Genomic DNA, 115,343 nt, shown 5'->3' on the forward strand with positions numbered 1-115,343 from the left:
GATTGAAGTTCTGGAAGACGAAGCCGATGCGCGAACGCTGCCGCAGGCTCTCGCGCTCGGACAGTTCGTGCAGCTTGTCGCCCTTGCGGCGGTAGCCGACCAGTTCACCGGCCACCCGGATGGAACCGGCGTCCACCTTCTCCAGATGGTTGATGGTGCGCAGCAGCGTGGATTTCCCGGAGCCGGACGGGCCGAGGATCACCGTCACCTCGCCGGGCCGCACCGCCAGATCGATGCCCGCCAGCACTTCGGTGCCGCCGAACGACTTGCGCACGCCGCGCAGCCGGATCGCGTACTCGCTCATCGCACGTGCCCCTTCGCGAAGTGCCGTTCGATGTAGTGCTGCACGATGCTCAGGGCGGTGGTGAGCACGATGTACCAGACCGTGGCGACCATGAGCAGCGGGACCACCCGGCCATTGCGGCCGAAGATCACCTGCACCTGGTAGAAGAGTTCGGCGATGGCCATGGTGGAGACGATGGAGGTGCCCTTGAACAGGGAGATCACCTCATTGGCGGCGTTCGGCAGGATGCCGCGCATGGCTTGCGGGGCGATCACCGTGAAGAACTGCCGGCGCCAGGGCAGGCCCAGCGATTTCGCCGCCTCCCACTGCCCCTGATCCACCGAGATGATGCCCGCGCGGATGATCTCCGCCGAATACGCGGCCTGATGCAGCGCGAGGCCGATGACGGCGGCGGTGAAACCGCCTATGACGCCATTGGTTTCGAAGGTCACGAACTCCGTGCCGAACGGAATCCCCAGCGACAGCGTCTTGTACAGGTAGGCCAGATTGAACCAGAACAGCAGCTGCACGATCAGCGGAATCGAGCGGAACGCCCAGATGTAGGTCCACGAAATGGCCTGCAGCACCGGGTTCTTCGACAGCCGGCCGATGGCCAGCCAGATCCCGATGAAGAAGCCCAGCAGGGTCCCCCACACCGTCAGCTCGATGGTCACCTTCAACGCGCTCAGCACCGACGCGGCGGTGATGTACTGCGCGAAGGTGGACCAGTCCCAGCCCGGATTGGTGATCAGGCCGTGCGCGAACTGCGCCACCAGCAGCAGGGCGATCCCGCCGGTCACCCACCGCCACGGATGGCGCTTGCGGGCCACGGTGAGGACGGCGTCGTCGTCCTCGGCCGCTTCCGCACGCTCGGGAGGTGCCGCCAGAATGCTCACCCGAACGACCATACGAAGGTGAGTGGCGGCGGTCACCGATCCGGATCAGCATGAATTCAATAGGGGCGCAAGGGATTTCCCGAATCCTTCCGGAAAACACGGCGAGCTCGCCCGGTCGTGGCGAACCGGGCGAGCTCGTGGGTACCGACGAGAGTACGTCTGGAATTCCAGCACCGCGCGGGGCGCTAGGACAGGGTTCGGCTCACCCCGATCGCATTGCGCGCGAGCAGCAATGCCGGGAGCAGGGCCAGGGCCATGACGCCCACCGCCCAGCCGTAGGTGCCGCGGAAGGCGTCGGCCAGGCCGTCGGCCAGGGCGGCGTGCTGCTGCGGGGTGCCGGCGCGCACCGAGTCCAGGGTCGCACCGGCTTCGCGGACCAGCGCCGTGCTCAGCAGCACCGAGACCGCCGCCGCGCCGATCGAGGCCGACACCTGCTGCACGATATTGATGGCGGTGGTGGCCGCCGGGATATCGGCCGGGGGCAGGCCGCGGGAGGCGGTGGCGACGGTCGGCATGATGGTCGCGCCCACGCCGATGCCCATGAGCACCCCGGCCGCGGCGATCCGCCAGTATTCGGTATCGGCTTGGATCTGCGTGGTCATGGCCAGGAATCCGGTTGCGGCGGTGACGATTCCGGTGAGCACGATGCGGCCCGGCGGAATCCGGTCGGCCAGGCGGCCGGCGATCTGCATGGTCAGGCCGGTGGCGAGCACCTGCGGAATGCCGTACCCGCCCGCCTCGGTGGCCGACGCGCCGCGCACCACCTGCCAGTACAGCGGGCCGAGCAGCATGGAGCCGAAGTACGCGCCGCTGAACAGGGTGAGAGTCAGCACGCCGGAACGGAATTGGCGGTGCGCGAACAGGGCCGGATCGATGAGGGGATGGTCGGAGCGCAGGGCCCGCACCACGAAACCGGCGATCAGGGCGAGGCCCGCGAGGGTGGGCAGCAGGGTGGCCGAGGTGGTGAAGTCGGCGCGCTCGCCGCCGGTGGCCACGCCGTAGATGAGAGCGGCCAGGCCGGGCGAGAGCATCAGCAGGCCAGGAACGTCCAGGGCGCGGCCGGGCTGCGGGGTATCGGTGCGCAGCACCCGGTACGCACCGCACAGGGCGACCGCGGCGATCGGGAGGTTGATGAAGAAGATCCAGCGCCAGGAAGCGTGATCGACCAGCCAGCCGCCCAGCACCGGACCGGCCAGCGGGCCGATCAGGACCGGGATGCCCATGATGGCCATGGTGCGGCCCAGCCGGGCCGGGTCCGAGGCCCGCATCATGATGGCCATACCGACCGGCACGATCATGCCGCCGCCCAGCCCCTGCACCACGCGGAAGGCGATGAGCGACTCCGCGTTCCAAGCCAGCCCCGCCAGCAGGGAACCGGCGGCGAACAGGGCGATGGCGGTCAGGTAAAGGCGTTTCGCGCCGAATCTGCCCATGGCCCAGGCGGTTACCGGAATGACGGTGGCCAGGGCCAGGGTGTAGCCGGTGGCGACCCAGGCGATGGTGGCGAGCGGGGCGTCGAACGCGCCGGTCAGGCGTTCGAGGGCGACATTGATGATGGTGGTGTCGAGCACGGTCATGATCGACGCCAGGATCACCACCGTCGCGGTGGCGGCCAGGGCGGGAGCCGGGGTGGACCCGGTGGCGGCCCGGGCCGGAGCGAGTGTGGCGTTCATGGGGATTGACGTTATGGACGGGCGGGGTGCGGTCGCCTCTGTCGAATTACCTGGTTTGCCGGGTCGGTAGCGGGCGGGGTGCGGGGTCCGGCGGAACCCCGGTCATTCGACAGAGGCGAGGCGGCGCGGGCGGTCCCTAGCTTCGAATCGGACGGCCGCACCGGCGCCGTCGATTCCCAGCGAATTTCCGTGGAGGTACGCCATGTCCGCAGCACCGTTGCAGCTCGCCGTGATCGTCGCCAGCACCCGGGAGGGCCGCTTCGGCCCGACCGTCGCCCAGTGGCTGGCCGGCCGCGCCTCCACCCACGGCGATCTGACCATCGATCTGATCGACCTGGCGGCGCACCCGGTTTCGACCGTGCTCGGCACCACCCCGGATCCGGCCATGGCCGATCTCACCGCGCGGCTGGCGGCCGCCGATGCCTTCGTGGTCGTGACCCCCGAGTACAACCACAGCTACCCGGCCGCGCTGAAGGCCGTCATCGACTGGCATTACGACCAGTGGCAGGCCAAGCCGGTCGGCTTCGTCTCTTACGGCGGACTGTCCGGCGGCACCCGCGCGGTCGAACATCTGCGACCCGTCTTCGCCGAAGTACACGCCACCACCGTCCGGCACACGGTCAGCTTCCACAATTGCTGGGACAAGTTCGACGCCGACGGCGCGGCCCTCGACCCGATGGCCGATGCCGCCGCCAAGACCATGCTCGACCAGTTGAGCTGGTGGGGTCACGCCCTGCGCACCGCCCGCGAAACCACCCCCTACACCCGCTGAACCCGCCCCGACCGGGGCTGTTTCACCCGCCCGCACCCGCAAAAGCGCCGGTCAACCGTCCAGTAAGGTGGATTCACGTGTTCTACGGTCGCACCGCGGAGATCGCCGCCCTCGACGATTTGCTCACCCGCGTGACCACCGGCCGCGCGGGCATCGCCGTACTCCGCGGCGAAGCCGGAATCGGAAAGTCCGCGCTCCTCACCCACACCGCCGAGACCGCGGCGAAGTTCCGGATCGACAGCGCCGCAGCCGAGACCGCCGGGCGCGACCGGCCGACCGGACCCCCACCGAACGTCGACCGCACCGGGTCGGGTGGGGCGGCCGCGGGTTCCTGGGCGCGGCGGGGCCCGGTCAGCGGATTCCGGGTATTGCGGGTGACCGGCACGGAGGCCGAGTCCGCGCTGCCGTACGCGGGACTGCATCTGCTGTTCGGGAAGGCACGGCGCGAGCTCGACGCCCTGCCCGCCGCCCAGGCCGACGCCTTGCGCGCGGCGCTGGATTCCGGTGCGGGCGTGGGCAATCCGTTCCTGGTCAGCGCGGCCACCCTCACCCTGCTCGCCGACCTGGCCGAAGCCCAGCCGCTGCTGTGCCTGATCGACGACGCGCAATGGGTGGACCGCGCCTCCCTCGACGCCCTGCTGTTCGCCGCCCGCCGGCTCGACGCCGAACCCATCGCCCTGATCTTCGCCGTCCGCGACGACCACCTGCCCGAACTCCAGCAGCTCGACGCCCGCGAACTCTTCCTCACCGGCCTCGCCACCCCCGACGCCGAAACCCTCCTCACCACCCACCATCCGGACCTCACCCCCGCCACCGCGCACTGGATCGTCCGCGAATCCCACGGCAACCCCCTCGCCCTCCAGGTACTGCCCACCCTCCAGCGCTCGGGAGACATGTACGAATCCCCTTACCACCACTCCCCCACCCCCACCCGCATCCAGCGCGCTTTCACCGACCAGATCGCCCGCCTAACCCCCGAAGTCCGCGACCTCCTCCTGATCGCCGCCGCCGACAGCAGCGGCGAAGCGGCCGTAATCCGCACCGCCGCATCCCTTCTCACCCACACCCGGGAGGCCACCGACGCCGGACAGGTGGGGGCGGCGGAATTGGCGGCGGAGCGTGCCGGCTTGCTGCGATTGGAGGGGGATCGGATCCTGTTCCGGCATCCGTTGATTCGGGCTGCGGCTTATCAGGGGGCGAGTGCGGCGGAGCGGCGGGCGGCGCATCGGGCGCTGGCGGGGGCGTTCGCTGATAGTTGTGATGACCGGCGCGCTTGGCATTTGGCCGCGGCGGCCACCGGGGCGGACGAGGCAGCTGCGGGCGCGCTGGAGCAGGCCGCGGTGTGCGCGCGAGGGCGTGGCGGGTTGCGGGAGACCTCCGCGGCTTATGAGCGGGCGGCGGTGTTGAGTCCAGCGGCGGCGGATAGCAGCAGGCGGGCAGGGGCGGCGGCGCAGGCGGCCGCCGATGCCGGGGATCTGGATCGCGCTGCGGCACTGGTGGAATCGGCTATCGCGGCGTTGCCGCAGGAGTACGAGCAGGCGCACTCGGATTCCGCGCAGGCGGCTGCCGGGCGGGAATCGGGTGGGGCGGATGCGTCCTCGGTGGCGTTCGCGACCGGATCCGATCCGGCGACGCTCGGGTTGCCGGCCGAGAGCGGGCTGTTCGCGCGATTGGTTTCGCTGCGGGCCACGATCGAACGGGATCAGGATCGGCCGCGGACCGCGTATCGGTCGCTCACCTCGGCGGCGGTGGCCACGGCCGGAACGGAGCCGGAGACGGCGAGCTTGCTGCTGTTTCAAGCCGCCGAATCCGCTTGGGCCGCGGGTGATCTCGATGCGGTCCGGCGGGCGGCGGCATTGACGGAGCAGTTGGAGCTGCCGCGTGGGGAACGGATCGCGGCGCTCGTGGATTTGCTGGACGCGCTGAATCTGGAACCGGGAAGCCAGGATCGCGGCGCGGCGGCGGTGCGTGAACTGCTCGCGGGGCTCAGCCCGAATCGACTGCGGGAGCGCGCGCAGGTCGTGCATTGGCAACTGCTGCTGGGTGATCAGCACGCGGCCCGTGAGCTGGCCGCGGCGCTGGAGGACGACTGCCGCCGGGACGGCGCGCTCGGGGTGCTGGCCCTGACGCTGTGGCTGCGGGCGCGCATCGAGATCCTGCTCGGCAATCTCGCCCAAGCCGAGGCCGCCGCGACGGAGGGGCTGCGACTGGCCGGCGACATCGGACAGCGCAACCTGCACGACAGATATGCCGCCGCACTGGCCCATCTGGCGGCCTTGCGGGGCGAGGAAACTGCCTGCCGTGAACTGACTTCCGCACCGCTGGCGCACGGCATCGCGCCCGCCAGCGTGCATGCCGACGCCGCGCTGGGGCTGCTGGAGCTCGGGCTGGGCCGTCCCGAAGCGGCCTTCGATCGGTATCTGACCATGCTGGCGAGCGCCAACCGCCACGGCGCGACCGCCAGCCTGCCGGACCTCATCGAAGCCGCGCATCGCATCGGCCGCACCGCCGACGCCCGGCCCGCGCTGGACAGTTACACCGCCTGGGCCGAGCGGGCCCGTCATCCGTGGGCGCTGGCCGTCGCCCATCGCTGCCACGCGCTCCTCGCCGACGGCGACTCCCCCGGCTGGTGGCCGTCCGGCACCGGACCGGACACCGCCGGCACACCGGCCGAACAGCATTTCCGGGCCGCTCTCGAACTCCATTACGGAACAGCGGAATACACCTTCGAGCGCGCCCGCACCGAACTCCTCTACGGTGAATGGCTGCGCCGCGAACAGCGCCGTGCCGACGCCCGCCGCCATTTGCGCGCGGCCATGGAATCGTTCGAACGTCTCGATGCCCGCCCGTGGGCCGAGCGCGCCCGCGCGGAACTGCGCGCCACCGGCGAAACCCGCACGGCCGCACCGGCCGCCGACGTGCTCACCACACTGACGCCGCAGGAATTGCAAAGCGTGCAATTGGCGGCGGAGGGCCTGTCCAACAAGGATATTGCCGCGCGCCTGTTCCTGAGTCCCCGCACGGTGGGTTATCACCTGTCGAACGCGTACCCGAAACTCGGCATCAGCTCACGCCGCGAACTCGCCGCCTTCCGCGATCTCACGGCCGCCCACTGACCATTCCGGTCAGGCGGTCGCTTCGCCGATTCGCTGCGGCTCGGGGATTTCCAGCGCGCGAAATCCGCTGCGGTGGAACACCAAAGGCTCGGAATCGGGATGCACGGTCAACCGGTGCACCCGGAGCAGCACCACCGCGTGATCCCCGGCCGGCACCTGCGCGTGCACCGAGGTCTCCAGCCAGGCGGTGGCCCCGGTCAGGAAGGCCGCATTGCCGTTTCCGGTACGCAGCTCGATATCCCGGAACCGGTCGCCGACCCGCGAACTCAGCGAGCGGGCCGCGCCTTCCTGCCCGGAGCCGAGCAGGCTGAGCCCGAGCCGGCTCGCCTGTTCCAGCCGCGGCCAGGTCTCGGAGGTGTACTGGATGCAGATGGAAACCAGCGGCGGATCCAGCGATACCGGGGTGAAGGTGCTCACCACCAGCCCGTGCGGTACGCCGCCGATGCGGGCGCAGACCGCCACCACCCCGCTGGGGAAGTGTCCGAAGGTGCGGCGCAGATCCGCGCCGTCGACCGGTGTGAGTGCGGCGTCGGCGCCGTGAATCGAGGTCAGCTCGCCCATCACCCCAGTTCAGCAGGATGAGATGGGCGGCAACAGGTTTGGGCTCAGCCGGATCGGAAGAAACGCGAGCGCCCCCGCCCGGCAATGCCGGACGGGGGCTGTGTCCCGCCGAAAAGGCTGTGGAGAAACTTACTTCTGCAGGGACGGCTGGTTGATGGTCACGAAGTAGTTGTACGCCGCGGCGATCGCGACCGGGGCGGTGATGAAGATCTGACCGGCCAGGGTGCCCAGGAAGCCGACCGCGGCGGCGCCGGCGACGCAACCCGCGATGGGGCCCGCGCCGAACAGGGTCAGCAGCGCGCCGGTGGCGACGACGCCGAGCACGGCGCCCGCGACACAGCCGATGGCCGCGCCGCCGATGGCGCCGGTCAGGGTGGCGACGGTGGCGCCCATGGAGATGGTGTCCACCATGCGCTTCCAGGCGGCCTGCTCACGGTCGTAGTCCGACTTGAACGGGGCCTGGTTCTCGAACGGCAGGTTGACCGGCTTGTAGACCGCGTGCTGCTCGTCGAGCTGCGGGGTCAGGGTGGCGGCGTGGCCGGCGATCTCGGCGGCGATCGGGAACTCGAAATCGTCGACGCGGAACGAGAGTCCGGTGGCGGCGACGGTGGTGCCGTTGGCGGCCTTGATCTTGAAGGCGCCGTCCTCGACGACCATGTCGCCGTCGGTCCGGATGACCATGACGCCGGTCTCCGGGTTGGTGGTGGCGGCGTAGTTGATGACGCCGTTGTCCTGCGCGGCAGGAGCGGCGCCGGCGGAGCCCGCGGTAACGCCCAGGGCGGCGATCACGAGCGCCGCGGTGGCAGCGAATTTCTTCGAAAGCATTTGTCGGTATTTCCTCATCAGGCGGTCCGCAGGGGGAACGTGGAGATCAAATCGAGGAGATACGAACGAGTGCTTACCCGAAGGTGCCGTGCGGGTTAACACTTCCTCCGGCACCTTCGGGCAGAACTGTGATTTCCGCCCGGAATTACTTGGCGGGCGCGGTGAACGGCTGGTTGATGGTCGTGAAGTACTGCACCGCAGCGGCAATCGCGACCGGCGCGGTCACGAAAATCTGACCCGCGACCGTACCGAGGAAGCCGACGGCCGCCGCACCGGCGATGCAACCGCCGATCGGGCCGAGGCCGAACAGGGTGGCCAGCGCACCGGTCGCGACCGCGCCGAGCGCGGCGCCCGCGATGCAGCCGAGGCCCGCGCCGCCGATGCCACCGACGAGCGTGCCGATGGTGGCGCCCAGGGTGATGGTCTGGGTCAACCGGGTCCAGGCCGCGACCTCACGGTCGTATTCGGTCTTCCACGGCGCCTGGTTCTCGTAAGGCAGCGCGACCGGCTTGTACACGGCGTGCGCCTCGTCGAAGGCCGGGGTCAGGGTGGCGGTGTTGCCGGCGATCTCGGCGGCGATCGGGAACTCGAAGTCGTCCACGCGGAACTTCAGCTCGGTGCCCGCGATGGTCGCGCCATTGGCGGCCTTGATCTTGAAGACGCCGTCCTCGTTGACCAGCGAACCGGCGTCGGTCCGGATGACCACCTGGCCGTTCTCGGACTGGGTGGCGGCGTAGTTGACGACGCCGTTGTCGGCCGCGGCCGGGGCCGCGCCCGCGGTGCCGGCCGCGCCGGTGGTCACCCCGATCGCCGTGACCAACAGTGCCGCGATCCCGGCGAATTTCCTCATCTTCATTTGGTACTGCTTCCCGCTGGTGCTGCTGCAAATCGAACGCGGCAAGCATCAGGCAATCGAAGCGTTTATCGAAGGGTTAGAACCACCTTGATTCGATCGGGTCCGGACGGGCGCTACTTCTGCTTGGCGGCGGCCTTCGCCTGCTTCTTGAATTCCCGCACCTGGGTCAGGGATTCGGCATCGGTGACATCCGCGACCGAACGCCGGGAATCCGGTTCGCCGTACGCGCCCGCCGCTTCCCGCCAGCCCGGCGCCGCTAGTCCGTCCTGTTTACCCAAGAGCGCCAGAAAGATTCGCGCCTTCTGATCGCCGAATCCCGGCAGCGCCTTGAGCCGTTTCAGGACTTCCTTGCCGTCGGGATCACCGTTCGTCCACAGGTTCGCGGTGTTTCCGTCGTAGTTCTCGATAATGAACCGCGCCAGTTCCTGCACCCGGCGGCCCATCGAACGGCCGTAACGGTGGATGGCCGGGGGCGTGGCGGCCAGTTCCTCGAATTCCGCCGGATCGGCATCGGCGATCTTGCGGATATCGAACCCGCCCATCCGATCGGCGATCTTCTGCGGACCCCGGAAGGCGTGTTCCATCGGAAACTGCTGATCCAGTGCCATACCCACCAAAAGGGCGAAATCGTCGGCGGAAAGCAGTTCGTCAGCGGCGGATTCCTGCGCAATACACAGTTTGCGGCTCACCATGGATCGATCATCCCATCCATCCCGCGTTGCGGTGACACGGGTCACGACTAGGGTGGCTGGCATGCCCGACACCATGGCAAATTCTTCAGTACGAACCGCGCCGCAAACCGGCGCCGGGTCCGGACTGCGACCGGACCGTTTCGACCGCGAGGGCCAGGATCAACTGGTCGATGTGCATGATCTGCAAGCCGCGCTACCGGGAATCCGCCGATTGCGAACGTGGGCGCACGAAGCGCTCGCGCTGCGGGCCGGGGAGAGCGCCCTCGATATCGGCTCCGGGACCGGATCCGAGGTGATGGTCTTCGCCGAGGCGGTCGGTCCCACCGGCACCGCGCTCGGCGTGGAACCCGACGAGCACCTGCTGCACGCGGCCGAACGCCGTGCGGCGCAGGCCGGATCGACGGCCAAGTTCGTGTCCGGCGACGCCTACGGGCTGCCGCTGGCCAGTGACAGTTACGACGGCGTGCTGGTGGAGCGGGTGCTGCAGCATCTGACCTCGCCCGCCCGGGCGATCGGCGAGATCAGCCGGGTGCTGAAGCCCGGCGGCCGCGTGGTCGTGATGGACGCCGACTGGGGCACGGCCATCGTGCATCCGGGCAACCGGCACGTGGTGCACGAGGTGGTGGAGACCATGATCTCCCGCACCACCAATCCCTTCGCCGGACGGCAGCTGTCCGGGCTGCTCACCAAGGCCGGCCTGGTCGTGGACGATATCGGCTCGCACGCGCTGATCCAGGACGGCAGCGCGGGCGCGGGCGCGCTGGTCGCCCGCATCGCGGATATGTCGGTGGCGCGCGGATCCATCACCCAGAAGCAGCGCGATCAGCTGCTGGCGGACCTGGAGGCCGGTGCGGCCAGCGGTGACATCCACCTGTCGGTGACCATTTTCGCGGTGCTCGCACACAAGCCGAACTGACCGAACGGAAACGGGGCGCGCACCAGAAGGTGCGCGCCCCGTAGCTTTCGCGACAACTGATTTCGCGCGATCCGGGTAACTCACCGGGGACGACCGAAATCGGTGTCGCACCGACCGCAGGCACGGGTTGCCAGCGTCGACGGCTCCGTGCCGCCCGCTAAATACCCGGGGAGGCGGGGGAGCTCATGAGCTTCTCGCTGGCGGCGAGCAGGACGCAGGTCGCCAGGCCGTCCATCGCCTTTTCCAGTTCCGCCTCGGACGGGAAGCTGGGGGCGATGCGGATGTTCTTGTCCTCCGGGTCTTTTCCGTACGGGTAGGACGAACCCGCGGGGGTCAGTGCGATGCCCGCGTCTTTGGCCAGTGCGACCACCTTCGACGCGGTGCCCTCCAGTACATCCAGGCTGATGAAGTACCCGCCCTTGGGCTCGGTCCAGGACGCCACCTTCGACGCGCCCAGGCGATCCTCCAGAATGCGCAGCACCAGTTGGAATTTCGGCTCCAGGATGGCGCGGTGCTTCTGCATGTGCGCGCGCACGCCCTCGGCGTCGCCGAAGAAACGCACGTGGCGCAGCTGGTTCAGTTTGTCCGGGCCGATGCTCTTCTTGCCGGCGTGCTTCAGGTACCACTCCAGGTTGGCGGTGGAGGAGCCGAAGAAGCTGACGCCCGCGCCCGCGAAGGTGATCTTCGAGGTGGAGGCGAAAACGTAAGCGCGATTGGGGTTTCCGGCCGCGGCGGCCAGGCCCAGCACATCCAGCACCGGATCGGCGGTCTCGGTGAGCGGGTGCACCGCGTAGGCGTTGTCCCAGAACAGCCGGAAATCGGGCGCGGCGGTCGGCATCGAAACCAATTCGCGGGTCACGGCATCGGAGAAGGTGACGCCGGTCGGGTTGGAATAGTTCGGCACCGCCCACAGGCCCTTGATGCTCGGATCGGCGGCCACCAATTCGGCGATGGCGTGCACGTCCGGGCCGTCGCCCAGCATGGGGATGGCGATCATCTCGATGCCCAGCGATTCGGTGATCGCGAAATGCCGGTCGTAACCCGGCGCGGGACACAGGAATTTGAGCACCGGCTCATCGGCCCAGCGCCGCTCGGAGTCGGCATTGCCGTGCAGCATGGAGTACACGATCACGTCGTGCATCAGCTCCAGGCTGGCATTGTTGCCGGCCAGCAGGTTCGACACCGGGATGCCGAGCAGTTCGCCGAAGATGGCGCGCAGTTCCGGGAGCCCGTGCAGGCCGCCGTAATTGCGCACGTCGGTGCCGTTGGCGTCCTTGTAGTCGCCCTCGCCCGGCAGGGTCAGCAGGGCATTGGAGAGGTCGAGTTGTTCCGGCGCGGGTTTTCCGCGCGTGATGTCCAGGGTGAGCTTCTCGGTCTTGAGCTTCGCGTAGTTCGCGGTCTGCGTCTCGTGTTCCGTCACGAGTTCCGCATGGCTCATCAAACCGAGTTGCGTCTGCCGGGGCATCTGCACAGCCTTTCCAAGGGCGGGAATTTTTGTGTGGTCCGCGAGTAGAACGCGAATCCAACCGACCACGTTACTAGGGGGCTCGACCGAATCGGGAGCTATATACGGACATCCCCTGCCCGGAAAATAAAGGGGACCCAGCGCACCCGGCAGAGCCCGTTGACCCTTGCTGCCTTCCGGCCCTGGGGGAGTTCACAGGATGCGCGCCGCGCTGGATCCGTCGGCCAGTGTAGCGGCTCACCGAGACTCCCGCCGCCCCGGGTCGTTACGATCGGTCCGACATGCGGGGCGACCCGCTCAGTACCGGAGGGGAAACCGTACGTGACTAGCTCCAATCCAGGACCGGGCGAGCCGCACGACCCGGCGAAAGCGCAGGAGACGGCGCAGTGGTGGGCCACCCCGCCCGCCGGCACCGATCCCGGCCAGCCGGTGACCGGTGTGGATCCGACCATGCTCAACTACGGCGCGCAGCCGGCCCAGCCCGATCCGACCATGCTCAATTACGGCGGCCAGCCGCCCGCCGACCCGACCATGCTGAACTACGGTGCGGGCGGACCGGGTTACACCCCACCCGCGCAAGCCATTCCGCAGCCCGCCTTCACCGGCGGCCAGTACGCGGCCGGGCAGCCGCTGGGCGGACAGCCGTTCCCGCCCGCGCAGCCGATCCAGCCGCCGCAGCAATTCGCCCAGCCCGCAGGCGGTTACGGCTACGCACCGCCCCGGCCGCCTTCCGGCGGCGGCAGCAAGACCGGGTGGATCGTGGGCGGCGTCATCGGCCTGGTGGTGCTGGTCGGCATCGGCATCGGGGTGATCGCGGTGGCCACCGACGACTCCAGCCCGATCTCGCCGCTGGGCAGCGACAAGAAGAACATGGACGGCAATTACTCCATGGCCAATATCACCAATGCCTGCAGCCTGATCGATGCCTCCGCGGTCACCAAGTGGTCGTCCACCTCCAAGGGCAGCCCGACCCACACCGAGACCAAGCCGACCGATTACAGCGGCGGGTCGATGAACTGCAAGGCGTCGTACACCAGCAAGTCCGGCAGCAGCAAGTACCACGACAATGAGGCCGAAATCACCCTCGATGTCGGCTTCACCAGCGCCTACGGCGGGCCGACCTACGACAGCTGGAAGCAGATGGACACCGGCACCACCGGTTCCGGCCGCGCCTCCGGCGATCTCACCGGTATCGGCTCGCAGGGGTACTGGCACACCGAGACCAGCGATTACTCGTCGTTCACGGTGCAGGAGTACACGGCGGCCGCCACCGACAGCAACGTCTCGGTGAAGATCAAGATCGATCTGGATCGCGGGCCCGGCGAATCCATCAGCAAGGAAGAGATGGCCGCGGTGGCCAAGGAACAACTCCAGAAGGCGCTCACCGCACTCAAGAAGAAATAGCCTCCGACTACCTGATTTGCGTTCCGCAGGGGGTCAGCCGGTATATTGCTCCACGGAGGATTCGCCTAGTGGCCTATGGCGCTCGCCTGGAACGCGGGTTGGGTTAACAGCCCTCAGGGGTTCAAATCCCCTATCCTCCGCTCACGAAGGCCCCGGCCGGACTCAGTCCGGCCGGGGTTTTCGGTATTTCAGGGGTGCTTCGCCAGGTTCGCGACTTCGGTCAGCGCCGCGTCCAGCAGGGCCGCGTAGGCGTCCAGGTCGGGGACGACCGCGGGATCGGCGTGCAGGGACAGGGTGACGGTGTCGCCGAGGCCGTGGATGCCGTGGGTCAGGTGCATGACCGAGCCGATGGCCGGGAAGCCGGCGGTGAAGCGGACCGGGCCGCCGCCGAAGGTCAGATCGGCCGGGCCGCGGTGGACGCTGGAGACGACGGTGTGGGCGGAAACTCGTTCGGGCAGCGCCTCGATCGGGAGGTGGGTCACGTCACGATGCAGGATCGGGGCGGGGAGGGTCTCGGTGACGCGGGATTGTGCTTCCTGCAGGGGGTGTTTCGCGCGGGCGGCGCGCAGGGTGAGATCGGCGGCGATGGCGGCGGCGCGGGCGTGCGGGTCGGGTTCGGTGACGCAGAGGTCCACCGAGAGGTCGTGATAGCTGTTGCGGGGGCCGCCGGGGGTGGCTACCGCCATGGGGACTTGGGCGCGGAGGACTTCGCTCGGTTCGCCGCGCTGGGCGAGGTAGCGCTCGAGGGCCAGGGAGATGGCGGTCAGGGCCGCGACGGTCACAGTGTGGCCGGGGAGGCGGAGGTCGTTCGCTTCTCGCACCAGCATTCGTATGGAGTGACCGGTCGGGATGGTGCCGTCGCCGTTGAGGAGGTTGGGGACCACGGCGGGCGGCGGGGGCGGGATAGCTCCGGACGCGGTCAATTCGGCCAACTCACGCTGCGTACGGGCGGCTTCGAAACCGCGGATTACTGTGCGCGCCATACGAATCGGCAGGTGCGGCAGTTCACGGACCGCTGCACCCCACCCGTCCCACCTGTGCCACCTGTCATTCCGGCGCGATGACGGAGTGGAGGCTTCGGAGAAGAGGGCGCGGGCCAGATCGGCGGCGCGGCGACCGTCGGCCAGGGCGTGGGAGAGCTGGAGGATCGCTATCAACGCCGGCTCGTCCGGAGCGAATCCCGGTGCGCCCGTGATGTTGCGGAAGATGTGCAGCCGCCAAGCCCGTTGCTCGGCGCGGAGTCCGGTGGCCAGCAATCCCTCGACGGCGGCGGTGAGCCCGGCCCACGTCGGTTCCGCCAGTTCATGTTCGGCGAACTGCTCGGCAATGAATTCGCAATGCGCCCAAATGGGATACGCAATATTTGCAGGAGTTTCCAGCACGCGTGTCAGCAAATCCGGAATACCGGTGACCCGGTTTGCAATCGCCGCACGAAGCCGGTCGGTCGGCTGCCCGGCGTCGGCGAAACCGTACAGCAGGAACAAATCGTTCCGGGTGCGGGCGGACAGCCAGTACATGGTGGCGTCGCGGGCCGTCAGGGAATTCACCGGCCGAGCCTAGCGAAAGCCCGTACAACGCAACCGGTCCGGGTGCTACCGTGTGTAGTAGAAGCCTTACCACTCTTCACCGGGGGCGGGTGACCGCTATGGCAACTCGTAATCGCACCGCTGGTCGACTGGCGGCGCAGGCCGATGAGGCGGACCAGCGGTATCAAGCCGCCGCATTCCTCAAAAGATCCATCAATAAAGTCTTTCCGACGCACTGGTCGTTCCTGCTCGGCGAAATCGCGCTCTACAGCTTCATCATCCTGCTGTTGTCCGGCGTGTATCTGACCTTGTTCTTCGACCCGTCCATGACCGAAGTGACCTACAACGGGTCCTATCAGCCGTTGCGCGGCGTCACCATGTCGCGCGCCTACGAGACCGCGCTGCAGATCTCCTTCGACGTCCGCGGCGGACTCTTCGTCCGGCAGGTACATCATTGGGCCGCACTGCTTTTCAGCGCGTCCATGATCGTGCACCTGTGCCGCGTGTTCTTCACCGGCGCGTTCCGCAAACCCCGCGAGGCCAACTGGGTGATCGGCTCGATCCTGCTGATCATCGCCATGTTCGAGGGCTTCTTCGGCTATTCGCTGCCCGACGATCTGCTCTCGGGCACCGGGCTGCGGGCCGCCTTCGCAGGCATCACCATGGGCTCGCCGGTGATCGGCACCTGGCTGCACTGGCTCATGTTCGGCGGCGACTTCCCCGGCACCATCATCGTGCCGCGCCTCTATATCGCGCACGTGCTGCTCTTCCCGGGCATCATGCTGGCGCTCATCGCCGCGCACATCGCGCTGGTCTGGTACCAGAAGCACACCCAGTATCCGGGCCCCGGGCGCACCGAGAAGAACGTCATCGGCACCCGCATCGTGCCGGTGTTCTCGCTGGACCAGGGCGCTTTCTTCGCCTTCACGCTGGGCGTGCTGGCCATCATGGGCGGCCTGCTGCAGATCAATCCGATCTGGAATCTGGGTCCCTACAACCCATCCCAGGTCTCGGCCGGCACCCAGCCCGACTTCTACCTGATGTGGACCGACGGCTTCCTGCGGCTGTTCCCCGCCTGGGAGCTCTATATCTTCGGGCACACCGTGCCGGGCGCGTTCTCGGTGGCGCTGGCCATGCCGCTCATCTTCGTGGCGCTCATCGCCTATCCGTGGATCGAGAAGCGGCTGACCGGGGATCGCGCGCGGCACAATCTGCTGCAGCGGCCGCGAGATGTGCCGGTGCGCACCGCGATCGGCTTCATGTCGCTGGCGTTCTACCTGGTCCTCACCCTGGCCTGCGTCAACGACATCATCGCCTTCACCTTCGACATCTCGCTGAACGCGACCACCTGGGCCTTCCGCATCGCGCTGCTGCTGCTCCCGCCGCTGGCCTATTTCATCGCGTACCGCATCTGCCTGGGCTTGCAGCGCAGTGACCGCGCGGTGCTCGAGCACGGCATCGAGACCGGGGTGATCCGGCGGCTGCCGCACGGGGAGTACATCGAGATCCATCAGCCGCTCGGACCGGTCGACGCGCACGGGCATCCGATTCCCCTGGAATATCAGGGCGCCCGGGTCCCGAAGAAGCTCAACGAGCTGGGTCTGGCCGGGCGGCCGGGCACCGGCAGCTTCTTCCGGGCCGACCCGCCGGCCGAGCGGGAACAGCACCGGGCCACCGAAACCGCCGAGGAGCACAAGCAATTGGCGGTGCTGCGCCGCGCCCAGGAGGGCAACGGGCAGCACTGACAGGCACTTTCACCGCGCAGCGAAAAGCCCCGAGTCCACACCGACTCGGGGCCCAGGTTTCCCGGTTCAGGCGCGCCTGAACTCCCCGTCGGAGACGCCCGACAGGAATGCGTCCCACTCGCCTGGAGTGAACGCCAGGATCGGGCCGTGACCATGGTCCTTCGTATCGCGAACCGCCACGTTGCCGTCTCCGAGGAATGCGACCTCTACGCAGTTGCCATTAGGGCCGCTATGTTTGCTCTTACGCCACACGGCGCCGGTGTAATCCACCTTCACGGTACTAGCTCCTTTTCTGCGTCAAGCTCAGGATCTTGCTGGCATCGATCTTGGTGACACTGGGATCCGAGGAGATCGGCGAATCCCACGTACGCCCCGGGTTGCGCGCAAACGCCCCGTACAACCCGCTCTCTGCACTTCACGATGGGAATGCACCCCCGATGGCCGTTCCCGCGCTAAACACTAGCAGGGTTCTCCAATAGGAGATCGCATTCTTTCGTTTTCAATCAGCAAATAAGCGGCAAGGTTAGCCAGCAAATTATTTGCACAGAAATAGCCGTAGCACGCGCAAAACAATTGTCCGAAGTAGCAATTTTGTTGCCGGGCCGGGATCGGCGGCCGGAGCGGACCGGGCGGGCGACCGCTGACCGTTACGTCCGGGATCATGGAAGCCATGACCGAGCGCGAGCCGGAGGAGACCGGACGGGATCGAGACGAGACCGGGCGTGCCCGGAATGCCCGACCTCGTGACCGTTTTGGGCGACCCCTCCCATTCGGCAGCCCGGGGGTGCCGCGCATTCCGGACGATCTGGAGTTACCGCCCGAAGCGACCCTGGACTACGCCCAGCGCCTGCTCGACGACGGCCTGGCCTTCAATGCCCACGAGGTGCTGGAGGCGGCCTGGAAGAACGGCCCATTCGCCGAGCGGATGCTGTGGCAGGGGCTCGCACAGTTCGCCGTTGGCCTCACCCACATTCAACGGGGGAATCCGAAGGGTGCTCGAACGCTGCTGGAGCGCGCCGCCGGACGGCTGCGGACGTTCGGGCCCGCACCCTACGACATCGACTCCCCCGGGCTGATCGCCTGTGCCGAAACGCTTCTCACCGCACTGGCGGAGCAAAAGCCCATTTCGGAGGCGGAACTGTGCCCACGCCTGCGGGTTCACTGAGTTCGCAGTTCCACTGCCGATTCGCACCGGCTGTGTGCGCCCGCAAGAGTGCGAACGAGTAGCCGCGGTGCGAAGGATGCGAACGAAGGTGCGCCTACGATGGCCAGCGTGACGGGATACGGACGATTCGCGCCGAGCCCATCCGGAGATCTGCATCTCGGCAATCTGCGCACCGCGCTGCTGGCGTGGCTGTTCGCGCGCTCGACCGGCCGCGGCTTCCTGATGCGGATCGAGGATCTGGATCGGGTCAAAGCAGGCGCGGAGGCGCGGCAACTGGAAGACCTGGCGACGCTCGGGCTGGACTGGGATCCGCCGGTGGTGCGGCAGACCGAGCGGCTGCCACTCTATGAAGCGGCCATCGAGCGTTTGACCGCGGCTGGGCGCACCTACGAATGTCTCTGTACCCGCAAGGAAATCCAGCAGGCCGTCACCGCGCCGCACGGACCCATGGGCGCCTACCCCGGCACCTGCCGCGATCTCAGCGCGGCCGAGCAAACCCGGCGGCGCGCCGCGGGCCGCCCGGCCGCATTGCGCCTGCGCGCGGACGTCACCGAATTCGAGATCCACGACGAACTGCTCGGCGACCATCGCGGAGCGGTCGACGATCTGGTGCTGCGGCGCGGCGACGGCACCCCGGCATACAACCTGGCGGTGGTGGTCGACGATGCCGATCAGGGCATCGACCAGGTGGTTCGCGGTGACGATCTACTGCCGTCCACACCCCGGCAGGCGTATCTGGCCACCCTGCTCGACCTGCCCGTTCCGCAGTACGTCCATGTCCCGCTGGTACTCAATACCGCCGGTCAGCGACTCGCCAAACGCGACGGCGCGGTCACCCTGCGCGATCGGCTGGCGCTCGGCGAGACCCCGGCGCAGGTGCTGACCCGGCTCGCCGAATCGCTGGGTTATTCCGGCGCAACCACGATTCCGCAGATACTGGAACAATTCCGGCCGGAAACGCTGCCGCGAGAACCATGGACGCTGGATCCGAACGGCTTGTTGCAACCCAGTGCGTGTCCGTAACGTACGCACTCGACCAGACCCCCGAGACTTTCGACGAGGACGGCGAACACAATGACAAGCGGTGGGTATGACCCCAACCAGTATCCGCAGGGCGGTGGCCAGCCCTACGGTCAGCAGCCTTACGGCCAGCAGTCCGATCCGTACGGTCAGCAGCCGGGCTTCGGTCAGCAGCAGCCTTACGGTCAGCAGCAGCCGTCCGATCCCTACGGTCAGCAGCCGGGGTACGGGCAGCAGCAGCCGGGCTACGGCCAGCAGCCGCAGCAGCCCTACGGGCAGCAGCAGTACGGCCAGCAGTCCGATCCGTACAACCAGCAGCCGGGCTACGGGCAGCAGCAGCCCTACGGTCAGCAGGGCGGCTTCGGTCAGCAGCCCGACCCGTACGGTCAGCAGAACCCGTACCAGCCGTTCCCGGGGCAGCAGGGTTTCAACAGCGGCAACCAGCCGGGCGACGTGTGGATTCGCCTGGTAGCGCGCATCATCGACGGTTTCATCGTCGGCATCCCGACCGCGATCATCGGCTTCGTGCTGCCGAACGGCCTCAGCCTGCTGTGGACCATCATCAGCCCGCTGCTCATGCTCGCCTACTTCGTCGGCCTGGAGGTCACCCAGGGCGCCACCTTCGGTAAGCAGATCTTCAAGCTGAAGGTGCTGGCCCCCGGCGGCGGCGCGCTCGACCCGGTCACCTCGCTCAAGCGCAATGTCTTCATCGCCGCCGGCGTGGTGCCCTACCTGGGCAGCGTCGTCGAGCTCGGCCTGATGATCTGGGCCGGCGTCAGCATCAGCCAGGACCCGAACGGGCAGGGCTGGCACGACAAGTTCGCGGGCGGCACCCAGGTCATCAAGACCGCGTAGTCCGTACGCACCGAAAACCTCGGGCGCGCATCCGATCCGGATGCGCGCCCGATTTCGTGCGACGGCCTACGTCGAACCGCTCATGGCCGCGACGATGATGAAGATCCAGTAGATCGCCGCGAGCGCGACACCGCCCGCACCCACCCAGATACCGGCCAGCGCCATGCCCCGGCCCTGCTGCCCGCTCTGCTTGATCTGGTTCAGCGCCACCACGCCCATGATCAGGCCCGCCAGTGACAGCACCACGAACATGCACATCAGCAGACCGCAGATGGACAGGATCATCGAGGCGATGGCCAGGCCGTTGGTGCCCAGCCCGGCCGGCTGCGGGTACCCGTACGGCTGATAGCCCGGCTGCTGGCCGTACGGCTGCTGCTGCCCGTACCCCGGCGTCTGCGGGTACGGATTCGGGCCCGACTGATAGGCCCCGGCCGCGGGCTGCGGGTACGGGTTCGCCCCCGACTGATACGCGCCGGGCGCCGGCTGCGGATAGGAGGGCGCCGAATGCTGCTGCGGCGGTGGATAACTCGGGTAGGGCGAAGCCGACGGCGTTTCCGGCTGCTTCGAGAGCGGCGCCGATTGCTGCGGAGCCGACCCGGAGGACTGCGCGTCCGGCGAAACTCCCTCCCCGCCGTACTGCTTCCACCACTCGTCGGAATCTCCGGGATTCGTCATCCGCCCAGCCTATTCCACCAGGCAGGTCGACCGGTATCCTGTTCACTTCGTGAGTGATGCATTACTTCCGGCGGACACCGCCGGCACTGGACGCCCCGCTTCCGAACACGCGGCATTCGCGAAGGCAGCGGGGGGTTATTACACACCGGTCGTGGCACTGTTCACGGCAGTTCTGATCATTTCGAACATCTGCGCCACCAAGGGCGTTCAGTTCTTCGCCGACCAGTCGCTGAAGCTGGGGCCGGTCGAGATCCTCCCGATCACCACCGACGGCGCCTGGTTCCTCTTCCCGCTCGCCTACATCATCGGCGACGTGCTCAGCGAGGTGTACGGGTTCAAGTCCGCCCGGCGGGCCATCTACATGGGCTTCGCCATCCTGCTGGTGATGGTGGGGGCGTTCTACATCGCGGTGCATCTGCCCGCCGCGAGTTTCTACGAGAATCAGGAAGCGTTCCGCAGCGTGCTCGGCACCACGCCGCAGCTGGTGGCCGCCGGTCTGGCCGGGTACTTCGTGGGCGAGATGCTGAACTCGGCCGCGCTGGTCGCCATCAAGGAGAAGACCAAGGAGAAGCACCTCTGGGCGCGGTTGATCGGCTCCACCGTGGTCGGCGAGTTCGGCGACACGCTGATCTTCTGCTCCATCGCGGCGACGGCCATCGGCATCGACTCGTGGGGCTCGTTCATCAACTACGTGATCGTGGGCTTCCTGTGGAAGACCCTGGCCGAGGTGATCGTGCTGCCCATCACCTACCGGGTGATCGCGTTCCTCAAGAAGCACGAACCCAGTTATCAGCCGCTGGAGAAGCCGGCGCTGGAGAGCTGAGCGAATCCCGGACGAAAAAAGGGGGCGGGGCAGTTGCCCCGCCCCCTTACTCAATTCACTTGCTGGGCACCTTGATCCGGCCCTGCCAGCCCGCCAGGTACTCGGTCTTGTAATCGTCGAAATACCCGCCGTCGATGCTCTCGCGAATACGATCCACCAGGCGCACGGTGAAGCGCTCGTTGTGAATCGTGCACAGCGTGGACGCCAGCATCTCCTTCGCCTTGAACAGGTGATGGATATACGCGCGGGTGTAATGGGCGCAGGTGTAGCAGTCGCACGTGGAATCGATGGGCGTGAAATCCCGCTTGAAACGCGCGGTATTGATATTGAACCGGCCTTCGTCGGTGTACAGCGCGGCATTTCGCGCCACCCGGGACGGATTCACGCAGTCGAAGGTGTCCGCGCCGTTCTCCACGGCCACGAAAATGTCCTCGGGCTCGCTGATTCCGAGCATGTGCCGCGGCTTGGCCTCCGGCAGTTCGTCACAGCACCAGCCGACGATGGTGCCCAGATTGTGCTTCTCCAGCGCGCCGCCGATGCCGTAACCGTCGAAACCCGTTCCGCCGTCGCCGCGCAACGCCTCCAGATCGCGACATGCCTTGCGGCGCAGGTCTTCGTACTGCGCGCCCTGGATGACGCCGAACAGCGCCTGGTAGGGGCGGTGCGAGCGGGCCGCGGTCAGCCGCTCGTGCTCGTCCAGGCAGCGCTTGGCCCACAATCGGGTGCGTTCCAGCGATTCCTCTTGGTAGCCACGGGTATTCATCAACGTCGTCAGCTCGTCGAAGGCGAACATGATGTCCGCGCCGAGCTGATGCTGGATGCCCATCGACACCTCGGGGGTGAAGCGGTGCTTCGAACCGTCCAGGTGCGAACGGAAGGTGACGCCGTCGTCGTCGACGTGCGCGAGGCGCTCCTTGCCCTTGGCGATCACGTCGTCGTTCTGCACGCCGACGGCCTCCATGGCGAGCACTTTCTTGAAGCCGACGCCCAGCGACATGACCTGGAAGCCGCCGCTGTCGGTGAAGGTGGGGCCGTGCCAGTTCATGAACTCGGCCAGGCCGCCGCCCTCGTCCACGATGTCGGGACCGGGCTGGAGATACAGGTGGTAGGCGTTGGCGAGCAGCGCCTGCGAGCCCAGTTCCTTCATGGTCTCCGGCAGCACCGCTTTGACGGTCGCCTTGGTGCCGACCGGGATGAACGCCGGGGTCGCGATATCTCCGTGCGGGGTGCTGATCACTCCCGTTCGACCGTGGCGGCCTTCCAGCCGGGTACCGACCTTGAACGAGAATGCGGAATCAGACACCCCGCGATGCTACTTACCGAGTGACACCACATCCGGATCAGGGTCGTCCACATTCTCGCCCTCACCATTGGTGATAGCCGCCGAGAACTGCGCCTTGTAGAGGCGGTAGTACGCGCCCCGCGCCTGCAACAGCCGCTCGTGCGTGCCCTGCTCGACGATCTTGCCCTTCTCCATCACGACAATGGTGTCGGCATCGCGAATCGTCGAAAGCCGGTGCGCGATCACGAAACTCGTGCGATCCCGGCGCAGCGCCGCCATGGCCTGCTGCACCAGCAATTCGGTGCGGGTGTCGACCGAGCTGGTCGCCTCGTCCAGGATCAGGATGGACGGCTTGGCCAGGAACGCGCGCGCGATGGTGATGAGCTGCTTCTCGCCCGCGCTGACGCCCGAGCCCTCTTCGTCGATGACGGTCTCGTACCCGTGCGGCAGCGCGTGCACGAACCGGTCCACGTAGGCGGCGCGGGCGGCGGCCAGGATCTCCTCGTCGGAGGCGTTCGGATTGCCGTAGGCGATGTTCTCCCGGATGGTCCCGCCGAACAGCCAGGTGTCCTGCAGCACCATGCCCATGCGCGAGCGCAGGTGATCACGGGTGATGCGGGTGATGTCCACGCCGTCGATGGTGATGGCGCCCGCGTCCACCTCGTAGAACCGCATGAGCAGGTTCACCAGCGTGGTCTTGCCCGCACCCGTCGGCCCGACGATGGCCACCACGTGCCCGGGTTCGGCGACCAGCGACAGGTCCTCGATGACCGGGGTCTCCGGCTCGTAGCGGAAGGACACGCCCTCGAAGGCCACCCGCCCGCGATCCACCGGCCGCGAATCCTCGACCTCGGGATCCGGGATCTGCTCCTCGGCGTCGAGGATCTCGAAGATGCGCTCGGCCGAGGCCACGCCCGACTGCAGCAGGTTGATCATCGAGCCGATCTGGGTGAGCGGCTGGGTGAATCCGCGCGAGTACTGGATGAACGCCTGCACCTCGCCCAGCGACAGATTGCCCGAGGCCACCCGCAGGCCGCCGACCACGGCGATCAGCACGTAGTTCAGGTTCCCGAGGAACATGATGGCGGGCATGATCAGGCCGGAGATGAACTGCGACTTGAACGACGCCTCGTAGAGCTTGGCGTTGGTGTCGTCGAACTTCTCGCCGACCTCGCGCACCCGGCCGAAGGCACTGATCACCTCGTGGCCGGTGAAGGCCTCCTCGACCTGCGAGTTGACCTCGCCGGTCAGCTTCCACTGATCCACGAAGTGCGGTTTGGAGCGCTTGGCGATCAGGGCGGTGGCGACGATCGCCAGCGGCACGGTGAGCAGTGCGATCAGGGCCAGCAACGGCGAGATCCAGAACATCATGATCAGGATGCCGATCACCGACAGCGCCGAGATGATGAGCTGACTCATGGTCTGCGACAACGTCTGTGCCACATTGTCGACGTCATTGGTGACGCGGGAGAGCACGTCGCCGCGCGCCTGCGAGTCGAAGTAGCTCAGCGGCAGGCGGTGGATCTTCTCCTCGATCTCGTTGCGCAGCCGCCGCACCGTCCGGTTGATGACGATATTGAGCAGGTACGCCTCGAGGAAGCCGAACACCGAGGAGCCGATGTAGAGCGCCAGCACGATGGCCAGCACCCGGCCCACGGCCGTGAAGTCCACGCCCACACCGGGAATCACGTCCATGCTGGCGAGCATGTCGGCGAAATTGCCGTCGGCCTGGCGGATCTGCTCGACCGCCTGATCCTTGGTCATGCCCGGCGGCAGCTGCTTGCCGACCACGCCGTCGAAGATCAGGTTGGTGGCCTTGCCCAGGATCTGCGGGCCCAGGGTGTTGAGCACCACGGACGACACGGCCAGCACGAAAACGATTGCCAGATAGAAGCGTTCGGGGGCGAGCCGGCGGAGGACTCGCTTCAGCGACGGTCCGAAGGATTTGGCCTTCGCGTCCGGCGCGCCGGGAGCGGGAGCGCCGGGCCTCATCGAACCTCCTCCGCGCTGAGCTGGGATTCCACGATCTCGCGGTATTCCGGTGTGTCCCTGATCAATTGCTCGTGGGTGCCGATGCCGGCCATCGCCCCGTCCTCCAGCACCACGATCTGATCGGCATCGCGAATAGTCGAGATGCGCTGCGCCACAATGATTACCGCCGCGTTCCGGGTCTCCGGCTTCAGCGCGTCCCGAACCCGGAAGTCGGTGGCCACGTCGAGCGCGGAGAAGCAGTCGTCGAACAGGTAGATGCGCGGCTTGCGCACCAGGGCGCGGGCGATGGCCAGGCGCTGGCGCTGACCGCCGGAAACCGTCGTACCGCCTTGCGCCACCGGGGTTTCCAGGCCCTGCGGCATCTCGCGCACGAAGTCCGCGGCCTGCGCGACCTCCAGGGCGTGCCACAGTTCCTCATCGGTGGCGTCGGGCTTGCCGTACCGCAGATTCGAGGCGATGGTGCCGGAGAACAGGTACGCCTTCTGCGGCACCAGGCCGATCTGATTGCGCAGCAACTCCAGATCGATGTGCCGCACATCGGTGCCGCCCACGTACACCGCGCCGTCGGTGACGTCGATGAGGCGCGGAATCAGATTGACCAGCGTGGTCTTGCCCGCGCCGGTCGCGCCCACGATGGCGGTGGTGGTGCCCGGCCGCACGGCGAAGCGGATGGCGCTGAGCACCGGCTTCTCCGCGCCCGGGAACTTGAACTCGGCGAACTGGAAATCGACGGTGCCCGGATCGCCCTTGAACGGCTGCGGCAGCCGGGGCGGCTCCACCGAGGAGTCGGTGTCCAGCACCGCGCCGATGCGCTCGGCCGAGACCGCGGCGCGCGGGGCCATCATGGCCAGGAAGGAGGCCATCATGACCGCCATCAGGATCTGCATGATGTAGGCCAGCATGGCGGTGAGCGCGCCGATCTGCATGGTGCCCTCGTCGACCGCGTGCCCGCCGAACCAGATGACGCCGACGGCGGTCACGTTCGAGATGAGCATGACCGACGGGAACATCAGCGCCATGTACCGGCCGACGTAGAGCGAGGCCTCGGTGAGATCGGTGTTGGCCCCGCCGAAACGCCAGGCCTCCTGCCGCTCCCGGACGAAGGCGCGCACCACGCGGATGCCCGTGATCTGTTCGCGCAGTACGCGATTCACCGCGTCGATGCGTTCCTGCATGCGCCGGAAGCCCGGCACCATGCGGGTGATGATGAAGGCCATGGTCAGGCCCAGCGCGGGTACCGCGATGAGCAGCAGCCAGGACAGCTCCAGGCTCTCGCGCAGCGCCATGATGATGCCGCCCACGCACATGATGGGGGCCATCACCAGAATGGTCGCGCTCATCAGGGTGAGCAGCTGAACCTGTTGCACGTCATTGGAATTGCGGGTGATCAGCGACGGCGCGCCGAAGGTGCCCACCTCGCGGGCGGAGAAGCCGCCGACCTGGTGCAGCAGCGCGGCGCGCATATCGCGCCCGGCGCCCATGGCGGCCTGCGCGCCCAGGTACACCGACGCGCCCTGCGCCACGATCTGCACGGCGGTCACCGCGAGCATGAGCCCGCCGATGCTCCAGATGGCGCCGATATCGCCCTTGGTGACGCCGTCGTCGATGATGTCGGCGTTCAAGCTCGGCAGGTAGAGCATGGCCATGACCGAGATCAGCTGAAGCACGACCACGCCCACCAGCTGCTTTCGGTAGGGCGCGAGGAAGCTGCGGAGAAGTCTGATCAACATGATGTTCGCAGGCTACCCCTGACCGCTCGGCAGCGCGGCGAGGTTTCCGGCGGCGCCGGATCCAGTGCCCCACGTCACATCGCTGCCAAGGGGGCTATTACTCAAATATCCGGCTGATCGAGATCACGCCACTCGGTGGCCGCTTCGCCCCCGGCCAGCCGCGGGCGGCGGGTCCAGGCGTCCGGATCGTGCAGCAGCTCGTCCAGGAAGGACGGCAGCAGATCGTGCGCGATATCGGCGATGGTCACCCGTTCCAGGACCGAGCGAATGTTCACCCGCAGCCCGATCCACACCCGCTGCAACGGCTCGGCCGCACCGGCGTAGCTGACATCCTCCGGCCGCTGCCCGCGCACCGAGGCCAGCGGGCCCTCCACCGCGCGGATCACATCGGCGATGCTGATGTCCGCGGCGGGCGCGGCGAGCCGGTATCCGCCATCCGGGCCGCGTCGGCTGGTGACCAATCCGCCACGCCGCAGATCCGCGACCACCGCTTCGAGCACCTTCGGCGGGATGTCCTGCGCGATCACGATGGAGTCGGCTTTCACCGAATCCGGTTGCGCCTTGGCGATTTCCACGAGGGTGCGCACCGCGTAATCGACCTTCGCGGTGATGTGCACGGGGAACTCCTGATCTCCTGGACGGCGAAGGCAAACCTTATCGCGCCACCCACGGCCCTTTTCGCCCGGTTATCCCGCCGGATAGAGCACGCCCAGCGCCGAATCCAGCAGCACCTTCTCGATGAACTCGATATCGGTCTCCGGGGCGATCTCCTGGGAGAGCATGGCGGTGCCCAGCACCTGCATGGCCGCGGCCGCGCGCAGCCGGGTCGCGGGGTCGGCGTCGGGTCCGGCGACCCAGTCGCACATGCGGTGATGCAGTTCGATGATGTCCGGATAGCGGTCGCCGAGCGCATTGACGATGGCCACCGTGTCGCGCATGCACAGCACGCCGGTGTCGCGGTACCGCAGCGTGGAGTGCAGGTTCGCGGTCATCACCTCGCGGACCCGCTCGGGGGAATGCTCGAGGCCGTCCAGGCTGTCCACCAGCGCGCGCTGGTCCTGGAAGATCGGTTCGATGATCGCTATGAGCAAGTCGACTTTGGACGCGTAGTGGTAATACAGCGAGGCTTTTGTGATTCCCACCGCATCCGCGACCTCGCGCAAGCTGGTCTGATCGAAGCCTTTTGCGGCGAATAACCGGATGGCGGCGTCACGAATCGCGTCTTTGGTGCTCCGACCTGCGACGATGCTCACGGAACCAACTGGGGCGGCCATTCGTTCATCCTCTCACCACGCTTCCCGCAGCGAGCAACACCACTAAAATCGAGGTTGTTCCTCCGCTTTGCCACTCGGTAGTCTACCTACCGCACGGTAGGCAGAATTTTCGTGGAGGCGGGGGTTCGTACGGTTCCCGCGGTAGAGCTGCCTATGCGCTGCCCGACCTGCACCAGCAAGCCCAAACCAGCGCCAGGAGAACCCCTCGTGTCCGTATACCTCTACCGGTGGGGCAAATTCGCCTTCCGCCGCAAATGGATCGTCTTACCCGTCTGGCTTCTGCTGTTCCTGCTGCTCGGCGGCGTGGGCGCGCAGCTGAAGGAGCCGATGAGCAATGACTTCAGCATGCCCGAACTGCCGTCCGCCCGTGCCAACGAAATCCTCGACAAGCACTTCCCCGGTGCTTCCGAGGCTTTCAAGTTCGAGGCCGTGACCGGCACCTACGTCATCCAGGCCCCGGCCGGCGAGAAGCTCACCGACAAGAAGAACGTCGACGAGATCAACGCGCTGATCGGCAAGCTGGGTCAGCTCGGCATCGTGAATCACGAGAAGCCGCTGATGAATCCGGTGGAGGCGGCCGACAAGATGGGCTGCCTCACCGCGAACCCGGACGTCTCCAAGTGCACCGGCGCACCGCTGAACGTCTTGAACAAGACCGAACCGGGCACCGTGGCGGTGCTCAATGTGCCGTTCAATATCGCCAAGTTCAGCGATGTCACCGCCGACGACCGCAAGGCCGCCTACGACGTGGCGCAGACCGCCCGCGACAACGGCCTGACCGTGGAGATGAGCGGTTCCATCGCGATGGAGCAGCAGCAGCCCGGCGGTAAGTCCGAGATGATCGGCATGGCGGTGGCGCTGGTGGTCATGATGGTCGCCTTCGGCGCGATCGTCGCCTCCTTCGTCCCGATCCTCACCGCGATCATCGGCCTCGGCGCGGCCACCTCGCTGATCTTCGTCGGCACCTCGGTGATCGAGGTCCCGAGCTTCACCACCTTCCTGGCGTCCATGATCGGCATCGCGCTGTCCATCGACTACGCGCTGTTCATCGTGTCCCGCTACAAATCCGAACTGGCCGTGCAGGATTCGCCCGAGGAAGCCGCGGGCGTCGCGCTCGGCACCGCCGGTTCCGCGGTGGTGTTCGCCGGTCTGACCGTCATCATCGCCCTCGGCGGCCTGAGCGTGGTCGGCGTCGAGTTCATGACCTTCATGGGCCTCGGCGGCGCCATCGCGGCCGCGTTCGCGGTGCTCACCGCCATCACCCTGATGCCGGCGCTGATGGGCGCGGTCGGCCGCTTCCTGTTCAAGCCGAAGCTGCCGCTGGTCGCCCAGTACGACCCGTCGGACGACAGCCACGTCACCAACGGCACCCGCTTCGCCCGCGTGATCGCCAAGGCCCCCGCCATCACCCTGCTGCTCAGCGTGATCCTGCTGGGTGCGCTGGCCGCGCCCGCCGCGGGTCTGCAGCTGGGTCTGCCGGGCGATGACAGCCTGCCCAAGACGACCACCATCCGTAAGGCGTACGAGGTCCGCACCGAGGGCTTCGGTGAGGGCAGCAACGGCGTGCTCATGGTCGTGGCCGATCTGGCCGACGTCGCTCCCGAGAAGCGGGAAGCCGCCGCGGACGCGCTGCGCAAGAAGCTCGAGTCCTACTCCGACATGGACTACGTGACCGCGCCCGAGTTCAGCCAGGACAAGGCCGGCGCGATGCTCAATGCCGTGCCGAAGAAGGGCCCGAACAACCAGGAGACCAAGGACCTGGTGAGCGAGGCGCGCAGCGCCGAGAGCTCGCTCGCGTCCGAATACCCGGGCATGGCCTACGGCATCACCGGTACGACGGCCATCTACGCGGACGTCGACCACGTGCTGCTCAGCAAGATCGTTCCGTACCTGGCGCTGGTCGCCGGCGCGGCATTCATCCTGCTGATCCTGGTGTTCCGCTCGATCCTGGTCCCGCTGACGGCCGCGCTCGGCTTCCTGCTCTCGATGGCGGCCACCTTCGGCGCGACGGTGCTGATCTTCCAGGACGGCGCGCTCGGCCTGATCGAGGATCCGCATCCGCTGGTCAGCTTCCTGCCGATCATGTTGATCGGCTTGGTGTTCGGTCTCGCCATGGACTACCAGGTCTTCCTGGTGACCCGGATGCGCGAGGAATTCGTGCACGGCAAGTCCCCCAAGGAAGCCATGATCAGCGGCTACCACCACGGGGCCCGCGTCGTGGTCTCGGCGGCGATCATCATGATCTCGGTGTTCGGCTCCTTCATCCTGGAGACCGACGCCACCGCCAAGTCCTTCGGTTTCGCGCTCGCCGCGGGCGTGCTGTTCGACGCCTTCATCGTGCGCATGGTGCTCATCCCGTCCCTGCTGGTCCTGATGGGCAAGTGGGCGTGGTGGATGCCGAAGTGGCTGGATCGCATCCTGCCCGATATCGACGTCGAGGGCTCGAAGCTGCGTGAGCTGCAGCAGAAGCCGGTGGAGCTGGCCAAGGAGCCGGCCTCCGTGGGCTGACGCACCACCTGAACGACACCGGCCCCAACCGAATCCGGTTGGGGCCGGTGCTTTTCCAAGCAAAGTAGGTCTCGGGGGCTTCGCCCCCGAACCCCCGCGGCGGCGATCCCGCCCGAATCCACCGCTGTCGCGGGCGCGAAAGAAAAAGCCCCGCACCGGTTTCCCGGTGCGGGGCTTTCAGCGGTGGCGGAGGGATTTGAACCCTCGGAGGGGGGTTACCCCTCACACGCTTTCGAGGCGTGCTCCTTAGGCCGCTCGGACACGCCACCGGTGGTGACTTTACCGGACGAGCCCGCGAATTCCGAAATCGGCTGGAGAGCGCGCTAGGGGCGCTGGGATTTGAAGAATTCGTCCAGCAGAGCGGCGCATTCGGCTTCGAGCACGCCGGCCCGGACTTGGGGGCGATGGTTGAGACGTCGATCACGGACCACGTCCCAGAGCGAGCCGACCGCGCCGGTCTTGGGTTCCCACGCGCCGAAGACGAGTTTGCCGATGCGGGAGAGCACCAGCGCGCCCGCGCACATGGTGCAGGGCTCGAGGGTGACGGCGAGGGTCGCGTCTTCCAACCGCCAGCCGTCGCCCATGACCTGCGCGGCCGCGCGCAGGGCCAGGACCTCGGCGTGCGCGGTCGGATCGCCCAGGGCCTCCCGGGCATTGGCCGCGCGCGCCAGCTCGCGGCCGTCCGGGCCGAAGACGACCGCGCCGACGGGGACATCGCGCGGATCGGCGGTGCGGGCCGCTTCGATCGCCGCGCGGATCATGGCCTCGTCGGCGCCGACCGGGGTCACCTGGGCAGTTTGTCCAGCACCGCGGCGAATTCGTTGGCGAAGCCGAGGCGCTGGGCGATCATGCCGAGCTGTTCGTCGGGGTAGAGATCGGTTTCGGCGAGGATGACGGCCAGCACCGGTTCGGGCAGGCCGAGATCGGCCAGGACGCCGAGGTCGCCTTCCTCCCAGGGGTCGACGTCGTCCAGGTCGTCCGGATCGATATCGGGGACTTCGACATTCAGCTGCTCGAGGACTTCGTAGGCGATGTCGTAGTCGATGGCGGCCGTCGCATCCGAGAGCAGGATGCGGCTGCCGGTGGGGGCGGGACGCAGAATGATGAAGAACTCGTCGTCGATGTCGAGCAGACCGAAGACCGCGCCGGAGCTTCGCAAAGCTCGCAACTCATCCTCCGCTTCGGAAAGACTGTGCAGTGCCGCCGAGGTCAGGGGCGTCACTTTCCAGTTGGCTTCCTCGCGGACAACCGCCACTGCGAACCCTTCCACGTCGTCGTAATCTTCCGACGCCGCCCTGTTCGCGCTCGAGCGTTGTGCTGCCATGGCCGCAACGGTAGTCCGCTTCGGGGGAAATGTTGAAGTCGTATGCGAATCTGATCGCATGACGGGCCATCCGAAAGCAGCTGTCTGTGTCCTCGGTACCGGTTTGATCGGTGGATCGGTGCTGCGCGCCGCGGCCGCCGCGGGCTACCGGGCGTGGGGGTTCAATCGATCGGAGGCGGGGGCGAGCGCCGCGCGCGCCGACGGATACGACGTGATCAGCGATGTGGAGGCGGTGCTGCGGCGCGCCGCCGAAAGCGACGCGCTGATCGTCCTCGCGGTCCCGATGCCGGCCCTCGACACCGTGCTCTCGGATGTGAAGAGCTTCGCACCCGGCTGCGCGCTCACCGATGTGGTCAGCGTCAAAGCTCCGGTGCGCACGGCCGTGCACCGGCACGAATTGGGTGCGCGTTTCGTCGGCGGCCATCCGATGGCGGGGACGAACGAATCGGGTTGGGCGGCGACCGATCCCGATCTGTTCAAGCAGGCGGCCTGGGCGGTGAGCGTGGACCCCGATACGCATGCCGAAACCTGGAGCCGGGTGGCGCGGTTGGCGCTGGACTGCGGGGCGGTGGTGGTGCCGGTGGTGTCCGAGGAGCACGACAAGGCGGTGGCGCGCATCTCCCATCTGCCGCACGTGCTGGCCGAAGCCCTCGCCATCCAGGGCAATAACGGCGGCCCGCTGGCCCTCGGCCTGGCGGCCGGATCGTTCCGGGACGGCACCCGGGTGGCGGCCACCGCCCCGGACCTGGTGCGCGCCATCTGCGAGCCGAATGCGGCCGCGCTGCTCGAGGTCCTCGAAGACACGCTGCGCGTGCTGAACGACGCCCGCGACAGCCTGCGCGACCGCGGCGAGATCGCCCAGCTGGTGGAGGCCGGTCACGACGGCCGCGTCGAATACGACGACAACCAGCGCTGGGCCATCACCGATATCCGCCCCGGCGACCAGGATTGGCTGGCGCGCCTCGCCGATGCCGGACGGCGCGGCGGGGTCCTCGAAGCGCTCGGCTAGATCCGCTCGGCCAGGCCGGGGTAGTCGAGCAGGAACCCGTCGTTGTCGACCGTGACGGTGGCCGAGGAGACGGGCGAGAGCACGTGGATGCCGTCGGCCCCGCTGCTGTAGGTGAGGCTGGCTTCCTGCACCAGCAGGTCCGGCAGCCGGACGTAGACGACGGGCACCTGCACGTCCTCGCTGGCGTGCCCGAGCCCGTAGCGGCGGATGGGCAGCGTATTGAAGAACGGGCTGAGCACCACGTCCACGTCCAGCGCGCCGCCGAAGGTGGAGCGCACGTGGGTGTTTCCGGCGTCGATCAGCCAGTAGTTCTCCTCGTCACGCGCGATCGAGGCGTGCCGTTCGCCGGTGGCGAGGGTGCTGCGCAGCGAGAGCCGGCGGGTCACCCCGTTCTCGTCGGTGACCAGGTCGTAGGAGGCGCTGAAGGCGGGATGGTCCTCGCATTCACCGGCGATGATGCGACCGGCGGCGCGAATCCGATTGCCGCTGAGCACCACCCGCACCGACTCCATGCGGGACGCGTTGTGCGCCCGCCAGGTCAGAATCGCCGGCCACTTGGGCGCCGCCGGCTTCGATTCCTCGCTCCCGCTCTCCGTCACGCCTAATACCGTACGTGCAGGTGTGCGCCCGCTCGCGCGCACGCGGCACCGCGCGCCTCGGATCACAATGCGCGCCGATCGGTATCGCTCGAGGTCCGCACGCGGCGGGATTTATTTCCTGTTATGCCTGGTAGGTCCGTTGTGCCCGGTGTTGATCGCGATGGTTGCGCCGCAACTCGAGTAACGTACTCGAGGCAATCAGGGGACCCCGGGGTGAAAGGGACTGCAGTGACGGGCGCGCGGATGGTCGGCCTGTTCGCCGGCATCGGCGGACTGGAGCTCGGGCTCGCCGCACACGGCTGGCGCAGTGAATTGCTGTGCGAGATCGATTCCGGCGCACAGGCGGTGCTGGCCGCGCACTTCCCGGACGTCCCCTTGCATTCCGATGTGAAGCGACTACGCGCGCTGCCCGCCGGCACCGAACTGGTGGCCGCGGGATTCCCCTGCCAGGATCTGTCGCAGGCCGGTCGCACCGCCGGAATCACCGGGGCGCGTTCGGGTTTGGTGGACGAGGTGTTCCGGCTGGTGCGGCGCAAGCGCGGGCCGCGCTGGCTGCTCATCGAGAACGTGCCGTTCATGCTGCAGCTGGGCAGCGGGGCGGCCATGCGGCACATCACCGGCGCGCTGGAGGAACTCGGCTACACCTGGGCCTACCGGGTGGTGGACGCCCGCGCGTTCGGGCTGCCGCAGCGCCGCGAGCGGGTGCTCATGCTGGCCTCGCGCACCGAGGATCCGCGCCCGGTGCTCTTCGGCTGCGATGCCGGGCCCCGCACCGTCGGCGATCCCGCGCACGATCCGTGCGGCTTCTACTGGACCGAGGGCCAGCGCGGGCTGGGCTGGGCGGTCAATGCCGTGCCGACCTTGAAGGGCGGTTCCGCGCTCGGCATCGCGAGCCCGCCCGCGGTGCGCCTGCCCTCCGGCGAGATCGTCACCCCCGGCCTCACCGATACCGAACGCCTGCAAGGCTTCGACCGCGATTGGACCGCGCCCGCGCTGGCCGTCCCCGGCGTCCGCCCGGGCCATCGCTGGAAGCTGGTCGGCAATGCGGTCAGCGTGCGCATGGCCGACTGGATCGGTTCGCGGCTGGCCGACCCCGCCGACGACCCCTACCCCGACGGCGAACCGCTCACCGGCCGCGGCTGGCCCACCGCCGCCTGGGGCCGCGACGGCGTCCGCATGCGAGTTCCGGTGTCCACCTGGCCCGTTCACGCCCCTTACGAGGACTTACGCTGGTTCCTCGACGACTCCCGCCTGCTCTCGGCCCGTGCAACGGCCGGTTTCCTGCGCCGCACCCGCATGGGTTCGCTGCGCTTCCCGCCCGGATTCCTGGACGACGTGGAGAACCACCTCGACCGGATGGGAGGATTCCCCCGCGAGGCCGCCTGAGCCGCACGCGGCGGTCCGTGCGAAAAGCAGGAGAGGTATGCCGCACCATCACCCGGCGGATCGGTGCGCGGGATGAGCGGCGGGCGACCGGTCACCGACGCGGCGACCAGTGCGCGCATGGCCAAGCAGCGGCGCGTGGGGACCAAGCCAGAGCTCGCGCTGCGCCGGGAGCTGCATCGGCGGGGCAAGCGGTTCTTCGTGGATCGCGCCCCGATTCCGGGCATGCGGCGGCGGGCGGACATCGTGTTCCCGCGCCGCAAGGTCGCGGTCTACGTGGACGGCTGTTTCTGGCACAGCTGCCCGGACCACGCGACGTTCCCGAAGAACAATGCCGAATGGTGGGCGGCGAAGCTGGCGGGAAATGTGGCCCGCGATCGCGATACCGATGCCCGGCTGATCGCCGCCGGGTGGACCGTGGTGCGGATCTGGGAGCACGAGCGGCCGGATACCGCCGCCGACCTGGTGACCGACGCGCTGTGAACTCGGTCGCGGCGAGCAGGTGCGCGGATGAGCCATTATGGAAGAAGCGCCGGACCGTCCGACCAGTCCGGAACGATGACTGCGGGCAGTGCGTTATCGATGACCGAGTGTGCAAAACGAGCGACCGAGTGTGCGATGCGACCGGCTGAGTGCAGCGAGAGCGAGTGACGTCAGCGAAAGCGAGCCCGGCGATGATGCCAACCCAGGAACAGGCGAAGACCGCGATCGGCGAACCGACGCATACCCCGCGGTGGCGCAAGGTATCGCGCTGGTGCGTGGCGATTCTGATCGGACTGGCGGGCGTCGGCTACTCCTCGTGGGTGCTGGAGTTCGTCCTGCCCATCACCAGTGACCCCACCAATACCTTCCTGAGCCAGCTGGCCGAGAAGGGCGCGCCGTTCCGCTGGGTGTTCACCACCGGCGACACCGTGGCGGGCGCGCTGCTGGTGGTGGCGGGCCTGGGCGGGCTGCTGCTGTTCTCGCGGCGGCTGTATTCGAACATCGGCTGGATCGCGCTGGCCTGCTTCGGCGCCTCCACCATCGCGGACGCGCAGATGCCGCTGCAGCAACAGGATCCGAACCGCTATGTGGACACCGGCCTGTTCCCACAGCTGCACCAGGTGCACGCGCTGACCAGCACCCTCGCGGTGTTCTCGATCTACACCGCGATGATCGCGTTCAGCGTGGCGGCGTTCAAGTACAAGCGCTGGCCCATCCTGCGGCACACCGGCCTGTGGATCCTGATCATCGGTTCCATCGTGACGGCGTGGATGCTGATCGCGGACAACCTGTCCGGCAATTACGGCCTCGGTATCGCCCAGCGCATCCAGGTGGGCGCCATGTCCCTCTGGTTGATCGCGCTGGCCGTGCAAATCTTTGTGGCGGAACGGGATTCCGGACACCGCGCGGACCGCCCGGGATCATCCGGCGTTTGATCCGGTGTCCGGGTACGGTCGGGAAGGTGACCAGCGACGCACCGGAATCGACCGGCATAGCCACTCAGCTCGACACCGTCGCCGCCGCGACCGAGCGCCTGCTCGAAGCCGCCGGCAAACTGACCGACGCCGACCTGGTCGAGCCGTCGCTGCTGCCGGGCTGGACCCGCGGCCACGTGCTCGCGCATCTCTCGCGCAATGCCGACAGCCTGGTGAACCTGCTGCTCTGGGCGCGCACCGGCATCGAGACGCCCCAGTACGCCAGCGCGTATCTGCGCGAGGCCGATATCGAAGCGGGCGCCCCGCGTCCCCTGCGCGATCAACTGGAAGACCTGGCCGCCTCCGCCGAACGCTGGCTGGCCCTGGCCCGCGTGATGCCCGAGGACCGCTGGCCGACCATCGTCCGCAATCGCCAGGGCGGCGAGATCCCCGCGACCAAGGTGCCCTGGATGCGCCTGCTGGAGGTGGAGATCCATCACGTGGACCTCGCGCTGGACTACACCCCCGCCGATTGGTCCGAGGCGTTCGTGTCCCGCCTGCTCCCCCAGTCCGTGGCCGACCGCGCCGCCCTCGCCGGGCCCGGCTTCACCGTGCACGCGACCGATACCGGCTACACCGGCACCACCGGCCCGGGCGCGACCACCATCACCGGTCCGGCCGCCTCGCTGGCCGCATGGTTGATCGGGCGGTCCAAGGGCGAGGACCTCACCGGCGACCTGCCGGACCTGACGGCTTGGAAGTGAGCGTGTGGATTCCGGCTGAGCCGGAATGACGGGAGGCGGCCGGGTGAGATAACTCACGGCCGCCCTGAGGGGGCCGAAAGAGGATGTGACGCAAGCGAAAAGGTCCCGCACTCTGGGAGTGCGGGACCTTTTGTGGTGCGCCCGAAGGGATTCGAACCCCTAACCTTCTGATCCGTAGTCAGATGCTCTATCCGTTGAGCTACGGGCGCATGGTTATTCAGTTTGTAGTACACCAGGCGAGCCTGGCTTGGCGGAGGCGAGAGGATTTGAACCTCCGGTCCCCGTGAAGGGACAACTCATTAGCAGTGAGTCCCATTCGGCCGCTCTGGCACGCCTCCTGGTTGCCTTCTTGCGAGGGCGCCGGTCCTTTCGAACCGCCGGGACAGAAGATTACACAGCGGGTGACCAATAGGCCAAATCGGCTGGTCAGCGCAGGTGCGAGTCGAACCAATCGAAGATGCGGGTCTGGGCGTCGAGGGTGGAATCGTCCTCGTGCGGGGCGGGCTCGAAACCGGGATGGTCGGGGCGGTGACGCAGACCGGGGTAGGTGACCACCAGGGTGGCGACGTCGGCGCGGGCGGCGGCGTCGCGCAGCCGGTCGATCTGCTCGGGCGGGGTGCGCGGGTCATCGGCGCCGAACAGGGCCAGCCACGGGGCTTTCAGCGTGGGCGCGGCGGCGAGCAGGGCGACGGCCTGTGGGGTGAGCGGGGTTTCGATGCCGGGGGCCGCGACGCTGACCACCGCGCCGACCCGGCGATCGGTGGCGACCAGCGCGGCGGCGGTGCCGGCCGAGTCGAAGCCGAGCACGCCGATGCAGTCGCGGAAGACGCCGCGTCCGGTGAGCCAGTCGAAGCAGGCGTCGAAATCCTCGATCAGATCGGAGCCGAAGACGCGTTCGGGCATGGTGCCGTTGTCGCGATGGAACAGATCCGGGGCCAGCACGGTCCAGCCGTCGTCGGCCAGCGCGCGCATGAGCTCCAGCAATGGCTCGGTGAATTCGCGTGATTCGTGCAGCACCACGATGCCGCCGCGGGCGTGACCCTCGGGTTCGAGCACCATGACCGGGACCGTGGTGGTGTCGTGCACAGGAGCTAGATCTCGGTAAACGCCCGACATAACGCCAGAGTAGTGATGCTAGGTAAAGTTCGGGATAAATATTCCGGCACGACGGGCAATCCGGATATTTTTCGGCGACGTGCCGGTTCCGGCTATCCCGCCGGCGGCATCGGGCAGCCGCCGACCAGGCTCGGCGCCAGCACATCCCGCGCGCCGCTTAGGGTGGAGGGGTGAGCGCGCACATCCGCCCGGATCTCGAGGCCATTCCGGCGTACGTGGCCGGCCGCACCCAGCCGGGCGCGGTCAAGCTGGCCAGCAATGAGACCACCTTCCCGCCGCTGCCGTCGGTGACGAAGGCGATCGCCGAGGCCGTCGAGCTGTCCAACCGCTACCCCGACAATGCCGCCGTCGAATTGCGGACGGCCATCGCCGAATTCGTGGGCGTCGAGGTCGAGAACGTGGCGGCGGGCTGCGGCAGCGTGGCGCTGTGCCAGGAACTGGTGCAGATCACCTGTGGCGCGCCGACCGACGAGGTGCTGTTCGCCTGGCGCTCGTTCGAGGCGTACCCGATCGTCACCCGGGTGGCCGGGGCGACCGCGGTGCAGATTCCGCTGGACCATGGCTACGCGCACGATCTGGACGCGCTGGCGGCGGCGGTGACGCCGAACACCCGGGTCGTGTTCGTGTGCAACCCGAACAATCCGACCGGCACCGCGCACGGCCGGGCCGCCATCGAGAAGTTCCTCGATGAAGTGCCGTCGACCGTGCTGGTGGTGCTGGACGAGGCGTACTACGAATACGTGCGCATTCCCGCCGAGGACTTCCCGAACGGCGTGGAGCTGGGCCGGAACCGGCCGAATGTGCTGGTGCTGCGGACCTTCTCGAAGGCGTACGGGCTGGCCGGGCTGCGCGTCGGCTACGCGGTCGGCGCGCCCGAGGTGATCACCGCGCTCATGAAGGTGCACATCCCGTTCAGCGTGAGCCGGGTCGCGCAGGCGGCGGCCATCGCCTCCCTGGAGGCGCGGCACGAGCTGCTGGAGCGCACGGACGCCGTTGTGGCCGAACGTGATCGGATGCGGGACGCGCTGATCGCGGCGGGCTACACCGTGCCGCGCAGCGAGGCGAACTTCGTCTGGCTGCCGCTCGGCGACAAGAGCGCCGAATTCGGCGCGGCCAGCACCGAAGCGGGCGTCATCGTGCGGCCGTACGGCGCCGACGGCGTGCGCGTGACCGCGGGCGACAGCCACGAGAACGACTTCTTCCTGGCCTTCGCCACCGATCCGGCGATCGTCGCGCGCTTCGCGGGCTGACGGGGTCTACGCGATCCCCAGCCCCGCCGCCAAGGTCGGCCAGGAGCGTGGCAGCTCGTCGGTCCAGTAGGGCCAGGAGTGGGTGCCGGTGGGGCGCAGGTTCACGTTCGCCCCGATCCCCAATTGCGCCAGCCGGTCGGCGAATTGGCGGGTGCACATGGCCGCGCCCGCCTCGATCGGCCCGCCGAACATGACGGCATTGCGGAAGTCCGGGTTGCCCTGGATGTCGTGCTCGCCGGGGAACCCGCTGCCCGACGACAGGTAGATGGCCTTGCCGCGCAACTGTTCCGCCAGCGCCATCACATCGTGCGCCGCCCACTGCGGATCGTCCGACGGCCCGAACATATTGTCCGGATCCCCGCCGAAGGTGCCGACCACCGCGCGCGCCTGCGCCTGCCCGAAATCGGAACTCATGGCGTAACAACCGGAATGGGCCGCCACGGCGCGATACAGCCACGGAGTGCGCACGGCCAGCATCATGGCCGCCTCGGCGCCCATCGACACGCCTGCGAGCGCGTTGGCCCCGTTTCCGCCGAAGCGGGAGTCGACCAGGGGCGGCAGTTCGCGGGTGAGGAAGGTTTCCCAGCGATTGGTGCCGAGCTTGGGATCGGCGTGCAGCCAGTCGGTGTAGTAGCTGGCGGGGCCGCCCAGGGTGAAGACGACGTTCACCGGTTTGTCGGCGTAGAACTCGAGCGCTCCCCCGCGCGCGGTCCAGTTGTTGGCCTCGGGTGAGGCGGCGCGGCCGTCGAGCATGTACACGGTCGGTCTGGGCTCGTCGCGCCGATCCGGCAGCAGCACTTGGATTTCCACGGTTCTGCCCATGGCGGGCGAGGCGACCTCGACGCGCAGCAGCCGTTCGGTGATGTTGGAGATGCTGCGGATGGCGGCCCGGGACGGGTGCACGGGATCGACCGCGGGCGGCGACTCCTCGTTGGAGCCGGATTCCACCGGCGGCTCCGAGAAGGCATGCGGGGGTGAGAGAACGGCCGCACCGGTCAACAGTGCGGCCCAGGCGAGGGCGCCGGCCAGGCGACGCCGTGCAACACGGCGGCGATCCACGCTGCCATGGTGCCAGATGGAATCAGTCGGCGGCGAGGTCTCTTTCCCAGCGAGTCTCCATATCGGTGAGTCGCCACACCGCCACGGCGATCGCCCAGGTGCCCAGGAACAGCCCCACGATGATGAAGCCGAGGTGGCCGAGGTCGAGGTTGCCGATCCAGGCCATCAAACCCGTTGTGATGTCCAATTTTTCGACGAAGATCGAAATGATCTCCTGGGTGCCGATGAGCAGCGCCACCGCCACCGAGAGCCCGGTGATCACCAGGTTGTAGTAGATCTTGCGGACCGGCCGCGCGAACGCCCAGTCGTAGGCGTAGCTCATGAAAGAGCCGTCCAGCGAATCGAACAGCGCCATGCCCGCCGAAAACAGTATGGGCAGCACCACGATCGAGTACCACGGCAAACCGGTGGCAGCCGCGCCGCCCGCGATCACCAGCAGGCCCACCTCGGTGACGGTGTCGAAGCCGAGCCCGAACAGCAGCCCCACCGGATACATCTGCCAGGGCTTGCGCACCAGTTTCATGACCGGCCCGAGGATTCGGTTCAGCAGGCCGCGCGATTCCAGTTCCCGTTCCAGCCGCGCCTCGTCGAAGTTGCCCGCGCGCATGCGCCGGTACACCTTCCAGATGGCGATCAGCGACACCAGATTCAGCAGCCCGATGAGGATCAGGAAGCTGCCGGAGATGCTGGTCCCCCACAGCCCGGTCCAGCGTTGCAGCGCCGAGTCCTCGTCCTCCAGCGGCCCGGCCAGCGCGCGCACGCCCAGCGCCAGCAGCCCGACCATGACGAACACGATGGTGGAATGCCCGAGCGCGAACCAGAAACCGACGGTGTGGGTCTTGGTGCGCCCGTTCTCCGCCACCAGCTTTCGCGTGGTGTTGTCGATGGCGGCGATGTGATCGGCGTCGAAGGCGTGCCGCATGCCGAGGGTGTAGGCGGTGAGTCCGAGGCCGACCCCGAACACCGCGCCTTGCACCTCGTAGTGTCCGGGGACGACCAGGAACAGCAACATCCCCCAGCCGATGATGTGCAGTGCCGCGACGGCCAGCCCCATTCCGATCCAACCGCGCACGAAACACACCCTCATCGTTTGGAATTGGCGGAAGCGGAGGGATTTGAACCCCCGGTCGCTCTCACGACGATCGCTTTCAAGGCGATTGCATTCGGCCGCTCTGCCACGCTTCCAGGGGTTCGATGTTAGCGGATGGGAAAGCGGGCTTCGATCGGTCCCGCGCCCGCTCTCCGGACCTCAGTCGAAATCCTGGTCCGACCTGGCGGCCGAGCGGTGATCGGCGGCCAGATCGACCAGATCCAGCGCGGCGGCGACGGCGGCCAGCTGCTGCGGGGTGAGCAGGTCCACGAAGAAGCGGCGGACGGCGGCGACGTGCCCGGGGGCGGCGGCGCGCAACCGGCGCAGGCCCTCGTCGGTGAGCTGGGCCAGCACGCCGCGGCCGTCGTCCTCGCAGGCGGTGCGGCGCACCATGCGCTCGGCTTCCATCCGCCGGATCTGATGGGTGAGGCGGCTGCGCGAGGACAGCACGCCGTCGGCAAGATCGCTCATGCGCAGCGCCCGGCCGGGCGCTTCGGAGAGCTTGACCAGAATGCGGTAGTCGGCGAAGGACAGGTCGCTGTCGCGTTGCAGCTGGCGATTGAGATCGGCCATCAGCCGCTGGCTGCCGTCCATGTAGGCCCGCCAGGCGCGCTGCTGTTCCGGGGTGAGCCACCTCGGTTCAGCCACGGACCGGCCCCCGGAATCGACCGCCACACCCCGATTCTAACTGTGTTTGATCTGCCCTCCGCTTCGCTCCGGGCGGGTCCGCCGGGCAACCGAGGACGTCAGCGGAAACTGGAGATCATCGTGCGGCTCAGTTCGGTGACGGCGGTGCAGCCCGAAAGGCCCATGGCCGCATCGAAATCGGCGAGCAGGCAGCGCAGCGCGTGCTTGACGCCGTCGCGGCCGGCGAGGCCGAGGCCGTAGGCCCAGGGGCGGCCGTAGAGGACGGCTTTCGCTCCGAGGGAGAGCGCGATCATCACATCGGAGCCGGTGCGGATGCCGGAATCGAAGAGCACATCGGCGCGATCGCCGACGGTGGCGACGATGGTGGGGAGGGCGTCGAGCGCGCCGACGGCCCCGTCCACCTGGCGGCCGCCGTGGTTGCTGACGATCACCGCGTCGGCGCCGGCGTCGACCACCTGGCGGGCGTCGTCGGGGTGCAGGACGCCCTTGACCGCGATCGGAAGTTCGGTCCAGTCACGGAGTTTCGCGATATCGGCGGGGCGCAGCGAGTGATTGCCGAAGGTTCCTACCCAGGTGAGGATGGCCGCCCGCATGGCGTCCTCGGACTCCTCCGGCGCGGCCGCCAGCTTGGCCCGGAAGACCGGATCGGACAGATAGTTGGCGATGCCCTTGCCGTGCAGGAACGGCAGATGCCCCAGCGCCAGATCGCGCGGCCGCCAGCCCAGGCTGGGCGTATCGGCGGTCACCACGATGGCCTTGGCCCCGGCCTTCTCGGCGCGCTCCACGAAGGACCGCGCCAGCTCGTTGTCATTGGGCCAGTACAGCTGATACCACCAGTCGCCCGCCGCCGCGCCCGCGTCCTCGATGGTGGAAGAGGCCGCGGTGGACAGCACCATGCCGATGCCGAGCTCCCGGGTCACGTCGGCGACCACGGTCTCGCCCTGTTCGTGCAGCAACCCCAGCACGCCGATGGGCGCGGTGAGAATCGGTGCGGCGAGCCGGGTTCCGAGCACCTCCACCGACAGGTCCCGGGCGCCGGGCGCGGTCGCGCCCCGCCACACCCGCGGCAGCAGCCGGTACTTCTCGAAGGCGGCGAGATTGGCGTGCGCGGTCCGTTCCGCGGACGCGCTGCCGAAGACGTAGGCGAACGCGGCCGGTTCCAGAACTTCCCGGGCCCGCTGCTCCAGTCCGGCCGCGGTCATCGGTAGCGCGGGGACGACGCCGGCGAGGCCCTGCAGATAGATCTCGTTCTGGAAATCGACGAAACTGCTCATGCAGGCAAACGGTAGTCCGCGATCACCTGCGCCGGACGCGAACGAGGGCGCGCGGCGAATGCGCCGCGACGGAACCCGATATCGCCATGACGGTGAGAATGGTCAGGGCGGCCAGGGTGGTGATGATGCCGATCATGGAATCTCCTGTCTGTCGGCCGTAATTCCACGATGCCCGGAAAAGCTGACAGGATGCTGTGCCCTCCCCGAGCCTTGCCTGACAGTAATCGCCGGGCGCGGGTCGTAGGCTCGAATTCATGTATGCGGTGACGCTGGACGGTTTCGGTGAGCCCGAGGTGATGAAGTGGGCGCAGGTGGACGACCTGCCGGCGCCCGGTCCGGGTGAGGTGTTGATCGATGTGGTGGCGGCGGGGGTGAACCGCGCGGACCTGCTGCAACGGCAGGGCTTCTATCCGCCGCCGCCGGGGGCGAGCGAGACGCTGGGGCTGGAATGCTCGGGTGTGGTCGCGGAAGTCGGTGCCGGAGTGCGCGATTGGCGCAAAGGCGACAAGGTGTGCGCGCTGCTGTCCGGCGGCGGGTACGCCGAGCGGGTCCTGGTGCCGGAGACCCAGGTGCTGCCGGTGCCGGAGGGCCTGGACCTGGCGGCCGCCGCGGCGCTGCCGGAGGTGGCGGCCACGGTGTGGTCCAACCTGGTGATGACCGCGGGCATGCATTCGGGGCATTTGCTGCTGATTCACGGCGGCGGCAGCGGTATCGGCACGCATGCCATCCAGGTGGCGCGGGCGCTGGGCGCGCGGGTGGCGGTGACCGCCGGATCGGACTACAAGCTGGAGCGCTGCCGGGAATTGGGCGCGACGGTCACGATCAATTACAAGGAGCACGATTTCGTGACCGTGCTGCACGCCGAATATCCGGGCGTGGACATCATTCTCGACAATATGGGCGCGGCATATCTGGAGCGCAATGTGGAGGTGCTGGCCGAGGACGGGCATCTGGTGATCATCGGCATGCAGGGCGGGGTGAAGGCGGAACTGAATCTGGCCACACTGCTGGGCAAGCGCGGTGCGATCCACGCCACCAACCTGCGCCGCCGCCCCGAACACGGCAAGGGTTCCAAGGCGGAGATCATCACCGAACTGCGCCGGCATGTCTGGCCGTTGATCTCCGACGGCACCATCGTGCCGGTCGTCTCGGCCGAAGTGCCGGTCACCGATGCCGCCGCCGCGCACGAACTGCTCGACTCCCCGGAATCGTTCGGGAAGGTGATTCTGCGAGTCAGCGACTCCTGAAAGAACATTTCCGCCCCTGCCACCTGGCGGCAGGGGCGGAGTGCACAAGGGGGTGGGACCGCGACTAGGTGTCGAGCGCGGTGAGGGCGCGACCGAGCTGATCGATCTCGAATTTGGTTGTGTACGGGGCCAAGCCGATGGTGACGGCCCCGCCCTCGTCGTTGACGCCGAGCGCGTCCAGCAGCCGGCTGCCGCCGTGCGATCCGCTCAGGGTGCCGATGCGGGCGTCGGCGAGCTTGGCCGACACCTTCTCCGCCTGCATGCCCGCGATGGTGAAGCTGACCGTGGGGATGCGGGTGGAGGCGCGGCCGATAACGGTCAGGTTGGGGATCTCGTCGAGTACCGACATCAGATGCTCGAAGAGCTGATCGTGGTAGTCCTGCAGCGAGGTGATCGAGACTTCCAGGCGCTCGCGCCGGGTCCCCTTGGCCTGCTCGTCGAGTCCGGCCAGATAGTCGATGGAGGTGGTGAGCCCGGCCAGCAGCGCGTACTGGTGCCCGCCGACTTCGAGCCGTTCCGCGCCCTTGGCATAGGGGTTCAGGGACATGGACGGAATGCGGTCCAGGAAAGCGGGATCGCGGAAGACCAGCGCGCCGATCTGCGGGCCGCCCCACGCGGGCGCGCTCAGCGCGATCACATCGGCATTGAGTTCGTCGATATCGATGAGCGCGTACGGCGCGGCGCCGAAGCAGTCCGCGACCAGTAAACCGCCGACCTCGTGCACCCGGTCGGCCGCGACCCGCACGGCCGGGGCCGATCCGACGATCGGCGAGGCCGCGGTCAGCGCGACCAGGCGCGCGGTCGGGCCGATGAGCTCCTCGAACTGCCAGGCCGGCATCTCGCAGGTCTCGATCTCCACTTCGGCCCAGCGCACATGCGCCCCATAGCGATTGGCGATGCGCAGCCAAGGCGCGACATTGGCTTCGTCATCCAGGCGCGACAGCACGATTCCGGTGCCCAGACCCAGCCGGGAACTCAGCGATTCGGCCAGCCAGGCCAGCAGTACCGCGCGGTCGGGTCCGAGTACTACGCCCGCCGGATCCGCGCCCACCAGGTCCGCCACCGCCTCGCGCGCCGCTTCCAGGATGGCGGCGCTGCGTTTGGCCGCGCCGTGCCGGTTGGTGTGCGAGAAGGCGGAGGTTCGGAAACCCGTTGAGACGGCTCGCGATACCGAATCCGGGACCAGCATGCCCGCTTGCGGGTCGAGGTGGATCCAGCCGTCGCCCAGGGACGGTATGAGGCCCCGCACCCTTGCGACGTCGTAAGTCATGCTGGCCACTCTAAAGGGAAGGGGCTGGGCGCGGTAATGGTGTGGGGTGTTTGGCGGAGCCGATACTCGCGACAGCCGAAGGCCGGATGGGGCATACAGGGCATGATGGGGAACATGACGCAATCGGATGGGACACCGGAATCCATTGTGGTGATCGGACCCGAGGGAAAACCACTGCTGATTCCGGCGAGCGCGCTGCCGGGTGGTGCGAGCGGAGAACCGGTCGAGCTCACCGGACAGGTTGTCGGCGAGGATAATTCGGACGAAACCGGCGAAAAAGAAGAAACGCTGGCCGACATGGTGGAACAGCCCGCCAAGGTCATGCGCGTCGGCACCATGATCAAACAACTGCTGGAGGAAGTCCGGCACGCCCCGCTCGACGACGCCGCGCGCACCCGGCTGCGGGAAATCCACAAGACCTCGGTGCGTGAGCTGGAACAGGGCCTCGCTCCCGAACTGCGCGAAGAACTGGAACGTCTCGCGCTCCCGTTCAGCGAGGACCAGATTCCCTCCGACGCGGAACTCCGCATCGCGCAGGCCCAGCTGGTGGGCTGGCTCGAAGGCCTGTTCCACGGAATACAGACCGCACTGTTCGCTCAGCAGATGGCGGCCCGCGCCCAACTCGAGCAAATGCGCCAGGCGCTCCCGCCCGGCGTGACGCATGTGGATCCGCGTGGCGGACAGGGTTCGAGCGGCGGCGGCCAATACCTGTAAGTGGTGGCCATCACGCGCCCGTGGCACTTATACGCCGGGGTCGGCGGCAGGTTCTCGTCGCAAAGCCATAGCGATTCGATAAGGTCGGGTCTTGTGCCTGCTGCTGCCCCCGCCGACTCGGCTGCCGCCGAAGCTAGAACGGATACCGAACCGGTGCCTCTAGTGTCGGACTCCCAGACCTTCCGTCGCGCGTTCAAGGACTTCCGCGACGGATTCGGCCAGCGTGAACTATGGCTCTCGCTCGGCTGGCAGGACATCAAGCAGCGCTATCGCCGCTCGGTGCTCGGACCCTTCTGGATCACCATTTCCACGGCGGTGCAGGCGGCGGCCATCGGCCTGCTCTATGCCACGCTGCTGAACCAGCCGCTGCGGGAGTACCTGCCGTACGTCACGGTCGGCATCATCGTCTGGAATGTGATCGAGGCCAGCATCCTCGAGGGCTCGGACGTGTTCATCGCCAACGAGGGCCTGATCAAACAGCTGCCGTCGGCACTGAGCGTGCACGTGTATCGCCTGGTGTGGCGGCAGTTCCTGTTCTTCGCGCACAACCTGGTCATCTATCTGGTGATGCTGGTGGCGTTCGCGGTCTGGCGCGACCTCGACTGGTCCGTCCTGCTGGTGATTCCGGCGATCCTGCTGCTGTTCATGAACGCCATGTGGGTATCCATCGCGTTCGGCATCTTCAGCACCCGCTACCGCGATATCGCGCCGATTCTCGGCTCGCTCACCCGCATGCTGTTCGTACTCACCCCGGTCATGTGGTCGGCGAAGGTGCTGCACGCTCAGGGCGGACAGGTCAGCGAACGGGCGCGGCTGATCGAACTGGTGCCGACCTACCACTACCTGGAGATCGTGCGCGCGCCGCTGCTCGGCGATCCGATCCTGTGGCGGCACTGGGCCATCGTGCTGGCCTTCACCGCCGTCGGCTGGATAGTCGCGATACTGGCTATGAAGCAATACCGTTCCCGCGTCCCCTACTGGGTGTGAAGGCTCAATGACTGACCATGTGAGTATCGAGGCCCAGAACGCGTGGGTGGAATTCCCGATCTTCGACGCCAAATCCAGATCGCTGAAGAAGGCGTTCCTGGGCAAGGCCGGCGGCTCCATCGGACGCAACTCCTCCGATGTGGTGGTCGTCGAGGCGCTGCGCGATATCAACCTGTCGTTGAAGGAAGGCGACCGGATCGGCTTGGTCGGCCACAATGGCGCGGGCAAATCGACGCTGCTGCGGCTGCTTTCGGGCATCTACGAACCCACCCGCGGCTCCACCCGGATTCGCGGGCGGGTGGCCCCGGTATTCGATCTCGGCGTCGGCATGGATCCGGAGATCTCCGGCTACGACAACATCATTATTCGTGGACTGTTCCTCGGGCAGACACGTAAGCAGATGCTCGCCAAAATCGACGAGATCGCCGAATTCACCGAATTGGGCGAATATCTCGCGATGCCGCTGCGCACCTACTCCACCGGCATGCGGGTGCGGCTGGCCATGGGCGTGGTGACCTCCATCGATCCGGAGATCCTGCTGCTCGACGAGGGCATCGGCGCGGTGGACGCGGAATTCATGAAGAAGGCTCGAATCCGCCTGCAGGAGCTGGTGTCCCGCTCCGGCATTCTGGTGTTCGCCTCGCACTCCAACGAATTCCTCGCTCAGCTCTGCGATTCCGCCATGTGGATCGACCACGGGAATGTGCGCATGCACGGCGGAATCGAAGAGGTCGTGCGAGCCTACGAGGGCCCGGAGGCGGGTGATCACGTGGCGCAGGTGCTGCGGGATCTGGAACGTGAACGTGAACCGGAACGGAATCCCGCATGAGCGACTCGCCCAAACCCTTTTTCGCCGACGATGCGCGCATTGTTGCCATCGTCGTCACCCATAAACGCCGGGAACTGCTCGCCGAATCGCTGAAGGTGCTGGCCACCCAGACGCGGCAGATCGACCATCTGATCGTGGTGGACAACGGCAACGAGGCCGAGGTCGGGGAGCTGGTCAAACAGCAGCCGATCGAATCCACCTATCTCGGTTCGGAACACAATCTGGGAGGCGCGGGCGGTTTCGCGCTCGGCATGCTGCACGCGCTGACCATGGGCGCGGACTGGGTGTGGCTGGCCGACGACGACGGGCGGCCGGACGGACCGGAAGTGCTTGCCACGCTGTTCGATTGCGCCAAGAAGTACGAACTGGTCGAGGTGTCGCCGGTGGTGGCCGATATCGACGATCCGGACCGGCTGGCCTTCCCGCTGCGCCGCGGCGTGGTGTGGCGGCGGCTGCGCTCGGAGCTCGGCGACGAGGATTTCCTGCCGGGCATCGCCTCGCTGTTCAACGGCGCGCTCATCTCCGCCGAGGCCGTCGACGTGATCGGCGTGCCGGATCTGCGGCTGTTCGTGCGCGGCGACGAGGTCGAGGTGCATCGCCGGCTGGTGCGGTCCGGACTGCCGTTCGGCACCTGTCTGCAGACCGCCTACCTGCATCCCAATGGTTCGGAGGAGTTCAAGCCGATCCTGGGCGGGCGCATGCACACGCAGTATCCGGACGATCCGGTGAAGCGGTACTTCACCTATCGCAATCGCGGATATCTGATGTCGCAGCCGGGGATGCGGAAGCTGTTGCCGCAGGAGCTGGCCCGGTTCGGATGGTTCTTCCTGATCCAGCAGAAGAACCCGTCGGGGCTGCTGGAGTGGCTGCGGCTGCAGCGCCAGGGGCGGCGCGAGCAGTTCCACAAACCGCAGGTCTAGGGCCGGATTTAATTCGGTTGCGGCGGGCGGGGGCGGCCTGTCAGAGTAGTGAAGTTCTTATCGGCGTCGTGCCCACCACATGAGTTCGGTGGCACTCGAGGGAGTTGAAGGAGGTGGATTTCGTGAAGACGACTGTGCGGATTGCCGTGCCCGCGCGCTTCGGCGCACCACGTGTATCCACCTCGATTTCCCCGCGCTGAGTCCGTCTTCGGGCTCGGCCCGACGAAGGACTCCTCGAAATGGCATCGGTCGACCTCGACCTGCTCACCCCTTACGGCTGGACCCCGGCGCTCGCCGCCGCATACCTGCCGCTGCTCGGCGACAACCTGATTCCCGCACGTGTGATCCGCATGGATCGCAGCGAATGCGATGTCGCCGCACCACTTCCCACCGCTGATTACCAGAGCCGCTTGTCGGCGGCTGTGGTGCGGGCCCAGTGCCCGCCCGCCAATTCCGAGATCAATGGCCTGACCACCGGCGATTGGGTGGCCATCGACTCGGGTCGCATGGTGCGGCAATTGCTGCCGCGCCGGACCGCCATCGTGCGGGCCGCCGTCTCCGGGCATTCCGATTCCCGCGCCCGCTCCGCCGAGCAGGTGCTGGCCGCGAATGTGGACACCGTGCTGGTGTGCACGGCCGGCGACGGCGATGTGGATCTCGGGCGTATCGAGCGACTGCTCGCGCTGGCCTGGGAATCGGGGGCGCAGCCGGTGGTGGTGCTCACCAAAGCCGATCTCGCACCGGATCTTTCGCTCGACGCGGTGCGGGCCGCCGCGCCCGGCGCGACCGTGGTCGCGGTGAGCGCGTCCAGCGGGTTCGGCATGGAAACGCTGACCACCGTCCTGAACGGCACCGTCGCGCTGATCGGACCGTCCGGTGCGGGCAAGTCCACCCTGGCCAATGCGCTGCTCGGGTCGGAAGTGTTCGCCACCAACGCGGTTCGCGACGGCGACAAGCGCGGGCGGCACACCACCGTGCATCGCGAACTGCGTCCACTGCCTACCGGCGGGGCGCTCATCGACACCCCGGGGTTGCGCTCGGTGGGTCTGTGGGACGCGGCCGAGGGCATCGGCCGCACCTTCAGCGATATCGAATCCCTCGCCGCGGCTTGCCGTTTCGCCGATTGCGGGCACCACGGCGAACCGGGGTGCGCGGTGCGGGAGGCGATCGACGCCGGGGCGCTGCCCCAGCGCCGGCTGGATTCCTACAACAAGCTCTCGCGCGAGAACGAATGGATGGCCGCCCGGACCGACGGCCGGCTGCGCGCCGAGCGCAAGAAGGTCTGGAAGGACATCAACAAAGCACAGCGTCGTATGTACAAGGAACGAGGAGGAAAGCGATGAGCGTCTCCTATCTGCGGTCCGCGTTGAAGGCTCTCGCCTACGAGGCGGCCGTGGCGAAGGCCGCGATGGCGCGCCTGGCCGACAGCGGTGAACGTGCCGTCCAGCAGGCCGACGCCGAACGGCTGCGAACCGATTTCATGATCATGGCGGTCGGCCGCCCGATCTGATCGGCCGAGAAACCAGCGCCCCCGCCCGGACACCGGGCGGGGGTGCTGCCTGTTTCGCGGCGGATATCCGGGTGGCATCGCGCGGGAGGTTCGGAGCGGGCGGGGATAGGGCCGGTGGGCGAAGAGGACTGGTGGGCGAAGACAGCCAGTGGGCGGAAAGGGCTGGAGCGTCGGGGGGCAGTGAGCGGTGGGTGCGCCGGGCGTGTCGACAGACACGGCGCGGCGGCCGATAGGGTCGATGGGTGGAGCACAGTGAGCCGATAGGCTGGTGGGAGTGGGTGCGCGCGCGGGTGCGCGCGCTGCCCGGGGCCGTGGCCTACCTCGCGCTGGGCGGGGTCTCCGCACTGCTCGCGGTGTTCGCCGTGGTCGCTCTGCTGATCGTGCTGGCGGCGAGTTTCGTGGGACTGGGGATTCCGGCCGTTCCCGAGGCGCTGCGCATGATCCGGCCGCTGGTGGCCTTCGATCGGCGGCAGGCCGGAAAGCTGCTGGGCGAACCGCTCGTGGTGCGATACGAACCCTTCGAGGGCGGGCTGGGCGCGAAGCTGGCCACCGTGGCGCGAGACCCCGCCAATCGGCGGGACGTGGCCTGGCTGGTGGTGCACGCGCTGCCGGGGATCGTGCTGGGGGCGCTCGCGCTGGTCTTTCCGATCGCCGCGCTCGCGCAGCTGACCATTCCGCTGTACTGGCGGGCCGCGCCGGCCGGGCAACTGGTGACCTTCGGATTCGAGGCGAACACCTGGCCGCGCGCCCTCGCCGCCGGGCTGCTGGGGGTGCCGCTGGCCTGGCTCGCCCTGCAGATCCCGGTCGTCGCGCGCTGGCAGGCGCGGGTGGCCCGGACCCTGCTGGGGCCTGCCCCGGACGCGGGCCTGGCGGTGCGGGTGGCGGAATTGACCGCGACGCGCGCGGCGGCGCTGGATGCCCACGGGGCCGAACTGCGGCGCATCGAGCGCGACCTGCACGACGGCGCACAGGCCCGCATTGCCGCCGTGATCATGCAGCTCGGACTGGCCGATCGACTGCGGCAACAGAATCCGGCCGCCGCCGACGACATGGTGCGCACCGCGCAGGACACCGCCACCGCGGCGCTGGCCGAACTTCGCGATGTGGTGCGCAGCGTGTATCCGCCGGTGCTCGCGGATCGTGGTCTGGCGAGCGCGATTTCGGCCCTGGCCGCGCGTAGCCCGATTCCGTGCACGGCGGAACTCGGGGATGCGGCGCGCCGCCCGGCGGCCGTGGAGGCGGCGGCGTATTTCGTGATCAACGAGGCCATCACCAATGCGACGAAACATTCCGGCGCGGAGCATCTTTCGATCACGCTGAGCGGGGACGCCACCGTGCTGATCGTCGAGGTGCGCGATGACGGGAACGGCGGCGCGCACGAGAGCGAGGGCGGCGGGCTGGCGGGCATCCGGCGGCGCGCCGAAGCGCTCGACGGGCGCATGCTGCTGAGCAGTCCGGCGGGCGGCCCCACCGTGGTGCGGGTGGAGTTGCCGTGCGGACTGTGAGCGCCGGGCGGGAAGGGAATTCATCCACACTTGTCCCGGGCCGGTTGTGGATGAGGCGGAGTGCCGGTGTGGCGCTCGAAGCGATGGGAGTGGGTGTGCCGTGCGGGTGGTGATCGCCGAGGATGACGCGCTGCTGCGGGAAGGGCTGGCGTTGTTGTTGCGGTCGGCCGGGATCGAGGTGGTGGCGGCGGTCGACAATGCCGTGGACTTCCTGGCGATCGTGACCGGGGACCGGCCGGACGCGGTGGTGGTGGACGTGCGGATGCCGCCGACCTTCACCGATGACGGATTGCGGGCGGCGGTGCGGGCCAGGGAGATTCACCCCGGACTGCCGGTGCTGGTGCTGTCGGCGTGGGTCGAGGACAGCTATGCCGCCGAACTGCTCGGCGACGGCCAGGGCGGGGTGGGCTACCTGCTCAAGGAGCGGGTCGGGAAGGTGGACCGGTTCCTGGAATCATTGCGCCGGGTGGCCGAGGGCGGGACCGCCATGGACCCGGAGGTGATCTCGCAACTCCTGGTGCGGCGCAAAGCCGATGACCCGTTGTCCGCCTTGACCGTTCGCGAACGCGAAGTGCTCGCGCTGATGGCGGAGGGACACGACAACGGGACCATCGCGGAGCGACTGGTGGTGTCGGAAGGCGCTGTGCTGAAACACATTCGGAGCATTTTCGCGAAGCTGGGGTTGTCCGCGGACGAAGCCGGGCACCGGCGCGTGCTGGCGGTACTCGCCTACCTCAACGCATAGCCGGACGGCACGCGCGCAGGAAACGACCACCACGACCGGAAAGCGCACCGACCAGGCCGATACGAGGACCACCCGCAGCAGCAGGAATATGGCGGCCCGCCGGATCGGGGTGTGAGCCACCGGCAGGCGGGGCGCCGCGGTGTTCGTGATCATGCGCTCGCGTTCACTTGTCGTCCTGGCAGGTGAGGTCGGTCGCGGGGAGGGTGCCGTCGCGGAAGTAGGTATTGACGGCGGCCTCGGCGCATTTGTTCGGGTAGTTGCCGTAGATGCTGTGGACGGCCACATTGTCGAGGGTGACCATGCGGGAGCCTTTCAGGGCGCGGTGCATGGCCTGGGCGGCGCCGTAGGTGGTGCGGGTGTCGCCGGTGGCCTGGACGATCAGCATGGGGACGGAATTGTCGATGACCGTGGGGGATTCGGCGGGCGCGGGCCAGAACGCGCAGGGGGTGATGTTGTTGGCCAGCGCACCGAAGATGGGCTGGGCGGGGCGAGCGGCTTCGATATTGCTCCAGTACCAGGCAGTGTCGCGGGGGGCTCCGGCATCGCCGCACATAACGGCCATCTGTGGGGAGATGTCGGCCGGGTCGGCGTGCAGTAGGACCTTCAGGGCGGCGTCGGTCGCGGGGGTGGGTTCCACCGTGACGCCATCGGCCGCGTCGGCGATCTGGCGCATGCTGGTGGCCAGGTCCGCGTATTTGCGCGGGTCGTCGATCTTGGTGAACAGCACCATGGGCAAAATTTGGTCGTCCAGGTCGAAAGAGCCGTAGCGAATCGGGTGGTCACCGGCCCGCTGGATGAGAGCGGTTACCGTGGCGCGCACCGCTTCCGGGGTCGCGCCGAGCCGGTATTCGGCGTCACGGGCGGCGGTGAACGCGGCCCACTGTTCGAAGGCCGCCTCATTGGCGGGGCCCATGTCCTGGACCATGCCGACGGGGCCGTATCGGTAGGGATCGACCGCGCTGTCCAGGACGAAGCGATCGGTGCGCTCGGGGAACATCTGGGCGTAGACCGCACCCAGGTAGGTGCCGTAGGAGGTGCCGAAGTAGTTGATCCGGTTCTCCCCGAGCAGTCCGCGGATCAGGTCCATATCGCGCGCGGTGTCACGAGTGTTGATGCGCACCAGGCGATCTCCCTCGGCATCCACGCAGCGGGCCGCCAGATCGGATTGCACGGCGACGTTCTTCGCGTAGCTCTCGGCGGTATTGCCGCCGGAGCGCAACCCGAATCCAGTGGGCCAGTGGCAGTTCACCGCCGAGGAGCGCCCGATGCCGCGCGGGTCCATGCCGATCAGGTCGTAGCGCGCCCGGACATCAGGGGTCATGGCCTTGCTGAGCTCGATCATCTGATCGAGGCCGGGACCGCCGGGGCCGCCCGGATTGCCCATCATGATCCCGCGCCGTTGCGCCGGATCGGTGGACGGCATCCGGGAAATCGCCACCGTCATCGTTTTCCCCTGCGGCTCCGCGTAATTCACCGGAACCGTGACGTCCGCGCACTGCGCGCCCGCCTCGTCCAGGACGGCGTCGTCGCAGCCCTTCCAGTCCAGGCGCTGACCGGTGTAGCGCTCCATGGGTTCGCCGGCGGGTTCGCTCCCGGTTCCGCAGGCGACGGCGCCGGCCATGGTGAGCAGGGCGGCGATCGACAATATTCCGCGACGCATTCCACTTCCTCTCATCGTCCGCACAGCGCGGCGTCGAATACCTGCTGCACCGCAACGGATCCGGCTTCGCTGTCCAGCAACTCGTTCACCGTGACCACGACGGCGCTGCCGTCCGACGCGACGCCGTTGCGGGTGCCGAAACCGGGGATGCTGCCGCCGTGGCCCCACACCGTCTTGCCGCAGGCGGACGGCAGCTGTATCAGGCCCAATCCGTAACCGGCGCCGGGCATCCGGTCGAAGCTCACGGTCTTCTGCATTTCGGCCAGCTGGGCGGCGGGCAGCAGTTTGCCCTCCAGGGTCAGGGCGGTGAAGAAGCGGTTCAGGTCGGCCGCGGTGGAGATCATGGCGCCGGCCGCGCCGCCCCAGGAGGTGTTCTGCTCGGTCCAGTCGACCCGCTGGCCGTCGACCTTCTGGTAGCCGTGCGCGTGCGGGCCGCGAATGCCGGTCTCGCGCGGTTCGGGGAAGTAGGTGTCGCGCAAGCCGAGCGGCTCCAGGATGCGGGTGCGGATCTGCTCGGCGTAGGTGCTGCCGGTGACCCGGTCGATGAGCATGCCGGCCAGGATGTAGTTGGTATTGGTGTACACCGACTTCGCGCCGGGTTCGAACTGCGGCGGCATGCTCATGGCGACCCGCACCAGATCGGCCGGCTGGTGTTCGGTCCAGCGCGCCTGCTCGGTATCGGCCCGCACCATCGGACTGCTCGGGTCCCAGCGCGGATCGGCCGGGCCCGCGGTCAGATAGTCGGGCAGTCCGCTGGTGTGCTGCAGCAGCTGGCGCACCGAGATCCGGTTGCCGTCATTGCCGTTGCCCGCCACCACGCCCGGCAGATACCTCTCGATCGGCGCGTCCAGGTCGATCTTGCCTTCGGCGACCAGTTGCAGGATGACGGTCGAGACGAAAGTCTTGGTATTGCTGCCGATTCGGACCTGCGAGTTGTCCGGGAACGGCGCGCCGGTGCTCACATCGCCCGCCCCGGCCGTCAGGGTGCGCGTGCCGTCCGGACCGCTGACCACCACCTGGATGCCCGGGAATCCGGTGCGCGCCGCCGCTTCCACGGCCTCGTTCAGCGTCTGCGACTGCTGCTTGCCGGGCTCCGACGCCGATACCTCGGTGCCGCAGGCCGCCGCCGCGAGCGTGGCGGCCATGCCGATTCCGGCCAGCGCGATCCGGCCGCGGTATCCCCGCAAAGTCCTCATGGGAAGGTATTCCTCCTGTTCAGGCCGGGTGCTCCGGCTCTTTCGAGCCTAGGAATCCGGGCCCGCGCCGCCCATGCCCCGCACGCCCGAATTGCCGGTAGTGCGATCTCCCGTCGCGGTGGTAGCGCCAGCACTACCCTCGATTGCGGGGGAAACCTGAGAACAGGAGCGGACCATGACCGATGCACGGAAGCCGCTGGCGGGCCGGACCATGATCATGTCGGGTGGCAGTCGCGGAATCGGTTTGGAGATCGCCAGACGCGCGGCCGCCGACGGCGCGAATGTCACGCTGATCGCGAAAACCGATACGCCACATCCGAAATTGCCCGGCACCATCCACACCGCGGCGGCCGAGCTGGAGCAGGCCGGCGGCACCGTGCTCAAATTCGTCGGCGATATCCGCGACGACGGCGCGGTGGCCGAAGCGGTGCAGCGGACGATTCAAACCTTCGGCGGCATCGACATGGTGGTGAACAATGCCTCGGCGATCGACCTGTCCCCCACCGAAGTCCTGCCCATGAAGAAGTACGACCTCATGCAGGACATCAACTGCCGCGGCAGTTTCCTGCTGTCCAAGCTGTGCATTCCGGCCCTGAAGGATTCGGCGCAGGCCAGCCGCAACCCGCACATCCTGACCTTGTCGCCGCCGCTGAACCTGGATCCGAAATGGGCGGGCACCGCGCTCGGCTACACCATCGCCAAGTACGGAATGTCGCTGACCACACTGGGTTTGGCGGAGGAGCTGCGCAAGTACGGGATCGGCGTGAACTCGCTGTGGCCGCGCACCACCATCGCCACGGCGGCGGTGCGCAATCTACTCGGCGGCGACGAGATGGTCTCCACCTCCCGCACCCCCGACATCTACGCCGACGCCGCCTATCTGGTGCTCACCTCACCCGCCAAGGACACCACCGGCAATTTCTTCATCGACGACGAAGTCCTTGCCGCACACGGCATCACCGATCTGGACAAGTACCGGGTGACGCCGGGTGACGGGCCGCTGACCACCGACCTGTTCCTCTGATTCCGCTGCGGCCGAGCGTGCTTCACGCCCGGCCGCTTCAGGTCCGGCGGGCTCGCGGCGGCCCGGAATTCACGCCGCGCTCGCTTCCGCGGTTCCGGCGATGCGGCGCAACATGTCCCGCACCACGAGCCGGTGCCCGCCGCTGCCGATGACCAGCGCCCGGTAGATGCGCCCGTGCAGTCCCGGGAACGCCGCGTGACTGATGGCGGTGAGCTCGGTGCGGCCGCCTTCCACCTCGCCCAATTCGAAGGTGAGCCGGTACCGCGAGAACCAATGCCGCCCTTTCGCGACCAATCGTCGCGGGGGATCGGCCTCGTCGAGCACGAATCCGCGCGGCAGTGTGCTGAGATCTTCAGGGTTCTTGCAGGTCGTGCGCAACAGGGCAGCCCAGGTGTGCGCGGGATCGGCGGTGACTACCCTGGAATGACTATCGATATAGGGCAAGCGCTCCATATAGAAGGAACGTACTAGTACATGGCGCCACCTCGCAAGCACGATACGGACACGATCCTCGACGCGGCCCGCACGCTGGTGCTGCGCGACGGCCCGCGCGCGGCCAGCGTCGCCGCCATCGCCGAGGCCAGTGGCGCGCCGGTGGGCACGCTGTATCACCGCTTCGGCAACCGGAACGGCGTGCTCACCGCCGCCTGGATCCGCGCCCTGGAGCGCTTCCAGTCGCGGGTCATGGCGGGCACGGACACCGACGACCCGCTGGAAGCCGCGGTCGGCATGACCGTGGGTTCGGTCGTCTTCGGCCGGGAATGCGCGGATGACGCTCGGCTGCTGCTGAATCTGCGCTTCCGCGATCTGCTCGACGGCGCCCCCGACACCGAATTCCGCGACCGGCTCGCGACGATGAACGCCCCCCTCATCGAGCAGCTGCACCGGGTGGCGCGCGGCGTCTTCGGTTCGGACGGACCCCGCGAAATCGACTCCGTCAGCCGGGCCGTGGTGGATCTGCCCTACGCGGCCCTGCGCCGCCACGCCCATGCCGACACCCTGCCCGAATGGCTGGAGGAAGACCTCGCCGCCGCAACCCGGACCTTGCTCACCAACGGCTGAGAAGAGAAGGGTTCCCGGGGGTTTCACCCCCGAACCCCCGAGCGGGAGCGGCTTCGCCACCCGCCCGGACACACAGCGGCCGGAACCAAGGGTTCCGGCCGCCGAATCAACTTTCGGGCGAAGCCCGGCCGTTGGGAGGTATGGCCCGAGTTACGAGAGTTTGTCGATGCCGTAGAGGCGTTCCCAGTTCTCGCGGGAGGTGAGTTCCGGCAGTGCCGCGCGCCAGCGGTTCTGGAGGCTGGGCAGGTCCTTGCGGAGCTGCTTGAGGACGCGGTAGGCGCGGATCAACAGGCGGCGGGCGGTTTCCTTGTCGCGCTTGCGGATCCGGACGCCCGACTGGGAGGCGTCGGTGACGACGACCTGGTCGAAGAGGCCGATGTGCCACCAGTGCGCGTCCTCACGGGTGACGCTGACCGGGCCGGGGATGGTGCGGCCGGTCCACTGGTTGAGGGCGCGCTTGAACAGGATGAGCAGGGGGCGGCTGGGTTCGCCGCCGGCCCGGCGCAGGTGCAGATGCGCGTTGGGGATATCGGTGGCCGAGACCGGATGCTTGATGGTCTCGGGGTAGTCGTTGCGGGAGGTGCGGGCCTTGGCCAGCGCCTCGATACCGCCGTCGCGCAACGCTTCCGGGCCGCGCAGATAGTCCTCGATGCCCTGCAGAGTGGTGTGGGCCAGACCGTACTGCATGCCGACCAGGTATTCGCCGATCTCCCGGAAGAGCTGGCGGGTAACGGCTTTGGGGTCCAGATCGTGGTGCAGGGAGGAGACGATGAGCGAGTTGCGCGAGGAGAAGTAGCGCGCCCAGTCGTCGAAGTCCTTCCAGTAGAAGTCGGCGTGCCAGACCGCGGCGTTCGGGAGCGTGACGGTGACGAAACCGTGCTCGCGAGCGCGCAGGCCGTATTCGACGTCGTCCCACTGGAAGAAGATGGGGACGGGCAGGCCGATCCGCTTGACCACCTCGGCCGGGATCAGGCAGGTCCACCAGGCGTTGTAGCCGGCGTCCACGCGCCGTTCCTGATGCTTCTTGAGCATGGAGGTGTTGCGCAGCGCCTTCGAGACCTTCTGGCCGTGCCGCAGCTTGGCCAGATTCGTCTCTTCCGCACCGACATTCAGGTAGTCGGGGTTGAACAGGAACAGCATCTGCGCGCCCACCAGGGTGGGTTCCACGGTCAGGTTCGCGAAAGCGTTCATGCGCAGCACGGTTTCGGGCTCGCACAGGATGTCGTCGTCCATCAGGATGACGTCGGCGTGCTCATTGGCCGCCGACACCTCGTAGAGGCCGCGCGTGAAACCGCCCGCCCCACCGAGATTCGGCTGCCGGATGTAGCGCAGCTTGTCGCCGAACTTGGGCTGGGTCTCGGTGAACAGCGGCTGGTTCTCGACCAGATCGGTGCCCTGATCGACCACGTACACGGCGTCGATGAGCGACAGCACGGCCGGATCGGAGGCCAGCGCGGCGACGGTGTGCGCGCAGTCCTGGGCCCGGTTGAAGGTGCAGATGGCGATGGCCACCGGCCGCACCTGCTCGGGCGCGGCCGCGGTCCACGCCAGATCGCTGACGGTCACCTCGCCGCCGATGGCGTCGATCTCCACCCACATGGCGCCGCCGTCGATGTACATGTCCAGCGGCGCGGCCAGCACCACGCGCCCGCTCTCGCGCACCTCGGCGGTGCCCACGACGCGCCGATGCCCGGCGATATCGGAGGCGGCGAGCCGCACCTTGGTCTTACCGCCGACCTCGAGCGTCATGGCGACCTCGACCTCGGTGACCTTGGTCCAGCGCTGCCAGTAGCTGGCCGCGAAGCGCCCGAAGTAGGTATTGGTGTGCGCGTGCGCGCCCTTGTCCAGCTGCAGGCTCAGCCGTTCCCGGCGCGCCTTGCCGCCCTTGACGACCGCGTACAGCTCATCGCTGATCTTCGGCGCGGGTCCGGTGAAGACGCCGCGGGCCAGCACCAGCCGCTCGGGCGCGGCGTGGTCCGCACGTAGCGTCGCCGGAGCTCCGGCGGTCTGCCGGTCGTTGATCTCGGTCACGGCTTGGCCAGCCGACGCGTCCATGAATTCCTCGACATCCCTCGAATACACAACAGACACCGGCACACCCGACGTGGTCGCACTCCCACTGTCACGCTCGGCGGGCCGAGGATATCAATGCGCTTGCCCCGCGTCAGCGCGAACCCGCGTCACTCCCGATTTTCCCGGCTCCCGGTGAAGACGAATTTCCCGTATGCCCAGTAACGGAACCCCATGGCGACGGCCTGGCCGACCAAGGTGCCAGAGATGTTGTCCGCCAAGGGACTGTCCAGTCCGAGCACATAGCGGGAGAAGCCGAGGCAGGCCGCCTGCAAGCCGATGGCGATCACGTTGAGAAGTGCGTATACGACTATGTGACGGCCGTTATTGCCGCTCTCGTGATCGGAATAGGTCCACCATTTGTTGCCGAAATAGGTGACCACGGTCGCGGTGAGAATCGCGATGATCTTCGCCGGCACCGGCGCGTCGTGCATCGGCCCCGTCCCGCCCCAGAACACCAGCGCGTTGTAGGTGCCCGCGTCGACCAGGAATCCGATGCCCCCGACCACCACGAATGCGCCGATGCCACCGCTCAGGAGCGCTTTCAAGCGCCCGCCGAGGGTCTTGGGTTCGTTCACGATCGCCGGCTCCGCCTCGGACATTCCGACCTCACTGCTGGACACCCGGCGACGGTACCCCAGCCCGCGCCACCCATATACCCGCGAAGGTCGGGTACCCTCCCCGTGTTCGTATTCGCCTTCCGATCAGAGGATTGACCGGGTGGACTCCACCGAGCTTCGCATTGCCGCCATCGTGCCGTGCCACAACGAAGAGGCAGCGGTCGCGAAAGTCGTCACCGACCTGAAGGCCGCCGTACCGGGCATCGTCGTATACGTCTACGACAATCGCTCGACCGACGCGACCGCGGAACGCGCGCGCGAAGCGGGGGCGATCGTGCGCACCGAATATCGCAAGGGCAAGGGCAATGTGGTCCGCCGCGCCTTCGCCGATATCGAGGCCGACATCTATTTGATGGTCGACGGCGACGACACCTACGACGCGGCCGCCGCGCCGCTCATGATCAAGACTTTGCTCGACGGCCCGTACGACCACGTGCTGGGTGTGCGCCGCGAACTGGAGGGCGAGAGCGCCTACCGGGCCGGCCACGAGACCGGCAACAAGGTGCTCAACGGCGTGGTCGGCAAGGTGTTCGGCGAGAACGTCGAGGACATGCTGTCCGGCTACCGCGTGTTCTCGCGGCGGTTCGTGAAGAGCTTCCCGGCGGTCTCGCGCGAATTCGAGATCGAGACCGAGCTGACGGTGCATTCGCAGCATCTGCGGGTGCCGCAGACCGCGGTGCCGGTCGGCTTCAAGGATCGCCCGGCGGGCAGCGAATCCAAGCTGCGCACCTATCACGACGGCTTCAAGATCCTGCGCCTGATCGTCGGCCTGGCCCGGCACGAGCGGCCGGTCGCGTTCTACGGCCTGTTCGGCACCCTGGCCTGGATCATCTCGGTCATCCTGATCACCCCGATCGTGATCGAGTTCTACCGGATTCACGAGGTGCCGCGTTTCCCGACGCTGTTCCTCGGCTTCACGCTGCTGCTGCTGGGCAGCCTGGCCTGGACGGCGGGTCTGATCCTGGACGGCATCAAGCGTTCCCGGCACGAGGCGGCCCGGCTGGTCTACCTGCGCTACACGGCGGTCGGTGAAACCGAACCCGTGGTCGAGCGCATCGGCGGATCGCGGCGATGACGGTTCGCGAAACACCCGAGACCACCGAACCCGAGCACGAGCGGCCGGAAACGACCGCCGCCCCAGCCGAATCCGCCACCGCCGCGCCGGAAACGGCTGCCGCGCAGGCGAAACCGGCGCCGGCCGCCCCGCGGGGCAGCCTGTTCGAGCGCGTGGACTCGCGTTTCGGCGCTGCCGCAGTGGCTTTCGTACTGATCGCGGGCATCTTCGGCGCGGTCTGGTCGGTGCTCACCCCGCCGTTCTGGGGCCACGACGAGATCACCCAGTTCGGCCGCGCCTACCAGGTCTCGCAGGGCGGTTTCCTGCCCGAGAAGATCCATGACGATCGCGGCCCGGCCTGGGGCGGCGACGTTCCGGTCAGCATCGACGCGCTGATGAGCTACGCGTTCGACGACTACCGCAACAACAATGACGAACCCGAGCCGATGGTCGCCGATCGCAAGGCCTACGACCTGCTCGGCTCCGCCCCGGTCTCGGCCACCACCACCCAGGTCTGGTTCACCAATACCGCGGCCTACTCCCCCGTCCCGTACCTGCCGCCCGCGGCCGGCCTGCGGATCGCGCAGGCCCTCGACCTGAGCGTCGGCGGCACCGTGCTGGCCACCCGCTGGGCCGGGCTGCTGGCCTACCTGGTGATCGTCGGCTTCGCGCTGCGCATGCTGCGCGGGCATCGGGTGCAGTGGCTGGCGTTCACCGTCGCGGTGCTGCCCATCGCGCTGTTCCAGGCGGGCACCGTCACCGCCGACACCGTGACCAACGCACTGGCCGTGCTGGTTTCGATCGCGGTGGTCAAGGGCCTGTTCCTCGGGCAGCGGCTGTCCAAGCCGGAAACCGTGGCGGCGCTGGCCGCCACCGTGCTGCTGCCGGTGTGCAAGCCGACCTACGTGCTGATCGCCATGCTGACCGTGCTGATTCCGCCGAGCCGCTTCGGTTTCGGCGGGACCGACCGGGTCGCGGTGTGGCAGCGCGTGCTGCCGTGGGCGGCCGCGGCCGTCGGCGGATTGTCCTTCGCGGTGTGGATGAAGATCGCCGCGCCGACCGGGGACGGCATGAGCCTGATGCGGCCGGAGAACCAGTGGGGTTCGGTGCGCCCGGGCGATCAGCTGAAGGAGATCCTCGGCGATCCGCTGCAATTCCTGTCCGTGTTCGGCGATTCCATCGCCCGCCGCGATCAGCGCTGGTTCACCCAGTTCTTCGGTGAGCTCGGCTTCGCCTATATCGACGTGCCCGCGCTGACCATCGTGGCGAGCCTGCTGGCGTTCACCGTCAGCATCGGCATCGCGGATCGTTTCACCGCCGCGAACGCGAACCGGCTGCGCACCTGGGCGGTGGCGCTGACCATTCTGGCGAGCGTCGCGATGATCTATGTGACGCTGTACATGTCCTTCACGCCCGTCGGCTATTTCATTATCGACGGCGTCCAGGGCCGGTACTTCGTGCCGCTCACCATTCTCGGATTCGCTGTGGTGTTGCGCTGGATGCCGTTGCGGCTCACCGACACCGAGGGCCGGGTGCCCACCCGGGGTCCGGCCATCGCGGTGGTGGCGGCGACGTCCATCGCCCTGATCGCCGCCGTGGTCAAGTACTCCACCATCGTCTGGGGCTGATTTCGCGACCCATCGCCACGATGTCGGCGATGGGTCCGAAATGGCGTTCGTGACCTACCGCGCGGATCGGTTGACGTCCTAGAGGACTTTCTCGCCCGCGGCGGCGTAGGCGTTCTCGGTTGCGGCTTTCTGTGGACGCCACCAGGATTCGTGTTCGCGGTACCAGTCGATGGTGGCGTCCAGGCCCTTGCGGAAGTCGCGGTATTCCGGTTCCCAGCCGAGTTCGGTGCGCAGCAGGGTGGAGTCGATGGCGTACCGCAGGTCGTGCCCGGGGCGGTCGGTGACGTGGTCGAAGTCGTCGGGGCTGCGGCCGAATGCCTCCAGGATCAGCCGCACCACGGACTTGTTGTCGCGTTCCCCGTCGGCGCCGATCAGATAGGTCTGGCCGATGCGGCCGCGCTCCAGGATTTCCCATACCGCGCTGTTGTGATCGTCCACGTGAATCCAGTCGCGGACCTGATGTCCGGCGCCGTAGAGCCGCGGCCGGATACCGTCGATCAGATTGGTGATCTGGCGTGGGATGAATTTCTCCACATGCTGGTACGGCCCATAGTTGTTGGAGCAGTTGGAGATTGTCGCCCGCACGCCGAAAGAACGCACCCAGGAACGCACCAGCATGTCGCTCGAGGCTTTGGACGCCGAATACGGGCTGGACGGGTTGTAGGGCGTGACCTCGGTGAATGCGGCGGGATCGTCGAGTTCGAGATCGCCGTACACCTCGTCGGTGGAGATGTGGTGATAGCGCACCTGATGCCGGCGCACCGCCTGCAGCAGCGAATAGGTACCGACGATATTGGTCTGGATGAACGGCCACGGATCGGCGAGCGAATTGTCGTTGTGGGATTCGGCGGCGAAATGCACCACCGCGTCCACACCGCCGACCAGGCGATCCACCAGTGCGGTATCGGCGATGTCGCCGTGCACGAACTCGATTCGATCCGCGATGGGAGCCAGCGAGTCTCGATTGCCGGCATAGGTGAGTTTGTCGAGCACGGTCACGTGCACGCCCGGTCGGCGCGTCACGGTCTGGTGAACGAAGTTCGCGCCGATGAAGCCGGCACCTCCGGTTACGAGCAGTCGCACACCGAAACCCTACGCGGCGCGGGAAGCGATCGGGTGCGGGGCCGGACAGGTTGCGGGCATTACACGGGATACGGCTCGAGGGTGAGCGGAATCGGACACGAGAAGGAAACAAAATATCCGCGCCGAAACAGCGGCGCCATCCCAAATGTCGCAATTACGCCGAAGCGGCGGGAGTTTCACCGCGAAAAGCCTGAGACTTTTCAAGTGACGCGTGTGACCTTCATCACAAACAGACCCAGGGGTAACGGACCGGTGGATCCGTGCTATCCATGAAAACCATACGCACGCAGCGCATTTCCGGAACCTCCCGAAGCGCGTGATCGCGATGGTGAACGGAATTTGAACTAACGGTCACAGTCGGTTCACCGCTCGTTAGCTGATCTCGATTTCGATTCCTCCTGTCCCCCCGAGCTCTTCGATGAGGTTTCACCAAATGCTGATGAGGAAATTCGCCGCTACCTCGGCGCTGCTGATCGCTGCCATGGGCGTCACCGCCGGCACCGTGAACGCCGCCCCGGCCGCGGCCGACAACGGCGCCGTCAACTACGCCGCCACCCAGTCCGAGAACGGCCAGGTCGTCATCCGGACCGACGTCGGCTCGCTGGTCAACGACAACGGCGTCTTCAAGATCCAGGCCGCCAACGGCACCACCGTCGCCGGCACCGAGCTGAAGTTCCGCGTCGACGACTTCGAGTTCCCGATCGCCGCCGAGATCGCCGGCAACACCGCCACCCTGACCCCGCAGTACGACGAGGCGCACGCCGTCTACAAGCCCGTCGCCCTGCCGTACGAGAACCAGGCTCCCTGGAAGAACGAGTACGACCGTGAGCAGGCCGCCTGGAACCGCCTGAAGGACACCATCTCCATGGGCGCCACCATCGGCACCCTGGTCGGTGGTATCGGTGGCGCGGCCCTCGGCTGTGTCGCGGGTGCGGCCCTCGGCGTCGTCGCCACCGGCGCGCTGGCCACCCTGTTCGGCCTGGGCCCGATCGGTGGTTGCATCGCCGGTGCCGCCGCCGTCGGCTTCCTGGGTGTGCTGGCCGGTCAGATCTTCGTGACCGCCCCGGTCGCCATCGCGGCGGCGGTGCAGTACTTCACCACCATCAACCAGCCCTTCACCGCGCCGGCCAAGTAATTCGCCTGACGCGCAAAACGAATCCCCACCCGGACCACCCGGGTGGGGATTCGTCTTTTTGCAGCCGGTCCCGCCGAACGGATTCAGACGGCCCCGCCTGACGTCTAGGCGGAACGCGCGATCTGGGTGGAATCGATGCGGGCGCGGACGAATTGGGCCACGTGGGCCAGGGCGGCCCGGCTTTCCGGCATGTTCGGGAAGATGGCCATGAAGGCGTGCACCTGGCCGCGCCAGACCTCCAGGGTGGCGGGCACGCCCGATTCGGCGAGCCGCTGGGCCATGATCTCGCTGTCGCGGCGCAGGACTTCGTCTTCGGCGACGATCAGCAGGGCCGGGGGCAGGCCCGCCAGCACATTGTTGACCGGGGACAGGCGCGGATCCAGGTAACCGTCGCGGGCCGCGCCGATCGCCACCACCTGTTCCAGCGCGGACAGCGGGATCAGCGAATCACGGTGGTAGTTGGGGTGGGCGCGCTTCTCGGTGCAGTCCAGATCCAGTGCGGGACACAGGCCCACCAGTCCGGCGGGGACCGGAAGCCCGGCGTCGCGGGCGCGCAGGGCGGTCGCGAAGGTCATGTAGCCGCCCGCCGAATCACCGGCGAAGACGATGCGCGACGCCGGAACGCCGTGCGCCAGCAGCCATTTGTAGGCGGTGAGGCAGTCGGTGACCGAACCGGCGATATCGGTGTCGGGCAACTGCCGGTATTCGATGCTCACCACCGGCAGCCCGGTCTTGCGCGCCAGCGCCGCCACCACGGGCCGATGGGTGTCCAGGCCGCACAGGAAGAACCCGCCGCCGTGCATGTACATGATGGCGCCGTCGCGCAGGGATTTGCGCGCGCCCGCGGGCCGCACGATCTCCATGCGGAAGCCGTTGAGCCGCACCTGTTCCCGTTCCACACCCCGGGGAGCGGGACGCATCTTGGCGAGATTGTTGATCACCGCCTGGGCGACGGGCATGGATCCCATGGTGACGGGGACCAATTCGCCCGCGGGCCGGATCATGGTGCGGCAGGCCATGGCCAGCGCCCGCGCCGCCGCGCTGATTCGATCGGGATTCGCGACCGCAGTGTCGTTGGTCATCGCGCACCTACCTCGTTGTTGGCGCGCCGAGCCGTTCGTTCCGGGGGACCGGAGCACGCGGCTCGGACCCGGCGCAAGAGAGTCGGCGCTGACATCTCACATAGCGTCATTTCAGAACACCATGAGAACGTGACCTACGCAACACTTATGGACCATTCCGTATAGCGGCAAACCGGCGTGACCGATTCGCCGTCGACTCGGAACCTGACCCGTCATGCTCGGGACCGAACTGGCAGACTCTCGTGACATGCGCGGAATCATCCTGGCCGGTGGCACGGGCTCGCGGCTGCATCCGATCACGCGCGGAGTGAGCAAGCAGCTGGTCCCGGTCTACGACAAGCCGATGGTCTACTACCCCCTGTCCACGCTCATGCTGGCGGGGATCCGGGACATCCTGGTCATCACCACCCCCGAGGACAGCGCCGCCTTCGCGCGCCTGCTGGGCGACGGCAGCCAGTTCGGGCTGTCCATTTCCTATGTGGTGCAGCCGGAACCCGACGGACTGGCGCGGGCCTTCGTGCTCGGCGCGGACCATATCGGCACCGACTCCGCGGCACTCGTGCTGGGCGACAACATCTTCCACGGGCCCGGGCTCGGCATGAAGCTGAATCGCTTCCACGACATCGACGGCGGCGCGGTCTTCGCCTACCGGGTCTCGGATCCGACCGCCTACGGCGTGGTGGAGTTCGCTGACGGCAAGGCCATCTCCATCGAGGAGAAACCGGTCCGGCCGCGCTCGAACTACGCGATTCCAGGGCTGTATTTCTATGACAACGACGTGCTGGCCATCGCCCGCGACCTGAAGCCGTCCGATCGCGGCGAATACGAGATCACCGATATCAACCGGACCTATCTGGAGCAGGGCCGTTTGCAGGTGGACGTGCTCGCCCGCGGCACCGCCTGGCTCGACACCGGCACCTTCGACTCCCTGCTCGACGCCGCCAATTACGTGCGCACCATCGAGGAGCGACAGGGCCTGAAGATCGGGGTGCCCGAGGAAGTGGCCTGGCGGATGGGCTTCATCGACGACGAACAGCTGCGCAGGCTGGCGGAACCGCTGCTGCGCTCCGGCTACGGGAAATACCTGTACAGCCTGCTCGATCACGGACGGGCGTGGGAGTAGAGATGCGGATTCGCGAACTGGGCATTCCGGGGGCGTGGGAGTTCACGCCGCGCCTGCACGGCGACGAGCGCGGGGTTTTCACCGAAGCGTTCAAGGCCTCGGAATTCGAGAAGGCGGTGGGGCGGCCGTTCGATCTCATGCAGGTCAATGTCTCCACCTCGGCGGCGGGCGTGCTGCGCGGCATCCACTACACGGAAGATCCGCCGGGACAGGCGAAGTACGTGACGTGCGTACGCGGGGCGTTCCTGGATGTGGTGGTGGATCTGCGTCGCGACTCCCCGACCTTCGGCAAGTGGGACGCGGTCGTGATCGACGATGTGGAGCGCAAGTCGGTGTTCCTGGCCGAGGGGCTGGGGCACGCGCTACTGTCGCTGGAGGACAACTCCACCGTCAACTATCTCTGCTCACTGGAGTACTCCCCCGAATTCGACCGTGACCTGGACGCTTTCGATCCGGAGCTGGCCATCGAATGGCCGGCCGTGGGGCGCGACGGCGAACCGCTCGAATTCATCCGGTCGGCGAAAGACGCTGCCGCGCCCGGACTCTCGTCACTGCGCGGCTGATACCGGACGCGCCGAGGGCCCGGGGACAGTGTCCCCGGGCCCTTCTTCATCGGCTGCTGCGGATCAGCCGACGAGCTCCAATTCGCGATCCTCTTCCCGCGCTTCGGCCTTGGCCCGCCGCTTGGGCAGGTAGACCGAGAGGGCGACCAGGGCGCCGACGATGGCGACGCCGGCGGCGAATTCCAGGCCCGGCTTGTAGGTGTCGAGCATGGCCTGCGGGCTCCGGTCGGTGTGCGCGCCGGAGGTGACGATGGCCGTGGTCACCGCGAGCACGATGGCCGCGCCGACCTGCATGGCGGTCTGCAGCACGCCTGCCGCCAGACCCTGCTCGTCATCGTCGATACCGCTGGTGGCCTGGATATTGATGGCCGGGAAGCCGACCCAGCCGATACCGACCAGCAGCACCGCGGGCAGCAGCATGGTCAGGTAGTCCGGCGCGGTGTCCAGGCGCAGGTACAGCAGGTAGCCCACCGACATGATCACCAGGGTGACGGCGATGATCGGCCCGGTGCCGAAGCGATCGACCAGCTTGTCCGAGACGAACGCGGAGGCGACCACCAGCAGACCGACCGGCAGCAGCGCCAGGGCCAGCTTCAGCGGGGACCAGCCGAGGGTGTCCTGCAGGTACAGGGTGGTGATGAACTGCCACGAGAAGTACGAACCGCCGACCGCGATGATGGCCAGGCTGGCCCGGACCAGCGAGCCCTTCTTCAGGATGCCGAGGCGCACCAGCGGGTACTTGACCTTGTTCTCCACGTAGACGAAGGCGGCGAACAGCACCACCACGGCGACGAAGGAACCGATGGTGCGAGCCGAGGCCCAACCGGCTTCCGGCGCCGAGACCACGGTGTAGACCAGCAGCAGCATGCCCGCGGTGGACAGCAGCGCGCCGAACAGATCGTGTCCGCCCTCTTCGGCGGGCTTGTCCTTGGGCACCAGGTAGAACGCGGCGACCAGCGCGGCGATGGCGATCGGGACGGGCAGCAGGAAGGTCCAGCGCCAGCCGAGACCGGTCATCAGACCGCCGAAGAGCAGGCCCATTGAGTAGCCGCCCGCACCGAACACGGTGTAGATGGACAGCGCCTTGTTACGGGCCGGGCCCTCGGGGAAGTTGGTGGTGATGATCGACAGACCGGTCGGCGCGGTGAACGCGGCGGCCAGGCCCTTGATGAAGCGGGTCAGGATGAGCAGCGGGCCCGAGCTGACCAGCGCGCCGGCCAGCGAGGCCAGGGCGAAGACCGCGAGGGCGATCAGGAAGACCTTGCGGCGGCCGAGCAGGTCCGCGGTGCGCCCGCCCAGCAGCAGCAGGCCGCCGTAGCCGAGGACGTAACCGCTGACCAGCCACTGCAGGGTGGAGGTCTCCAAGTTGAGTTCGGTACCGATGGAAGGAAGGGCGACGCCGATCATCGACACGTCGAGGCCGTCCAGGAACAGCACGATGCAGAGGGTGATGAGCATGCCCCAGAGCCGAATTGGCCACTGCGAGGAATCAGCGGCGACCGCTGATGGGCGGAAGGTCTCGGTGGAAGTCACGAGAGAGGACAGTACATGCGCACGCATCAAATGCACAAGCATTTAATGCGCTTGCATGATTTGCGGGACGCACTAAGATGGCGGCCATGCCGAAGTCGACAGCGCATGTCGCCTCGTCCGTGGATCTCACCCATCCCACGGGCTTGGTGAGTGAGTGGCGCGATCTACTGGCCCGGCACGCGACGACCTCGTGCGCTCTCGAAAAAGAACTGCAAGGACGCCACAACCTCGGGCTCAGCGAATTCGAGACCCTGGACCGGCTCATCGATGCCGGCGGGGAGAACTACAAGATGAGCGATCTCGCCAACGACATCCACCTCAGTCAGAGTGCGTTGTCGCGTGCGGTCGCCCGCTTGGAGAAGGACGGGCTGGTGGCGCGTTCGCTGTGTACCAACGATCGCCGCGCGATCTTCGTCTGCCTCACCGACAAGGGCCGGGAGCTGCACAAGCAGGCCGTGCCGACGCATCGCTCCGTACTGGAGCAGGTACTGCACTGAAAGCCGCAGGGGCCGAGGGTGATTGCCCCCGGCCCCTGCGCTTCGGTCCTACACCGACGCGCGGATCGTCTCGATCATCGGCAGTGCGTCCACGGCGATCGAGGTGACCCCGGTGAAAGCCTCCCGGTAGCGCTCCACATCGGGCTCCTTGTCGAGATACGACGACCCCGTCAGCGCCTCCACGTACACCACCGGCGGTTCGGTGGGATGGCCTGCGGCGCCGGGGAATTCGAGCAGCACGAAGCGCCCGGCATCCATGCCGTGGTGATACCCGCAGTCCGCCGGGACGATGCGCAGCCGCACATTGGGCAGCTCGCCCAGCCGGCGCAGCCGCTCCAGCTGCTCCACCACCACCTCGTCACCGCCGATGCGATGCCACAGCACCGCCTCGGAGATCACCACATCCACCTGCAACGGCGAATCCGGCCGGGACAGCAGGGCCTGGCGCGCGGTGCGCACCCGCACCCGGCGGTCCATCTGCTCGGCGGTGATGCCCGGATACGCACCCGCCAGCACCGCGCGCATATAGCCCTCGGTCTGCAGGAGTCCCGGAATCAGCTCGTTCTCGTAGGTGGTGAGCCGGGCCGCGGCCTCCTCGAGGCCGATATAGACCTCGTAGCCCTCGTCGATCACATCGCTGAACTCGGTCCACCAGCCGCGCGCCTTGGTCTCCCGGGCCAGCGCGGTGAGCGGGGCGATGGCGTCCTCGGGCGCGCCGTAGATCCGGCACATGGCCTCGACGTCCAGGCTGCGCAGCGACGTCTGCCCAGTTTCGATGCGCCAGATCTTGGCCTCGGACCATTCCAGCCGCTGGGCGGCGACCCGCGTCGTCATGCGTGCGCGATTACGCAGGTCACGCAATTGCCGGCCGAGCTGTCGCCGCGGCATGGTGGATCCGGTAATCCCCTGCGGTAGTGCCATCAATCCCCCTGATACCAGTGTGCGATTCGCATTGTTGCACAGGAGAACTCAGCGATCCATGCACGCGCGAAGCAAACCAGTGGATATGATGCCCGCTTTGCGTACCCTTATTTCCGGGACGACCGGCGGCGGAAGCGCCAGAACTGCACCGCCTGAACGTCTTTGGACAACTGATTGACAGGTTCCGCCACATCGGAAAGCGCCTGGAAGAGATCGTCGGCCATATCCGAGATGTGCTCCACCCGGGAAGCCAGCCGGGAGGCGTTCAGGACGAATTCCAGCAACAGGCGCACCACGGCGGCGATGGTCAGTCCCAGCGGGATGGCGAACACCACCGCGAACAAGATGCCCAGCACCATCGAAACCCGCCACAGCAGTACGGTTCCCGTGATCGGGATCGCGAAAGCGCCTGCCAGGCCGAGCAGATAGGCCAGCGGCAGCAGCGTGCGGGTGGCGGAGCGGTGGAACTGCACGTCCAGCAGCGCGCGGGCGGCGTCCACGCTCCAGGATCCGAAAGCGCCTGGGCTGGCGAAGGGTTCGACCGGGGTCTCCTCCTCTTCACCTTCCTCGGCGGCGCGCCGGGACATGCGCCGGGTCGCGGATTCCTTGAAGGCGGCCCACCGGCCCTCGGCCTCGAACTCTTCGAACTCCTCGAGTTCCACTGTGTTCCCGCCCGATTGGTCGGTCATGCCGACGCGCTCCTCTCCCACAGACCTTTTCGGCCGTGTGCAGTCTCACCGGTTCCGCCGCACGGCGGCAGAGTGGCGCGGTGTGTTCTAGAACACTTCCCGGATTCGCCGGGCCCAATCGCGGGCCCGCGCGGTGCGCGCGTCCCGCTCGCCCGGGCGCGCGTTATCGCAGGCAGCGGGCGCCGCGCAGCGATCTCGGCGCAAATGTGACACCGACCCGAACGGGTCGAGCGGTCTGCAAGATGTCTCGACATGCCACGCATTCGGACTGATTTGAAAAAGAACGTGTAACGCTCCGAACCGCTCGTACCGATACCCCGCACAGAGCAGGACAAAGATCTACCGGGGAATGGAGAAACCAGTGCGTACGACGCTTTCGTCAGCCGTCAAGGAATCTGCGCAGGAGTACATCCAGCGTGGCTGGACGGTCAACGAAACCGCCAACGGCATCTGCCTGATCACCGACGAGCAGATCTCGGGCATCGAGGTCACGGGCGACACCGCCGCCTTCATCCGTCGGTTCCTGCGGGCCAACGACCTCACCGGTCCGATCATCGAGATTCCGGGCGCCGAGCGCCGCGAGATCCACCTGGTGACCGGCCTGAGCAAGGCCGCCATGGCGATCGAGGCGCTGCGCGCCGCAGGGGCTGTTGTGCACACCGACGGCGCGGGCATCCCGCTGCCGCCGACTCAGCTCTCGGCCGCCGGTGCGGCCTGCTGGGGCGTGGCCCCGCACGAGGCCCGCTGGGTGCCTCCGGTCGTGGCGATCGCCGCGGCTGTCCGCGCTGCCGCCAAGGGCGCTCCGCAGGCGGCTCGTATCGCCTCCTGATCTCCAGCTCTGAATAAGCGATAAAAACCGCGAGTGCTCCCCGGCACCCGCGGTTTTGTCGTATCCGATCGAAAACGTTGCGAATTCATGGACTTTGCACATGAATTCGCAACGTTTGTTTTCTCATGCGCTGCGCAGCACGCGCAGGGCGCGAGAGTGCGGTTGCGCCACGGCCCTTCGCGGAGCGCGCGCGGCGGGCATCGGCGTATGGCCGAGGACGCGCGCTCGGGCCGCGCGGCGATTGGCGACGCCGAGCTTGCGCAGGATGGCCGAGACGTGGTGGTCCACGGTGCGCACCGACAGCACCAGGTAATCGGCGATCTCGGCGTTGGTGAGGCCCGCGCACACCAGATCCAGCACGTCCTGCTGGCGTTCGGTGAGTCCGGGCAGCGGGCGGGCGGAATCGCCGTCCGGGGCGGGCCCGGCGACCCGCACGAACAGTCCGGGTTCCCCGCCGATGGTCAGCGCCACCACCGATCCGGTGCCGGCCGCGACGTCCGCCCGGGCCGTCCGCAGTGCGTCGAGTGCTTGTGTCCGTTCCAGAAACCGCATACGGCAAGCCTGGTCGCGCCGGCGGCCCGGGTCTGTCCGCGCCGACACGCGAAATGTGTCAGCGCGCCGACACTTACCCGGCATTGATGCGGAAGTGTTTCACCTCCGGGGCCGACGCGCGATCATTGGTTATGACCCATGCCACGGACAGCAGCCGGAACCTGCTGCGCACCTGCCCGCTGTGCGAGGCGGTGTGCGGGCTCGAACTCACCCTGGACTCCGGCGACCACATCAAGTCGATACGCGGCGACCACGCCGATCCGTTCAGCCGGGGGTTCATCTGCCCGAAGGGAGCCACCCTCGGGCACCTGGACGAGGACCCGGATCGACTGACCGCCCCCATGATTCGCGATCGTGCGAGCAATACCTGGCGGGCCGTGAGCTGGGACGAAGCCTTCGGGGTGATCCGCGAGCGGCTGCCGCGGGTGAGCGCCGCGTACGGGAATCAGGCGGTCGGGCTGTACCTGGGCAATCCGAACGCGCACACCATCGCGGGCGCGCTGTACGTGCCGCTGCTCATCCGCGCGCTGGCGACCCGGAACCTGTTCTCCGCCAGCACCGCCGACCAGATGCCGAAGCAGGTGTCCAGCGGGCTCATGTTCGGCGATCCGCTGACCGTGGCGGTGCCGGACCTGGATCGCACCGACTATCTGCTCATGCTGGGCGCGAACCCGCTGGAATCCAACGGGTCACTGTGTACCGCACCGGATTTCCCGGGTCGGCTGAAGGCACTGAAGCAGCGCGGCGGCCGTTTCGTGGTGGTCGATCCGCGCCGCACCCGCACCGCCAAACTGGCCGACGAGCACCTGTTCATCCGCCCCGGCAGTGACGCCTACCTGCTGTTCGGCATCGTCCACACGCTCTTCGCCGAGAACCTGACCACGGTCCGCGTCGGCGTCTCCGGCCTCGACGAAGTACGCGCCGCCGCAGCGCCTTTCACCCCGGAGGTGGTGGCCGGGCGCACCGGCGTGCCCGCCGAGACCGTAATCCGCCTGGCCCGCGAACTCGCCGCCGCCCCGACCGCCGCCGTGTACGCCCGCATCGGCACCTGCACCGCGGAGTTCGGCACGGTCGCGCAATGGCTGGTCGACGTGATCAATGTGCTCACCGGCAATCTGGACTCCCCGGGCGGCGCCATGTTCCCGACCGGCGCGGCGCTCGGCATCGTCCGCACCCGCCCGTTCCGCACCGCCCGGTGGACCAGCCGCGTCCGCGAACTACCCGAGGCCATGGGCGAATTCCCGGTGGCCACCCTGGCCGACGAGATCCTCACCCCGGGCGAGGGGCAGATCCGTGCCATGGTCACGGTGGCGGGCAATCCGGTGCTGTCCGCGCCCAGCGGCGCGCGCCTGGACGCCGCCTTCGCCGACCTCGAATTCATGGTCAGCGTGGACCGCTATCTCAACGAGACCACCCGCCACGCGGATGTCATCCTGCCCCCGCCGCGCATCCTGCAAGCCCCCCACTACGACTTCGCCCTGCTCAATTTCGCCGTCCACAACTACGCCCGGTACTCCCGCCCCCTGGTGCCGCTGCGCGACGGTGAGATGTCGGAGGCCGAGGTGATCGCCCGGCTGGCCCTCGCGGTCTCCGGCCAGGAACCCCAGGAGGGCCTGGATCCGCTCACCGTCGTCGACGAGATCGTCATCGCGGGCACGCTGCACAAGGCCGGACTCTCCGACCGCCGCGCGGAACTGCTGGGCGACGACACCACCGAACAGCGCATCGATCTGATGCTGCGCCTCGGTCCCTTCGGCGAATGGGCGGGCGGAGCGCAAGGCATGGCCGCGCGGGCTCTGAACGAGCCGCCGAGCGAGGCGGCGGGCGATGGAACGCTGCCGGGCGGACTCAATCTGCAAGTGCTGCTGGACAATCCGCACGGCGTGGATCTGGGCCCGTTGCAGTCCCGGTTGCCGGGCGTATTGTTGACGGCATCGCGGCAGGTGGAGCTGGCGCCGGCGCAGTTGCTGGAAGACGTTGCGCGGCTGCGGGATCGGCTGGCGGCGGAGGCTCCGGAAATGGTGTTGGTGGGACGGCGGCAGCTGCGCTCCAACAACAGCTGGCTACACAATGTGCCGCCGCTGGTGGGCGGGTCGAATCGGTGCACGCTGCACATCAATCCGGAGGACGCGCTGCGACTGGGATTGAACGGCCTGGTCGTGGTGAAGTCGGCGGCCGGAACGGTGACGGTGGAGGTGGAGCCGACGGCGGACATCATGCCGGGCGTGGTGAGCCTGCCGCACGGCTGGGGCCACGGCGACAGCACACAGCAGGTGGCGCGGGCCCACGCGGGCGTGAACGCCAATGTGCTGACCGATGATTCGCTGGTGGACGCGCCGTCCGGGAATGCCGTGTTCAACGGCGTGCCGGTGACGCTCTCGCCCGCCTGAACCAACCCGATCAGGGGGAGACGAACGCATGTCGGCGATTCGGGTCGCGCTGTGGGCGGTGCATGTGGCACTGCCCGCGGCGGGTCTTTGGCTGTTGGTGTCGCATCCGGATCTCGACCACGAGTTCCAGCATCGCGGCCTGCACTTCTGGTTGATCCTCGGTGCGGCCGCGGTCTCGCTGGCGCTGGGCATCCTGCTGCTGCGCGCGGCCCGCGCCCACCGGGATATGCGCCTGATCCTGGTTTCCCTGGTGTTCCAGCTGAATTCGGGTTTCCTGGGCCTGCACGCGCTGGCCACCCCCGGGGTCATCCTGTCGACTCCGAATGTGGGCTTCACGGTTGCGGTTCCGGTCGGTATGGTGCTGGGCGGGCTGGCGGCATTGGCTTCGGTGGTGGAATACGGGCCCACCGCGCGGGCGCACCGGTTCACCGAACTCCTTGCCGCTCTGCCTCTCACCTTGATGACGGTCTGGGCGCTGCTGTCCCTGACCAGGGTGCCGCCCTTCGACGCGGTCCCCGACCCGTCGGAGGCCCAGGGCCCGCTGATCGCCGCGGCTTTCGTCGGTGCGGCCTGCTACCTGGTCGCGGCCGGTTGCTACATCTGGATCTACCTGCGCAATCGGGCCACGGTCCTGCTGTCGGTGCTCACCGCGTTCATCCTGCTCGCCGAGGCCCTCTTCGCCGTCGGCTTCGGCCGCAGCTGGCGGGTGTCCTGGTGGGAATGGCACGTCCTGCTGGGCGTCGCCTTCGTCCTGATCGCGGTCAGCGCCCACCTCAGCTTCCGCCGCGAAGGCTCCGCCCGCGGCCTGTTCGACAGCATCACCCAGCGCAGCACCCTCGCCGCCATTCAGCGCGATTACGCCCGCGCGCTGGAGGAAATGGTGTCGGCCCTGGACCAGCGCGCCACCGGCGGCATCGCGGCCGAAGATCCGCTCGGCCCCGCCGCCCAGCAGCTGGCTCGCCGTTTCGGCCTCACCGAACGCCAAGTGGCCGTCCTGCAGCAGGCCGCCCAAGCTCTCGGCAACGAACGCGAGCAGGTGCGGCGACTGGGCGCGCTGGTGGCGGTCGGCGAGCGCGCCAACGTGATTCGCGGCGAGAACCAGCTGCTCGCCGAGATTCAACGCCTGGCCGGCTTCGCCTTCGACCAGGACGTCGTCCGTATCGGCGTCATGCGCGGCGGCCACCTGGTCTTCGCCGACGGCGGCTCCCCCAATCCGGCCGCGTTCGCATTTCCGCTGCTGGTCAAGGGAATCCAGACCGGCATCCTGGAACTGGCCCGCCCACCCGTCGGAACGCTGGGCCCGGCGGAGCACGCGGTGGCGCGATCGTTCGCCGCCCAGGCCTCGGTGGTCCTGGAGAACGCCCGGCTGTACCAGCAACTGGACGGCCTGTTCCGCTCGTACATGTCCCCACAGGTCGCGACCGCACTATTGGCCGACCCCTCGCAAGCCGGACTGGGCGGCGAGGTGCACGAGGTCAGCGTGCTCATGGCGGATCTGCGCGGTTACACACCGTTCGCAGAGAAGGCCGGACCGGTACAGGTCATGCGCATGTTGAACACCTATTACGGCGCGATCGTCCCCGAGATCCTCGCCGAGGGCGGCACCGTGGTGCAGTTCGTCGGCGACGCGGTGATGGCGATCTTCAATGCCCCGGTGCGCCAACACGATCACGCCCTGCGCGCGGCCCGAGCCGGCCTGGCCCTGCAACGCGCGACCGCCGCCGTCCGCGAGACCGCCCACGGTGAGTGGCCCATGTTCCGGGTCGGCGTGAACACCGGCCCCGCCATCGTCGGCAATGTCGGCGCTCGCGAAATGCGCAACTTCACCGCCATCGGCGACACCACCAATCTCGCTGCCCGCTTGGAGGGTTTGGCCGAACCCGGCACCGTGGTGGTGGGCCCGCTGACCAGGCAACGCCTGGGCCCCCGAGCCGAGGTGGAAAACCTGGGCGACTTCGACATCAAGGGCAAGAGCCGCCCGGTAACCGTGTATCGCCTCACGGCCCTGCGGTGAAGGGAGGACACCCGTAATGGAATTCGAACTGCTGGAAGGCCTTTCACCCCAGGAACGCCGCCAGTTCATCGCCGCCTGCACCCCGCGCAAATTCCGCCGCCGCGACATCGTCTGCCACGAAGGCGACCCCGGCGACTGCGTCCACCTCATCACTTCCGGCCGCCTGGTGGTCCGGGTGACCACGCCGCTGGGCCACACCGCCACCCTCACGATCCTCGGCCCCGGCGAAATGTTCGGCGAACAAGCACTTTTGAGCCCCGACGCCCGCCGCACCGCCACCATCGTCGCCGTCACCGACGCCCAGACCCTCACCCTCAACCGCACCCAGCTCGAACGCCTCCGAGCCGAACACCCCCAGGTGGAACGCTTCCTCACCACGTCCCTGGCGGCCCAGGTCCGCCGCCTCTCCGCCGCCGTCCTGGAAGCCCTCTACCTCCCCGTGGAAACCCGCGTCCTCCGCCGCCTGGCCCACCTGGCCCGCGTCTACGGAGACGAGAACGGCGCCCCACCCGAAGTCCGCCTCACCCAGGAGGACCTCGCCTCCATGGCCGGCACCACCCGCGCCACCGCCAACAAAGTCCTCCGCGACCTCGAAGAACTGGGCATAGTCCGCCTCGGCCGAGGCACCATCTTCGTCCTCGACCAACCCCGCCTGAACCGCCGAGCCCGCTGACCCCCATCCTCGATCCCCACTCCCAGGCGAAGCGACCCCGCTATTTCGATTCATCCCCCAGGGTGCGATATCCGGGGTGCACTCCTGGCGTGAGCTGCTGCGCCGCAGCGAGTTTGGCGAGCAGCGCGGCGAATTGGTCATATTCGGTGTCGGTGAGACTCTCGAAGAGTGCGGCTTCATGAGCCAACGCCACAGCGGCCAGGCTGCCGAGCTTCTTGCCGCCTTCCGGCGTCAGATGCAGCTCGTGATTACGCCGATCGGTAGCGCTCCGACGGCGTTCGATCAGCCCCTGCTTATCCAGCGGATCGATGAGAGCGACCACCCGGCTCGGAACCACTCCTAGTTCGGCCGCGAGCGAGCGCTGACTACGCCCCGGCTCGGTGGCGATCATCCGCAGAATCCCGACTTCCGGTGGTGTGAGGCCGATTTCCGCTACGCGTTCGGCGAATCGCTGCGCCGCGAGTCCCCCGAGCTGCGCGAGCTGGAAGGCCGCCGCGCGCATGGGCCGGTTCGGTTGCGGCGCACCCGGTTCCACCGGCGGTAGCCAGGCCGGCCGCTCCGGATGCGGGTTCCGCACCCCCTCTTGCTCAGCTTCGGTCACGGGATTATCGTACACATCAGGAAATCGTTCACTCAACAGAACGATTCACTTCCAAGAATGGATAGCCATGGCCATTGCAGCCGCATCCCCGCTCGAACGCCCTGCCCGCTCCCTCGAACCACCGCTCGGCGCACTCGGCGCAGCGGCGGCCGGGCTGTTCGTCGCGGGGCTTGTGATCAGCACTGTCCGCGCTGGTGGGAGCCCATTTCCGTCGCCGTTCGGCACGGCGGGAGACGCGCTCGCCTATTTCCGGGATCACCCCGCCGCCGTTCGGACCGGCGCGGTGCTGCAATACGCGGCCGCGATTCCACTGGCCCTCTATGTGGCGGCGGCCGTCACCCGGCTGCGGCGCTACGGCGACGACTTCGGCACGGCGCTCACCACGCTCGGCGGCGGACTCGCGACGGTGTTCCTGCTGGCGTCCGGCGCGGTCAGCTGGGTGCTCACGGTGCCCGAGGTGACCACCGACCTGAGCACCGTGCGCGCCGTCCACACCCTCGCCTTCCTGCTCGGCGGCCCGGCCAATGTGATGACCACCGGCCTGCTCATCGCCGGGATCGCCATCGGCGCTCAGGCCCGGAACATGCTCGGCCCGTGGCCGATCCGTATCGGGTTGGGGATCGCGTTCGTCGCCATGCTGACCACCATCGCCCTGACCTTCACCGGCGCCGCCTTCCTGCTGCCCATCGCCCGCTTCACCGGCATGGCGTGGCTGATCGTCGCCGGATTCCGGCTTCCACGCGCGTAATTCCCTCCCCCACAGCACTATTCAGGAGTAGTCATGAACCTCGATCTGACCGCCAAGATCATCCGCTTCCAGCAGCCCGAACTGTCCCTGCCGTATTTGAACGGAATCGACGAAGCGCACCTGGCCGCGCTGTTCGGCTTGGAGGCCGACGAGTACCGGGCGTTGCGCGCGGAGCTGGACGCCCAGGTCCGCGCCGCGGCCGCCGACCTGCTCACCGAACCGGAGTTCGCCGAGCTGGTGGATCGGCTGCCGTTCGCCCCCGGCGCCCGCGTGGTGGCGCTCGGCGAGAGCAGTACCGCGGATCGCCTGTCCTGGTTCGAGATCCTGCGCCACCTGCTGGAACTACGCCGCCCCGACGACCGCATCACGCTGACCAATCTCGCCATTTCCGGATCCACCACCACGCAGGTTCTCAAGTCCTCGGGCGCGCTCGGCTTCCATCGGCCCGACTGGGTGCTGTGCCAGCTGGGCGGTAACGACGCGCAGCGCCTCGGCCCCGACGGCCCGCGCGTGGTCAGCGCGGACGAGACCGCACGCAATTTCGGGCTGCTGCGCGCCCAGGGCGGCAATGCCCGCTGGGCCTGGCTGACCCCGACCGATATGGACGAGGCGCTGATCGCGGAGTTCCCGCCGTTCCGGGCGAACGGAATCAGCTGGCGGGCAAAAGATCACGAGGAGACCGCGGCCACGCTCGACGCCCGGCCCGAAGTCGTGATCGATACCTTGACCGTCACCCATCCGACACCCGAGCACCGGCTGTTCGAATCGGACGGCGTGCACCTCACCCCCGCCGGGCAGATCGCCGTCGCGCGGGTCGTGGTGGCCGAGCTCGCGCTGCTGGACTGAGGGAAAACCGATGCGAATCAAAGCGATCGCCCTCGGCGCACTGATCGCGGCGGGCGTCTGCGCCACCGCTACGGCGGCCCCGCCCGAACCGAGCACAGCCACCGGCCCCGGCATCGGCTTCACCGCCACCACCATCGGCGATACGGCCGTCATCACCCTCGATGCGGGCGCGATCGAACTACACGACGACGTGCTCACCCTGCAGACCGCCGGCCACCGGGAACTGGCGCGCGCCGAAATGTCCTTCCGCGTGGACGATTTCACCTTCCCGATCGCTGCCGAGATCACCGGCCGTACCGCCACCCTCACCCCGCTGCTGGATCGCGAACACGCCGTCTACTCCCCTGTCGCCCTGCCGTTCGAGGATTCGGCGGGATTCCAGACGCCGTATCAGCGCGAGACCGCCGCCTGGAATCGCCTGATCGGCACCGTCGGTCTGGGTGTTTCGATGGGCACGCTGGTCGGCGGGCTGGGCGGCGCGGCGGTCGGCTGCGCGCTCGGCGGCATCGCGGGCGCGACGGTGGCGGCCGGCACCATCGTCGGCCTGTTCGGCCCGTTCCTGCCCGCCGCGGCGGTGGGGTGCCTGGGCGGCATCGTGGCCGTCGGCGGATTGGGCACGGTGGCGGGTCAATTGCTGGTGGCGGCGCCGGTCGCGGTGCTGGCCGCGGTTCAATACTTCGCCACCATTTCCGCGCCCATGTGAGTGATGATCGACGTTCGCTAGGGGGATGACACCCGGCAACATCCGGACAAAGTATGCAAAAAGGACTTTCCAGGATTGCGAAAACGCCCCGCCCCCTAGGGAACTCACCGACCCCGTGCCCGAACTGGTCGGCAGCATCCCCATAGCTAAGCGACGAAGGTCCCTTGTGAAAGATTTCATCCGGGAGGATCCTCGCTCGGGAAGCTTGGACCTTCGCCAGTCGACCGCCCCTTCACCAGGGACGATGCGACGGTTCACGCATTCGCCACACGAAAATAGTTAAACCGTATAGCATTTCGGATGGCCGAGATTCGTGGCCGAGCCTCTTCCATCTGGTGTTCAGCTACCCAAGGGGTGCACGATGCCCGGTCTCAGAAACGGCAGCGACGGCGAACGCGAACTTCAGCAGCGTTACGGCACCGAAGAACGGGCGGAACGCTTCTACAACGATCAAGTCCGAGAACGCTTGAACGAGCACATGATCGAATTCATCCGGCGGATGGATATGGCTTTCATCGCCACCGCCGACAAACACGGTGAATGCGATTCCAGCTTCCGCGCCGGCAAACCCGGATTCCTGCACGTCATAGACGAGCGCACCGTCGCCTATCCCGAATACCGGGGCAACGGCGTGCTCGCCTCACTGGGCAATCTGCTCGAGAACCCGCACATCGGCATCCTCATGATCGACTTCGTGCGCGATCTCATCGGCCTGCACATCAACGGCACCGCCCGCATCGTCGACGACACGCTCATGCGCCGCTGCGTGCCCGATCTGCCGCCCGACGAACGCGGGCGCATCCCCGAACGCTGGGTGGTGGTCGACGTGGAAGAGGCGTACATCCACTGCCGCAAGCACATCCCGCACCTGGTGCCCGCCCAGCGCGAGAGCCGCCAGTGGGGCACCGACAACGTGCGCGCCAAGGGCGGGGACTACTTCCACGCGAAGCAAGAGTCCCGCACCCTCGTCGACTCCTAGTGGATCTTGAAGATCACAGCGCGCTGGACGATGAAGTTGATCACGGTGGCGGTGCCCTGCGCGACGCAGAAGGCCAGCCAGATCCGCCACCATTCATCGGGCAGGGCGTAGTAGCAGACCTGGTTGATGCCGACCTGGATGGCGAAGGTCACCGCATAGAGAATGACTACGGCGATGAACCTCTTGCGGCTCGGCTCGGCCTTGAACGTCCAGCGCCGATTGATCAGATAGGCCGTCGTCGTCCCCGCGATGAAGCTGATGGCCTTCGCCACCGGCAGCGGCACGCCGAACACCTTGAAGAGCAGCGTGTACAGCCCGAAGTCCACAATGGCGGATAGCCCGCCGGTGACGCCGAACCGGATGATCTGGGTCTTCAGATCGACGTCCGTACCACCCGGCTCGTCGACGAGGGGCAGCTCGGGCGGGAGGGGCAGATGCGGTTCCGCGGTCACAAACTCCAGAGGGTAACGCCCGCGACCGAGGACACAAGCCGCGCGCCGTTTATCCCTGTAGCCTCTATGCCGATGTCCACGAAAGCTCAGACCACCACGGAAGCCGCCGCTAGCCCGGCGAGCGATGGTGCGGACTCAGCGTCGACCGGCTCCTTCGAACTGCCGACGCGGACTCGCACGCTGACCGGATGGGGTCGCACCGCACCCACCACGTCCGAAGTCCTCTCCACCAGCGACCCCGAGCTGATCGCCAAGGCGGTCGCCATGGTCGCGGAGGACAACGACTCCAAGCCCGCGCACCTGCGTCGCGGCGTCATCGCGCGCGGCCTCGGCCGCTCCTACGGTGACCACGCGCAGAACTCGGGCGGACTGGTCATCGACATGCCCGCGCTCAACCGCATCCACCGCATCGACCGCGATTCCCGCCTGGTCGACGTGGACGGTGGCGTCAGCCTGGACCAGCTCATGAAGGCGGCGCTGCCGTTCGGGCTGTGGGTGCCGGTGCTACCGGGCACCCGCCAGGTCACCATCGGCGGCGCCATCGCCTCCGATATCCACGGCAAGAACCACCACTCCGAGGGCTCGTTCGGCAATCACGTCCGGACCCTGGATCTGCTCACCGCCGACGGCAAGGTGCAGACCATCGGGCCGAAGAAGAACGCCAAGCTGTTCTGGGCGACGGTCGGCGGCAACGGCCTGACCGGCATCATCCTGCGCGCCACCATCGAGATGATCCCGACCGAGTCGGCGTACTTCATCAACGACGGCGTGAAGACCACCACGCTGGACGAGACCATCGCGGTCCACAGCGACGGCAGCGAAGAGAACTACACCTATTCGAGCGCGTGGTTCGACGTGATGAACCCGCAGCCGAAGCTGGGTCGCGCCTGCTTGACACGCGGCCGCCTGGCCAAGGTGGACGAGCTGCCGAAGAAGAAGCAGAAGAATCCGCTGAAGTTCGATGCGCCGCAGCTGATGACGGTGCCGAACATCTTCCCGAGTTTCACCGCCAATCGCCTCACCCTGGGCGCGGTCGGCGAGGCGTATTACGCCATGGGCGGCAATTACACCGGCAAGATCCAGAACCTGACGCAGTTCTATCACCCGCTCGACATGATCGCCGAGTGGAACCGGGCCTACGGTCCGGCCGGATTCCTGCAGTACCAGTTCGTGGTGCCGACCGAGGCCGTCGAGGAATTCAAGCGGATCATCATCGATATCCAGGCGTCCGGGCACATTTCGGCGCTGAACGTTTTCAAGCTTTTCGGCGCGGGTAACCCGGCACCGTTGAGCTTCCCCATGCCGGGCTGGAACATCTGCGTGGACTTCCCGATCCGGCCGGGTCTCAACGAGCTCGTCACCGATCTCGACCGCCGCGTGCTGGAGTTCGGCGGCCGGCTGTACACCGCGAAGGATTCGCGTACCAACGCCGAGACCTTCCACCAGATGTACCCCCGGATCGACGAGTGGATCAAGATCCGCCGAAGTGTCGATCCCACAGGCGTTTTCATGTCCGATATGGCGAGAAGGCTGGAGCTCCAGTGATCAATGCGGTAGGGAACCCGCAATCCATTCTGCTGCTGGGCGGCACCTCGGAGATCGGTCTCGCGATCTGCGCCGAGTACCTGAAGAAGGGCCCCGCGCGCGTCATCCTGGCCGTGCTGCCGGGTGATCCGCTGCGCGAGGACGCCGTCGCCACCATGAAGGCGGCGGGCGCGTCCGAGGTGCAGGTCGTCGACTTCGACGCGCTCGACACCGAGAGCCATCCGAAGGTCATCGAGCAGGCGTGGGCCAATGGCGATGTGGATGTCGCGGTGGTCGCGTTCGGTATCGACGGCGACGGCGAGATCTTCTGGCAGGACCAGCGCAAGGCCGTCATGATGGCCGAGATCAACTACACCGCCGCGGTTTCCGTCGGCGTGCTGCTCGGCGAGAAGATGAAGGCGCAGGGGTACGGCCGGATCCTGGCCATGTCCTCGGTCGCCGGTGAGCGGGTGCGCCGCTTCAACTTTGTCTACGGCTCCACCAAGGCCGGCCTGGACGGTTTCTACCTCGGTCTCGGCGAGGCGCTGGCGCCGTTCGGCCCGCGCGTCACCGTGATTCGCCCCGGCATGGTGCGGACCAAGCTGTCCGCGCACGCCAAGGAGAACGGGCTCACCGTCGACAAGGAAGACGTGGCGGCGATGGCCGTGGCGGCGTCGCAGAAGGGCAAGGAGATCGTCTGGGTCCCCGGTCCCATCCGCTTCGTGATGGCGATCCTGCGGCACGTGCCGCGCCCGATCTTCCGGCGTCTGCCCGTCTAGGCGGAATACGACAGCAATGCAGAGCGGTGGCCGACCGGCCACCGCTCTTCGCATATCCGGGCCGCCCGCGCCGCTGCGGGCAGACCCGGTATCCGGGGTGCGCCCGGTTAGGCTTCGCAGCGGCAGACGGTCCATCGAAGCGAATCCGGAGGCGGAGAGCGAATGAGCGAGCGGGAATCGGGCGGCCGGGCGGCGGTGCTGATGCGGCAGGCCGGCGGGGCGCTTGGTGAGGCCGTGCTCGCGGCCGTCGTCGCGGCGGTGGTGGCCGGGATCGGGCTGGTGGCGTTCGGCCGGGTGGATTGGCCGGCGTTCAACTCCTCCAATGTGACTCGCGCGCTCACCACGGTGGGGCAGGTGATCGCGCTCGCCATGCTGGTGGGGGCGATCGTGCTGATCCGGCTGCGGAAGTGGCCGTGGCTGGCGAAACTGCTGTCCTGGGGCGGGATTTCGGCCTTCGTGACCGTCACGCTGGGCATGCCGCTGGCGGCCACCAAGCTCTATCTGTTCGGTATGTCCGTGGACCAGGAGTTCCGGACGCAGTACCTGACGCGGCTGACGGACTCCGCCGCACTGCACGACATGAACTACGTGGATCTGCCGCCGTTCTACCCGGCCGGCTGGTTCTGGTTCGGCGGGCGCTTCGCGAGCCTGACCGGGATGGCCGGCTGGGAAGCCTTCAAGCCCTACGCGATCCTGGTCCTCGCGGTCGCGGCCGTGGTGGCACTCGTACTGTGGTCCAACCTGATTCGCGCCGACTGGGCGGTCGCCGTGGCCGCCGCCACCACCGCCGTGACGCTGGCCTACGGTGCGCCCGAGGCATACAGCGCCGTACTGGTGCTGCTGCTCGGACCGGCGCTGCTGCTGGCCTGGGGCGCGCTCTACCGGCCCGCTGAACTGGCCTTGCCGACCGTGCTCGCCGCGCCCGGCGTCGACGCGCCCGAATCCGCACGAGGCGGCGAACGGGCCACCGCGGGCGGCTGGGGTGCGGTCATCGGCGCGGGCCTGTTCCTGGGCGTGGCCGCGACCTTTTACACGCTCTACTTCGGCCTGGCCGTGTTCACGGTCTGCCTGATGGCGGTCATCGCGGCCGGGCTCATGCTGCGCGAACGCGTGGGAGCGCTGCGCACGCAACGGCATCGGGATGCGGCGGCGCGCAGCACCGCGGGCGGGCAGACCGGCGACGCGCTGACACCTGGTGTCCGGGTTCCCGGGGTGTGGGCGGTGCTGCGGCCGATGCTGGCGCGGCTCGTCGTGATGGGTCTGGTGGCCGGGCTGATCTCGTTGACGGTGTGGACGCCGTTCCTGCTCGACTTCCTCAGCGGCAAGGCGTCTTTCGCGGGCGGGTCGGCGTTCCACTATCTGCCGGAGTCGGGTTCGCGACTGCCGCTGCCCATGTTCGAGTTCTCGCTGGCCGGGGTGTTCTGCCTGGTCGGGCTGATCTGGCTGGTGGTGCGGGCGGGGAGTTCGCGGCGGGCGCAGGCGCTGGGCATCGGGGTGCTGGCCGTTTATCTGTGGTGCCTGCTGTCGATGCTGGCCACCGCCGCGGGGACCACGCTGCTGGGGTTCCGGTTGGAGGCGCCGCTGTACGCGCTGCTGGCGGCGGCCGGGGTGTTCGGGTTCGCGGAGGGCGCGCGGGCGATCTACCAGGTGCTGAACGAGCCGGCTCGATTCCGGGTGGCTGCGGCGGCGGTGGCCGTGGTGGGCGCGGTGGCGTTCGCGCAGGAGATTCCGCACGTGCTCACCAACGAGATCAATACCGCGTACACCGACACCGACGGCAATGGTCAGCGCGCGGACAAGCGGCCGCCGTCGGCGGTATCGCATTACGCGGCCATCGACGCGAAACTGCGGGAGCAGACCGGGCGACCGCGGGACGAGACCGTGGTGCTCACGGCCGACACCAGCTTCCTGGCCGTCTACCCGTACTACGGATTCCAGTCGCTCACTTCGCATTACGCCAACCCCCTCGCGGACTTCCCGGGCCGGGCGGCGGAGATCAAGCGGTGGTCGCAGCTGAAGACGCCCGCGGAACTGGTGGCGGCACTGGAGCATTCGCCGTGGCGGGCCCCGGACGCGTTCCTGTTCCGGCGCTCCGGTGACGAGTACACGCTGCGACTGGCCGAGGACGTGTACCCGAACGATCCGAATGTGAAGCGCTACACCGTCGCTTTCCCCAAGACGCTGTTCGAGGACCCGCGCTTCACCACGACGGAGATCGGTCCGTTCACCCTGGTGGTCCGCAAGTGAACGCGAAAGTCTCGACGAGATAACGAGACAAGGATCACTTATCCCCAGATTTCGGTCGATTTCTGGGGATAAGTGCAAGTTTCTGTGGATAACTCAGACACTTACCAGCGCAATCTCAGTGGAACCCGGTAGCGTGGGCCGCTGGTTGTAACGGCAAGGAGTTATTTGTGACACAGGGGTGGGAGGCCGACCGCGTCGAAACCGACTCGGCGGTAAAGGTTCTCGATCGAACCATAACAACGGAAACCTCACCCCCACGGCTCAACACGCCGCAGCGGGTGCTTCGGCGCGTCCGGAGCGCCAAAACCGATCTGATCATCGCCACCGGCTATCTGTCGCTGGCCGTGCTGGTGCTGTCCGGCCAGTGGCTGCACACCGACCGCGGCTACCTCATCAAGAGCGGCCAGGACCAGACCATGTGGGAATGGTTCTTCGCCGTCACCGCGCACCGCATCGCGCACCTGGAGAACCCGCTCGGCACCGTCCTGCAGAACTATCCCGACGGCGTGAACATGATGGCCAATACCGCCATGTTCGGCGTCGGCGTGCCGCTCACCCCCGTCACCCTGCTGTTCGGGCCGACCGTCACCTTCGTGCTGGTGCTCACCCTCGGCCTGTTCGGCACCGCCTTCGCCTGGTACTGGCTGTTCTCCCGCGAGGTGGTGCAGTCGAAGTTCGCGGCGGCCATCGGCGGCCTGTTCTGCGGGTTCGCGCCGGCCATGATCTCGCACGCCAACGCGCACCCCAACTTCGTGGTGCTGATGCTGCTGCCGCTGATCGCGCTCCAGGTCATCCGCATGGCCAAGCGCGCGGGCACGACCCCCGAACGGCGCAAGGCGCGGCGCAATCGCGATGCCTTCATCCTCGGTCTGCTGGTCGCCCTGCAGATCGCGCTGGGCGAGGAACCGCTGCTCATCTTCGCGCTCGCCTTCGGCCTGTTCGCCATCGTCTACTACCTGCACACGCCGCGCGCCGGGCTGCGCGCGCTGCGCACCATCACCCCAACCGTGCTGCTGGCGGCGCTGATCACCATCGCGTTCACCGAGATTCCGCTGTGGTGGCAGTTCTTCGGGCCGCAGTCCTACCGTTCCATCGACCACGGTCCGATGGGCAACGATCTCAAGGCGCTGTTCCAGTTCCCGTCCGAATCCCTCGGCGGGCTGGTCTCGCACGGCCAGAACGTGAGCATCAACGCCACCGAGGAGAACTCCTACTTCGGCTGGCCGCTGCTGCTGGTGCTGCTGGTCACCACCGTGCTGATGTGGCGTGAACGCGTGGTGCGGGCCGCCGCCGTGGTGATCGTGTTCTTCACGGTGCTGTCGCTGGGCTCCACGCTCATGATCGGCCGGCACGATACGAAGTTCGCGCTGCCGTGGAAGTGGCTGGAAGAGGTGCCGCTGCTGAATTCGGTGCTGGAGTCGCGGTTCACCATGGCGGCCATCCCGGCCATCGCGCTGATCCTGGCGGTGGCGACGCAGCGGGCGCTGGAGTACTGGCGGGCCTCCGCCACGGACTGGCGGCCGCTGGCGTGGTTCGCCGCGCTGGCGTTCACGCTGCTCACCGTCACGCCGACGATTCTGCCGGTGGTGCAGCGCGCGCCCACCCCGGACTTCTTCGCCGACGGCACGGTGCGGCAATACGTTTCGGGCGGATCGGTGGTCATCGCGCCGCCGCCCACCCCGCCGGACGCGCGGGCGCTGCGCTGGCAGGCCGACGCCGACTTCCAGTTCCCGCTGGCCGGTGGCTATTTCGTCGGGCCGACGGGGGTGGACAAGAAGGGGCGCTACGGTCCCGACGACCGGCCGACCGCCAGCCTGCTCATCAAGGCGCAACAGGCCAATCGGGTGCCGGTGATCGACCAGGCCGCCAAGGATCAGGCCTGGGCCGATCTGCGGTACTGGCGGGCCGACGTGGTGGTGCTGCCGCCCACCGACAACCGCGACACGCTGCGGCTCACCGTCGACCAACTGCTCGGCTTCCCCGCGAAATACGTTGACGGCGTGTGGGTGTGGGACGTGCGCGGGCAGATCTAGACAGTCGAGTGGCACATTGCCGTGGCGACACACCGTCGCGGCCCACGGTGATGCGCCACTCGCTATTTCAGCGGAGCGCGGGCCAGCCAGTCGGTGAGGACGCTGTCGATGGTGTGGCCGGGCCAGCGGAGCAGTACCACGAAGCGGGAGCGTGGATCGCCGTCCGGGAAGGTGACGGCGGTGTAGACGCGCCGGGCTTCGTTGTCCTGATCGGTGGCCGGGTTGACGGCCGAGGTGGTGGTGAGGGTCAGTTCGCCCGCCACATCGGGATGCGTGCGGGTCCGGGTGGCGGCGTTGCCGTCGAAGAACAGGTCCGCGATCGATCTGCCCGGCCGGGTGCCGAAATCGTAGAGGTCGAAACGCATTTGGCCGCTGTTGTCGTCGGCATTGCAGACGACGCGGCGGGAGCCCTGGGTCGCGGGAGCGTCCGTGGTGGCGGGATCGCGTTTCTGGCAGGTCGCGCCCTGCCAGCCGACCGAGCGGCCCGCCGCGGAGAGCTGGCCGACCAGGCTGGGGAAGGCCTGGGCGATGGCGGTGTGGTCGCCCCAGGATTTGGCGACGTCCTCGGCGTGGGTGTACGTGATCAGCCCGCTCACATCGGTTTTGCGGCTGAGGCGGCCGTCGGACAGGAAGTTGAGGGTGGTGGGGGCGTTGGCGCGGCAGGCATTCGCCGGTTCGCGGGTGACGATCTGCGATTGGCCGATGAGGACGCGGTCGCCTTCCGAGGGGACCTGATCCAGGGGTGCGGCGAACTCGCAGTGGAACGGGGAACCGTTGGGGAGTACGCCGTCCACGATGCTGGACATGATGGAGTCCTGGGGTTTGCCCTGCTGGACCGTCAGGCGGTAGTTGGTCTGGCCTTCGGTGGCCAGCCAGGTGCCGAGGAACTTTTCGGGGACTGCCCCGCCGGCGGGCGTGCTCGTGGTGTCGCGTTGCACGAGCGCTATGCCGACACCGGCCGCGATGACCGCCGCCGCGACGACGGGGATGAGCGCGCGACTGCGGAACAGCCGCTGCCGGCGCGGTTTCCGGCTGCCGCCGATGGACCAGGCCGAGCCGGGGCGCGAGGGGGTGGGTGGGATGAAGCGGGCGGGTGCGGTGACCGCGACCGCCGGATCGGAGTAGTAGGCGGCCAGGGCGGCGTCGGTGAATTCCACGCAGGTGGGATAGCGATTCTCCGGGTCCTTGGCCATGGCGCGGGCCAGGATGGGGTCCAGGGAGCTGGGCAGTTCGGGGCGAACTTCGCTGACGCGCAACGGATCTTCCTGCGTGTGCGCGTGCACCCAGCTCAGCGGGTTGTCCGCCTTGAACGGCCGATGGTCGGTCAGCAGCACGAAAAGCGTGCAGGCCAAGGAGTATTGGTCCGATCGCGGTCCGACCGGCTTGCCCGATACCTGCTCGGGCGACGCGAAAGCGAAAGTGGCGGAGATATTTCCGGTCTGGGTGAGCTTGGTGGTCTCGTCGCGCAGGCGGGCGATGCCGAAGTCGGTGAGCAAGGCCCGCTCCGGACGCCCGCTGTCCGGTTCCGCCACAAGGATGTTGGACGGTTTCACATCGCGATGCAGGACGCCTTTGCCGTGCGCGTAGTCCAGCGCGCCCGCTATCTCACCTCCGATCCGCAGCGCCCGGTCGGCCGAAATCCCGTGCAGGTCAGCCGCATCCACGCCGTCGATGTACTGCATGGATATCCACAGCTGATCCTCGGCGACCCCCCGGTCGAAGATCTGCACGATATTCGGATGGTCGAAGTGCGCGGCGATCTCCGCCTCGCGCTCGAAGCGACGCCACACAGCCTCTTGACCTGTGTATTCATCGCGTTTCAAGATCTTCAACGCGGTTAGCCTCGGCAGGCGTGGATGCCGCGCCGCATACACGACGCCCGAACCCCCGGCACCAATCCGCCGCTGAATCACATACCCGGCAATAACTTCGCCGGGACGCAGCTCGGTCATGGTTCCTCTTCGTCTTCCGGCCCGGCCCCTCGCCCAGTACGGATACGTCCATCCTGACGGAGATCTGTCGGGACGGCCACCGTCCAGACCCGCGGAACGGGAAGAAGACTCGGGGGCAAGCCCCCGAACCCCCACAGGCTGTGGACCCAGCCGGACAACTGATCTCGCGAGATGCGGGTAACTCCCCGGGTACGCCCGAAATCGGTGTGGCGCCCAACCGTCGGCACGCGTCCCCAACAGTGAGCGGCACCCGAGCCGCGCGCTGAAGTCGCGGAGAGGCGGATTAGTGTCGGGAGCCGTGCGCGAAGACACCCGAGCGTTTCACCGACTCCGTTTCATCGCCCTGGCGTCCGGGCTTCTCGGATTCCTGCTGGCGGTGATCACGCCGATTCTGCCGGTCGAGCAGGATCGGCCGGTCTTGACCTGGCCGCAGGGGGATTCGGCCAGTGTGGAGGCGCCGCTGGTGTCCTACGTGCCGCTGGACCTGGAGGTTCGGCTGCCCGGTTCGATGTGGGCGGGGACGGATCCGGCGAAGAGCACGACGGTGTTCTCGACGGTGCCCGCCGGTTCCGGCAAGGCCATCGACAAGGGGCTGGTGGTCAAGCTCGAGGACGATCCCAAGCAGGGGCGGGTCGTCTCGGTGCTGGTGCGCAATATTCCGCTGCTGTCGGTGCCGGCGGCGAAGATGCAGGACGGCGCGTGGCTTTCGATCACCTCGGATTCGGCGCGCACCCGGGTCGAGGCGGCCGGGGTCGCGGGTGAGCCCGATGCCGTCATCGGGGAGGTGGCGGGCGACAGCCGGCCGCAGGTGGTCGGGGTGTTCACCGATCTGGGTCGGCAGCAGATCCGCGAGGCGCACGCGCGGATCGACATCGATGCCCGATTCAGCACCACGCCTTCGTGGTTGAAGCGGCTGGCCATCATCGGCGCGGTGGCGTTCACGCTGAACGCGCTGCTCGCGCTGCACCTGATGGACACCACCGACCGGCGACGCGCCCGGCGCTTCCTGCCCGCGCACTGGTGGCGGATCAGCCTGGCCGATGTGACGGTGCTGGGCACGCTGGTGGTCTGGCATTTCATCGGCGCCAACACCTCCGATGACGGCTACATCCTGAATATGGCCCGGGCCTCGAAGGATTCGGGGTACATGGCCAACTACTACCGCTGGTTCGGCGTCGCGGAGGCCCCGTTCGGCTGGCCGTACGAGGTGCTGGCCTGGATGACCCGGATCAGCGATGCCAGCCCGTGGATGCGGCTGCCCGCGCTGCTGGCGGGCATCACCTGCTGGCTGGTGATCAGCCGGGAAGTGCTGCCGCGCCTGGGCGCCCGGGTGCGCCGCGACAATGTGGCGATCTGGACGGCGGCGCTGGTGTTCCTGGCGGCCTGGCTGCCCTATGACAACGGCCTGCGGCCGGAACCGCTGATCGCGGCGGGCGCACTACTGACCTGGTGCTGCATGGAACGCGCGATCGCGACCGGCCGCCTGCTCCCGGCGGCGACGGGCGTGCTGATCGCGGCCTTCTCACTGGCCGCCGGGCCGACCGGATTGATCTGTATCGCGGCCCTGGTCGCCGGTTCGCGTCCGGTGCTCCAGGTGATCCTGAAACGCGCCAAGACCGGACCCGGTTCGGCCGTGCTGCGCTACGGCGCGCTGCTCGCCCCGGGCATCGCCGCCGGCACCCTGGTCATCGTGGTCGTCTTCGCCGACCAGACCCTGGCCTCGGTCATGGAGGCCACCCGCGTCCGCACCCTGGTCGGGCCGAACGTCGCCTGGTTCGACGAACGCACCCGCTGGGACGCGCTGCTCTCGCTCTCCCCCGACGGCTCCCTGGCCCGCCGCTTCGGCATTCTCGCCATGCTGCTGTGCCTGGGCGTGTGCGTCATGGTCATGCTGCGCAAGAACGGCCGCATTCCGGGCACCTCGCGCGGGCCGTCGGCGCGCATTCTCGGCATCGTGTTCATGTCGCTGTTCCTCATGATGTTCACGCCCACCAAGTGGACGCACCACTTCGGCGTGTACGCGGGGCTCGCCGGTTCGGTGGCGGCGCTGGCGGCGGTCGCGGTGGGCGTCAACGGGATTCGCTCGCCACGGAATCGGACATTGTTCACGGCGGCCGTGTTCTTCCTGCTGGCCATCACCTTCACCGGATCCAATGGCTGGTGGTACGTCTCCAGCTACGGCGTGCCGTTCTACGACAAGGCCCCGCTGGTGGCGGGCAAGGGCTTCTCCACGCTGTTCCTCGGGCTGGCGGTGCTGAGCCTGCTGTTCGCGCTGTGGCAGCACTATCGCGAGCCGTATGCGCAGGCCACCGCGCCACGCAAGTTCGACAAGTTCGCCACCATGCCGCTCACCATCGCGGCGGCGGTGCTGGTGCTGTTCGAGGTGCTGTCGCTGGCCAAGGCGGCCGTCACGCAGTACCCGGCGTATTCCATCGCCAAGTCGAATATCAAGTCGCTGGGCGGGGATTCGTGCGGGCTCGCCGACGACGTGCTGGTGGAGACCAATACCGAACAGTCGCTGCTGCATCCGTGGACCGGGTCCGACGCGGACGGGCTGTCCGCCGAGAACACCGGCTTCACCCCCGACGGCGTCGCCGCCGACCTCACCGCCGATGCCGAGGAAACCACCACCGGCAGCGCCAATTCGGTGAACGAGGACTCCAAGAACAAGACCACCAACACCACCGGGGCGGGCACCGGCGGCGGGACCACCGCGCAGACCGGCATCAACGGGTCGAGCGTGGCGCTGCCGTTCGGGCTGAACCCGGCCACCACGCCGGTGCTCGGCAGCTACACCGACGAAGAGCAGAAGGTCGCCACGCTCACCACCCAGTGGTATCGGATGGATCTGAGCGACAGCGTGCGCCACGATCCCGCGTACAAGGTGCTGGTGGTGACGGCGGCCGGGCGGATCAAATCGTTCAACAAGGACGGCGTCCAGACCTATGGACAGGATCTGTTCGTCGAATACGGGACGCGGGACGCCGACGGGAACATGAAGGACGTCGGGCGGATCCGGCCCATCGATATCGGCCCGAACCCGTCCTGGCGGAACCTGCGGGTGCCCTTGGACCAGATTCCGGTGGGGGCCAACTCGGTTCGCCTGGTGGCCAATGACGCCGACATCACCCCGCGCCAATGGCTGGCCGTCACGCCGCCGCGCCTGCCGCAGCTGAAGACGCTGAATTCCCTTGTCGGCGATCAGGCCCCGGTGCTGGAGGACTGGCATGTGGGGCTGGCGTTCCCGTGCCAGCGGCCGTTCGACCACAAGGACGGGGTCGCCGAGGTGCCGGACTGGCGGATCCTGCCCGACCGGGTCGGGGCCGACGCCTCCAATGCCTGGCAGGACGATATCGGCGGCGGGCCGCTCGGGTGGACCGGGCTGCTGTTGCAGTCCAAGACCATTCCGTCCTATCTGAACGACGACTGGGGCCGGGACTGGGGTTCGCTGGAGCAGTTCACGCCGTGGGTGCAGGCTCCGGCGGCACAGCTGGAGGTGACGGTGGAGACCCGATCGGGCCTGGCCAAGGACGCGCCGATCCGAGCGCGCTGAACGCAACGACTGATCTCGCGAGGATCGGGGTAACTCCGGGGGTACGCCCGAAATCGGTGGCGTATCCGACCGGTGGCCGCGTGCCGGACGGCAGACGGCTCCCGGTTGCGCGCAAAATACGCGGGGAGGCGGGCGAGCACAGCGCCACTGAGGGCTGGGGGCTATACGATCAGCAACCGTGTCCGACGCCTCCGCAGTGCTGACGAAGCCGCCGCAACCGGCTACTCCCCCCGCGTCCCCGCGCGACTTCCGGATCGCCAACACGATCGCCATAGTCGCGGGTCTGCTGGGCGCGTTGTTCGCGCTCGCCACCCCGTTCCTTCCGGTGAAGCAGACCACCGCGGCGATCAACTGGCCGCAGCACGGTTCGCTGCAGAGCATCGACGCGCCTTTGATGTCGCAGGTGCCGCTGAGTCTCGACGTCACCATCCCGTGCAGTGCTGTGCAGCAGCTGGATCCGCGCGGCGGCATCCTGCTGGCAACCGCGCCGCCGCAGGGCAAGGGCGCGGATCTGGAGGCCATGTTCGTCCGGGTGTCGGGCGAGTCGGTGGACGTGCTGGATCGCAATGCGGTGGTGGTGTCCGCGCCGCGCGAGCGGATGAGCGAATGCTCGTCGATCGTCATCACCTCGGACAGCGACAAGACCTACGCGCGTTTCGAGGGCTTGACCCGCACCATCGAGAAGCCGACGGCCGACGGCGGCCGCGAGCTGGTGACGGTGCCGGTCGAAGGCCAGCTGGGCGGCGATCTGCGGCCGCAGGTGGTGGGCGTCTTCACCGATATGAAAGGCGCGGTGCCGGAGGGTCTTTCGTTCCACATGGACGTGGACTCGCGTTTCTCCTCCACGCCGACGCTGATCAAACTGGTGGCGATCATCGCCGCCGTGCTGCTGACGCTGCTGGCCATGGGCGCGCTCGGCGTGCTGGACACCAGTGACGGGCGCGGGCACCGGCGCATTCTGCCGGCGCACTGGCTGAAGCCGACCTGGGCGGACGGCGGCATCATCGGCACGCTGCTGCTGTGGCATTTCATCGGGGCCAACACCTCCGACGACGGCTACATCCTGACCATGGTCCGCGTCGCCCCGCACGCGGGCTACATGGCCAATTACTTCCGCTGGTTCGGCGTGCCGGAAGCGCCGTTCGGCTGGTACTACTACGTCATCCAGGCGTTCTCGGAGATCTCCACCGCGAGCCCGTGGGTGCGAATTCCCGCGCTGCTCTGCGGCATTCTGTGCTGGCTGGTGATCAGCCGCGAGGTGGTGCCGCGGCTGGGCAACGCGGTGTCCAAGTCCAAGGTGGCGCTGTGGACCGGCGGGCTGGTGTTCCTGGCCTTCTGGCTGCCCTACGACAACGGCCTGCGCTCGGAGCCGATCGTGGCGCTGGGCGCGCTGCTGACCTGGGTTTCCATCGAACGGGCCATTGCCACTTCACGATTGCTGCCCGCGGCGGTGGCGGTTCTGATCGCGGCGTTCACGCTGGCGGCCGCACCGACCGGTCTGATGTGTGTGGCGGCGCTGCTCGCCGGCATCCGGCCGCTGGTCGCGATCGCGGTCCGGCGGCGCAAGCAGTTCGGTGACGTGGCGCTGCTGGCGCCCATCGCCGCGGCCGGAACCCTGGTCCTGGTGGTCGTTTTCGGCGACCAGACCTTCTCCGGGATCATGGAGGCGAACCGGGTGCGGCAGGCCACCGGGCCGAATCTGGCCTGGTACAAGGACTATCTGCGGTACTACTACCTGTTCGTGGAGACCGTCGACGGCTCGCTGTCGCGGCGCTTCGCCTTCCTGGTCATGATCCTGTGCCTGATCACCACCATGCTGGTGCTGCTGCGCCGGCGGCAGGTGCCGGGCATCGCCTCCGGTCCGACCTGGCGGCTCATGGGCGTGGTCTTCGGAACCATCTTCTTCATGATGTTCAACCCGACCAAGTGGACCCACCACTTCGGCGCGTACGCGGGCATCGCGGGTTCGCTGGCGGCGGTGACGGCGGTCGCCGTGTCCGCCACCGCTTTGCGCTCCCGGAAGAACCGGTCGGTGTTCCTGGCCGGCCTGCTGTTCACCCTGGCGCTGGCTTTCTCCGGCATCAACGGGTACTGGTACGTCTCCAGCTACGGCGTGCCGTGGTTCGATAAGCGGGTGTCGCTGCACGGCGTGCAGTCCAACACCATCGTGCTGCTGCTGTTCGGCCTGGCCCTGGCCGTGGTGGCCTGGCAGGGCCTGCGCGAGGGCTACGCCAAGCCCCTGGCGAACGGGAAGACGCAGCGCGGCAAGCGGATCCGCAAGTTCGCGGCCATCCCATTGACCGTGGTGGCGGCGCTCATGGTCATGTTCGAGGTGCTGTCCATGCTCAAGGGCGCGGTCTCGCAGTACCCCGCGTATTCGCTGGGCCGCTCCAACTTCGACGCCGTCACCGGTCAGAGCTGCGGACTGGCCAATGACGTGCTCGTCGAAACCGATGTGAACAAGGGCAATCTCACGCCCATCGCCGATCCGGCGCACCCGCCGCAGGGCGGCGATCCGCTGGCCGGTGAGAGCCCGGTCGGCTTCTCCCCCAACGGCGTTCCCGAGAAGCTGGACGCCGACGCCGTCGAGGTCAAGCCCGGCACCGGCAATACCTCCACCCAGACCGTGGGCCCCGCCTTCGAGGAGGGCCAGAACGCCGGCACCGGCGGCGGCAAGGGCGCGGAAGGCGTGAACGGTTCCACCGTCGCGCTGCCCTTCGGCCTCGACCCCGCCACCACCCCGATCATGGGTTCCTGGCAGGACGGCGTGCAACAGCCCGCCACCCTGACCTCCAGCTGGTACGGGCTGCCCGCGCGGTCGGACGACTCCCCGCTCATCGTCATCTCGGCGGCGGGCCGGGTGCTGTCCTTCGACTCCACCGGCAATATGACCTACGGCCAGACCCTGGTGGTGCAGTACGGGCACAAGAACGCTGACGGCACCGTCACCGAACTGGGCGAATACCGTCCCCAGGACATCGGACCGGCCCCGTCCTGGCGCAATCTGCGAGTCCCCTTCTCCGCCTTGCCCGCCGAGGCCGACGCGGTCCGCATCCACGCCGTCGATCCCATCCTGATCGGCGACCAGTGGCTGGCCTTCACCCCGCCGCGCGTCCCCAAGCTGCAGACCCTCAACGACTACCTCGGTTCCGAGCAGCCCATCCTGCTGGACTGGGCGGTCGGCCTGCAGTTCCCGTGCCAGCGCCCCTTCGATCACCGCTACGGCGTCGCCGAGGTCCCGAACTTCCGCATCCTGCCGGACCGTCCGCTGGCCATCAGCTCCACCAATACCTGGCAGGCCGAGGAATTCGGCGGCCTGCTGGGCTTCAGCGAAATGCTGGCCTCCTCCAAAACCATCCCCACCTACCTGAACGAGAACTGGGACCGCGACTGGGGCTCGCTCGAGCAGTACACCCAGCACTACCCGGACGCCGATCGCTCACCCGAGATCGAGACCGGCACGGCCACCCGCTCCGGCCTCTGGTCCCCGGGCAAGATCCGCGCCTCCTGATCCCGCGCCGCCCCTGAACAAGTGGCCGTCCACGAATCGTGGACGGCCACTTGCTTTTCCGGAGCACTCACAAGGCACGTACACCCGTTGTGAGCGTGGCCAGGCCAACCAGGAAGAATAGCCACCGGGCATGCAACCGAACGCGACAACTGATTTCGTCAGATGCGGGTAACTCATCGGGGACGACCAGAATCGTGTCGACTCCCAACCGCCGGCACGCGTGCCCGACGGACAACGGCTCTCAGCCGCGCGCTGAAGGCCCGGAGAGGCGGAATTGTGAATGTTCAGCTCGGCGATGTGGCGACCTGGTACGACGTGCACGGTGACGGTGAGTCGGTGGTGCTGTTGCACGGGTCCTTCGTCGATTCGCGAATGTTCGCTCCCGCCATGGAATCGCTGGTGGGGCGGTTTCAGGTGTACAAGACCGATCGCCGGGGGCATGGGCGCACGCCCGATGTCGAGGGGCCGCTGTCCTACGAGTTGATGGCGGACGATCTCATCGCGTTCCTGGAGAAGGTAGTGGGCGAGCCCGCGCATCTGGTGGGATACAGCTCGGGCGCGAATGTCGCGCTGATGGTCGCGCTGCGACGGCCCGACCTGGTCCGGAAACTGGTGCTGATCAGCGGGAACTTCCATCACGACGGCTTGCTGCCGGGGGTGCTGGAGAGTTTCACCGATCCGGCGGCCATGGAACGGCTGGGCGGGCGGTACGGCGAGATCTCCCCGCAGGGCGAGGACCACTTCCCCGTCGTGGTCCGCAAGATCGTCGAAATGGAGCGGGTGGAACCGGCGCTGACCACCGCGGACCTGTCCGGCCTGCGGGTGCGCACCCTGGTCATGGCCGGGGACGACGATGCCATCGCGGCGGAGCACACGCTCGCGCTGTATCGCGCGATTCCGGACTCCGAACTGGCCATCATCCCCGGCACGTCACATCTGCTGGTGATGGAGAAACCGGCCGAGGTCTACTCCCTGGTGGCCGGCTTCCTCACCAAGGATCCGGTGCCGACGCGCCAGCCCATTCGCCGCGCCGCGCACTCCTGACCGGTTCGCATCGCCTCACCCGTCGATGTGGGCGATCCATTCGTACACCGGAAGACTGCCCTCGGGGGTGTCCTGCCAGCGTGGCGTCACCTTGAAGCGCTCGTACCCACCCCCGAAAGCGACCCGCAACTCTATGCCCGGCGGGGTAATCGGCACGATCCGTTGTTTCAGGCCGTCCGGCCCGCCTTCGAGCAATGCCTTCGGTGAGCTACTCATAGCTGAAGGCTCTCACATTCGGTCCGGACGACCGATCGATTCGGTGTAATCGGCGAGCCGCAGCGGGTACGTCAGAGCGGCAAAAGGTGGTGTTTACGGGGGTTGCGCGGGATCTTCTTGTCGCGCAGCAGGTGCAGGGCGCGGCGGATTTCCAGGCGGGTGGTGGCGGGGTCGATGACGGCGTCGATATAGCCGCGCTCGGCCGCGACCCACGGGGTGGCGATGGTGGCGTTGTAGAAGTCGATCATCTGCTGGCGCATGGCGGCGCGCTGATCCTCGGGAGCCGCCTCCAGCGACTTCGCGCCGATCAGGCTGACCGCCGATTCCGCGCCCATGACCGCGATGCGGGCGGTGGGCCAGGCCAGGTTCACATCCGCGCCGAGCTGCTTGGAACCCATGACCGCGTAACCGCCGCCGTAGGACTTGCGGATCACCACGGTGACCTTGGGGACGGTGGCTTCCACGAACGAGAAGATGAACCGGCCGCCGCGCTTGATGACGCCGATCTTCTCCTGTTCCACCCCGGGTAGGAAGCCGGGGGTGTCGACCACGAAGACCAGCGGGATCTCGAAGGCGTCGCAGAGCCGGACGAAATGCGCGGCCTTGTCCGAGGCGCGGGCGTCCAGCGCGCCCGCGTAGACCATCGGCTGATTGGCGACCACGCCGACGGTGCGGCCGTCCACCCGGGCGAAACCGCAGATCACGTTCTTGCCCGCGGACGCGCCGAACTCGTGGAACGCGCCGTCGTCGAAGATGCGGATCAGGATCTCGTGCATGTCGTAACCGGCATTGTCGGCATCGGGCACGATGCCGTTGAGTTCCAGATCCGATTCGGTGAGTTCGGGTTCCAGCCCCGGATTCACGATGGGCGGCAGCTCCTGGCAGCTGGACGGCAGATAGCTCAGGTACTCGCGCACCCATTCGAACGCCGCCGCCTCGTCCTTGGCGACATGGTGGATATTGCCGTACTGCGCTTGGGAATTCGCGCCGCCGAGCTCCTCCAGCGATACGTCCTCGCCAGTGACCTCGCGAATCACCTTGGGACCGGTGACGAACATGTACGCGGCCTCGGTGGCCACCACCACATCGGTATTGATGGGCGCGTAGACCGCGCCGCCCGCGCAGCTGCCCAGGATCATGGAGATCTGAGGCACCAAGCCGGACAACGGTTCCTGCCGCCGCCCCAGTTCGGCGTACCAGGCCAGCGAGGTCACCGCCTCCTGCACGCGTGCGCCGCCGGAATCGTTGATGCCCACCACCGGGCAGCCGACCTTGGCCGCGAATTCCATGATGCCGGCGACCTTGCGGCCGAACATCTCGCCGACCGAACCGCCGTAGACGGTCTGGTCGTGCGAGAAGACGGCGACCGGACGACCGTCCACCAGGCCGTGGCCGGTCACCACGCCGTCGCCGTACAGCGCGTTCTTGTCGCCCGGATTGCGAACCAGCGCACCGATTTCCACGAAGGTGCCCGGATCGAAGAGCATATTGATCCGGTCGCGGGCGGAAGGGATGCCCTTCCGCGCGCGCTTCGCGATACCCGCTGCTCCTGCCGGTTCCCTCGCGACGTCCAGCTTCTGTCGCAGGTCGGCGAGTTTCCCGGCAGTACTCACTGGTCCCCTTTCGGTTAAAACCTACTTTCGCAGAACCTGTTTCGCTGTGGAGCTATTTCGGATGCGTGTCGATCTCGGCGAGCTTCTTGGTGAGATCGGCCCCGATGGTCGCGATACGCGGTTCGTCGATGATCTGGAGGTGGTCGCCCGGAATGTGGATGATCTCCAGATCCGGAATGTGCTGCTCCCAGCCGCCATTGGGCAGACGTTCACCGAAACGCGGTTCCAGTTCGATGATTCCGTCGTGGTAGCGGTCGGCCAGATAGAGCACCACGTGACCTTCGTAACGCAGCGGCGACAACCGGTAGAGCTCACCGCCGTCGATGAACGAGGTGCGCTGATGTTCCAGCACACCGCCGGGGATGTCGACGCCCGCGAACTTGACCAGCTGCATGACGATGTCGATCTGTTCCTCGTCGGAGGCGGCGGCCAGCTCTTCCAGCTGCTCGTCGTCCAGTTCGCCCTCGAAGCCGTAGGTCTTCTTGGCGAAGTTCTGGAACCGGCGGATGCGCGCCACGCGCTCCTCCGGGGTGTCGACGTGCGGCTGCGAGGGCAGCGCCACATCGATCAGGCCGACCACGCCCACATCGTGGCCGTCGGCCCGCATCAGCTCGGCCACCTTGAGCGCGAACACGCCGCCCAGTGACCAGCCGTACAGCACGTACGGGCCCTCGGGCTGCCGCTTCAAGATCTCCGGAATGTACTGGCGCGCACGCTCTTCGATGGAACCGTCGACCCGTTCGAACCCGTACACCGGGGTGCTCGCGGGCAGTCGCTTCACCAGCGCGTCGTAGGCGAGGGTATTGCCGCCGGAGGCGTGGAAGACGAACACCGGCGTCGCGGTGGAACCGGCTTCCCGCGCGCGCAGGGTGCGCACGAAGCCCTCCACGTCATTGCCGTGCTCCTGGTAGGAGGCCACCAGCTCGGCCAGCCGCTCGATGCTCTTGCAGGCCCGCACCTCCTCGGCCGGGATCTCGGCCTGCACCCGCTCGGACAGGCGGGCCACCAGCTTGGCGAAGGTGTCCTCGTCCAGTTCGGGCAGCGCGTTGAAGATGCCGCCCGCCGACTTGCCGGTCACCAGCGCCCAGGTGGCGAAGGCGAGGCGTTCGGGGGCATTGCGCGGCGGCACATTGTCGGCGTCGGTTTCCGCGATCGGCGCGGACGCCTCGTAGTCGGCGGTAACCGCTTCCGGCGCAGCCGCTTCGGTGATCTGCTCGGCCTCGGCCACCGGATCGGTGGTCTCGGTCTTCGGCAGCAGCGCGGCCGGATCGCCACCGGCCGCCATGGCGGCACGGGCGGCCGAGACGAAGTCGGCGTCGACGGTGATGTCCTCACCGGCGGCCTGGCGCGCGGCGATCTCGTCCAGCTGATCGCGGTGCTCGATGGCGTAGCGCAGCACCTTGCCCACCTCGAGCAGGCTGGCGTCGCGGACCGCCTGCAGCTGCAGCTGCGGGATGTCGAATTCGTACTCGACGCGGTTCTTGATGCGCATGGCCATCAGCGAGTCGAGTCCCAGCTCCATGAGCGGGATCTCCATGGGCAGGTCCTCCACGGCGTAACCCATGGACTCGGCCACGATGATGCCCAGCCGCTGCTCGATGGTCTGCGAACCGTTCGGGTCCCAGCGCTCACCGGGAGCGGCCTCGATGACCGCGACCTCGGCGGCCGGAGCGGCGGCGATCGGCTGTGCCACAGCGAATTCCGGCAGCGGCGCGCCGGAGGTGACGACCGCGTCGAACAGCGGCCGGAAGGCGTTGTTCTCCTTGGCGTGCACCGACACCGACGCGCCACCCGGATGCGGGGTGAGCGTGGTGGTCAGGGTGCCCGACAACGGCAGCGCGAGATGCGCGACCGAAGCGCCGACGGTGACGTCCGAAAGCACCTGCGCCGCAGCGGCGTGCACCAGCGCGGTCAGGTCGGTGACGGCGCTCGCCTGCACCTCCCAGACGTGGCGGCCCTCCGGCAGCGCCACGTGCGCGCCGGGGACGCGGGTATTGCCCGCGCCGCCGCCGAAACCGCCGGATGCCTTGGGCCAGTACTGCTTCCGCACGAACGCGGTGCGCGGCACGTCCGCGTAGCCGCCGCCCGCGGGCACCAGCGAGGGCAGGTCCACGTAGTGGCCGTTCACGTACAGCTGGGCCAGCGCGGTGATGATGCCCGCGGCTTCGTCTTCCTTGCGCTTGAGCGTCGGGATGAGCGCGGCGTTGTGCACGCCGGCCGCGAAGGTGGTGCCCATGACCTGCATGAGGGCCACCGAGTTCGGGGCCAGCTCCAGGTAGGTGGTGATGCCGGTGTCGACGGCCTGCCGGATGGCATTGGTGAAGTACACCGAGCCGCGCATATTGGTGACCCAGTAGTCGACATCGTGCACCGCGTCGTGACCGGCGCGGAAGACGCCGTCCTTGCGGACCGTCGAGTACAGGTCGTGCTTCGGCTTGGTCGGCTCCAGACCGGCCAGCTCCGCGGCCAATTCACCGAGCAGCGGATCCATCTGCGAGGTGTGCCCGGCGCCGCGGGTCTGCAGCACGCGCGCGAACTTGCCCTCGGATTCGGCGCGCGCCACGATGGCGGCGACCTGATCGGGCATGCCGCCGATGACCGTATTGGTCGGCGCGGCATAGACCGCGACCTCGATATCGGGGAATTCGGTCTCCTGGAGCTTGGCGATCTCCTCGGCGGAGTACTCCAGCAGCGCCATATTGCGGACCTGATCGTCGGTGATCATGGCCTCGCCCTCGCCCATCAGGCGCGAGCGCGCGCAGATCACCCGGACCGCGTCCTCCAGCGGCAGGCCGCCGGAGATGTACGCGCCCGCGACCTCGCCCTGCGAGTGGCCGACCACGCCCTCCGGCTGCGCGCCGTGCGCGCGCAGGATGGCGGCCAGGCCGACCTGGATGGTGAAGGTGCCGACCTGGCCGGTGCCGATGTCCCAGTCCTGGGCATCGTCGAGAATCATTTCCTTGACCGAGTAACCGGCCTCGTCGAGCACCAGCTCGTCGACCTCGTCCACGGCCTTACGGAAGATGGAGTTCTCGGTGTAGAGCTGCTTGCCCATCTTGCGGTGCTGGGCGCCGAAACCGGCCATCACCCACAGCGGTCCGCGAATGGACGGCGAGTCGGCGGTGAACACACCGGTGCCCGGCTTGCCCTCGGCGATCGCGCGCAGCCCGGCGACGGCCTCTTCGTGCGTCTTGGCGATGACCACGCCGCGCGAGCGGCCGTGATTGCGCTTGGCCAGCGAACGCGCCACATCGGCGAGCGGAGTCGCCTGTCCCGCTTCCGATTCCAGCCAATCGGCCAGATCGGCGGCGGCGCGGCGGCGGCGCGAGGGCAGGTAGGCCGAGACCGGGAGGATCAGCGGCAGCGGCTCCTCGCGATTGCCCCATTCGGGTTCCGGCGCAGCGGCTTCCACGATGCGCTCGGCCTCGGCGATGACGCCGGTGGTCTCGTTGTCGAGGTCCTCGCCTGCCTCGTCCGCGGTGTCGGCGACGGGAGCGGCGGCGGTGGGCACGTACTCCTGCACGACCACGTGCGCGTTGGTGCCGCCGAAACCGAAGCCGGAGATGCCGATGGTGGCCTTGCCGCTGTAGCGCGGGAATTCGGTGGGCTCGGTGACGACCTTCAGGTGCGCCTGATCCCACGGGATGAACGGGCTCGGCGCCTTGAAGCCGAGGTTCGGCGGAATCACATTGTGCTGCAACGCCATGATGACCTTGGCGAAGCTGGCCGCGCCCGCACCCGACTCGAGGTGACCGAAGTTGGTCTTGGCCGAGCCGAGCAGCGCGGGCTTGTCGTCCTCACGACCCCGGCCGATCACGCGTGCGAGCGCGTCCGCCTCGATGGGGTCGCCGATCGGGGTGCCGGTGCCGTGCGCCTCGATGTAATCGACGGTGGACGGGGCGATTCCGGCATCGCGGTAGGCGCGGCGCAGGCACTCGGCCTGCGCGTCCGGGTTCGGCGCGAGCAGACCGTTGGAGCGGCCGTCGTTGTTGACCGCCGAGCCCTTGATCACCGCGTAGACGGTGTCGCCGTCGCGTTCGGCGTCGGCCAGGCGCTTCAGCACGACGAGGCCGCCGCCCTCGGAGCGGATCATGCCGTCCGCGTCGGAGGAGAACGCCTTGATGTGACCATCCTTGGCCAGCCCGCCGTTGGCGTCGAAGCCCAGGTTGGCGGCCGGAGCCAGGATCATGTTCACGCCGCCGGCCAGCGCCAGTTCGGCGTCACCGGCGCGCAAGGCGCGCACGCCCTCGTGCACGGCAACCATGGTGGACGAGCATGCGGTGTCGATCGAGACCGACGGGCCGCGGAAGTCGAAGAAGTAGGAGACGCGGTTCGGGATGATCGACGAAACCGAGCCCATGATGCCGTAGGCCTCGGCCGAGGCCGGGGTGCCCGGTTCGGCGTTCCCGACGCCCATGGCGGCGATCATCATGAAGTCGTTGGCGGTGGAGCCGATGTACACGCCGACCGCTTTGCCCTTGAGCTCGTTGGCCGGAATCCGGGCGTGCTCCAAGGCTTCCCAGGTCAGCTCAAGCGAAAGTCGCTGCTGCGGGTCCATCCGCTCGACCTCGACCGGCGAGGTGGCGAAGAACTCGGCGTCGAAGCCCTTGACGACTTCCTGATCGAGGAAGCCGCCCAGGGTGTTCGACTTCTCGATGAGATCGTCCAGACGCGGGTCGCCCCGGAACTCGTCCCAGCGGCCTTCGGGTAGGTCACGAATGCCGTCACCGCGGTTGATCAGGAATTCCCAAGTGGATTCGGGCGTCTCGCCCGCACCCGGCAGCCGGGTGGACAACCCGACGATGGCGATATCGTGCGCCTCGTCCGGGTGGAATCCGGCGGTGTAGAACGACTCGTCCACCGATTCGACCGGAAGATCCGGTTCCCCGTTGATGATTCGCTCGGCCAGCGACGCGATGGTCGGGTGCTGATAGACGACGGTGGCATTGAGCAGCACGCCCGTGAGCTCTTCGATGTCACCACCGAGCGCGAGCGCATCCCGCGAGGCCAGCCCGAATTCCTCCATCGGCCGGTCCACGGTGATGTTCTCGAGCGGCTGCCCGGTCGCGTCGGCGACCCACTTGCGCAGCCACTCCCGCAGTTCCGGCACCGTCATGTCGGCACCCGTGGGCGCGGATTTCGGCGCGGCTTCGGCAGCCGGAGCGTTCTCGGTCGTGTTGGTGGGGGGCATGCCCTCGTTCTCAGCCATCAGTCCTCAAGCTACCTGTCTGCGTAGAGTGCGCGGCAGTGAATCGGTGGTGATTCAACGAATGGCGCGAGCCGCTGCGGGCTCGCGCCATTCAACCGATGAGACTTACGCCTCATTCCTCGTCTGGTGCATCGGGGAAAGCTTGCTGCGTGTAACCACCACGCAGTGTGCCTTCCAAGTACGCCGCCTTGCAGGCACGACGCGCGATCTTGCCACTGGAAGTACGGGGAATCGAGCCCGCGGGCACCAGCAGGATGTCACGCGCGGTGACGCCGTGCCGGGAGGAGACCGCCGCGCGCACCGCGTCGGCGATGGGCCCCGGATCCGCCTTGCCGGCGCCCGGACCCCGCTCCGCGACGATAACCAGCTGTTCGCTGCCGTCTTCCTCGTCGAACGTCAGGCCCGAATGGCTGTCCTGCGCAAACACTTCGGCCGGCAGCTGGTTGGCCGGGACCGCGAAGGCCGCGACGAAACCGGGGCGCAGCGCCTTGGAGGCTTCCTCGGCGGAGAACTCCAGGTCCTGCGGGTAGTGGTTGCGGCCGTCCACGATGACCAGGTCCTTGACCCGGCCGGTGATGTACAGCTCGCCGTCCACGTACACGCCGTAGTCGCCGGTGCGCAGCCAGTTGCCTTCGGCCGGAACGCCTTCGGCGTGGCTCTTGCCGTCGGTCAGGCGGCGGGTGAGCCGGTTCCGGAAGGTCTTCTGGGTTTCCTCGGCGCGACCCCAGTAACCGATGCCGATGTTGTTGCCGTGCAGCCAGATCTCGCCGACCTCGCCCTCGGGGAGCTCGCGCGCGCCCTCGGGATCGTCGACGGTCTCCGGGTCCACGATGGCGCCCCACTGCGAGAGCGCGACATAACCGCAGGACACCTGCGCGATGGAGTTGGGCGCGCCCTGCTCCACCTTCACGATGCGGCCGGCATTGAGCTCGGCGCGATCGACGTAGATGACCTTGGCCTCGTCCTCGTGCCGGGTGGCGGAGACGAACAGGGTCGCCTCGGCCATGCCGTAGCAGGGCTTGATGGCGGTCTTGGGCAGGCCGTACGGGGCGAACGCCTCGTTGAACTTCTTCATCGACTTGGTGGTCACCGGCTCGGAGCCGTTGATCAGGCCGATGACGTTCGACAGGTCCAGCGCCTCACCCTGCTTGGGCAGGCCGCGCACGGCGGCGTGCTCGAAGGCGAAGTTCGGTGCGGCGGCGAAGGTTCCGGCGCCGTCCGATACGGCGGCGAGCTCGTTGATCCAGCGCGCGGGGCGGCGGACGAACGAGGCGGGCGACATGATGGTGATGTACTTGCCGCCGACGGCGGGCAGGATCACGGTCAGCAGACCCATGTCGTGGTAGAGCGGCAGCCAGGTGACGCCACGCGAGTTCCAGTTCAGATCAAGGGCGTTGACCATCTGGAGGACGTTCGTACCGACCGCTCGGTGCGTAATTTCCACACCGGCGGGCACGCGTGTCGAACCCGACGTGTACTGCAGATACGCGATATCGTCGACCGCGATATCGGGGCGGATCCACGACTCGCCCACGCTGTCCGGAATGGCGTCCACGGCGATGATGCGGGGACGCTGCGCGGCGGGCAGCGACCGGAAGAACTGGCGTACCCCGGCGGCGGAGGAGCTGGCCGTCAGGATCGCCGCAGGCTCACAGTCGCCCAGCACGGCGTGCAGGCGATCGGTGTGACCCGGCTCGTCCGGATCGAACAACGGCACCGAGATGGTGCCCGCATAGATGGCGGCGAAGAAGGAGATCACGTAGTCCAGGCCCTGCGGAGCGAGGATCGCGACCCGATCGCCCCGCTTGGTCACCTGCTGCAGTCGGGCGGCCACCGCGCGCAGCCGGGTGCCGAACTGACTCCAGGTCAGATCCTGATACTCACCGTCGCGCTCGCGTGAGTAGTCGATGTAGCGGTACGCCAAGTCATCGGCGTCGTTACCGTGGGTGTGCTTCTCGACGTAGTCGACGAGGGTGCTGCCCTCGGGAATCGTGATGTTCCCCGTTTCGTCGAGGTAATCGTCGAAAGTCTCGTCCATTCCTTCTTCTCCTCCGAGGCACACGCGGCGGCATACGGCGATTGTGCCGCTGTTACCTGTGAGGCCCCGACTCTCTTTCGCCCGCGGGAGCAGCTCCATGCGAGAACCGACCTGCAGAATTCGTTTGCGGTCTGCGCGGTGACCGTCTATTGGCTAGATGTTCTCAAACCAGAGACATGTTACAGAGGAGTAGATCGGCCATGCTTCGGAGCGGCCGAACATCTCCCAGCTCACAGTCTCGTCTGAAGCAAAGACCGACGCGAATGCCTCCAAATGGGTGGGTGGGAACCCACAAACGACACAACAAGGACATGGATGTGAGTTGAAGCACCTCCCGAGGCCGGGGGGTGTCGCAACCCGGAGCACTTTACTAGGTGACCCTGAAACTGGGGGGTCGGTCGGACACCGTCACAGTCGGCTGAGCGACCGCTCACCCCAGCTCGGGTTTCACGAGTGCGCGGGATGGGGTGCGTTCTCGATGAGTCCGCTAGCCCAGTTGACGGTCCACTGGGTCGCGGTGGTGCCGTTCTCGTCCACCACGAAGCCGTTGTAGAGGCTGTGCACCGGGTTGCCCGCGGCGCGGACCAGGGTGCCGAGCGAACCGAGGATATTGGCCGGATTCAGTGCCGCCGCAGGCGAATCGCAGATGAGGTCGCCGGTGGCGCAGATGGTGTAGGTGCGATCGGCGAGCGAGCCGTAGCCGCCGCGCGGTCCGGTCATGGTGATGCCGGGAACGTTCAGGCCCTTGAGCGCGACCTCCGCGCCCACCCCGGCCGGGGAGGCGCCGATCTCCAGGGCCTTGCCGTCGCCGCCTTCGTCCCGGCGGCCGTCGGCGATGGTCATCACACCGAGCACCTGCTTCGCCGGCACCGGCCCCTTGTTCGCGCCGATCTGGGCCGCGAGGTCCCCGGCGATCACCGCGCCCTGCGAGAAACCGGCCAGCACGTAGGTGGTGAGCGGGCACTTCTTGTACGTCTCGGCCAGTTTCGCGTTGGCGCGGTCGTACCCCTCGGAGCGGCTCTTGTTGTAGGACGCCTGCCCGTCCGGCGGGATCGCGATCGGATTCGAGAACTGCGCCACGTACGGCACCGTGTAGACCTCGAGCCGCTGCTTGTCGAACTTCTCGCGCACCGGGTTGGAGATGTTCAGCATCAGCGACGCGGGGTTGGCGGTCGGGTTGTAGGGGTCGTCATTGCTGTTCGACTCCCAGGTGCCGGGCACGGACAGCATGAAAACGTCCGGGCAGTCGGCGGATTGCGAGGTCGGCGGCTGCTCCCCGCCCGGCTTCCCGGGCTTGGGCAGGTGCAGCCGGCCCGCCAGCAGGTACCACAGCAGCAACGCCAGAATGATCACGATCACGATCACGGCGATGATCAGCAGGCAGCCTGCCGGTTTGGACCGGCGTCCGGAGCGGCGCGTCGACATTCGTCCCTACTTGCAGTAGCTACTGGAGGCGACTTCGTAATAGATCTTGCCCGCCTGCTCGACCGGCATCTTCGACTCGTCGAAGCTCGGATCGGAACCGGCGATGGCGGTCACGTACGTGATGATCTGATCCTCGGGCGCATTGCCCGCCTTGCCCTGGCACACCAGATTGCCCGCGGTGAGGGCGATATCGGTGGAAGCCGGGGTGATGCCCTTCTTCTTCAGCTCCTCCAGGAACGTCTTGTCCTTGTCGGTGAGCGGAGTGGCATTGCTGGGGGTGGTCACGTACTGGCTCGGGACCGGCTGCGGGCGCTCGACCGGGGCCGGGCTGGTCGGCGCGGCGGCCTCCGAGCTGCCGGACTGACCGCCGGACGGGGCCTCGGCGGACGGGGTGGCGGGAGCGGACGCGGCAGCCTTGGACGTGGTCGGGGCCAGCGTGGGCGTGCTCTTGGCGGTCGAGTCGTTATTGCCGCAGGCGGCGAGCAGGCCGACGGCGGCCAGGGTGGCCACCACGCCGACAACCTTTGCACGGGTCCGATGCATTTATTCGTTTCCTTGATCTGTCTGCGGGCACAAGGTCGGACCCCAGGCTAGCGGTAACCGCTCCCGCCGTCCCAGGCTCACAAACGAACCTCATCGACTTCTCAGCGTCCGGTACGCCCGTTGTGCTGGCGGGTCGCCTCAGTTGTTGGGCCGCACTTCAGGACCGAGTGCGGGGATGGGGAGGGGGAAACCTTCGACCGGTTCCGGGGCCGCTGCTGTAGGGGCGGCCTGCTGTTCCGGTTTTGCCGCGGGGCGCTGTTCAGGCTTGTTCTCGACCGGTTTGGCGTCGGGTTTGGGGTCGACGACGCCGGGGAGCGCGATCGGCTTGCCGTCGTGGGTCAGGGCCTGGGGCTTGCCGTCCCGGACCACGATGGAGCCGAACTGGAAGGTCTGCTGGACGCCGCCGGGGACCTGGGTCTCGTCGGCCATCGGGAAGCCGAGGTTGCCGTTCTCGAAACCCAGTGCGCCCCAGGCATCCATGATCGGTCCGTTGCGCACGCCCCAGGCGCCGGAGAGCGGGCTCCAATAGATATTGCCGTTCTCGAAGGCGCTGTAGCGGCCGAAGTCCTTGAGCGGCTGCTCGTCCGCGACCGGGAAGCCGTACGGGCTGTTCTCGAAACCGAGCGCGGAGTACTTACCCAGGATCAGGCCCTGCACCAGATGCGCGCCGGTCTTGGGGCTGAAGTACATCGGCCCGTTCTCGAAACCCTGGACCACGCCGTCCCTGCTCGGGGTGCGCTGTTCGAGACCGGTCGGATAACCCGCCGGGCTGCGCTCGAAACCCTGTTTGCCCCAGGCGTCCAGGACCGCGCCGCGCACCGCCTGGGCGCCGGTCTGCGGGGTCCAGTAGATGGACCCGTTCTGGAAGGTCTGCCAGCGCCCACGGCCGTCGGGCAGGCCGCCGTCGCCGGCCGTCGGGAACCCGAGACCGCTGGCGGCGCCGTTCAGGCCCGCGTAGCTGCCGCCGATGGCCCCGCCGGTCGGCTGGGCGCCGGTGGCCGGGGAGAAGAACACCTGCCCGCCCCGGAAGTCCTGCGCCACACCGTTGTTGACGGGGTATTCGCCGGTCAGGCAGTCGCCGAGCCAGTTGTTGGCCTGTGCCACACCGGCGATGGCGCCGCCGAGCGTGCACTGCCCCGCGGTGGCGTCCACGCCGAGCGCGGCGGCGGTCTGCGGCCAGGACTGGCGCATTTCGAAGTCCCAGTACGGCCAGGTGTGAGTACCGGACGGGCGGTAGTTGACCTGTACCGGAATATTCAGCTTGTTCAGCTTGGCCACGAAGTTCTGGGTGCTCAAGCGGGACAGCACTTCCAGGCCCATGCCCGCGTAATTGGTGGTCAAGCCGGGCAGATCACCGGGCGGGTCGGTGGCGCCCGCGGTGCCGCTGCCGCTGGAGACGTACAGGCTCAGACCCCGCAGCTTCTCGGCCAATTCGTAGGGGTCGTGCTCCTTCCACGCGTCGTTGCCGGGCGGGCCGAACATGGCGGTGGAGTCGAAGCCGCCGGCGTCCTTCATGGCGAAATTGACCGCCTGCGGCATGCCGAGCGTGGTGAGGGTGAGGAAGCCGGAGTAGGAGGCGGCGTGCTTGACCCAGCCGGGATTGCGGGCCGCGAGCATCATCGCCGCGCTGCCGCCCATCGAAAGCCCGGCCACCGCACGCTGACTCGTGGCGCGCCACTGGCTCTCCAGCAGCGGCGGCAATTCTTTGGTGAGGAAGGTTTCCCACTTGTAGTTGCGGCCGTTGTTGGGCTCCAGCCAGTCCGCGTAGAAACTGGACTGACCGCCCACCGGCAGCACCACCAGGGTGTTCTTGTCGGCGAACCAGCCGGCCGCGCCCGCGTCCTTGGTCCAGCCGTTCTCGTCGTCGGTGGCGCGCAGGCCGTCGAGCATGAAGAGCACGGGGTACCGGGCGTCGGGGCGGGAATGCCAATCCCGGGGCAGCAGCAGTTGCACCTCGACCGGCGCGCCGGTGGCGGGCGAGTTCACCCACAGCGACACGCGGCGGTCGTTGAGCCACTGCGATTTCTGCACCGAGGCGGGGACGCCCCCGGTCTCGGGGGCGGCCGCGACCGGTCCGGCCGCGACGACAGCGCCTGCGGCCAGCGGGAACACCGCCGCGAGGGCGGCTATCGCGCCGCGCCGGCGCGCCCTTCTGGTCCCACGAACAACTCCAGCCACACAAGTGTTGTACCCCCGATCGGCCGCGGTTCCGGGTAGGACGCGCGGGAATCGGGGGCACTACAGCAAACGACCAGTTTTCAAGATCGGCTAGGCGACGCCCAGCGCGGCGAGGATCTCCGGGCGCGCCTGCTCCAGCTGATCCTGCCAATAACCCCAGGAATGGGTGCCGTTCGTCGGCAGGCTGTAGTGCGCGCCGATGCCGAGCTGATTGAGCCGGGCCATGAACGAGACGGTGTTGACCATCGACAGCGCCTCGAGGGCAATGGCATTCACGGTATTGAAGATGCCGACCGGACCGTCCGGGTTGTCGTGCGGTCCGGGAATGCCCGCCGCCGCCGAGATGTACATGGGCAGGCCGCGCAGCTGCGGGGCGAATACGAACGGGTCCATGCGCAGCCACTGCGGGCTCCACGGCCAGGCCATCGAATCGACATTGAAGCGGCCCGCGTCGAGCATGGCGATGCGGATGGCCTCGCGCATACCGGGCGCGGAAATGTTGAGGTAGCCGGAGAACGAGGAGGCGTGCTTGAACTGGTCCCGGTGATAGGCCGCCAGCGCCAGTGCGGCCGAACCGCCCATGGACAGGCCGGCCACCGCGTTCTTGGTGCGGGAGACGCCGTACCCCTCGAGGAAGGCGGGCAGTTCCTCGGTCAGGAAGGTCTCCCAGCGATAGGTGAACTTCTGGCCGTTGCCGCTGGAGGGCGCGCGCCAGTCGGTGTAGAAGCTGGACTGGCCGCCGACCGGCATCACCAGGGTGACATTGTCCTCGGCGAACATCTTCAGCGCGTTGGTCTCGAAGGACCAGGCGTTGAAGTCCTCGCGGGCGCGCAGGCCGTCGAGCAGATACAGCGCCGCGTCACCGCCGTGCCGGGCCCACTGCACCTGCACCTTCACCGGTCCCATGCTGGAGGGGACCATCAGTTCCTCGAAACCGCCCTCGGCCGTGCGATGCACGGGGGCGTGCGCCGGCAGGGCGAGCGCCGGGGCGGCGAGAACGGGCAGGGCGACAATCGCCGCGGCGGCCATGAGCGCGCGCCGAAAAACCTGTGATGCCATGAACATGAGCTCCTGAACCGCAGGGAAACGACACCATAGTGACCGGGCGTCACGGGACCCGGTGCACTTTACCGGTGTAGGAGCGATAACTGGCGGGTATCTACGTCCGAATGGCGTGTATTGATGTTCAGCCCAGGTGAATTTCGACGCCGTTGCCGGTGAAGGTGATGCGGCCGTGTTGGAATTTCTGTTCCGCTCCGCCCGAAATAGGAGTTTCGTCGGAAGTCGGAAAGCCCAGTGCCCCAGCCGGTCCCGCCGCGCCCTGGTACGCGCCTGCGATCAAGCCACCCAGCGCGTGCGCACCGGTGGCCGCGGACCACAGCACCCGGCCGCCGCGGAAGTCCTGCGCCACGCCCCCCGCCTGCGGGAACTCCACCGTCAGGCATTCGCCGAGCCAGGACTTCGAAAGCGCCACCGGCAGAATGGCTCCCGCCGCGGCGCACTCCGGTTTGGCCGCCTCGACGCCGAGCGCGGCGGCGGCCTGCGGCCAGGACTGGCGCATCTCGAAATCCCAGTACGGCCAGGAATGAGTACCGGACGGACGGTAATTGACCGAGACCGGAATGCTCAGTTTGTTGAGTTTGGCGACGAATTGCTGGGACGAGAAACGGGACAGCACTTCGAGCGCCATGCCCTCCCAGTTGGTACTCACGCCCGGAATACCCGACGGAATGTCGTGCACGCCGGCCAGCCCGCTCCCGCTGGAGACGTACAGGCTTGCGCCCTTGAGCTTTTCGGCGAGCGCGTACGGATCGTGCGAGGCCCATTCGGCATCGGTGGCCGGGCCCCACATGGCGTCGGAGTCGTAGCCGCCCGCGCCCCGCATCGAGTACTGGACCGCCTGCGGCATACCCAGGGTGGTGAGGGTGAGCAGACCGGAATAGGAGGCGACGAACTTGGCGAAGCCGGGATTGCGGCTGGCGAGCGTCATGGCCGCGGTGCCGCCCATGGACAGGCCCGCCACGCCGCGCACATTGGTGGTGCGCCAGTCCTTGTCCAGCAGCGGCGGTAATTCCTTGGTGAGGAAGGTTTCCCACCGGTAGGTCTTGCCGTTGTTCGGCTTCTTCCAGTCCGTGTAGAAACTGGACATACCGCCGACCGGCAATACGACAGTGATGTTCTTGTCGGCGAAGAACGCCTGCGCGCCCGCGTCCTTGGTCCAGCCGCTCTCGTCGTCGCCGGCACGCAGACCGTCCAGCATGAGCAGTGTGGGAAATCTGCTGTCGGGCTTACTGTTCCAATCCCGGGCCAGCAGCAACTGGACCTGGATCTGCGTACCCATGGCGGGGGAATCCACCCACAGGGCCACCCGTCTGTCGCTCAGCCACACCACTTTTCGAATCGCGGTGCTGCTCGGCGCGGTCGCCGGTCCGGGTTCCGCGGCCGCGGTGGTGCCGCCGACCAGGACCATCGAAGTGACTGCCACGAGCGTCGCCATCCCGGCACGCCCGAGCCTCCCCCATCTAACACATGCCACACGTGTCACATTAGTTTTTGTACTCCGCCACGGCGAATCATGGGGCGCTACAAGGGAACCGGTGGTGAGCAACTCTCACGACCCTCAGGGGCCGCGCCCCCGAACCCCCGGGAAATGGCGGTGAACGAAAAACACCGGCCGCCCCGTTATAGGGCGGCCGGTGTCGAATCACGGAACCGTTATCAGGCTCCGAGCGCGTTCAGGATGTCCGGACGCACCTTGGTGAGTTCCTCGGCCCAGTACTTCCACTTGTGGGTACCGGTGCCCGGGAAATCGAACCGGGCCGGAATGCCGAGCGAGCTCAGGCGCGCCTCGAAGGCACGGGTGTTCACGATCGAGAGGGCTTCCAGGGCGATCGCATTGCCGGTGCCGAAGTCGAAACCGTCGTAGCGACCCGGGATTCCGGTCGACGAGGAGATGAACATGGGCAGGCCCTTGAGCTGCTGCGCGAACACGAAGGGGTCCATGCGCAGCCACTGCGGGCTCCACGGGGCGGCCATCGAGTCCACGTTGTAGCGACC

The 115,343-nt window shown here is 67.7% G+C and carries 96 protein-coding genes, 5 tRNA genes, 1 other RNA gene and 1 pseudogene (2 of these 103 running past the window's edge); 49 read left to right on the top strand and 54 right to left on the bottom strand.

Annotated elements, in window-relative coordinates; all coding sequences use genetic code 11:
* From LTV02_RS30290 to LTV02_RS30300, 3 genes are all read right to left on the bottom strand, one after another.
* Positions 1-304, bottom strand: partial view of an amino acid ABC transporter ATP-binding protein gene (locus LTV02_RS30290; protein ID WP_233035192.1) — the beginning only. The gene continues 461 nt to the left of window position 1, outside the view; the window shows 304 of its 765 coding nt (coding positions 1-304); the start codon lies at positions 302-304; its stop codon lies beyond the left edge, outside the window.
* Positions 301-1,191, bottom strand: a complete 891-nt coding sequence (locus tag LTV02_RS30295) for an amino acid ABC transporter permease (RefSeq protein WP_408639274.1) — start codon at positions 1,189-1,191, stop codon at positions 301-303. Before LTV02_RS30295 ends, LTV02_RS30290 begins: the two co-directional genes overlap by 4 nt.
* A 173-nt stretch (positions 1,192-1,364) precedes the next feature.
* Positions 1,365-2,852, bottom strand: coding sequence for a DHA2 family efflux MFS transporter permease subunit (locus LTV02_RS30300; protein WP_233035193.1), 1,488 nt, complete (start codon positions 2,850-2,852; stop codon positions 1,365-1,367).
* 202 nt (positions 2,853-3,054) lie between these two features.
* On the opposite strand from LTV02_RS30300, the gene LTV02_RS30305 reads away from it, so the two are divergent.
* Together LTV02_RS30305 and LTV02_RS30310 are read left to right on the top strand one after the other, a co-directional pair.
* Complete coding sequence (locus LTV02_RS30305; protein ID WP_233035194.1) at positions 3,055-3,624, top strand: NADPH-dependent FMN reductase; 570 nt, start codon at positions 3,055-3,057, stop codon at positions 3,622-3,624.
* Positions 3,625-3,701: 77 nt separating this feature from the next.
* A complete protein-coding gene (locus tag LTV02_RS30310) occupies positions 3,702-6,740 on the top strand; it encodes a helix-turn-helix transcriptional regulator (protein WP_233035195.1) in 3,039 nt (1,012 codons plus the stop codon).
* A gap of 9 nt (positions 6,741-6,749) precedes the next feature.
* Here the strand turns inward: LTV02_RS30310 and LTV02_RS30315 are convergent, their stop codons facing one another.
* From LTV02_RS30315 to LTV02_RS30330, 4 genes are all read right to left on the bottom strand, one after another.
* Positions 6,750-7,301 carry a flavin reductase family protein gene (locus LTV02_RS30315; RefSeq protein WP_233035196.1) on the bottom strand — a complete coding sequence of 184 codons (552 nt, stop codon included), beginning with the start codon at positions 7,299-7,301 and terminating at the stop codon, positions 6,750-6,752.
* A 129-nt stretch (positions 7,302-7,430) separates the two neighbouring features.
* Positions 7,431-8,126 (bottom strand): hypothetical protein, encoded by a 696-nt coding sequence (locus LTV02_RS30320; protein ID WP_233035197.1) that lies wholly within the window; start codon positions 8,124-8,126, stop codon positions 7,431-7,433.
* 145 nt (positions 8,127-8,271) lie between these two features.
* A complete protein-coding gene (locus tag LTV02_RS30325; protein WP_233035198.1) occupies positions 8,272-8,982 on the bottom strand; it encodes a hypothetical protein in 711 nt (236 codons plus the stop codon).
* A gap of 113 nt (positions 8,983-9,095) precedes the next feature.
* The gene (locus LTV02_RS30330) at positions 9,096-9,674 is read right to left on the bottom strand and encodes an HhH-GPD-type base excision DNA repair protein (protein WP_233035199.1); all 579 of its coding nucleotides are present in this window, start codon (positions 9,672-9,674) and stop codon (positions 9,096-9,098) included.
* 73 nt (positions 9,675-9,747) lie between these two features.
* Here LTV02_RS30330 and LTV02_RS30335 point away from each other — a divergent pair, with 73 nt between their 5' ends.
* Positions 9,748-10,590 carry a methyltransferase domain-containing protein gene (locus LTV02_RS30335; RefSeq protein WP_408639432.1) on the top strand — a complete coding sequence of 281 codons (843 nt, stop codon included), beginning with the start codon at positions 9,748-9,750 and terminating at the stop codon, positions 10,588-10,590.
* A 157-nt stretch (positions 10,591-10,747) separates the two neighbouring features.
* Here LTV02_RS30335 and LTV02_RS30340 read toward each other — a convergent pair whose 3' ends face one another.
* Both LTV02_RS30340 and ffs read right to left on the bottom strand, forming a co-directional pair.
* Positions 10,748-12,055, bottom strand: a complete 1,308-nt coding sequence (locus LTV02_RS30340) for a PLP-dependent aminotransferase family protein (RefSeq protein WP_233035201.1) — start codon at positions 12,053-12,055, stop codon at positions 10,748-10,750.
* Positions 12,056-12,182: 127 nt separating this feature from the next.
* Positions 12,183-12,277, bottom strand: an RNA gene (gene ffs, locus LTV02_RS30345) — signal recognition particle sRNA small type.
* 99 nt (positions 12,278-12,376) lie between these two features.
* Between ffs and LTV02_RS30350 the strand changes: the two genes are divergently transcribed.
* Together LTV02_RS30350 and LTV02_RS30355 are read left to right on the top strand one after the other, a co-directional pair.
* On the top strand, positions 12,377-13,459 hold the full coding sequence (locus LTV02_RS30350) for a hypothetical protein (RefSeq protein WP_233035202.1): 1,083 nt from the start codon (positions 12,377-12,379) through the stop codon (positions 13,457-13,459).
* Between the two features lie 54 nt (positions 13,460-13,513).
* A tRNA-Ser gene (locus LTV02_RS30355) sits at positions 13,514-13,599 on the top strand.
* Between the two features lie 48 nt (positions 13,600-13,647).
* Here the strand turns inward: LTV02_RS30355 and LTV02_RS30360 are convergent.
* On the bottom strand, positions 13,648-15,006 hold the full coding sequence (locus LTV02_RS30360) for a WS/DGAT domain-containing protein (RefSeq protein ID WP_233035203.1): 1,359 nt from the start codon (positions 15,004-15,006) through the stop codon (positions 13,648-13,650).
* 98 nt (positions 15,007-15,104) lie between these two features.
* Here LTV02_RS30360 and qcrB point away from each other — a divergent pair, with 98 nt between their 5' ends.
* Positions 15,105-16,730: a cytochrome bc1 complex cytochrome b subunit gene (gene qcrB / locus LTV02_RS30365; RefSeq protein WP_067721084.1), complete on the top strand. Its 1,626-nt coding sequence runs from the start codon at positions 15,105-15,107 to the stop codon at positions 16,728-16,730.
* 66 nt (positions 16,731-16,796) lie between these two features.
* Here the strand turns inward: qcrB and LTV02_RS30370 are convergent, their stop codons facing one another.
* Complete coding sequence (locus tag LTV02_RS30370; RefSeq protein ID WP_067721085.1) at positions 16,797-17,006, bottom strand: DUF397 domain-containing protein; 210 nt, start codon at positions 17,004-17,006, stop codon at positions 16,797-16,799.
* 394 nt (positions 17,007-17,400) lie between these two features.
* Between LTV02_RS30370 and LTV02_RS30375 the strand changes: the two genes are divergently transcribed.
* The 3 genes from LTV02_RS30375 to LTV02_RS39355 all read left to right on the top strand — a co-directional run bounded on the left by LTV02_RS30375 (position 17,401) and on the right by LTV02_RS39355 (position 19,770).
* Positions 17,401-17,895: a DUF309 domain-containing protein gene (locus tag LTV02_RS30375; RefSeq protein WP_233035204.1), complete on the top strand. Its 495-nt coding sequence runs from the start codon at positions 17,401-17,403 to the stop codon at positions 17,893-17,895.
* Between the two features lie 99 nt (positions 17,896-17,994).
* Positions 17,995-18,918, top strand: coding sequence for a tRNA glutamyl-Q(34) synthetase GluQRS (gene gluQRS, locus LTV02_RS30380; RefSeq protein WP_233035205.1), 924 nt, complete (start codon positions 17,995-17,997; stop codon positions 18,916-18,918).
* 51 nt (positions 18,919-18,969) lie between these two features.
* Positions 18,970-19,770, top strand: coding sequence for an RDD family protein (locus LTV02_RS39355; protein ID WP_269821569.1), 801 nt, complete (start codon positions 18,970-18,972; stop codon positions 19,768-19,770).
* A gap of 66 nt (positions 19,771-19,836) precedes the next feature.
* Here LTV02_RS39355 and LTV02_RS30395 read toward each other — a convergent pair whose 3' ends face one another.
* Positions 19,837-20,445: a DUF4190 domain-containing protein gene (locus LTV02_RS30395; RefSeq protein ID WP_233035206.1), complete on the bottom strand. Its 609-nt coding sequence runs from the start codon at positions 20,443-20,445 to the stop codon at positions 19,837-19,839.
* Between the two features lie 49 nt (positions 20,446-20,494).
* On the opposite strand from LTV02_RS30395, the gene LTV02_RS30400 reads away from it, so the two are divergent.
* The gene (locus tag LTV02_RS30400) at positions 20,495-21,268 is read left to right on the top strand and encodes a queuosine precursor transporter (protein WP_233035207.1); all 774 of its coding nucleotides are present in this window, start codon (positions 20,495-20,497) and stop codon (positions 21,266-21,268) included.
* Between the two features lie 55 nt (positions 21,269-21,323).
* Here the strand turns inward: LTV02_RS30400 and tgt are convergent, their stop codons facing one another.
* The 5 genes from tgt to LTV02_RS30425 form a co-directional block, all read right to left on the bottom strand.
* Positions 21,324-22,571 (bottom strand): tRNA guanosine(34) transglycosylase Tgt, encoded by a 1,248-nt coding sequence (tgt, locus tag LTV02_RS30405; RefSeq protein WP_067721091.1) that lies wholly within the window; start codon positions 22,569-22,571, stop codon positions 21,324-21,326.
* 9 nt (positions 22,572-22,580) lie between these two features.
* A complete protein-coding gene (locus LTV02_RS30410) occupies positions 22,581-24,542 on the bottom strand; it encodes an ABC transporter ATP-binding protein (RefSeq protein WP_233035208.1) in 1,962 nt (653 codons plus the stop codon).
* Positions 24,539-26,272 (bottom strand): ABC transporter ATP-binding protein, encoded by a 1,734-nt coding sequence (locus LTV02_RS30415; RefSeq protein ID WP_233035209.1) that lies wholly within the window; start codon positions 26,270-26,272, stop codon positions 24,539-24,541. Before LTV02_RS30415 ends, LTV02_RS30410 begins: the two co-directional genes overlap by 4 nt.
* Positions 26,273-26,373: 101 nt before the next feature.
* Positions 26,374-26,889 (bottom strand): RrF2 family transcriptional regulator, encoded by a 516-nt coding sequence (locus LTV02_RS30420; protein ID WP_067721093.1) that lies wholly within the window; start codon positions 26,887-26,889, stop codon positions 26,374-26,376.
* A gap of 69 nt (positions 26,890-26,958) precedes the next feature.
* On the bottom strand, positions 26,959-27,546 hold the full coding sequence (locus LTV02_RS30425) for a TetR/AcrR family transcriptional regulator (RefSeq protein ID WP_067721094.1): 588 nt from the start codon (positions 27,544-27,546) through the stop codon (positions 26,959-26,961).
* 207 nt (positions 27,547-27,753) lie between these two features.
* Between LTV02_RS30425 and LTV02_RS30430 the strand changes: the two genes are divergently transcribed.
* Positions 27,754-30,054: an MMPL family transporter gene (locus tag LTV02_RS30430; protein ID WP_067721095.1), complete on the top strand. Its 2,301-nt coding sequence runs from the start codon at positions 27,754-27,756 to the stop codon at positions 30,052-30,054.
* A 181-nt stretch (positions 30,055-30,235) separates the two neighbouring features.
* Here the strand turns inward: LTV02_RS30430 and LTV02_RS30435 are convergent.
* From LTV02_RS30435 to LTV02_RS30445, 3 genes are all read right to left on the bottom strand, one after another.
* Positions 30,236-30,323, bottom strand: a tRNA-Ser gene (locus LTV02_RS30435).
* 54 nt (positions 30,324-30,377) lie between these two features.
* Complete coding sequence (locus LTV02_RS30440) at positions 30,378-30,815, bottom strand: nucleoside deaminase (protein ID WP_233041757.1); 438 nt, start codon at positions 30,813-30,815, stop codon at positions 30,378-30,380.
* 23 nt (positions 30,816-30,838) lie between these two features.
* Positions 30,839-31,378 carry a tRNA adenosine deaminase-associated protein gene (locus tag LTV02_RS30445; protein ID WP_067718311.1) on the bottom strand — a complete coding sequence of 180 codons (540 nt, stop codon included), beginning with the start codon at positions 31,376-31,378 and terminating at the stop codon, positions 30,839-30,841.
* Between the two features lie 58 nt (positions 31,379-31,436).
* Here LTV02_RS30445 and LTV02_RS30450 point away from each other — a divergent pair, with 58 nt between their 5' ends.
* Entirely contained in the window at positions 31,437-32,387 is a 951-nt protein-coding gene (locus LTV02_RS30450) for a prephenate dehydrogenase (RefSeq protein ID WP_233035210.1), read from the top strand.
* Here the strand turns inward: LTV02_RS30450 and LTV02_RS30455 are convergent.
* Complete coding sequence (locus tag LTV02_RS30455; protein ID WP_067718429.1) at positions 32,384-32,899, bottom strand: putative glycolipid-binding domain-containing protein; 516 nt, start codon at positions 32,897-32,899, stop codon at positions 32,384-32,386. The two genes, LTV02_RS30450 and LTV02_RS30455, sit on opposite strands and share 4 nt — an antisense overlap.
* A gap of 330 nt (positions 32,900-33,229) precedes the next feature.
* Here LTV02_RS30455 and LTV02_RS30460 point away from each other — a divergent pair, with 330 nt between their 5' ends.
* The 4 genes from LTV02_RS30460 (at position 33,230) to LTV02_RS30475 (ending at position 36,530) form a co-directional block, all read left to right on the top strand.
* Positions 33,230-34,372, top strand: coding sequence for a DNA cytosine methyltransferase (locus LTV02_RS30460; protein WP_067718306.1), 1,143 nt, complete (start codon positions 33,230-33,232; stop codon positions 34,370-34,372).
* Positions 34,373-34,444: 72 nt separating this feature from the next.
* Positions 34,445-34,852 (top strand): very short patch repair endonuclease, encoded by a 408-nt coding sequence (locus LTV02_RS30465; RefSeq protein WP_233035211.1) that lies wholly within the window; start codon positions 34,445-34,447, stop codon positions 34,850-34,852.
* A 191-nt stretch (positions 34,853-35,043) separates the two neighbouring features.
* A complete protein-coding gene (locus LTV02_RS30470) occupies positions 35,044-35,787 on the top strand; it encodes a DUF998 domain-containing protein (protein ID WP_332909541.1) in 744 nt (247 codons plus the stop codon).
* Positions 35,788-35,813: 26 nt separating this feature from the next.
* Complete coding sequence (locus tag LTV02_RS30475) at positions 35,814-36,530, top strand: maleylpyruvate isomerase family mycothiol-dependent enzyme (protein WP_233035212.1); 717 nt, start codon at positions 35,814-35,816, stop codon at positions 36,528-36,530.
* 133 nt (positions 36,531-36,663) lie between these two features.
* Here LTV02_RS30475 and LTV02_RS30480 read toward each other — a convergent pair.
* The 3 genes from LTV02_RS30480 to LTV02_RS30490 all read right to left on the bottom strand — a co-directional run bounded on the left by LTV02_RS30480 (position 36,664) and on the right by LTV02_RS30490 (position 37,646).
* Positions 36,664-36,739, bottom strand: a tRNA-Arg gene (locus LTV02_RS30480).
* Between the two features lie 39 nt (positions 36,740-36,778).
* Positions 36,779-36,868, bottom strand: a tRNA-Ser gene (locus LTV02_RS30485).
* An 88-nt stretch (positions 36,869-36,956) separates the two neighbouring features.
* The gene (locus tag LTV02_RS30490; RefSeq protein ID WP_233035213.1) at positions 36,957-37,646 is read right to left on the bottom strand and encodes a dienelactone hydrolase family protein; all 690 of its coding nucleotides are present in this window, start codon (positions 37,644-37,646) and stop codon (positions 36,957-36,959) included.
* A gap of 170 nt (positions 37,647-37,816) precedes the next feature.
* Here LTV02_RS30490 and hisC point away from each other — a divergent pair, with 170 nt between their 5' ends.
* Positions 37,817-38,896 carry a histidinol-phosphate transaminase gene (gene hisC, locus LTV02_RS30495; protein WP_233035214.1) on the top strand — a complete coding sequence of 360 codons (1,080 nt, stop codon included), beginning with the start codon at positions 37,817-37,819 and terminating at the stop codon, positions 38,894-38,896.
* 6 nt (positions 38,897-38,902) lie between these two features.
* Here the strand turns inward: hisC and LTV02_RS30500 are convergent, their stop codons facing one another.
* The 5 genes from LTV02_RS30500 to LTV02_RS30520 all read right to left on the bottom strand — a co-directional run bounded on the left by LTV02_RS30500 (position 38,903) and on the right by LTV02_RS30520 (position 42,967).
* Positions 38,903-39,955, bottom strand: a complete 1,053-nt coding sequence (locus LTV02_RS30500) for an alpha/beta hydrolase (protein ID WP_233035215.1) — start codon at positions 39,953-39,955, stop codon at positions 38,903-38,905.
* 22 nt (positions 39,956-39,977) lie between these two features.
* A complete protein-coding gene (gene nicT, locus LTV02_RS30505) occupies positions 39,978-41,042 on the bottom strand; it encodes a Nickel transporter NicT (RefSeq protein ID WP_233035216.1) in 1,065 nt (354 codons plus the stop codon).
* Between the two features lie 10 nt (positions 41,043-41,052).
* Positions 41,053-41,140, bottom strand: a tRNA-Ser gene (locus tag LTV02_RS30510).
* Between the two features lie 64 nt (positions 41,141-41,204).
* A complete protein-coding gene (locus LTV02_RS30515; RefSeq protein ID WP_233041759.1) occupies positions 41,205-41,639 on the bottom strand; it encodes a MarR family winged helix-turn-helix transcriptional regulator in 435 nt (144 codons plus the stop codon).
* A gap of 152 nt (positions 41,640-41,791) precedes the next feature.
* Positions 41,792-42,967: a lactate 2-monooxygenase gene (locus LTV02_RS30520; RefSeq protein WP_233035217.1), complete on the bottom strand. Its 1,176-nt coding sequence runs from the start codon at positions 42,965-42,967 to the stop codon at positions 41,792-41,794.
* 254 nt (positions 42,968-43,221) lie between these two features.
* Here LTV02_RS30520 and LTV02_RS30525 point away from each other — a divergent pair, with 254 nt between their 5' ends.
* On the top strand, positions 43,222-44,214 hold the full coding sequence (locus tag LTV02_RS30525; RefSeq protein WP_233035218.1) for an NAD(P)H-quinone oxidoreductase: 993 nt from the start codon (positions 43,222-43,224) through the stop codon (positions 44,212-44,214).
* A gap of 64 nt (positions 44,215-44,278) precedes the next feature.
* Here LTV02_RS30525 and LTV02_RS30530 read toward each other — a convergent pair whose 3' ends face one another.
* Positions 44,279-45,484: a cysteine desulfurase-like protein gene (locus tag LTV02_RS30530; RefSeq protein ID WP_067718284.1), complete on the bottom strand. Its 1,206-nt coding sequence runs from the start codon at positions 45,482-45,484 to the stop codon at positions 44,279-44,281.
* 114 nt (positions 45,485-45,598) lie between these two features.
* On the opposite strand from LTV02_RS30530, the gene LTV02_RS30535 reads away from it, so the two are divergent.
* The 8 genes from LTV02_RS30535 (at position 45,599) to LTV02_RS30570 (ending at position 52,694) form a co-directional block, all read left to right on the top strand.
* Positions 45,599-46,198 (top strand): bacterial proteasome activator family protein, encoded by a 600-nt coding sequence (locus LTV02_RS30535; protein WP_233035219.1) that lies wholly within the window; start codon positions 45,599-45,601, stop codon positions 46,196-46,198.
* 153 nt (positions 46,199-46,351) lie between these two features.
* Complete coding sequence (gene wzm, locus LTV02_RS30540; protein WP_233035220.1) at positions 46,352-47,185, top strand: galactan export ABC transporter permease subunit Wzm/RfbD; 834 nt, start codon at positions 46,352-46,354, stop codon at positions 47,183-47,185.
* A gap of 7 nt (positions 47,186-47,192) precedes the next feature.
* Positions 47,193-48,014: a galactan export ABC transporter ATP-binding subunit Wzt/RfbE gene (gene wzt, locus LTV02_RS30545; protein WP_233035221.1), complete on the top strand. Its 822-nt coding sequence runs from the start codon at positions 47,193-47,195 to the stop codon at positions 48,012-48,014.
* Complete coding sequence (glfT1, locus tag LTV02_RS30550; RefSeq protein WP_233035222.1) at positions 48,011-48,934, top strand: galactofuranosyltransferase GlfT1; 924 nt, start codon at positions 48,011-48,013, stop codon at positions 48,932-48,934. Before wzt ends, glfT1 begins: the two co-directional genes overlap by 4 nt.
* A 239-nt stretch (positions 48,935-49,173) precedes the next feature.
* Positions 49,174-50,277, top strand: coding sequence for a ribosome small subunit-dependent GTPase A (gene rsgA / locus LTV02_RS30555; RefSeq protein ID WP_408639275.1), 1,104 nt, complete (start codon positions 49,174-49,176; stop codon positions 50,275-50,277).
* Positions 50,274-50,444, top strand: coding sequence for a hypothetical protein (locus LTV02_RS30560; protein WP_233035223.1), 171 nt, complete (start codon positions 50,274-50,276; stop codon positions 50,442-50,444). The genes rsgA and LTV02_RS30560 overlap by 4 nt, the downstream gene beginning before the upstream one ends.
* A 242-nt stretch (positions 50,445-50,686) precedes the next feature.
* Positions 50,687-51,949: a sensor histidine kinase gene (locus LTV02_RS30565; RefSeq protein ID WP_233035224.1), complete on the top strand. Its 1,263-nt coding sequence runs from the start codon at positions 50,687-50,689 to the stop codon at positions 51,947-51,949.
* A 100-nt stretch (positions 51,950-52,049) separates the two neighbouring features.
* Positions 52,050-52,694 carry a response regulator gene (locus LTV02_RS30570; protein ID WP_233035225.1) on the top strand — a complete coding sequence of 215 codons (645 nt, stop codon included), beginning with the start codon at positions 52,050-52,052 and terminating at the stop codon, positions 52,692-52,694.
* A 163-nt stretch (positions 52,695-52,857) separates the two neighbouring features.
* Here the strand turns inward: LTV02_RS30570 and LTV02_RS30575 are convergent, their stop codons facing one another.
* Both LTV02_RS30575 and LTV02_RS30580 read right to left on the bottom strand, forming a co-directional pair.
* Complete coding sequence (locus LTV02_RS30575) at positions 52,858-54,354, bottom strand: alpha/beta hydrolase (RefSeq protein ID WP_233035226.1); 1,497 nt, start codon at positions 54,352-54,354, stop codon at positions 52,858-52,860.
* 11 nt (positions 54,355-54,365) lie between these two features.
* Positions 54,366-55,550 carry a serine hydrolase domain-containing protein gene (locus LTV02_RS30580; RefSeq protein WP_233035227.1) on the bottom strand — a complete coding sequence of 395 codons (1,185 nt, stop codon included), beginning with the start codon at positions 55,548-55,550 and terminating at the stop codon, positions 54,366-54,368.
* 175 nt (positions 55,551-55,725) lie between these two features.
* Here LTV02_RS30580 and LTV02_RS30585 point away from each other — a divergent pair, with 175 nt between their 5' ends.
* A complete protein-coding gene (locus LTV02_RS30585; protein ID WP_233035228.1) occupies positions 55,726-56,574 on the top strand; it encodes an SDR family oxidoreductase in 849 nt (282 codons plus the stop codon).
* Positions 56,575-56,643: 69 nt separating this feature from the next.
* Here LTV02_RS30585 and LTV02_RS30590 read toward each other — a convergent pair whose 3' ends face one another.
* Positions 56,644-57,027: an SRPBCC family protein gene (locus LTV02_RS30590; RefSeq protein WP_233035229.1), complete on the bottom strand. Its 384-nt coding sequence runs from the start codon at positions 57,025-57,027 to the stop codon at positions 56,644-56,646.
* Positions 57,028-57,048: 21 nt separating this feature from the next.
* Here LTV02_RS30590 and LTV02_RS30595 point away from each other — a divergent pair, with 21 nt between their 5' ends.
* Entirely contained in the window at positions 57,049-57,636 is a 588-nt protein-coding gene (locus LTV02_RS30595; protein WP_233035230.1) for a TetR/AcrR family transcriptional regulator, read from the top strand.
* A 150-nt stretch (positions 57,637-57,786) separates the two neighbouring features.
* Here LTV02_RS30595 and LTV02_RS30600 read toward each other — a convergent pair whose 3' ends face one another.
* Both LTV02_RS30600 and LTV02_RS30605 read right to left on the bottom strand, forming a co-directional pair.
* Positions 57,787-59,691 (bottom strand): glycosyltransferase, encoded by a 1,905-nt coding sequence (locus tag LTV02_RS30600; RefSeq protein WP_233035231.1) that lies wholly within the window; start codon positions 59,689-59,691, stop codon positions 57,787-57,789.
* A gap of 125 nt (positions 59,692-59,816) precedes the next feature.
* On the bottom strand, positions 59,817-60,329 hold the full coding sequence (locus LTV02_RS30605) for a GtrA family protein (RefSeq protein WP_233035232.1): 513 nt from the start codon (positions 60,327-60,329) through the stop codon (positions 59,817-59,819).
* 97 nt (positions 60,330-60,426) lie between these two features.
* Between LTV02_RS30605 and LTV02_RS30610 the strand changes: the two genes are divergently transcribed.
* Both LTV02_RS30610 and LTV02_RS30615 read left to right on the top strand, forming a co-directional pair.
* On the top strand, positions 60,427-61,401 hold the full coding sequence (locus tag LTV02_RS30610) for a glycosyltransferase (protein WP_233035233.1): 975 nt from the start codon (positions 60,427-60,429) through the stop codon (positions 61,399-61,401).
* Complete coding sequence (locus tag LTV02_RS30615) at positions 61,398-63,008, top strand: DUF2142 domain-containing protein (RefSeq protein ID WP_233035234.1); 1,611 nt, start codon at positions 61,398-61,400, stop codon at positions 63,006-63,008. Before LTV02_RS30610 ends, LTV02_RS30615 begins: the two co-directional genes overlap by 4 nt.
* 78 nt (positions 63,009-63,086) lie before the next feature.
* Here the strand turns inward: LTV02_RS30615 and rfbB are convergent, their stop codons facing one another.
* On the bottom strand, positions 63,087-64,091 hold the full coding sequence (gene rfbB, locus LTV02_RS30620; protein WP_233035235.1) for a dTDP-glucose 4,6-dehydratase: 1,005 nt from the start codon (positions 64,089-64,091) through the stop codon (positions 63,087-63,089).
* Positions 64,092-64,524: 433 nt separating this feature from the next.
* Between rfbB and LTV02_RS30625 the strand changes: the two genes are divergently transcribed.
* A complete protein-coding gene (locus LTV02_RS30625) occupies positions 64,525-65,226 on the top strand; it encodes a hypothetical protein (RefSeq protein ID WP_067718239.1) in 702 nt (233 codons plus the stop codon).
* A 104-nt stretch (positions 65,227-65,330) separates the two neighbouring features.
* Here LTV02_RS30625 and LTV02_RS30630 read toward each other — a convergent pair whose 3' ends face one another.
* Positions 65,331-66,308, bottom strand: coding sequence for an alpha/beta hydrolase (locus tag LTV02_RS30630; protein WP_067718237.1), 978 nt, complete (start codon positions 66,306-66,308; stop codon positions 65,331-65,333).
* A gap of 247 nt (positions 66,309-66,555) precedes the next feature.
* Here LTV02_RS30630 and rfbA point away from each other — a divergent pair, with 247 nt between their 5' ends.
* Entirely contained in the window at positions 66,556-67,431 is an 876-nt protein-coding gene (gene rfbA / locus LTV02_RS30635; RefSeq protein ID WP_233035236.1) for a glucose-1-phosphate thymidylyltransferase RfbA, read from the top strand.
* A gap of 2 nt (positions 67,432-67,433) precedes the next feature.
* Complete coding sequence (locus tag LTV02_RS30640) at positions 67,434-67,994, top strand: dTDP-4-dehydrorhamnose 3,5-epimerase family protein (protein ID WP_233035237.1); 561 nt, start codon at positions 67,434-67,436, stop codon at positions 67,992-67,994.
* 63 nt (positions 67,995-68,057) lie between these two features.
* Here the strand turns inward: LTV02_RS30640 and LTV02_RS30645 are convergent, their stop codons facing one another.
* Entirely contained in the window at positions 68,058-69,554 is a 1,497-nt protein-coding gene (locus LTV02_RS30645) for an MFS transporter (protein ID WP_408639276.1), read from the bottom strand.
* Positions 69,555-69,613: 59 nt separating this feature from the next.
* Between LTV02_RS30645 and LTV02_RS30650 the strand changes: the two genes are divergently transcribed.
* Positions 69,614-70,024 carry a MarR family transcriptional regulator gene (locus LTV02_RS30650; RefSeq protein WP_233035239.1) on the top strand — a complete coding sequence of 137 codons (411 nt, stop codon included), beginning with the start codon at positions 69,614-69,616 and terminating at the stop codon, positions 70,022-70,024.
* A gap of 48 nt (positions 70,025-70,072) precedes the next feature.
* Here the strand turns inward: LTV02_RS30650 and LTV02_RS30655 are convergent, their stop codons facing one another.
* Both LTV02_RS30655 and LTV02_RS30660 read right to left on the bottom strand, forming a co-directional pair.
* Positions 70,073-70,945 (bottom strand): helix-turn-helix domain-containing protein, encoded by an 873-nt coding sequence (locus tag LTV02_RS30655; protein ID WP_233035240.1) that lies wholly within the window; start codon positions 70,943-70,945, stop codon positions 70,073-70,075.
* Positions 70,946-71,052: 107 nt separating this feature from the next.
* Positions 71,053-71,634, bottom strand: a complete 582-nt coding sequence (locus LTV02_RS30660) for a DUF4282 domain-containing protein (RefSeq protein ID WP_067718226.1) — start codon at positions 71,632-71,634, stop codon at positions 71,053-71,055.
* Between the two features lie 349 nt (positions 71,635-71,983).
* On the opposite strand from LTV02_RS30660, the gene LTV02_RS30665 reads away from it, so the two are divergent.
* Positions 71,984-72,463 carry a hypothetical protein gene (locus LTV02_RS30665; RefSeq protein ID WP_157762472.1) on the top strand — a complete coding sequence of 160 codons (480 nt, stop codon included), beginning with the start codon at positions 71,984-71,986 and terminating at the stop codon, positions 72,461-72,463.
* 123 nt (positions 72,464-72,586) lie between these two features.
* Here the strand turns inward: LTV02_RS30665 and LTV02_RS30670 are convergent, their stop codons facing one another.
* Positions 72,587-73,015 carry a helix-turn-helix domain-containing protein gene (locus LTV02_RS30670; protein WP_067718224.1) on the bottom strand — a complete coding sequence of 143 codons (429 nt, stop codon included), beginning with the start codon at positions 73,013-73,015 and terminating at the stop codon, positions 72,587-72,589.
* Between the two features lie 131 nt (positions 73,016-73,146).
* Between LTV02_RS30670 and LTV02_RS30675 the strand changes: the two genes are divergently transcribed.
* The 3 genes from LTV02_RS30675 to LTV02_RS30685 are packed head-to-tail and all read left to right on the top strand — an operon-like array spanning position 73,147 to position 78,092.
* The gene (locus LTV02_RS30675; RefSeq protein WP_233035241.1) at positions 73,147-75,405 is read left to right on the top strand and encodes a molybdopterin-dependent oxidoreductase; all 2,259 of its coding nucleotides are present in this window, start codon (positions 73,147-73,149) and stop codon (positions 75,403-75,405) included.
* 28 nt (positions 75,406-75,433) lie between these two features.
* Complete coding sequence (locus tag LTV02_RS30680; protein ID WP_233035242.1) at positions 75,434-77,419, top strand: adenylate/guanylate cyclase domain-containing protein; 1,986 nt, start codon at positions 75,434-75,436, stop codon at positions 77,417-77,419.
* A 16-nt stretch (positions 77,420-77,435) separates the two neighbouring features.
* On the top strand, positions 77,436-78,092 hold the full coding sequence (locus LTV02_RS30685; RefSeq protein ID WP_233035243.1) for a Crp/Fnr family transcriptional regulator: 657 nt from the start codon (positions 77,436-77,438) through the stop codon (positions 78,090-78,092).
* Positions 78,093-78,132: 40 nt separating this feature from the next.
* Here the strand turns inward: LTV02_RS30685 and LTV02_RS30690 are convergent, their stop codons facing one another.
* On the bottom strand, positions 78,133-78,693 hold the full coding sequence (locus tag LTV02_RS30690; RefSeq protein ID WP_233035244.1) for a MarR family winged helix-turn-helix transcriptional regulator: 561 nt from the start codon (positions 78,691-78,693) through the stop codon (positions 78,133-78,135).
* A gap of 67 nt (positions 78,694-78,760) precedes the next feature.
* On the opposite strand from LTV02_RS30690, the gene LTV02_RS30695 reads away from it, so the two are divergent.
* From LTV02_RS30695 to LTV02_RS30710, 4 genes are all read left to right on the top strand, one after another.
* Complete coding sequence (locus tag LTV02_RS30695) at positions 78,761-79,441, top strand: hypothetical protein (RefSeq protein ID WP_233035245.1); 681 nt, start codon at positions 78,761-78,763, stop codon at positions 79,439-79,441.
* Between the two features lie 33 nt (positions 79,442-79,474).
* A complete protein-coding gene (locus tag LTV02_RS30700) occupies positions 79,475-80,287 on the top strand; it encodes an SGNH/GDSL hydrolase family protein (RefSeq protein WP_233035246.1) in 813 nt (270 codons plus the stop codon).
* 10 nt (positions 80,288-80,297) lie between these two features.
* Entirely contained in the window at positions 80,298-80,990 is a 693-nt protein-coding gene (locus tag LTV02_RS30705; protein WP_233035247.1) for a hypothetical protein, read from the top strand.
* Between the two features lie 361 nt (positions 80,991-81,351).
* Entirely contained in the window at positions 81,352-81,969 is a 618-nt protein-coding gene (locus tag LTV02_RS30710; protein WP_233035248.1) for a pyridoxamine 5'-phosphate oxidase family protein, read from the top strand.
* On the opposite strand, the gene LTV02_RS30715 is transcribed toward LTV02_RS30710, so the two are convergent.
* Positions 81,966-82,421, bottom strand: coding sequence for a GtrA family protein (locus LTV02_RS30715; protein ID WP_084535318.1), 456 nt, complete (start codon positions 82,419-82,421; stop codon positions 81,966-81,968). The genes LTV02_RS30710 and LTV02_RS30715 overlap by 4 nt on opposite strands.
* A 66-nt stretch (positions 82,422-82,487) precedes the next feature.
* Here LTV02_RS30715 and LTV02_RS30720 point away from each other — a divergent pair, with 66 nt between their 5' ends.
* The 4 genes from LTV02_RS30720 to LTV02_RS30735 all read left to right on the top strand — a co-directional run bounded on the left by LTV02_RS30720 (position 82,488) and on the right by LTV02_RS30735 (position 89,004).
* Positions 82,488-83,966 carry an FAD-binding oxidoreductase gene (locus tag LTV02_RS30720; RefSeq protein WP_408639277.1) on the top strand — a complete coding sequence of 493 codons (1,479 nt, stop codon included), beginning with the start codon at positions 82,488-82,490 and terminating at the stop codon, positions 83,964-83,966.
* On the top strand, positions 83,963-84,724 hold the full coding sequence (locus LTV02_RS30725; protein ID WP_233035250.1) for a decaprenylphospho-beta-D-erythro-pentofuranosid-2-ulose 2-reductase: 762 nt from the start codon (positions 83,963-83,965) through the stop codon (positions 84,722-84,724). The genes LTV02_RS30720 and LTV02_RS30725 overlap by 4 nt, the downstream gene beginning before the upstream one ends.
* Before the next feature lie 201 nt (positions 84,725-84,925).
* Positions 84,926-86,971, top strand: a complete 2,046-nt coding sequence (locus LTV02_RS30730; RefSeq protein WP_233041761.1) for an arabinofuranosyltransferase — start codon at positions 84,926-84,928, stop codon at positions 86,969-86,971.
* Between the two features lie 167 nt (positions 86,972-87,138).
* Complete coding sequence (locus LTV02_RS30735) at positions 87,139-89,004, top strand: glycosyltransferase family protein (protein WP_233035251.1); 1,866 nt, start codon at positions 87,139-87,141, stop codon at positions 89,002-89,004.
* Positions 89,005-89,066: 62 nt separating this feature from the next.
* On the opposite strand, the gene LTV02_RS30740 is transcribed toward LTV02_RS30735, so the two are convergent.
* The gene (locus tag LTV02_RS30740; protein ID WP_233035252.1) at positions 89,067-90,956 is read right to left on the bottom strand and encodes a serine/threonine-protein kinase; all 1,890 of its coding nucleotides are present in this window, start codon (positions 90,954-90,956) and stop codon (positions 89,067-89,069) included.
* Positions 90,957-91,254: 298 nt separating this feature from the next.
* Between LTV02_RS30740 and LTV02_RS30745 the strand changes: the two genes are divergently transcribed.
* From LTV02_RS30745 to LTV02_RS30755, 3 genes are all read left to right on the top strand, one after another.
* Positions 91,255-94,509 (top strand): arabinosyltransferase domain-containing protein, encoded by a 3,255-nt coding sequence (locus tag LTV02_RS30745; RefSeq protein ID WP_233035253.1) that lies wholly within the window; start codon positions 91,255-91,257, stop codon positions 94,507-94,509.
* A gap of 178 nt (positions 94,510-94,687) precedes the next feature.
* On the top strand, positions 94,688-98,020 hold the full coding sequence (locus LTV02_RS30750) for an arabinosyltransferase domain-containing protein (protein ID WP_408639278.1): 3,333 nt from the start codon (positions 94,688-94,690) through the stop codon (positions 98,018-98,020).
* A gap of 276 nt (positions 98,021-98,296) precedes the next feature.
* Positions 98,297-99,064: an alpha/beta fold hydrolase gene (locus tag LTV02_RS30755; RefSeq protein ID WP_233035254.1), complete on the top strand. Its 768-nt coding sequence runs from the start codon at positions 98,297-98,299 to the stop codon at positions 99,062-99,064.
* A gap of 15 nt (positions 99,065-99,079) precedes the next feature.
* Here the strand turns inward: LTV02_RS30755 and LTV02_RS30760 are convergent, their stop codons facing one another.
* The 10 genes and pseudogenes from LTV02_RS30760 to LTV02_RS30805 form a co-directional block, all read right to left on the bottom strand.
* Positions 99,080-99,280, bottom strand: coding sequence for a DUF5988 family protein (locus LTV02_RS30760; protein ID WP_067718190.1), 201 nt, complete (start codon positions 99,278-99,280; stop codon positions 99,080-99,082).
* A 71-nt stretch (positions 99,281-99,351) separates the two neighbouring features.
* Positions 99,352-100,893, bottom strand: coding sequence for an acyl-CoA carboxylase subunit beta (locus tag LTV02_RS30765; protein WP_233035255.1), 1,542 nt, complete (start codon positions 100,891-100,893; stop codon positions 99,352-99,354).
* A gap of 52 nt (positions 100,894-100,945) precedes the next feature.
* Complete coding sequence (gene pks13 / locus LTV02_RS30770; protein WP_269821570.1) at positions 100,946-106,102, bottom strand: polyketide synthase Pks13; 5,157 nt, start codon at positions 106,100-106,102, stop codon at positions 100,946-100,948.
* Between the two features lie 112 nt (positions 106,103-106,214).
* Positions 106,215-108,140, bottom strand: coding sequence for a long-chain-fatty-acid--AMP ligase FadD32 (fadD32, locus tag LTV02_RS30775; RefSeq protein ID WP_067718184.1), 1,926 nt, complete (start codon positions 108,138-108,140; stop codon positions 106,215-106,217).
* Positions 108,141-108,587: 447 nt separating this feature from the next.
* Entirely contained in the window at positions 108,588-109,565 is a 978-nt protein-coding gene (locus LTV02_RS30780; RefSeq protein ID WP_233035256.1) for a cutinase family protein, read from the bottom strand.
* A 6-nt stretch (positions 109,566-109,571) separates the two neighbouring features.
* The gene (locus tag LTV02_RS30785; protein WP_233035257.1) at positions 109,572-110,108 is read right to left on the bottom strand and encodes a DUF732 domain-containing protein; all 537 of its coding nucleotides are present in this window, start codon (positions 110,106-110,108) and stop codon (positions 109,572-109,574) included.
* 138 nt (positions 110,109-110,246) lie between these two features.
* Positions 110,247-112,286 carry an alpha/beta hydrolase-fold protein gene (locus LTV02_RS30790; protein ID WP_233035258.1) on the bottom strand — a complete coding sequence of 680 codons (2,040 nt, stop codon included), beginning with the start codon at positions 112,284-112,286 and terminating at the stop codon, positions 110,247-110,249.
* Between the two features lie 90 nt (positions 112,287-112,376).
* Positions 112,377-113,345 (bottom strand): alpha/beta hydrolase, encoded by a 969-nt coding sequence (locus LTV02_RS30795; RefSeq protein WP_084535330.1) that lies wholly within the window; start codon positions 113,343-113,345, stop codon positions 112,377-112,379.
* A gap of 157 nt (positions 113,346-113,502) precedes the next feature.
* Positions 113,503-114,783: pseudogene (locus tag LTV02_RS30800) on the bottom strand (alpha/beta hydrolase-fold protein); the annotation flags it as partial.
* A gap of 221 nt (positions 114,784-115,004) precedes the next feature.
* Positions 115,005-115,343: the 3' end of an alpha/beta hydrolase gene (locus LTV02_RS30805; RefSeq protein ID WP_408639433.1), read on the bottom strand. The gene runs 666 nt beyond the window's last position; 339 of the gene's 1,005 nt are visible here — the last part of the coding sequence; its start codon lies off the right edge, out of view; the stop codon is at positions 115,005-115,007.

It is taken from the genome of Nocardia yamanashiensis (assembly GCF_021183565.1).
GTDB lineage: Bacteria > Actinomycetota > Actinomycetes > Mycobacteriales > Mycobacteriaceae > Nocardia > Nocardia yamanashiensis.

Excerpts from the sequence above, each read along its gene's own strand:
- LTV02_RS30295 (WP_408639274.1), bottom strand. The coding sequence starts at position 1,191 with ATGGTCGTTCGGGTGAGCATTCTGGCGGCACCTCCCGAGCGTGCGGAA.
- LTV02_RS30300 (WP_233035193.1), bottom strand. The coding sequence starts at position 2,852 with ATGAACGCCACACTCGCTCCGGCCCGGGCCGCCACCGGGTCCACCCCG.
- LTV02_RS30305 (WP_233035194.1), top strand. The coding sequence starts at position 3,055 with ATGTCCGCAGCACCGTTGCAGCTCGCCGTGATCGTCGCCAGCACCCGG.
- LTV02_RS30315 (WP_233035196.1), bottom strand. The coding sequence starts at position 7,301 with ATGGGCGAGCTGACCTCGATTCACGGCGCCGACGCCGCACTCACACCG.
- LTV02_RS30320 (WP_233035197.1), bottom strand. The coding sequence starts at position 8,126 with ATGCTTTCGAAGAAATTCGCTGCCACCGCGGCGCTCGTGATCGCCGCC.
- LTV02_RS30325 (WP_233035198.1), bottom strand. The coding sequence starts at position 8,982 with ATGAAGATGAGGAAATTCGCCGGGATCGCGGCACTGTTGGTCACGGCG.
- LTV02_RS30330 (WP_233035199.1), bottom strand. The coding sequence starts at position 9,674 with ATGGTGAGCCGCAAACTGTGTATTGCGCAGGAATCCGCCGCTGACGAA.
- LTV02_RS30335 (WP_408639432.1), top strand. The coding sequence starts at position 9,748 with ATGGCAAATTCTTCAGTACGAACCGCGCCGCAAACCGGCGCCGGGTCC.
- LTV02_RS30340 (WP_233035201.1), bottom strand. The coding sequence starts at position 12,055 with ATGCCCCGGCAGACGCAACTCGGTTTGATGAGCCATGCGGAACTCGTG.
- qcrB (WP_067721084.1), top strand. The coding sequence starts at position 15,105 with ATGGCAACTCGTAATCGCACCGCTGGTCGACTGGCGGCGCAGGCCGAT.
- LTV02_RS30375 (WP_233035204.1), top strand. The coding sequence starts at position 17,401 with ATGACCGAGCGCGAGCCGGAGGAGACCGGACGGGATCGAGACGAGACC.
- gluQRS (WP_233035205.1), top strand. The coding sequence starts at position 17,995 with ATGGCCAGCGTGACGGGATACGGACGATTCGCGCCGAGCCCATCCGGA.
- LTV02_RS39355 (WP_269821569.1), top strand. The coding sequence starts at position 18,970 with ATGACAAGCGGTGGGTATGACCCCAACCAGTATCCGCAGGGCGGTGGC.
- LTV02_RS30395 (WP_233035206.1), bottom strand. The coding sequence starts at position 20,445 with ATGACGAATCCCGGAGATTCCGACGAGTGGTGGAAGCAGTACGGCGGG.
- LTV02_RS30410 (WP_233035208.1), bottom strand. The coding sequence starts at position 24,542 with ATGAGGCCCGGCGCTCCCGCTCCCGGCGCGCCGGACGCGAAGGCCAAA.
- LTV02_RS30415 (WP_233035209.1), bottom strand. The coding sequence starts at position 26,272 with ATGTTGATCAGACTTCTCCGCAGCTTCCTCGCGCCCTACCGAAAGCAG.
- LTV02_RS30425 (WP_067721094.1), bottom strand. The coding sequence starts at position 27,546 with ATGGCCGCCCCAGTTGGTTCCGTGAGCATCGTCGCAGGTCGGAGCACC.
- LTV02_RS30440 (WP_233041757.1), bottom strand. The coding sequence starts at position 30,815 with ATGATCCGCGCGGCGATCGAAGCGGCCCGCACCGCCGATCCGCGCGAT.
- LTV02_RS30445 (WP_067718311.1), bottom strand. The coding sequence starts at position 31,378 with ATGGCAGCACAACGCTCGAGCGCGAACAGGGCGGCGTCGGAAGATTAC.
- LTV02_RS30450 (WP_233035210.1), top strand. The coding sequence starts at position 31,437 with ATGACGGGCCATCCGAAAGCAGCTGTCTGTGTCCTCGGTACCGGTTTG.
- LTV02_RS30455 (WP_067718429.1), bottom strand. The coding sequence starts at position 32,899 with ATGGAGTCGGTGCGGGTGGTGCTCAGCGGCAATCGGATTCGCGCCGCC.
- LTV02_RS30460 (WP_067718306.1), top strand. The coding sequence starts at position 33,230 with ATGGTCGGCCTGTTCGCCGGCATCGGCGGACTGGAGCTCGGGCTCGCC.
- LTV02_RS30465 (WP_233035211.1), top strand. The coding sequence starts at position 34,445 with ATGAGCGGCGGGCGACCGGTCACCGACGCGGCGACCAGTGCGCGCATG.
- LTV02_RS30470 (WP_332909541.1), top strand. The coding sequence starts at position 35,044 with ATGATGCCAACCCAGGAACAGGCGAAGACCGCGATCGGCGAACCGACG.
- LTV02_RS30490 (WP_233035213.1), bottom strand. The coding sequence starts at position 37,646 with ATGTCGGGCGTTTACCGAGATCTAGCTCCTGTGCACGACACCACCACG.
- nicT (WP_233035216.1), bottom strand. The coding sequence starts at position 41,042 with ATGAGGGTGTGTTTCGTGCGCGGTTGGATCGGAATGGGGCTGGCCGTC.
- LTV02_RS30515 (WP_233041759.1), bottom strand. The coding sequence starts at position 41,639 with ATGGACGGCAGCCAGCGGCTGATGGCCGATCTCAATCGCCAGCTGCAA.
- LTV02_RS30520 (WP_233035217.1), bottom strand. The coding sequence starts at position 42,967 with ATGAGCAGTTTCGTCGATTTCCAGAACGAGATCTATCTGCAGGGCCTC.
- LTV02_RS30525 (WP_233035218.1), top strand. The coding sequence starts at position 43,222 with ATGTATGCGGTGACGCTGGACGGTTTCGGTGAGCCCGAGGTGATGAAG.
- LTV02_RS30530 (WP_067718284.1), bottom strand. The coding sequence starts at position 45,484 with ATGACTTACGACGTCGCAAGGGTGCGGGGCCTCATACCGTCCCTGGGC.
- LTV02_RS30535 (WP_233035219.1), top strand. The coding sequence starts at position 45,599 with ATGACGCAATCGGATGGGACACCGGAATCCATTGTGGTGATCGGACCC.
- wzt (WP_233035221.1), top strand. The coding sequence starts at position 47,193 with ATGACTGACCATGTGAGTATCGAGGCCCAGAACGCGTGGGTGGAATTC.
- glfT1 (WP_233035222.1), top strand. The coding sequence starts at position 48,011 with ATGAGCGACTCGCCCAAACCCTTTTTCGCCGACGATGCGCGCATTGTT.
- rsgA (WP_408639275.1), top strand. The coding sequence starts at position 49,174 with ATGGCATCGGTCGACCTCGACCTGCTCACCCCTTACGGCTGGACCCCG.
- LTV02_RS30560 (WP_233035223.1), top strand. The coding sequence starts at position 50,274 with ATGAGCGTCTCCTATCTGCGGTCCGCGTTGAAGGCTCTCGCCTACGAG.
- LTV02_RS30575 (WP_233035226.1), bottom strand. The coding sequence starts at position 54,354 with ATGCGTCGCGGAATATTGTCGATCGCCGCCCTGCTCACCATGGCCGGC.
- LTV02_RS30580 (WP_233035227.1), bottom strand. The coding sequence starts at position 55,550 with ATGAGGACTTTGCGGGGATACCGCGGCCGGATCGCGCTGGCCGGAATC.
- LTV02_RS30585 (WP_233035228.1), top strand. The coding sequence starts at position 55,726 with ATGACCGATGCACGGAAGCCGCTGGCGGGCCGGACCATGATCATGTCG.
- LTV02_RS30590 (WP_233035229.1), bottom strand. The coding sequence starts at position 57,027 with ATGGAGCGCTTGCCCTATATCGATAGTCATTCCAGGGTAGTCACCGCC.
- LTV02_RS30595 (WP_233035230.1), top strand. The coding sequence starts at position 57,049 with ATGGCGCCACCTCGCAAGCACGATACGGACACGATCCTCGACGCGGCC.
- LTV02_RS30600 (WP_233035231.1), bottom strand. The coding sequence starts at position 59,691 with ATGGACGCGTCGGCTGGCCAAGCCGTGACCGAGATCAACGACCGGCAG.
- LTV02_RS30615 (WP_233035234.1), top strand. The coding sequence starts at position 61,398 with ATGACGGTTCGCGAAACACCCGAGACCACCGAACCCGAGCACGAGCGG.
- LTV02_RS30625 (WP_067718239.1), top strand. The coding sequence starts at position 64,525 with ATGCTGATGAGGAAATTCGCCGCTACCTCGGCGCTGCTGATCGCTGCC.
- LTV02_RS30630 (WP_067718237.1), bottom strand. The coding sequence starts at position 66,308 with ATGACCAACGACACTGCGGTCGCGAATCCCGATCGAATCAGCGCGGCG.
- rfbA (WP_233035236.1), top strand. The coding sequence starts at position 66,556 with ATGCGCGGAATCATCCTGGCCGGTGGCACGGGCTCGCGGCTGCATCCG.
- LTV02_RS30640 (WP_233035237.1), top strand. The coding sequence starts at position 67,434 with ATGCGGATTCGCGAACTGGGCATTCCGGGGGCGTGGGAGTTCACGCCG.
- LTV02_RS30645 (WP_408639276.1), bottom strand. The coding sequence starts at position 69,554 with ATGCGTGCGCATGTACTGTCCTCTCTCGTGACTTCCACCGAGACCTTC.
- LTV02_RS30650 (WP_233035239.1), top strand. The coding sequence starts at position 69,614 with ATGCCGAAGTCGACAGCGCATGTCGCCTCGTCCGTGGATCTCACCCAT.
- LTV02_RS30655 (WP_233035240.1), bottom strand. The coding sequence starts at position 70,945 with ATGGCACTACCGCAGGGGATTACCGGATCCACCATGCCGCGGCGACAG.
- LTV02_RS30660 (WP_067718226.1), bottom strand. The coding sequence starts at position 71,634 with ATGACCGACCAATCGGGCGGGAACACAGTGGAACTCGAGGAGTTCGAA.
- LTV02_RS30665 (WP_157762472.1), top strand. The coding sequence starts at position 71,984 with ATGGAGAAACCAGTGCGTACGACGCTTTCGTCAGCCGTCAAGGAATCT.
- LTV02_RS30670 (WP_067718224.1), bottom strand. The coding sequence starts at position 73,015 with ATGCGGTTTCTGGAACGGACACAAGCACTCGACGCACTGCGGACGGCC.
- LTV02_RS30675 (WP_233035241.1), top strand. The coding sequence starts at position 73,147 with ATGACCCATGCCACGGACAGCAGCCGGAACCTGCTGCGCACCTGCCCG.
- LTV02_RS30680 (WP_233035242.1), top strand. The coding sequence starts at position 75,434 with ATGTCGGCGATTCGGGTCGCGCTGTGGGCGGTGCATGTGGCACTGCCC.
- LTV02_RS30685 (WP_233035243.1), top strand. The coding sequence starts at position 77,436 with ATGGAATTCGAACTGCTGGAAGGCCTTTCACCCCAGGAACGCCGCCAG.
- LTV02_RS30695 (WP_233035245.1), top strand. The coding sequence starts at position 78,761 with ATGGCCATTGCAGCCGCATCCCCGCTCGAACGCCCTGCCCGCTCCCTC.
- LTV02_RS30700 (WP_233035246.1), top strand. The coding sequence starts at position 79,475 with ATGAACCTCGATCTGACCGCCAAGATCATCCGCTTCCAGCAGCCCGAA.
- LTV02_RS30705 (WP_233035247.1), top strand. The coding sequence starts at position 80,298 with ATGCGAATCAAAGCGATCGCCCTCGGCGCACTGATCGCGGCGGGCGTC.
- LTV02_RS30710 (WP_233035248.1), top strand. The coding sequence starts at position 81,352 with ATGCCCGGTCTCAGAAACGGCAGCGACGGCGAACGCGAACTTCAGCAG.
- LTV02_RS30720 (WP_408639277.1), top strand. The coding sequence starts at position 82,488 with ATGCCGATGTCCACGAAAGCTCAGACCACCACGGAAGCCGCCGCTAGC.
- LTV02_RS30730 (WP_233041761.1), top strand. The coding sequence starts at position 84,926 with ATGCGGCAGGCCGGCGGGGCGCTTGGTGAGGCCGTGCTCGCGGCCGTC.
- LTV02_RS30740 (WP_233035252.1), bottom strand. The coding sequence starts at position 90,956 with ATGACCGAGCTGCGTCCCGGCGAAGTTATTGCCGGGTATGTGATTCAG.
- LTV02_RS30760 (WP_067718190.1), bottom strand. The coding sequence starts at position 99,280 with ATGAGTAGCTCACCGAAGGCATTGCTCGAAGGCGGGCCGGACGGCCTG.
- pks13 (WP_269821570.1), bottom strand. The coding sequence starts at position 106,102 with ATGGCTGAGAACGAGGGCATGCCCCCCACCAACACGACCGAGAACGCT.
- fadD32 (WP_067718184.1), bottom strand. The coding sequence starts at position 108,140 with ATGGACGAGACTTTCGACGATTACCTCGACGAAACGGGGAACATCACG.
- LTV02_RS30780 (WP_233035256.1), bottom strand. The coding sequence starts at position 109,565 with ATGTCGACGCGCCGCTCCGGACGCCGGTCCAAACCGGCAGGCTGCCTG.
- LTV02_RS30785 (WP_233035257.1), bottom strand. The coding sequence starts at position 110,108 with ATGCATCGGACCCGTGCAAAGGTTGTCGGCGTGGTGGCCACCCTGGCC.
- LTV02_RS30795 (WP_084535330.1), bottom strand. The coding sequence starts at position 113,345 with ATGGCATCACAGGTTTTTCGGCGCGCGCTCATGGCCGCCGCGGCGATT.